The following is a 115,343-nucleotide window of genomic DNA, read 5'->3' as shown; positions in this document are numbered from 1 at the left end:
TAATGAACTTTGCTTCCATATATATATGTAGCATCAATTAAACGATCATCTCCTAAAGAAATAACTGAGAATAAGTAGTCTTGAAGATTATATGCAGATTCAAGTCTATATTTAAGTAGAGAGTTATTGTCAGTATTGATAACTATAAAATCAGCTTCTTTACCTTTTTCTAAGCTGCCAATTTTATCGCCTAAACCTAGCGCTTTTGCACTACCTAGAGTAGAAGAGAACAGGCGTATCAAAGTTTCAAGTTTATAGGAATTTAATAATGCAGCCTTATAAGCATCATCCATTACACGAAGCATACTTAGAGTATTACCTGCTGCCCAGTCAGTAGCTAAAGTTAGCTTGATATCTTTTTCAATAGCCGTTTTGTAGTCAAAATGACCGCTGCCAAGGAAGTTATTACTAGTTGGGCAACTTGCTATAACAACACCTTGATCTTTCATTCTATTCCATTCACTATCTGACAAGTGGATACAATGTCCTAAAATAGTTTTATCCGTAATTAATGAATAGTTCTCATAAACATTTAGATAATCAGTAGCATTTGGATACATCGCTAAAGTATCTTTGATTTCATTTAAATTTTCGCTTAAATGTGTTTGTACATAAACATCTTTATGCGATTGCATGAACTCTTTGCATAAGTTAAGAGTTTCATCATCACAGCTAAGAGCAAATCTTGGGGTAAGAGCGTAACTAGCACGTCCTCTATTATGCCACTTATTACAAAGCTTCTCGGAGATTTTCATACTGGTTTGAGCATCTGTAATTATTTCTTTATTACCTTGAGTCATAATAGTATTTCCAAGAATTACTCTCATATTATATTTTTGAGCTATTTCAAAAACTATATCTGTGCCGTCATAAGCACTTGGAGCGTATCCACATATAGTTGTAGTTCCACTCTTAAATAATTCTTTGAAAAGTATATCAAACTCCTTATGAGCCAAAGAGCTACTGTTAAAACTAGCTTCACTTGGAAAAATATATCCATCTAACCACTCTAAAAGCTTTTCCCCATAGGCACCTACAGCTTTTGTTTGAGTTGTATGCATATGTGTATCGATAAGCCCTGGCATAATTAATTTACCAGAGTAGTCTATCAACTTATCATTATCACCTATGTTAATCTTATGAAAATCGTTAACCTCAGTTATCAAACCATCTTCTACAACAACTGCACCATCTCTTAGAAATGTATAGTCTTTTGAATCAGAAAATAAGTTGTCAACCTTATGACCTAATAGTGACTGAAGCGTTGCGTTTTTGTTGAATGTAAAGATACTTGCACGATATATTGTTTTCATAATTATTATCCTCTTGTTGATTTATCGTTATTTAAACTAAATAAATCCATTCGGGTCAATTGAGGATTATATAACCAGCAGATAAGCACCGGGCCTAATTGAATTATCTAACCAAATAGACAAACACTGTGATTATATTTATATGAAATTGAGAAGTCAATTATTTTAATAAAAATTTTTAGATTTCTTATTAGCAATAAGTACTAATCTCACCTTTATCAACTACCTTTGAAATATTGTAACTATTATCAAATATAACCAAGTTCGCTATATATCCGGACTTTATCTTCCCTAATAAATTCCCTAAATTAATCGATTCTGCTGCATAAGTAGACGCCATTCTTAGTGCCTCATCAAGAGGTATAAAAGTATTCTCAACTGTATTTTTAACCGCACCCATCATTGTCAAAGCAGATCCACCCAAAGTCCCATCAGCTGTAGTTAGCTTACCATTTTTGTGATAGACAACCGCGCCCTCAAAGACAAATTCTTCCATATCTGTACCTGCCGGAGCTGCTGCATCTGTTACAAGAATTAATTTCTCTTTGAGTAACTTCTTAGCAACTTCTAATGATGAATAATCTAAGTGAAACCCATCAGCGATGATTCCAGCATATACATTTGATGAGTTTAGGACCGCACCTATAGCACCAGGATTTCTACCTTGATATCCACTCATAGCATTATATAAATGTGTTGCCATGGTTATACCTGATTCAATGCCATTAAATGCTTCTTCATAAGTTGCATTTGTATGACCTAAAGAAACAGTTATTCCAGCATTAGCTAGTTTCTTGATAGTAGATGAATCACAAACTTCTGGAGCCAAGGTCAGAATTTTCACACAATCAGCGTATTCTATTATTGTATCTATAATTTTAGAATCAGGTCCTCTAACATGATCAATATTATGAACCCCTTTTTTAGTTCTGCTAATATAGGGACCCTCAAGATGAAGACACGGAATATTATATTGATATTTATCTTTATAATCCCTCACCAATTTCAATGCTTTTAAGATATTTTCATCAGAAGTTGTAATCAATGTTGGCAGCACTGTTGTTGCCCCATATTTCTTTGAAGACTCAAATATGCCTTTTAGACAATCCTCACTGACATCATCATTTAGAAGAAACCCTCCAAAACCATTTACTTGCAGGTCAATGAATCCTGGTGCAATATTCTCACCTTTTAAGTCTATAATTTCATAATCTGAATAATCCTTTATATTAGAATTATGGATTATATCTTGAATAGTTTGGCCATTCATAACAATAGAATGATTATCCAATATTTCTAGTCCACTATATATTTTACAATTTGTGAGGATTTTCATCTACTTCTCCCTATATCTAATAAAAAACATTTGCTCAATAGCAATAAAATAACTGAACCATTTTCTTATACAATCTCTAAAAGACTTTCCTAAACTCTTCGGCATAATAAACCTTCTGATCTTTTAACTGATCCAATTTATTCGATAAATCTAACACCATAAAAACATCTTCGGGCACATCATATTCACACTTTATTTTATATGTTATAGTAGGCTTAAAACCAAATTTTGGATAATAACTAGGGTGCCCTAAAACAAATATTGCATCAATACTATTTACTCTAGCCTCTTTTATCATCATTTCTATAAGCTTAGTACCTATCCCCTTATGTTGATATTCAGGTGCGACAGACATTGGAGCCAATCCATATATTTTTAGATTAGTAGATTTTTCCGTTGTCATTTTTGAAAGAATTGCTTGACCTATTATATTGCCGTTATCAGTCTCAGCAACTAAAGATATTAAACTTTGATGGTCAGTATGTAAAAGTCTAACTAATCTCTCTTCATCTTTGGTATCAAATGCTTCAGATATTAGGTTATATATCTGTTCTTGATCCTTTAAAGTTTCATATCTTATTTTTACGTGCATACCCTAATCTCCAATAACTAGATCACGCGTTGAACGAATTTCTAAATTTAGAAATTTACCAGATTTTTTAAACTTACCAAATACTGCAAACTTTGCTCTCTTACCTTTATCAAAATCAAGATACTTAATCTGACTAGGTACCACAAATATTGAAAACCTAGAGCCTTGATCTGCCTTAAAAAACAATTTTTTACTTTCTCCAATATCAGATAATGTAATCCCCGCGATACCATAGATCAAGCAGTGTTTGTTGTTAAGTACATTAGTATCGATAGAATCTAAATCAAGGATATTAATAGTTAAAATATCTTGTCTTGAATACTCTCTAATACGATTTTCCGTAAGTTGCTGCTTCTTTTGTGGCATCAGATTAAGCTCTTCTTCTTTGTTAAGCTTGCCATCATTCTCTAGTTTAGTAACAAGATTTATACATTTTTCTAAATTCTTATTTACTAAAAAATTCAACTTACTCATGTCTTTTTTTGAATCACTTAAAACTAATTCTTTAATTTTTTCATCTTGAATTGGCTTAGCAACCCTCGGACAGAGCTCATCATGTTTTTGGTCTGCCACAAAAGCAAAGTATGGTTCTTGATCAGCTTTACGTACTATTTTTAGTTTAGCTTTGCCACAATCTGGACAAAAAATATTATCAAAATGGAGTTTGCTGTTATACTCACTAGCTTTTATGAACCCTCTTTTATATCTAGCTGTTTTCACTTTTTATCCCTAAATCTTTTCAAAAAGAATATCTGATATTGGATGATCGAGGTTCTGACCTCGCTTTTCAAATTTTGTCAAAGGTCGCCATTCTGGTCGCGGTGCGAATCCATCATATAGATTTTTGTATTTATCATCATTTTCAAGAAGTTCTAAAACTTCCTCTGCGTATGGTAACCAATCACTAGCATAGTGAAACACACCACCTGTTTTGAGTTTTTTAGCAAATAAATCAACATTTGATTGATTCACTAATCTTCGTTTATTATGCTTTTTCTTATGCCATGGATCTGGAAAATATATCTGCATTCCTGACAAAGAATCATCAGATATCATATTTTCTAATATTTCTACAGCATCATGACTCATAACTAAAAGATTAGATATATTTTGATGCTCAATTTCATAGAGAATATTACCAACTCCTGCTTTGTGAACTTCAATCCCTAAATAATTTTTTTTAGGATTTTCTAGAGCCATTTGCACCAATGATCCACCCATTCCAAAACCTATCTCTAATACTACATCATTAGAATTTTTAAAGATTTCAGAGAAGTCTAAACTTTTATTTTGATCATATTCAACCATATATTTAGATGTATAATCATCAAGTGCTTGTTGCTGCTTTTTTGTCACTCTGCCAGCTCTTTGGACATAACTTTTTATCTGGCGTAAATTTTCTTTAGAATTATCACTCATTTTTCTAGATTTATTGCAATTTTATTACTACTATTCTATCGCAAGTAAAACAAAAATAAGAGTATAACTGTGCTAATCTTTTTTACAATTCTAGCTTTACAAGTAAGTTGTCTTGTATTACCTGGTCCTGACTTCTTTGTAACTATAAGCAACTCTATCAAATTTGGACATAGATCAGGAATATATACCGCATTTGGCGTTGCTAGTGGAATTCTTCTAAATACTTTTATAGTCTACTGGTTTGGTTCATTCCTCCTTTATAAACAGCCATTACTGTTCAAAGCATTAATACTTCTAGGTGTCATTTATCTTGCGTACATAGCATATAACTTATACAAGAATATTTTTACAAAACAACAATTAAACCCTAATGCAAATGAGCATATAAAAAACCTTGATAATTTTGATAAGCCCACTAACATTAAACTTTTCTTAAACGGTGCTTTTACAAATCTTGCTAATGCTAAGGTACTGGTTTTCTTTAGCTCGATGCTTAGTTTAGTTGCTCAACTTCCAAGCTTTGGCAAAATTGCTGTCTGGATTGCTATAGCTCTAAGTACATTTATTTGGTTCGCAATTGTTGCTACTTTCTTTGGTAATAATAAACTTAGGCAAGTGTTCTTTAGAAACATCAAAAAAATTGAATTTGTGTCTGCTATTTTTATAACTATTTTTGTAGTAATTATATTAATTGAGCTTTTTTAGAATAGAACTTTACTCCAACCTAACTTTTCTCTTAGAGTATCATAGTAATTATAATCTTTAGTATGCAAGACAGTGACTTTCTTCTGCGCTTTTTGAATAGTTACTTTCTGATGTGATCTTAAAATAGTATCATGTCTACCATCAATGCTTAAAACAGGTTCTGGATCATTGTAATCTGTTATGTAAATATCTATAACACTTGTATCTGATATAACCAAAGGTCTACTATTTAATGAATGAGAACATACTGGCACCAAAACCACACTACTTTGATTAGGATTCAAAATAGGTCCACCGGCTGACATTGCATGTGCTGTTGAGCCTGTTGGTGTAGCAACAATAAGTCCATCACCTCTTTGATCAAAAGCATATCGACCATCTATATATACCTTCAAACCAAACATCAACCCCCTACTAGAGGTTATAGCAATTTCATTTAATGCGATAGACGCCTCTAGAGGTGCACGTAAATTATCATCAACACGACATTTCAGCATACTCATTTTGGTAACTGAACTGTCCCCTTTTAATATAGCATCAAGGTCTCTTCTTAAGGCATTATTATCTGCAGCAAGAGTTGTTAAAAAGCCAAGCTTACCCTTATTTACACCAATAACAGGAATATTGCTATATAATGCTAAAACCCTAGATGCTTTAAGAAAATTACCATCTCCACCAACAACGATAGCAACATCACATACCAAAGCTATCTCTTTTAAGCTTGCGGTTGTAATATTTTCCAAAGTCGTATCAGATGCAGTTTCATCCTCTACCACCACATCTAGATTTTGTTGCTGTAAATAAGCATATAGGATCTCTACTGTTTGACTTACTTCTTCTTTATAATGCTTACCGATAATAGCAACTCTACTATATTTATAGATCATACTCATATATTTAAACTGACATTAACTGTGATTATACCAAAATACCTACTAGCACCGAAAATCTTTAACCCAATATTTATAATACTAATAGGTTAACGTACAATAGCCATCAAATATAAGTTGCTCAAATCTGTTAATATATTTAAAATAAAGTATAAGATTAGTAAACTTCGATTGAACAGATGGACAAAGTGAATAAACTTACGAGTATAATTATACCTGTAAAAGATGAATCAGAAGGTATTGATCACCTTTTTAATAGATTAATGCCAATTTTAAATCAACTGCCGACTAATTATGAACTAGTATTTATAAATGATGGAAGTAATGATAACACCTTAGAGCTTCTTCTAGAAAAACAAAAAAGTATTCCAGAAATTGCTATCGTTGATTTATCCCGTAACTTTGGTAAAGAAGCTGCATTATTCGCCGGTTTTGCCAACTGTAAAGGTGATGCTGCTATTTCTATTGATGCAGATCTACAAGATCCACCTGAGCTTATCCTAGAGATGGTTGAGCATTGGCTAAATGGCTATGAGGTTGTAACTGCAGTTAGAGAAAATCGTGATACAGATACTTCAACGAAGAAGCATACAGCAGGACTTTTCTATACAGTCATGAACAAGATTAGTGAAACTAAACTTACTCCTAATGCTGGAGACTACAGGTTATTGAATAGAGCAGCAATTAATGCTTTTCTTGAGCTAAAGGAGAAGGTACGTTTTAACAAAGGTCTTCTTACATGGATAGGCTTCAAGGAAAAAATTGTCTACCATGCTAGAGAAGAAAGAGTTGCTGGACAGACTAAATGGAACTACTGGAAACTATTTAAATTCTCTATAGATGGTATTACAAGCTTCAGCCGTGCACCATTAGAAATATGGTCTTATATTGGTGTTTTTGTTGCTTTTATGAGCTTTTTGTACGGCTCATTCTTTATATTAAAATCTCTTATTTTTGGTATAGATGTTCCCGGCTACCCATCTCTAATAACTTTTATACTATTCTTTAGTGGATTACAGATGATTGGTATAGGAATGTTAGGAAGTTATATTGGTAGAATATTTATAGAAACAAAACATCGACCTTTATATATAGTGCGTGAAGTGCACAGATCTGAAAAATAATTTCTTTTAAGCTTTTAATCTAATACCCTTATCTAACAAATACCAACAAGCGTAATATAGTATAAATGTAAAAGCCACTATCGCTCCAAATGCGTAATATGGATTAACTGTAGAAACTCCCAAAAACCCAAATCTCACAAAATCAACTATATAAAATAATGGATTACATGATGAAATGAAATGCCAAAATCCGGTAAGATTGTTTATATTGTAAAATACTCCACCTAAGTATATTAGTGGCGTTAGAATAAATGTAGGGAATATCGTAGTATCATCAAACTTTTGTGAAAATATTGCATTTATCAGTCCACCAAGTGAAAATAATGCTCCACAAAAAACAAACCCAGCCAAGACAAGAGGTAAATTATGTATAGCACTGAAACCACCTAACAAGAATGCTGCAATACTAACAAATATACCAACCAAAAAGCCTCTAAAAATTCCACCAGAGATATATCCAAGCACAATCACATGATTACTAACAGGTGATACTAATAGTTCTTCTATAGCTTTACTAAAGCGAATTCCAAAAAAAGAACTTACTACATTACCGTAAGAGTTCTGAATCACTGCCATTATTATCAAGCCAGGTGTAATATACTGCATATAAGTAATACCGTCATCCATCATACCTATACGTGAGCCTACAACCTTACCAAATATCAAAAAATACAAAATTATCGTTATAACTGACGGTAGTAATGTTTGTGGCCAAATTCTAAAAACTCTTTTACACTCACGATCCAAAATTGTGATATATGTTATCCAAAAATCTCTTAAACTCATAAATTCACCTACTTATTTCTTGCTACTTCTATAAATAGCTTCTCTAATTTTGCCTCTTTTGATCGCACATCTAAAACATCTAAATCATATTTACTTGTTAATTCTGCAAATATATTATTAAGTACAACCCCCTTAGTAACTTCAACTTCAATTGTATAATCATCTATTCGCTTGACTTCACCAAGATCTAGTTTCAAATCATGCTGACACTTTTCTTTAAGATCAAAAATATAAGTATGCTTATCGGCTGACTTTAAAAAAGTCTTCATATCAGTATTAACACATAATTTACCTTTATGAATTAGTGCGATATGTTTACACATTGACTCAGCTTCTTCTAAATAATGTGTTGTAAGGATAATTGTCAAACCTTCTTTGTGAAACTCTGAAATCATTTCCCACAGTGAGTTTCTAAGCTCAACATCAACACCTGCTGTTGGCTCATCAAGGATAAGAAGTTTAGGTTTATGTATAAGAGCTCTAACAACCATTAATCGTCTTTTCATACCACCAGATAAAAATCTGACTTGAGTATTTCTTTTCTCATAAAGATCTACTTTCTTTAAGAGCTCTTCAGCATAAGGTATAGCTTCTTTTTTAGAGATGCCAAAAAAGCCTGCTTGGGTAACAAGGATATCCATTGGCTTCTCAAAGATATTTAGATTAATCTCTTGAGCCATTACACCTAGATGCTTTCTCGCTTGGATATAATCTTTATCGATATCATATCCAAAAATTTTTATTTGTCCTGAAGTTTTGTTTACAAGTGATGATATCATTCCTAGAGTTGTTGATTTACCGGCTCCATTAGGTCCTAAAAGAGCAAAAAAATCGCCTTTTTTAACTTCAAAGCTAATATCATCAACCGCTTTCAAACCACCTTTATAAACCTTAGTAAGATTTTTTATTTCTAACGCGTTTTGATTGTCCATAATAATTAATTATTTAGAAAAATATCTGCATATTATAGCACTTCAGAATTTTTTTTTGGAAACTTATAAGACAAACTCTAGAAATAAAAAATTATAATTTTCTCAGCTTAATAATAGCGTTTTCATCCGCATAATCAGGTCTACTGCCATCTAAACCTTGAGCTAAAAGGTAATAATCGTTAACTGGCGTACTGGTACAGTTACCATCCATATCGCACTTAGAACTCTCATTTGTCTCATCAATTATTAAAGATGTAGATGCCGAAGCATACCAAGGATTATTCATCTTAATCACCGCCACTTCTCTATCTTCATTTGCTGAAATCACAGGGAAAGTAGCTTGACCCGAACCATCACATGACACTACTACTTTTTGCTTACTAGAGATACTTAGAACCTTACAGTTCGGATCTATTGACGAAGCATTACCAAAGTATAATTCATCAGCAAGACCATCACTGACTTGCACTTCGAAATTTGCAGCTGCACATCCTAGAAATGGTACAAATAATATACTAGCTACAGCCACTTTCTTTAGAATATTTTTTCTCATTAATAACTCCTTTATATTTTATATTAAATTTAAACACTTAAACAATTAAGCATCTCGATCATATATTATAATTTAATATTAATTATTTAATAGGTGTTTTTTGAAGTTCCTGAAATAAATAATAGAGATATTACAAACCTTTAATGTGAAAAATTCTAAAATAGCATCATCAATATACTAAAACCAACAACTACTATAAATATTGGTCGCACTAATTTTGAACCTTTAAGTATAACCATTCTCGAACCAACAATCCCACCAAAGAAACTACCAACAGCCATTAACAATCCAAATGCTATATTTACCTGACCAGATAAAGCAAATACAGCTAAAGAAAATAGATTACTTTTTAGATTAAGAACTTTCGCGTATCCTGATGCCTGTAAAAATGTATAACCAAGAAAATAAACTATAGCGATAATCCAAAAATTACCTGTTCCGGGACCAAAAAAGCCATCATAAGCACCCAGTATAAAACCAAATATTGTAAAAAAAGTCACCTCTGACATTCTTTTTTTACCTTGATTAACACCTAAGTTTTTATTCAAAATACTAAAGATAAAAACAACTATCAAAAGAATCGGAACCAAAGTATTCATAAAATCATTATGAATAACCAAGGTTAATATAGTGCCCAAACAAGCACCAATAAATCCTGCAATAAGTCCTCTTAGAACTGTTTTGATGTTAATCAAACCACTTTTATAATATTTCAACACCGCCATGGCTGTACCGATACTAGCTTGAAACTTATTTGTACCTAGTACTGTTACAATTGGCAAACCTGTCATACTTAGAGCTGGTATACTTATCAACCCCCCACCTCCAGCTATAGCATCAATGAAACTTGCCAAAAAACCCATAGATACAACAAATAGACATAAAATATAAAAATGCTCGGAAAAAAATTCAACCATTTACAAACTATAATCATATAAGATAGACTGACTCAATATTACAATATATTTGGTTGCAATACTGCTAAATAAATACAAATTAGACCAACTTACTCTCACAATACTTCTAAGGGGTTAATATCTATGTTTGATACAGATAACAGAAGCAAAAGAATACTCTTCATGTCACACTGCTTATTAAATCAAAATGTAAAATTAGATCATCTCGCATCTAGACCTGGCGCACTTCCTTTAGTAATGGGAGAAATAATAAATTCTGGAGTTGGGATTGTACAGATGCCTTGTCCAGAGTTATTAGGACTAGGGATTGATAGACAGTGTGTTAAAGATACTACTACTGATGATATTAAGAGTGAAAAGACAAGAGTTTCAAAACTTATGGCAAATCAAAAACAACTTTGTATAGATTTAGCTAAACACGTCATACTCCAGTTAAAACAGTATAAAGCGTACAATTTTGAAATTGTTGGGATTCTTGGTGTAAATATGTCTCCAACATGTGGTGTTGAAACTACTTGGGCTGACGACCAAGAAGTAGCCGGTAATGGTATTTTTATCAAAACATTAAAAGAAGAATTAGCTAAGGAAAATATACAAATTAATTTCACTGGCATAATACCTCCTCAAATAGAGGATTCAGTAAAGCGAGTAAAATCTTTTCTCAATAAATAAATTCATCCTACTATATTAATAAGTGTAACGCGAGCCAAACGGTCGGATTTTCTGTATATATAACCCAGTGCCTAGTATTTTTAGGGATAAATAAATGCTCTCCTTCATCCAAAATATAATCATTATTATCTAACCTAAGCTTTGCCATACCCTTAAGAACAACAACCCACTCATCATGACTCTGGATATACGGTTCATCTATAGGCGTAACCTGTCCATAAGATACAATCTTTTCTATATGAATACTATTATCTTTAAAGAGATCTATAAAAACCTCTTTTTCAGAGATTATGGGGTCAATATTATACAAATTAAGTTTATCACTATCTTTTTTCATCAAATTTTATATTTATGATCCTAAGTTTTTATATTTTTTATCGACTAAATAACCTTATTTATCAGCATCTTTTATGTATATATCAAGCTTAGGATACTCAATCCTTATATTATTATCTTTTAAAGCATCTAGTATCTTAAGTCTCAAATCACTCAATAAATATATCTTCACAGTTCTAAGACAATATGCTCTAACTGCTATCTCCATACTATACTCATCATAGCTGGTTAGTAAAAATTCAGGAGCTGGGGTTTTAAATATTCTTTTTTCTGATTCCACAACTTGTTTACAAACTTCTATAACTCTTTGAGGGTTTTGAGCATAAGAAATTCTTAAAGGTAAGACTAATCTAGATGTAGGATCTAATGTCTCATTAGAAACCACATTAGTTATCATGACATTATTAGGAACTATCAATGAATTATTATCAAAAGTCAAAACCTCTGTCGCTCTAATACTAATTTTTTTAACAACTCCGATCTCATTATTAACATTAACCCAGTCACCTATTTTTACAGGTCTTTCGATAAGCATAACTAAACCTGCAAAGAAATTTTTAACTAAATCTTGCATGGCAAAACCGAGACCCACTGACAAACCAGAAATAATAAATGTAATAGCTGTATTACTTATTCCTAAAGACTTAATAAACAAGAAAATTGCAATAACTACAAAAATGTATTTAATAATCGATAAAATTGCTTCACGAGTCCCCAGGTCCATGTTTGTATATGGAAATACTCTTTTATTAGCGACTAGAATAATAAACCTATAGATAAAAAATGCAACTATAATGACTAATATTGACTTCATTAGTGTAATAAGTGGAATTAATTGTAATCCTAAAATATCACCACCTTCATAAAAAAAAGTATTCCATATATCTTCTAATCTCTCAGACTGGATATTTAAACATAAAGGCAAAATAATCAAAAACATTACTATAGAGAGAATAAATATTAAATTTTTTATCCAATACCTTACTCCAGCTCGCTTAACCCCGCCGATAGCTGTCTCAGCAAGACTACGAATAACTACTACTCTAGTTTTATTACACATCAACATATCAACAATAATTACAGATACTTTATAAAAAACATAAATATATAATGATCCATATAAAATCTGATACATATCAAACCCTGCAGACATCCCAAAATTTGGATAACCTCCAAGAGTCATCATTAAAATACTAAACAACAATGTTCCCAACATGAAGTATTTAACTAAATGTACCACTCTTATATCTGACTTATTAGAAGTTGTAACCTTACCTAGTTTTATAAAAATACATACTATTGGTATCAACATTACCAACATAAAAAAGAAGACCAAAATTAATGCCTCCTCTCTAGAGAGTATTGACGTCAAGCTACCTCTTGTAAAGCTGACTAAGTTTGATCTGAATATGTACATAATCATACCAAAAGTAGAATAAGCAATTATAAACAAAGTCTTTAATAACTTAGATATGTAGATCTGTGCAAAATTTTCTAAAATAAATATCAAAAAAGCATAAATACCAACAACTTGGGATACTATGGTCATAACATAATAAGTATCCGATGAAATTATTTCTAAATACCTAAATAAATGCCCTATACCAAGAACAACCAACGGATACAACACTGCACTAAAAAGTAAGAAATAAATACCATTAAGCTTACGAGTTGCCTTAAATAGTTTCTTTTTTGTCTTCAATTTAGGGTTCTGAAACAAACACTTATCGAGAGAGAAAACTGTCTTTGAAAAAAAATACATTCCCAATAGAATAAGGAAAAACACAATATCTTTAATTACTTGAGTAATATTATCCCAGAATGTATGAAATGCAAAATACCATGCTTGTGGCTTCCAAAGAACATTATTCTTTTCAAACCTAAATTGATTGCGCAAATATGTTCTTATACTTGATATATGTTTTAGGGCATTTTCTATGTTCAGATGTACCTCTTTCAAAAGTACTAGCTCGTTTAATATCAGCGCTCTCTTTCGAGTATACTCTTTTAGCTTAACATTTAGGTATTTGTTATTTTCAACTCTCTCATTTATAAACTCCGAAAACTGCTCATTTTGATATTTGCCATCAATAAATCTCAGAATACTATCAACTCTTTCAAGTCGAGTATTTAGTTCAGCAATATGCTTACTTATAAAAGATCTGTCTTTAAGAAGCTTACTTCTTTGATACGATAGTGTTTGCTCATTGTTAGATTCTTTGGAGTTATAAATAGACTCTGCAAATAAATTAATCTGTGATATTTTTTGATTTAGCTGCCCATCTTTATTAAGTGTATTTGCCTGAAGATACCCTAAACTCAACAGTAAAATCAGAAAGCAACAAAAAAATCTATTCATAAAAAATAAAAAACTATAAGGTATTAATTCATAGTAACACAAAAGTGCGCCTTAAAAGAATTTACAAAACTAAAATTTAAAAATCTCACAGGTATTTTTGTAGGTTTGCTTAGCAACCACATCATAAGATATTTCTTTAAGATCCGCCAAAAACTGAGCCACATATTTAACATACTCTGGATAGTTTGGTTTACCGCGCAAAGGTACTGGGGTTAGATAAGGTGCATCCGTTTCAATCAATATTCTATCTAATGGCAACCTTTTGGCAGTTTCTTGAATATCCTTTGCATTTTTGAAGGTTAAGATACCAGAAAATGATATATACATACCCATATCAATAGCTTTTTTAGCCATATCATAATCTTCCGTAAAACAATGCAGTATACCTCCACATTTCTCTACGTTTTCGCTTTTTAGTATATCCAAGGTATCTTGTTTTGCAGATCTAGTATGTATTATGACTGGTTTATTTACTTCATTTGCTGCTTGCATGTGATTTACAAACTTTTCTACTTGAGCTTCTCTAGTGTCACTACCATTATAGTAGTAGTCTAAACCAGTCTCACCGATAGCAACACATTTATCATGTAGCGAGCGCGCTATTATATCATCCACAGTTGGCTGATATGTATCAAGCTCACTAGGATGAACTCCTACAGAATGGTAAATATTATTAAAATTTTCTGTAATTCTCTCTATATCAGCAATTTCATCCCATGCAACAGCTATTGAAACAATTTTTTCAACACCAGCACTTTTTGCATTATTAATAACCTGCTTGAGGCTTATGTTTTCTAGTTTCAAATAATTTAGATGACAATGCGAATCTACTATCATAAAACAGTTTTATAATTTATCAAATGATGTGAGGTATTATAACAATTTAAAGATAAAAGAGACATCTTACTTCTTATTTTCCAAGTTCTATCTTATTCCCATACCTAATCAAACACATCTGACAAGCTATATTTGTTTTATGATCAAGACCAATCACAAGAGACTTTTAAATTGTAAGTTTATAGATATAAGACTACAATTAAATAGTAATTTAACAGTTAATTAAAAGAGATTTTTAAATTTGGATTACACATTTTAACTTTTAAAACTATTATCATATCACTAAAAACAAAATTAGCTGATTTTTAATCAATATTAGGAGAGTTATGTCTACAGATAAACAAATTGAGTTACAAAAAGAAATGGGGCCCAACTGGTTTGCCTCAGTAATGGGTACTGGCATTATCGCAAATGCTGCTGTCGGACTACCTCTTATTGGGAAGAGTTTAACAGGTTTTGCAACTATTATTTGGCTTATTGCATTTGCTATGCTTATCTTTATGACTATTTTTAAAAGTTACCAAACAATAACTAAACCACAAATTATCAAACGTCAATTCAATGATCCAGTAATGTCGCAATTTTTTGGTGCTCCCCCTATGGCTTTTTTGACCATAGCTGGTGGTACATTGCTACTAGGACCTAACCTTTTTGGTCAACAGTTAGCTCTAGATATTGCATGGCCACTTTTTTGGATTGGTACTATTAGTGGTATTATTACTGCTGTTGTTATCCCATATCGTTTATTTACATACAATGAGGTACATGCAGATGCTGCATTTGGTGGCTGGCTAATGCCTGTTGTCCCACCAATGGTATCGGCAACTATTGGCTCAATGTTCCTTAAATATATGCAACATGGCGAAGCACAGCAAACATTGCTCTATGGTATGTATGCTTGCTTTGGCCTTAGTCTGATAGCTTCACTTATTATTATAACTCTAATTTGGAATCGCTTAGCTCACTCTGGCACTTCAGGTAGTGCAAGAGTCCCGACATTATGGATTATACTAGGTCCATTAGGTCAATCAATTACAGCTGCAGGATGTTTGGGTACTGCAGCTGTGTTTACAGTTAGTGAGCCTATTGCGACAGGTATGAATGTCATGGCTATTCTTTATGGTGTACCAGTTTGGGGGTTTGCTATGCTGTGGTTCTTCATAGCTACTTTGCTTACTTTAAGAGCATTACAAAGAAAAATGCCATTTGCATTAACATGGTGGGCATTTACATTCCCGGTTGGTACATGTGTTACAGGTACTACACAACTATCTCTACATACAGGTTTAACCTTCTTTCAGTTTGCAGCAATAAGTTCTTTTGTTGTTCTATTATTTGCATGGACTACAGCGGCTGTAGGCACAATTAGAGGCGTAAAAAACGGTAAATTACTCCACAATCCGACTTCTGTTGTTCATATCAAAGCGAAGAAGAAATAAGAGAATCAAAGTGTATTCTCCTTTATATTATCCATTCTCAAAATTATCCATACTACTAAAATAATCTGAGCTAATGCTGCTGTAACAACCACATGATAATATGTTTGCGTAAAGACATTTAGGAATCTACTTAACCAATGATGACTAATATCATATCTATAATATAAGTCATAAGTTATAGTAAATATAGTTAGGGCAAATGCCGATGAAATCATATTTCCTGAACTTTTGAGTGTATTGACACTATCTAACTTATTTTTATCCGCTACAGTATACATTACTGCATTTGATGATGTCTGATATAAACCTAACACAAATCCATACCCCATAGCGACTGCACAGAATGTAATATAATTATAGTGAATATCAAACAAAATTGAGATTAACATCACTGAAGATACACCTAGCAAACCTAACACCATACATATTCTATAACCATAGAAATAAACTATATGTTTAGCAATTTTTTTAGAAAAAATAGTACCAATCATCAAACATACGGACATAATAGATATGTATATAGTATTCAAATGGCTAAGATGATATAAGACAACAGGCCAAGCAAAAAACACCCAGTAAGTTGTTAGTCTACACAAAAAATTTGAAACAAAGGCTATCGTAAAATTTTTATTACTAAAGATACTTAAATCAATTATTGGATTTCTAATTTTTTTGTATGTAATCGCATATAAAGATATCGATACAACTACACATATCGCAATATATATCTTAATTGACAAGTCAATCTCTTTTAAGAGAATCTCACTTAGCACAAAAAGTGCTGATATTGAAAAACCTAACAGACAAAGACCAACAAAGTCGATTCTCTGCTTTTGATTATTTGATATTTGTTTGGGGAAATATTTATATATAGCTAGAACTGCAAAGCAAGCAAATGGCACTTGCATCACAAATGCCAAACGCCATGACTCTGTTGATATAGATGCAAAAATACCTCCTATAATCTGTCCTGATATAGCCATTATCAAAGTATAGTTAGATAATGAAGCCGTTCCCTCAAGCATATTCTCCGAAAGTTTTAAGTAAGCAAGCATTGCTACAGGCGCTGAAAATGCTGCAAATAAGCCCTGAATTGCTCTGAATGCAAAAAGCTGAGTATCAGTCATCGCTAATCCAGATAGCAATGAAAATAATCCAAAACCAGATGCTGCAAACATTAATGTATATCTAAAGCCAATCTTCTCAGCCATCCATGAACTAAGAGGCAGAAACATCCCCATAACAATCATATAAATACTGATACCCGTCTTTAGAAATTCAGGTGTAGTATGAAGGCTTTCTGCTATCTTAGGTAAGATATTATTCATAACAGTTGTATCAATAAGATCCATACCCATAATAGTTATGATCGCAATTACTACAATATTAAAGTTAGGTTTTTTCATACACTAATTCTCTTTTGTATATAAAATTTATGAGATAGGAACATTATGAGAGTACAAGTTGATTACTTATAATAAGATGGTGCCGGAGGCCGGACTCGAACCGGCACTCTGTTGCCAGAACCGGATTTTGAATCCGGCGCGTCTACCAATTTCACCACTCCGGCAAGAGTAGCTGGTTATATATTACAGATCTTCAGGCCAATTATCAATCATTGTACCTAAAGATAAACCAAGTTCAGACAATTTGTCTTTGATCTCTGTCAATGACTTCTTACCAAAGTTTGGTGCTTTAAGAAGCTCATTTTCTGTTTTTTGTACAAGTTCACCGATTAATCTAATATTAACTGCTTTTAGGCAGTTTGAAGATCTAGCTGTAAGGTTTAACTCCTCAACATGCTTCAGTAAAACAGGGTTTATATCTTTAGTAGGATCTTCTACAAAAATCCCTTTGTTTATTTCTTCAACATCAACTATATTTCTCAATTGATTTTGAATTTTTGTTGCTGCTAGTCTTAGAGCTTCTTCACAGTTAATATTACCATTTGTCTTAATATTAAGCTCAAGCTTATCCAAATCTGTACGTCTACCTACACGAGCATCTTTAATCTCATACTCACAGAAAGATACCGGAGAAAAAGTAGCATCCAAAAGAAATTCTCCATCCTTGAAGTTTTCTTCAGCTTGTCTATAGCCAACACCTTTCTCTACTTTAGCTTCAATCTTGAGTTTCTTGCCACCATTATAGCTACATATAAATACTTCTTCTGTAATTGTTAAACCTTCAGATAGTTTAGCCTCTTCTGAAAAAACTTCTTCTTCTGAACCTGATAATTCAAAAGTAATAGTTCCAGACTCAATATCATCTACTAAAGTCACAGGTAAAGCTTTCACATTCAAAATGATATCTGCAACAGTCTCATCACAAGGAATTACATCCTCAAGAGAAGTAATCTTACCATCATTAATTTTAACACTAGTAACACATGCACCATAGATAGAATACAGCATAGTCTGTTTAAGCGCATAACCAAGTGTATAACCAACGCCTCTTTCTAGAGCCTCAAAAGAAAACTTAGTAGCATTTTTTGCATATTCATCAATTTTAATATTAGTAGGATGTAGTAAATTTTCCAATGCCATAGCAGTATAAAACCTAGTTATAATTTTATTAGATATAATTTAATTCCAAAGATTATAGCATACAAATACAAAATTTTAATAGCTTAATTATAACTTCTTGATTTTGTTTATGCTCTCTAGCTTCATTTTTATCTTAGATTCAAAACCAGCATTCGTAGGATTATAAAAAGCTTGACTAATATTTTTTGGCAAGTATTGCTGCACCACATAGGCATTCGGATAATTATGTGGATATAAGTAGTTACTATCTTTGTAGTTTTTTAGATGCTGAGGAACTTCAATATTGCCCAAACTTTTAACAATCTGTTGGGCATCTGCTAGCGCCTTGTAGCAAGCATTACTTTTGGGTGCCACTGTTAAATATATAGCTGCCTGCGACAAAACCAACCTTCCCTCTGGTATACCTAATTTTTCATAAGCATTCCAAGCATCTATGGCGACTCTCAAAGCTTGAGGATCAGCATTACCGATATCTTCAGATGCTATACAGAGCATTCTTCTTGCGATAACTAGAGGATCAGCACCATTATCTAACATTACACTCAGCCAAAATATAGCTGCATCAGGATCTGTACCTCTGACTGACTTGTGAAAGGCTGATAGTTGCTCATAGAACTCTTTACCCTCACGGTGAAAATCTCTTGATGCCTCACCAACAGCTTGATCAAAAAGATCGCTATCAAGATGAATATTGCTAGTTCTATCACTAATCAAAAACATCCTCTCAAGCAAGTTTAAAATTTTACGACAATCACCTTCACTATAGTTGTGTATAGCATTGTATAAATCATCATCAATTTCAAAAGAATGTTTTGCTAATAATTCATCCTTGGTTATAGCTCTTTGAATAAGCTTACGGGTATCTGAGATACTAAGCCTTTTCAATCGTAAAATAAATACTCGCGAAACTAGAGCATTATTTAAGTAATATGTTGGATTTTCAGTAGTTGCTCCAATTAAAATAATTTTGCCAGACTCAACATAAGGTAAAAGTAAATCCTGCTGTGATTTATTAAATCGATGAATTTCATCCAGAAATAATACAAAACTATCTAAATGTTGATTATCTGCGATTAATTTTTTAACATCTTTAACACCAGAATCAACTGCAGATAGCTCAAAAAATTCCAACTGTTTAGAACTAGCTATAATTTTAGCTAAGGTAGTTTTACCAACACCTGGTTTTCCACATAGTATCAGCGAGCAAACCCCATCTCCAGCCAAAATTTTTCTTAATGATCCATTTTTTGATAATATATGCTCCTGACCTATCACCTCCTCAATACTCTGAGGTCTTAATCGAGCTGCCAATGGAACATACTTCATATAAATAAATCCTTTTTTGATTTTAACTAAATCTTTTTATTGTCTAATCTATAACAATCTTGTACTTACGCTTAACAAGCTCATAAAGCATACCTTCACGCACTGCGCCATTAGACAACTTCATTTCAGAAACTCCAAGACAGTCAAAAATAGCATACAAAATCGCCACACCACCAGCCAAAACGCTCTCTCTATCTTCTCTCAAGCCCTCAAAACGAATATGCTCAACCTCTCGTTTATCCATCATCATTGTAATCAAATCATTAAGAAAATCCTTAGTAATAGTAGAGCCTCCTGTAATTTCTTGGCAAACACCAACAACTGATGTAATTGTCCCAGAAGAGCCTAATACACTACTCCAACCAACTTTTTTGTACTTGCGCAAAACAGGTAAGAGAATTTCTCTAGCCCTATCAGTAGCTGCGTAAAAGTTAGCAAAATCAAGCTTCTCATTACTAAAGTGATCTTTTTGCATACCTACACAGCCCATATCTAAACTACGAGCAATTAATATCTTATCACCTCTTCCAATTACAAGCTCGGTGGAACCTCCTCCGATATCTATAACTAATGTTTTTTGCTTTGCATCATGATTATCTCTAGCCCCAACATACACCAGACGCGCCTCTTCCGGACCAGAAATAATCTTAATTTTAGCCCCTAAGGCTTTATCTAATTTCTTTTTAAAACCTTTTATATTATTTTTAGCCTTTCTAAGAGTATATGTACCTACTGCTTTTACATGCTCAACTTTATATTTTTGAATTTCTTGAGCAAAAAAACCCAAGCATTCAATAGCTCTTTCTTGAGCATCTTTACTAATTGTTAGGTTATTATTAAGACCTGCTCTTAGCTGAACTTTTTGCTTTTGTTTTGATAATGTAACAACCTCACCGTCAGGCTTGATTTCACTTATCAACATATGAAAACTATTTGAACCTAAATCTACCGTTGCGACTATCTTTGACATATAAAACAAAAGCTTATTTTTGTAACTATCCCCATTATAAAAAAATATCTGTAAAATAGCTAAAAAATTTGTCTAAGAAGTTTTTTTGTTTATAATAACTAGCAATTAGTTTAACTTCTTATAAAATTATCAAAAATACAGCAGAAGCTTCTGCTTAATCAGTTTTAGAATCAAAAACTTAAAGGAAAATCAAAGCATGTCAAAATGTATCGATATATTAGATAGCCAGTTCGAAAGTGAAGTATTAAATAGTGATACTCCAGTATTATTAGATTTTTGGGCTCCTTGGTGTGGTCCTTGTAAGATGCTTTCTCCAATACTAGAACAAGTTGCCGAGCATTATGGCGACAAAGTTAAAGTATGCAAAATAAATATCGATGACAACGAAGAAACAGCAATGAAATTCGGTGTGCGTGGTGTACCAACTCTTATGGTTTTCAAAGATGGCGAAAATAAAGAAACTAAAGTTGGTGTAGTACAAAAAACTCAATTAATCTCAATCGTAGACAAATATCTATAATTAGTTAGATCAGTATTATTTTTTTATAAATAGAGAATCAAATGAACTTAAATGAATTAAAGTATAAATCTGTTAATGAGCTAATGGATATAGCTCAAAGTCTAGATCTTGAATCACTTCGTGCAAGAAAACAAGAACTTATCTTCTCAATTCTTAAATACCATGCCGATAAGGGTGAAGATATATATGGCGAAGGTATCTTAGAGGTCCTACAAGATGGCTATGGCTTCTTGAGATCTTCTGATAGCTCATATTTTGCATCTCCAGATGATATCTATGTTTCACCTGCTTTTATCAGAAAGCTAAATCTAAGAACTGGTGATAGTATTGTTGGCAAGATTCGTCCACCTCGTGATAATGAAAAATACTTTGCAGTAAAGCATATTGACAGTGTTAACTTTGATTCACCAGAATTAGCTAGGAAAAAAATCTTATTTGAAAACTTAACTCCTGAGTATGCTAAAGAAAGGCTAACTATGGAAATAGGGAATGGTTCAAATGAAGATATTACAGCAAGAGTCATCGACTTAGCTGCTCCATTTGGTAAAGGTCAGCGTGGTCTAATTGTTGCCCCTCCAAAAACTGGTAAAACAATTATGATGCAAAATATCGCAACATCAATTGCTAAGAACCATCCTGAATGTAATCTAATCATGCTACTGATCGATGAGCGTCCTGAGGAAGTTACAGAAATGCAACGCTCAGTGCGTGGTGAAGTAGTAGCATCTACTTTCGATGAGCCAGCAGCTCGTCATGTCCAGTTAGCTGAAATCGTAATTGAAAAAGCAAAAAGACTGGTTGAACACAAACAAGATGTAGTAATTCTACTTGACTCAATCACAAGACTTGCACGTGCTTATAACACTGTATCACCAGCTTCTGGTCGTGTACTATCTGGTGGTGTAGAGGCGAATGCTCTGCAAAAGCCTAAGAGATTCTTTGGTGCTGCGCGTAATACTGCTGAAGGAGGTAGCTTGACAATCATTGCAACAGCTCTTGTAGAGACTGGCTCTAAGATGGATGAGGTTATCTTTGAGGAATTCAAAGGTACTGGTAACATGGAACTTCATCTTGATCGTAAGATTGCAGAGCGTCGCGTATTCCCTGCTATTAGTTTTGATAGATCTGGTACGCGTAGAGAAGAGCTTCTTACAACTCCAGAAGAACTACAGAAACTTTGGGTACTACGTAAGATTCTTGGTGGTATGGAAGATGTTCAAGCTATGGAATTCTTGACAGAAAAAATGAAAGGTTCATTAACTAATGAAGAGTTCTTCGAAACTATGAAAAGAGGTGCTATTTAAATATAGGTCATTTTTTTATCTATCAACCTATTTTATCTTTTTATCATTCTTAGAAATCAAATTCGACAGGATTAAATTCAAATAGAAATTTAGTATTATTAGCTAATATTAGTGAATATTATTAATCAAATCAACACAACACTGATTTAGTTTCTTAGCTGATTCTTCAGTAGTGGCCTCTGTATAGCACCTTAACTCTGGGGCATTACCTGACGGCCTAAGATGGACAATATCTTGATTTGTCATAGTTACTCTAACACCATCTGTAGTATCGATATTTTCAATGCTGTTTTTACCATCGAAATGAGTAGATATAACCTTATCTAAAAGATCTGACTCGCCAGCTAATATTGATTTCAGGATTTCTTGGCTTTTTTCGGTGGCAAAATCATCAATCTTACTACTTGCTGTATATCGAGATGGTAAATCAAATAAAAGCTCTGAGACTGTTTTATTAGCATTAATAGATAGCATCATCACAGCAAGCATAGGTATCACCGCATCTCTTGTAGCTAATGCTTTTAGAACTTTGCCATCTCTTGATATATCACTAGCTAATAGAAATCCACCATTTGCTTCATATCCAACTACAGCATTTTGATTATTAGTAAGTAGCTCATTCATTGCAGCAATTACATATGGTGAGCCTATCTTAGTTCTAATCACATTATTAAAATAACCTATCTTTTCTGCTACAGTATTACTACTTACTGGTGTCGCGATAACATCAGCTTGAAGATATTTAGCTGTCAATACACCTAGAATATCGCCTTTTAACCAGTTACCATACTCATCACTAACCAGAGGCCTATCAGCATCGCCATCTGTTGATACAATACTATCAATTTCATACTCATTAGCCCACTGTTTTGCAAGCTTCACATCTTCTTGACGAATTGCTTCGGTATCTACTGATACAAATCTCTCTGAGAATCCTAGTAAGATAATCTTAGCACCTAGCTTTTCAAGAATTTCTTTAACTATCTTACGCCCTACAGATGAATGCTCATACAATCCAATAGTCTTACCCGACAAGCAATTTCGCGGGAAGAAATCTAAATATCTATCCACATACTGTACATGTGCTTGATTACAGATTTTTGGTAGTTCTACTTTTTGCAAAAACATCGCATTTTCATCAAAAGTATTATCATTAACCGTAATCGCTTGGCTTACAATCATTTCTTCATCCTCTTTGAGAACTTCGCCATAAGGAGTATTAAACTTGATACCATTTCTATCTTCTGGGATATGACTACCTGTAACCATAACTGATGGTATTTGATTAGTTATACCATATAGCATCACAGCTGGAGATGGGATCTCTCCACAGTACACTGGTTCATAGCCACTATCTTTGACTGCCTTAATCACAGCCTTAGTTATCCTAGGGCTACTATCACGCAGATCATGAGCTATAGCAACCTTTGAACCTTTGGTTATTGAGTACTTCTGCTCCAAAAACTGAATAAAAGCCTTAGTATATAGCCAACAAATTTTATCAGTCATTGCTACAACCAAGCCTCTAACCCCACTAGTACCGAACTTCACACCACTAGAGTTAATAACATCTTTTATAACTACTTTTTCCACACAAATCTCCCGAAATAATCTTATATACTTATAAATTTAGTTTTTCTTATAATAGTTTAACAGTCGACCTTTCAGTATTTCTAGTATTTTGGTGACATACTTAGTCGAAATACACAAATAATTTGCCTTGATACCATTTAGCTCTAGAGCTTTAATCGTTTCTTGGTTAATAATCTTTTTACTCTGCAAATTACTAGTACTAACCCCACCTACCAACATATTAATTATACATTTATTTAAATATGTATACGAAAGTCTATTTACAAGCAAGAATCTCACAAAAATCTCATAATCGGCAGCAATCTTAAAATCTAAACGGTAGACTCCATATTTCTGATAAATAGCTTTTTTGACAAAAAGTGTCGGATGCGGTGGCATAATTCCAAACTTCAATCTATTTGGAGTAAAACGCTTAGCTGAGTAATAGCGCAGGATCTTGCCATCATCATTAACAAATTTCAAATCTGCAAAAAGCATATCTTTATCATTCTGCCTAAACGTGCTCACAATATTGTCTATAACATCACTATTACTATAGCAATCATCACTATTTAAAATACCAATGATATCCCCAGTTGCTAAAGCGATACCTTTATTCATAGCATCATAGATACCATCATCTGATTCGCTCACCACTTTTGATAGTTTAGACTGATACTTTGCTAATATATCCAAAGTGCCATCATAACTACCACCATCAACTATTATATATTCAATATCCTGATAGCTTTGTGAAATTACTGACTGAATTGTCTTTTCAATAGTCTCTGCAGAATTGTAACAAACTGTAATTATCGATACTTTCAAACTATCAACCTTCTAAAATATTTTTATAAATCTCTAACTGCTTAGCTATTATATAGTCATTTTGATATTGCTTTGCAGTATTTTTTGCATTTTGACTCATTAGCTCATAGTTACTATAGTCGTAAGAGTTTTGTATAGTTCTTTGTAAGTCATTTTTTGTAGTTATGAAGCCATTTTCTCTATTTTTGATAAAATCTCTACGCGTACCAATATCAAAACCAATAACAGGAACGCCAAAACTCATAGCCTCTATTATCGTCAAGCCAAATGTTTCATACAGTAGCGCTGGTTGGATTAGATACTTCGATTGTGAAATCAAAGATAGCGTCTCTTCCCTAGTACATTTCCCCTTAAAAATAATATTTTTAGATGAGTATTTATTAATTATCTCATCACTATCGGGACTATCGCCAACCACTGTCAACACAAACTTATCATCTAGAGATCTCCATGTATCTAAAAGCTCAAATATGCCTTTGGATTCTTCAAGCCTACCTACATAAATATAGTTTTGTTTAGTCTTTTGAGTATGCTGATCTACAGCCAAAGAGATACTATTTGGTTTGAGGATAATTTTATGGTTTGAAATACCAAGTTCTTTGACCTTTTGCCTTTGAAAATCAGTCAACACGAAATAATAATCAATATTCTTAAACATTTTGAAGAGCTTATAAAAACTAAATGCGACCTGAGCAACTAAGCTTTGTAATCGCGATTTCCTGTAGCACTTATTTTTTATACCAAAAATAGGCAATTTACTTTTGGTACATAATTCACATGCACCAAAGCCATCTCTATACAAAATACCAGATATACACCATAGTCTGTAATTGTGAAGTGTATGAACCACTTTAGCACCAGACTTTTTTGCAGCCTTAAAGACACTTGGTGTCAACAATGGAAAAAAATTATGCACATGAACTATATCAATATTGTTATCTCTAACTATCTTTTTAATATTTCGATAATGCTTGCGTGAAAACCATATTCCAAATAATAAGCTAAATTTGCTAATATCATCATTAGAAACCTGATATGCCAAAACATTATCTTCGCCATGTAATTCTCGCAAAGACTTCAACTCATTATCATAAACTATATCTTCGCCACCAATATTATTTGACTGATAGCGGTTATGGACAATCAAAATTTTCATAAATAAGCCTCAACTTGCTCAATATCCTTTGCATTTAGAGAGAATTTCTCCACACCAGTGATAAGCTCATGATATTTATCTGAGTTAATTGCTCGGATTAATGAAATTAGTCCATCAATATTTTGTGGGTCTATCCAATAACCATTTATATTATCTTTGACAATATCTCTAGCTCCACAGTTTTGGCTAATAATCACAGGCAAACCGAAATAAAACGCCTCCTCAACTACTAATCCCCATGGTTCAACCAAGCTAGGTAGCACAAAAACATCATGACTAAGAAATTCATTTTTAAGTTTCTTATTCTCAATAGCTGATTTAAACACAATGTTATCATTAGCATTTTTTTGTAAATACTCTCTCTCCCCGCCCTCTCCGATTATAGTTAGACTATAATCTTTTAGGCTATTAAATACCTGAACTAATATTTTTAAATTTTTAATCGCGGATAATCTTCCAACATAAAGAAATTTTTTGTGATATTCTCTTACTTCTTTATTGAAGCTTGGTTTATTGATAATACCAACACCTTTTGTAATTCTTATATCGCCACGATATCCAAGTTTTAGTAATAATTCTCGATGAAGAGTACCAGATGCAAAAACTGTAGCTATTCGCGATAGAAATATTTTTTTTATTAATGCTTGTATTCCTGTAGCCTTACTTTCATTAATAGTTGACTCAAGAGCTAGACAATTTTTGTTTTTACGATTAGCAAATATAACATACCAAAACTCACGCAAATCCCAACCACTTACTAACATTCTTTTATATTGAATACTTTTTAAGATACTTCTTAATCTTTTGATATTTGCTGAAGCGTTTCGCTGTTGTAAGTTGCCTGAGAATAAAACCTGATACTCAAAAGATACATTATCTAAACCAACAAAATCATCTGCTCTTTTTTCATTTGTATTCGAGGCTAAGAAAACAACAAAGATATTTAGCTTCTTAGCTAACTGATTATACAAGTTAACCTTATAAAAAGCTGGGATGTGAGTGACTATGACATAATCATACATGATATTTATCTTGCCTTTAATTAAATCTATATCTAACTATATGATATAACAATACTAGCTTTTAGTAACCCCTAAAGTAACTGCGTAGCTTAACTAACAGCGAAATAATATAACTCTTGATTACAGGCAGATACGAAAGATTATAAGATTTATTTATTTGAAACTTTTCTTTGAGAATCTTATTCAAGTTTTGTGACGATATACCATCAAGATCATACTTAGAAATAGTCATATCTAGATATTTAGACTTTTTACCAAGTTTAAAGTACTGCATTGTAAAATCTTGATCTGCACATATCTTGTATTTAAGGTTGTATTTTATTGCTTTATCTAGCCTATAAAAAGTAGACTGATGGCACAACGTCATTCCTAGCGCCATATCTCTCAAATTTAGTTCAGGTTTGTATTTTAGAATTTTATGACCAATATCAGTATTTCCATAAATGACAGCAGTATCTTGAGAAAATTTGCGCTCAAATACTTTCTGTAAAACATCATTAGAATAAAAGCTATCTCCTGCATTCATAAAATTTAGCCATTGTCCTTTAGCTAGTGCAATACCTTTATTCATAGCATCATAAATACCTTGATCTGGCTCACTGATATACTTAGTAATTTTATCTTGATATTTTTTGATAACATTAAGTGTACCATCAGTAGAACCGCCATCAACTATAACATACTCAATATTTGAATATGTCTGGTTTAATACACTTAAAATAGTCTCTTCTAGAAGCTCTTTGGCATTATATACAACTGTTATAACTGTAACCAAAGGATAATTAGCTTTTTGAATTTGAGAATTTGACAAGGATAGCTCCTAAGATATATTAGTGACTTTTCTTACCTAGCTTTTCACTAAGCTTGTAGCCTATATGTCTGAATATTCTAACATACTCATTGTGTCTTCTAATCATATTATCTGAAGTATATTTGACATAAAATTTATATATAAAAATATGCCACAGATCAAAAATATTCTTTCTTGGCTTGCCTCCAACAATATCATAAAACTCATTCATATAACCGCTTAGATCATGGCTTTTATTAGTTTCATGATGTCTAAAACCCGAAACATTACTGTTACATATATGTAAGTTTGCATGTCTTGCAAACTCATGCCACATAAAAAAGTCACCTGCGAGTTTATACTCAGCAAACTTCTTCATATCCATTTTATCTTGTAATGCTTTTGTCCAGAAAGTTGACTCTTGTTGTATCGATGGCAAACTCGTACCATGGATACCTTTTAGTATTCTCTTTCTCGATGGCACAAGTGGTAACATTGAGTTTTCAATGATACCATCCTTGTTGTACCAAGTGTTTTTAGCATTTATCCACTGTGCTTTTTCGCCATGCTTTTTCATCTCAGCAGCTATCGCTTTAAAAGCATTTGGTAGATAAAAATCATCCGAATTTATATAAGCAACTATATCACCAGTTACTATCGACAATCCCTTTGATAAAGCATCATACATGCCTTCATCTTTCTCACATATGAACTTGATATCAAGACTATTACAAAATATGTCTAATTCGCCTTTGTTATGCTTATCTACATACTTTTGGATAATATCACAAGTACTATCTTTTGACTTACCATCTACTAGAATATATTCAATATCAAAGTCTCCTCTTTGAGTAATCACACTCAAGATAGTTTCTTCAATATATTTCTCAGAATTGTATGATACTGTTACTATAGAAAATTTCATTTTTTCCCTTTTATCATAAATATTAAACTAAATTTTCTTTATATAAAGTTTATTTTCTTTACTTATAGAGCCAGCTTCAAACTTTATCTCTGCCTTGAAACTATCAACAGATTCAGCAAGCCTATCATCAGTAATTTCAATAACATCTACTTCTATAGAATATTGACCTTTGTAGACATCGCATTTAAAAGTATTTTCAACATGATATGTTTCATTTTTTTCAATAGATTCTATTATATTCTTACTTGAATAAGAATTAAACAAGGTTAAAAATTTACCTGTTATATCTCGAGCAACAAACTCTATTTTAACTTTTTCACAATTTCTATTAAATGTAACATCGAATGATATAGTATATTCAAAACCCATCTCTAAAAAACTTGTTTCTACTCCTCTAGCATCATTTATTTTCAAGTTAGTAATATAAGCTATATCATTTACAGTACCAGATGATTCTTTAACTTTAACTCTTCCTTCATAATCAGATTTTTTACCACTCAATATATATAATTCTTCTATAACCTTATTCTTATCTGAACTAAAAAGTGCTTTTTGATAATAATGTGCTACTTTTCGCGGCTCATCATCCATTAAAATTTGCCTGTCATGCAAAAAGATTGCTCTGGTACAAAACTCTACCATAAGTGGTACATTATGAGAAACAAAAACAACTGTTGTTCCTTCTTTTAAGAGCTCTCTAATCTTAATAAAACATTTATTTTGAAAAATTGCATCTCCAACTGCTAACACTTCATCGACTATCAAAACCTCTGGTTTCGTAGCAGTAGCAATACCAAAGCCAAGTCTTGCTTTCATGCCATTGCTATAGTTTTTAACAGGCTGATTTATATGCCTGCCAATCTCAGCAAACTCAACAATCTCTTGTGTTATCTGTGCTCTTTTCTCATTAGCGATATTGTTAAAATTTAAATTAAATTTTATATTTTGTTCGCCAGTCAACTCTGGATTAAGACTACCAGTCAGTTCAAGCATTGCATTAACATGACCCTGAACTTTGACACTACCAGCTGTAGGAGTAACAACACCAGCTATTATTTTAAGAAGTGTAGATTTACCTGCTCCATTAAGTCCAAATATACCTAAGACCTCTCCTCTTTTTATCTCTAAATCAATATCTTTTATAGCACAAAATTCTTTATAATATTTTTTACGAAATGGACTAAATGCTTCTTTTACTCTATCTCTAGCTCTTTCATAAATTTTGTAGTATTTTGATATTTTTTCTAACTTTATTATTATATTTTTATCCATTAAATAACATCTCCAAAATGAGGAGTTAATTTCTTAAAAACAACAGCTCCTAAAAATAAAATACTAGTCATCATTATCAAGAATATGAATGTCTGAACAGGTTGTTGCCAAAACCATAAATTATCTATAAACGCATTTCTAAAGCCTTGAATTATATATGCCATTGGATTGAGATCTAGAATAAATCTTAATTTCTCAGGCACTTTATCAGGAGACCAAAATACTGGAGTAAACCAAAAACCAAATTGCGTTATCAATGCAACTATCTCAGTTGTATCTTTAACAAACACTCTAATCGCAGAAGTTAGCCAACCTAAACCTAGAAGCAGCAATATTACACACAAAATATAATACGGTAACTGTAGCCAATATATACTTGGGTAGTGGCCATTCAAAATAAATACTAGCACTAGAATAAAAATAAGAACAATATGAATTATAAGGCACGATAGAATGCTTATCAATGGAAGTATATTAACACTAAAAGCCACCTTTTTAACAAGAAACTCATTAGCGATTATTGTTTCACAACTTTTTGTCAATGCTTCTGAAAAGAAGAACCAAGGTATCATACCCGTTAATAAGAAAAGAACCATATTTGAGCTACTATTCAGGGTTCCTCCTGGTCTTATACCATATGTAAATACTAGCCATATCACAAAAATAAACATTACAGGTCTTATAACAGCCCATACTATACCTAAATATGAACCTAAATACTGCTCTTTAAAATCATTGTAGGCCAAAACAAATATAAGCCTATGATTATTTAAAAGATGCTCGATAAATCTATAAAACTCTTTTAAGTACCTCATATATAACCCTATTTATAAATTTTACGGATAAATTATACCAAAGCATTTATCTAAAAACTAACAAAAGCTAACGTATTAATGGATTACCATATCTTTTCATATATGTATTCCCAATCATATAAGAGCCATAGTCATTTAGATGCGCATTATTAAGTCCATAATAATCCATTTGCATACCATCAAGATAAAGTATTACACCATCAATCTGATTAGAGCAATAACTATTTTTACATATAACTTTTTTAGGGTCTATCACTATCAAATTTTTATATTTCTCTTGTAATGAATTTATATACTTAAGCTCAATACTTTGTGATGCTAAAATATCAGACAAAGGCCTGCCACATCCATCTATTCCCAACCATTTATCAACCCGTGTCATTCCACAAGCAGGCCTTATACCCTTAAGTGAAGGCCAATCCAACAAAATAACAGGCTGAATATTTCTCTTTTCAAGCATACTTACTATTCTGTCCATAAAAAACAAAGCTTTGTTATCTTTTGGAAGCTTGGCATGAACAGTATATGAATTCCACCAACCGGCTAGTACAAAATACTTAGGACGTGTCTTATTCAACAATACTTCGATATACTTTTCGACTTTCTTATCTTGGATCATATTATAAACAGCTAGCTGAGTCCCACCGGCTACAAGCGTAGTCATATTCAAATCAGCTGTCCATTTACTTATCATTGGTGCTGCAACTTTTGCATGCGAGTCACCAAATATTACAACATCATAGTGATGTTTAATCAAAGAGCTAAGCTCAGCTGTATTCTTATATCCTTGATCTTGCCAAATACTGTCATACTTAAGCTTATGCTTTGATTGCCACTCTGGATATTCATAAACAAAAGATCCATCTTCATGCTGAGAAACAATTTTAAAGTCTCCTATTGCTTTATTAAATCCAAAATTTGGAATATATTTAGTGCTTAATGCAAAAGCAATAGCGACAATCATGGGCAATAACCATAATAAGCCAAGAGTTTTTAGTATAGAAAATTTATATTTAAATCTTAATGGTTTCTCAACAAGATAATATGAACAAATAGATAAAGCAAAACTTAATAACAATATGACAATTTTTACAACTGTAGTTTTCTCTATACTCAAATAGTTGACATACGCAATAATTGGCCAATGCCATAGATATAAAGAATAAGATATAAGCCCTATAGCTACAACAATATTAAGTGAGAAAAATTTATTTACCAATGGTAATTCTATAGCAGAAAAGCCAGCATAAATATATAAAGCAGCGCCAATACAAACTACCAACATCCAATAACTTGGATATTGAACATCTATAAACAATATTGGCACTAGCATAAGTATTAGAGCTATCACGCTCAACATATTTGCAAAAACACTAGTTTGTATAGGCTTTCTGTTTAAGCTATAAACAGAAACTAAACAACCTACTAAAAGCTCAAATGCTCTTGTGGTAGGGAAGTAATAATATGATTGAGCACTTTTATAGAAGAAAAAATACAAAGAAAATGAAAAAAGTAACAGAGTAACTACTAACATTTTAGATTTTACACCGAAGCTTTCGTTTTGTTTCCATGAGATGCCAAGGTTAAATACAAATATCAACATTACTGGCCAAAAGAAATAAAACTGCTCCTCAATGCCTAGTGACCATGTATGTAATAAAGGAATTATAGATGCATCTGAAGCAAAATAGCCAAATGATAAAGAGTTATAAAAGTATATATTAGAAACCGATGCTAATGCACTTACCATTATTTTAGCATACTGTCTTAGCTCTGCTGGTAACAGCACCAACCACGCGAAGAAGCTCGTAAATACTAGAACTGTAATCAATGCTGGCAGAATCCTTCTAGCTCTCCTTAAGTAAAAATTTTTAAGAGAAAAATGTTCTTCTTGAAGATCTCTAATAATTATTGAAGTTATAAGATATCCTGATATTACAAAAAAAATGTCTACACCTAAAAAGCCAGACTTAAAAAAACTTATATCTAAATGAAAAAATATTACTGATAATACTGCTAATGCTCTTAAACCATCTATATCTTTTCTGTACTTTATGTAACTCAATATATTAATCTCAAAGTTGCACTTATAAATAATAATACTACATAAAATAATTTTTCATTTCATTTTTAAAATAATTATCTATCTTATCTCTTTAGTTTCTCAAAAATATTATAAAGTCGACTTACTTTAGCAAACTTTATAATCAGTGATTTGACGCTATTATCATTAACTTGCTTTTCAAGAAAGTTAATATACTCACTACATTCTCTAATAGTTCCATTATCACGATTTTTAAATCTTGAAAAACTCTCTACAATAACTTTAAAATCTCTTATTGAGAATTCTTTTAATACTTCTGACATAAAATTTGGTGTAGTGGCACCTATACTTTCACTTAATGTATTAGCGAATGAGTAGAGAAATTTATCTTTGTAATCCTCACCAAATATGTAACTAAAATCTACACAACCATGCAAAAACATAATTAGCTGTGCTTGTTCATCCGCGCCACTCCATATACCACCATCATTCATTCTATAGACAGACATGACTTTATCTATATATTTTATTGAACCAAATTTTGAAAATACCAACAACATATACACATCATTACGTTTAACAGATGAGTATTTAGCAAGGTATTCATTAATTTGACTTTTATGTGCATCATATCTAAAAACTAAAGATGTCGTATGCAAATAGGCTGAATCTATAAAATCATCGAATTTATAGATATCTTTTTTATTACTAGAATCTACAAATAATCTATCAGTTAACTCTCCATTGATTAGAAATCTTGTATTATGACCACAGCCCATAAATTCTGGATTCTGCTCCAAAAAATCAACTTGCTGCTGTAATTTGGTAGAATCTGTCCAATAATCATCTCCTTCACACAATGCTATATATTTACCTCTAACGACAGGTAAAATAAAGTCTCTTATAGGTAGAGCACCTTTTGAGTATCGATTTTCTTCTTGATAAACTAATCTAATAATATTTGGATATCGTTTGAGATAACGATTAAGTATCTCTGTAGTCCCATCAGTCGAGCAATCATCACTTATAATTATTTCAAATGGAAAATCTGTTTGTTGAGATAAAAAACCTTCTAAAGCCTTTTCAATATATTTCTCTTGATTATATGCAGTGCAACAAACACTCAATATTGGTTTATTATCTTGCCAAGATGATAATATTTGACTCTCACTTCTTAATTTAGGCATTACTTATAAAACTTGGATAACTACATGCTAGACATTATAATCATAAATACAATAAGATTAAATAACTCGCTGGTTTTACTCTATACGCCATTTATATTTTTTATTTTTTCATGAAGTTTATTTTTTAGATAATCTTCTCCAAATTCTATATTTACATCATTTGCTTCGATATAACTATTAAGCTCACTTAAATCTAAAATATATTTATCTTGTTTATGTATGATAGTAATGTTAGCTCTTCTGTTAAGAAGATTTTCAAAAATCTCTACAATATCCAAAACCTTATATCTATATGGATTAGCAAGATCAATAGTAGAACATAATGTACCATTTGCCAAATATGAATTAACAAACCTCCTAACATCTTCTATCTCAATAACATATCTATATGCTTCTGAATACACATTGATTATATTATTACTCTTAATAGCATGATAAATATAATTTATTAAAGTATTATGTAATTTTAGATTTCCAAAAAGTTGCGGAAGCCTAATGATAAAATATTTATCAGAAAGCTCCTTTATAATACTTTCCATCTGTATTTTATGTGCATAATAAGAGTTTTTAGGATACTCATCAGCAGATAATGCACAACTACTAAAATATATAAACTTTTTATCAGAATTATCTTTAAGTATAGTTTCAAGAAGCTTTCTTTCTCTATCAAATTCTTTTTGCTCAGTACAGCTAGAGTTAGAGACTCCACTAGCAAAAACAACGATGCTGTCATTATCTTTATACTTATAGAATGCTTGTGCTAACTGACCATTCCCAACTACCATGATGTTCCACTTTTATACACTGTAACATAATTATACCCATTTTTCTCAACAAGGGCAGGAGTTAATCTTTCAATAGCATGCATATAACTACCATCTCTTGGTAGAGGTTCTTGCTCAAGAATATCTGTCTTATCAAAGTAAAATAGGTCTTTAATAGCATTAGTTCTTGCCCAAAACATATTTCCTAATGGAAATATAGGTGTCTCATTGACTTGATTCATACCAATTTTTTGACACAGATCATTAATAAAACTTTTATTTTCACCAATATCAACATATGTTTTATCTTCAGGAAATACAAGTCCGACTTTTTCATCATTAAATATTCCTAGCACTGAGTTAGCAATTTCTTGACTGTCTCCAATCAAATTATCTAATATATATGCTCTCCATTTAGCTCCAAGATCATCAGAAGCTGAAATAGTCTTTTTACTATGAAAGTGCCCTATTATTTCATAATAATTATCTTCTATCAGATGACTCTTTAGATCAAAAATTAATGGAGCAACATCTCTACCAATATTGTCTACGATAATAACTTCAACTAACCCAGGTCCTGAATTAGCAAATTTTTCTTTCACAAGCTTTAACTGTGAAGAATCAACTATTGTTACATATAAATGATATCCTTTAGGCAACATTTTAAAATAATTACTAAACTCATCAACTAGGTCTATATAAAATAAGTGCAGATGGACAGCAATCTTGTAAGGAATAATCTTTGGATTAACATAAGGCACCTCAACACATTTATGTGTTGCATTTATATTTTTAATGATTGCCTCATACAATGGAACAGATGTCTTTCCATCTCTATTATCAACAAGCCACTTAAGATTTGAGAATCCTGGTTTTGGATTAGAAGTTAATCTATGCAATCCTTTTTTGTGTGCCAGTGTATAAAAATATGCTGAAGAAGACTTCTGATCTGATAATCCTATATATTTTGGATCATAATCCTCAGAACTCTCTAATAGCTCTAATATTTTCAAACTTTGTTTATTATCAGTAACGCACTGATCTATAACATTCAGAAGGAAATCAATATACCTATCAAAGCTCAAATAATCTTTCACTAAACTAGAATTAACATTAGTACTGACAGCTTTTTCACTCAAGTATTTAGCAATTTTCAGCCCTAAATGATGTGTATCTAAATAGTCAGCCACAATATAGTTAGCCTTATACTTCTCCAAAAACTCTACTGTTCCTGTTGCATCACCAAAACAAGCTATTGGTAAGTCAGCTTCTAATGCATCAATACCTATATTTGGAAAAGGATCCATCCTAGAAGTTAAACAATACATATCAGCTACAGAAAATACTACATCCAGGCTCTGCTGATGTTTTAAAAAAACAAAATCTTCTTCAAGCTCATATAAGGCAATTTCTCTCTCTAGCCAAAATGAATATGCATAATCATTATTTTTAAGACCATCTCCAACCCAAACAAATTTACATTTACCTTTGTAATATTTTTTAATATACCTTGCCAAAGATATAAATAAATCGACTCCTTTTCTTATATCAATAGAGCCAGCTCCAACAATTATCTTACAATTTTGACTATCATGCACGCCAATTTTATCTAACACTTGATATTTGTTATCATTCTCTCCATATGTTTGAGGAATATATGGAAGCTTTCCCTGTGGTTGAATTAAAATATTATTTGGTTTTGTAGATATTACTTCTTGAGTTCTAAGATAATCCAATATAGATTTTTCTATTATTTTTGCGGGGATCACAACCCTATCTGCAGCAACCAAAGTATCTCTCATAACACTTGCAGGGACAACATAGCCTGTAAACTCATGAATGAGAGAAAGTGTTGGTATCTTTAAATCTCTAGCTATACTTAATATTGGATATGTAACAATAGAATTGCACAATACCGTTTTTATCTTATAACTTAAATCAAGTTCATTAATCATTTGTATGGACAAGTCAGGCCTGTTATAGACTTCTTCGACAACCAAAAAGCTATCATCAAAAAATGATGTATGTATATCTGATTTAAGCATTATATAATGTATTACATTAAAATACTGACTCATTGATTTACCAATATTTAAACCAAGTAGTGGAGCTCCTGTAGCAGAACTAACATGAGAAACAATAATTATTGTTTCTTTTGAAGGGTCATATTTTTTTTTGCCGCTTTGAAATTGAGCCGTTATATCATCAACCCTGTTACTTTTTATGAATTTACGATAAGTATTACCAACAAACTGTCTCCTACGTGTATCTACTGGAAGAACTTTTTCTAAAATCTTTTTTAACACTATACTATTCCCAAAGTTTCTAATTTTTTTTCTTAAAGAAACACTAACTACCATAGTGTTCCATTCTGGTATACAGTTTTATATAAGTAGCCATTATTTTCTACTAAACAGGGAGTTATTCTCTCGATTGCATGCATATAACTACCATCATACGGTAAAGGCTCCTTTTGCAATATATCCTCTTTTTTCAAAAAGAATAACTGTTTGATAGCATCAACTCTAGCCCAGTACATATTACCAAGAGGAAATAGAGGTGTGTTCTCTACTATTTCCATTCCAATAATATTACAAAGCGAGTTAAGAAAGCTTCTGTTTTTACCTATATCTATGTAATGTCTATCTTCAGCAAAAACTAAACCAACATCTTTGTTATTAAATATACTTAAAATTTCTGTAGCATTCTTAGTACTTGTGCCAATCAAATTGTCTAATAAATACCTTCTCCAATGATCTCCCATATCATTATTTGTATCTAAAGATTTTTTACTATGAAAATGCCCTATTACATCATAATTATTATCAGCAATATATGGCTTTAAGTCAAAGATCATAGGAGCTACATCTCTACCAATATTCTCAACTATAATTACCTTAATATTTGCAGCACCACAGCCTTTAAAAGATTTTTCAACTTGAGCAACATTCTCACTCTTTACTATTGTAATATACAAGTCATATTGAACTGGAAGATGTTTAAAATATTCAACAAATTCATCAGATAAATCAATATAATATAAGTGTAAATGCACAGCAATCCTTAACTTTATATCTTCGTTAACCTTCCCTGAAAGTATATGGCAATTATGTGTCGAATCTATGCCTTTTGCAATCGCCTGTTCCATAGGAACAGTACAGTCCCCGCAACAGTTTTCCAAGATCCACTTAAGATTGGAGAACCCAGGCTTAGGGTTTGTTGTAAAATTGACTAGCCCCTTTCTAGAAAGCAATATCGAGTGATACAGTGAAGGCGCATCTGTCGTACCTACTCCAGCAAAACTCTCATCAAAAAAAGAAGCTTTTTTAAGATTTGAATAAACTTGTAGATTTTGCTTATTAAAAGCATAAGCCTCTTCAATTTTTCTATCCAAAAAATCAACATACTTATCAAATGATAAGGCTCTCGAAACCAGAGTAGAATTAACAAACTCTTTTTTATAAGAACTATCTTCTAACCTATATACTATTTTTTCAGCTAATTCGTAGGTATCTAAGTAACTAGCTAGAACACAGTCTGCATTATTATCCTCTAAAAATTTTACACACCCTGAAGCACCCTTAAAACATGCTATAGGCAAGTCTGCTTCTAATGCATCTATAACAACATTTGGAAATGGATCTAAACGAGATGACATACAGAATAAATCTGCGATCGAAAAAATATTATCTAAACTCTGTTGATGATTCAGAAATATGAACTCATTCTGCAAGTTAAATTGCTTTAACTGTCTTTCAAAAAATACTTGATCAAATGCAGCATTACCACCAACTCGCTCACCAACCCAGACAAACTTATAATTTAATGATGATATTTTTTTAATATATCGAGCCACTGATATAAATAGGTCAACGCCTTTTCTAATATCTATAGTTCCCGCGGCAACAATCACCTTGTACTGTGATCCACTATTTATTCCTAACCGCTTATATATGTTTTCTATAGAATAAGTTTTTCCATTTGCATCTGGAAAATACGGAAGCTTTCCTTGAGGCTGTATAGAGATGTTTTGAGGAATAATACTAGAACCTTTTGTAACTTTTAACTCATCAATAATGGAATCTAAAATAATTTCTGCTGGCAATATTACTTTATCAGAGACTATTATATTATCTAATATATTAGATCTAGGATATATATAATCAGCGAATTCATGTATCAAAGATATTGTAGCTAAGCCTAGAGAATTAGCACCATAGATTACTGAGTGCGTAATTATAGAATTCCCTATAACTACTTTTATATCATAATATTTTATTATTTTTCTTAATATCTCAAGCGAGCTTCTTCCCCTCTCTTCAATCAATAAAAAACAATCATCCACAAAAGAGTCATTAAGTTCTTTCGCTAGCATAATATAGTTTATTAAGTTATATTTTTCACTAAGCTTTTTTCCAATGTTTAAACCTAACAAAGGTGCTCCCGTAGAAGAAGTCTGATGAGTAACTAATACAATAGTTTCCTTATTTCTATCAAATTTCTTACGGCCTCCAAAAAATCCTTGCCTATCTGACTCAATTGTATTTATGAATTTAACTTTTCTATAAATCTTAGCTAAATACTCTCTTCTTTTACTCCCCATAGGGAAAACTTTTAACGCTAATTGATTTCCACTCATCACTTTCAACCGTGTTCAGATTTATTCCACAGCATTTTAACAAAAAAATGCTCCTTTTATATATCTAATCCTTATATTTTTTTAATATCATTTTTCCCATCTTATTCATTGGATTTTCTACAGCCTTGTTCATAATAATACAAAACACAAACAGTATAGGAACAACAAAAATCTTAATATCAATATTTAGGTGTAACATCACGCTATATATATAATCCCACAAATAGTCATGAAAAAGATATATAGAATATGTCAGCACAGAAACTTTTAAAATGACGTTATTAAGTAGTGACGCTGTTAGTTTTTCTCTTACTAGCCACATGAACATAAAAACCATATACCCTACTATTGCAAAATTAGTATTTAAATAGAAGCTTTTATAAAGGTAAATCATTGAAAAATAGCTATGAAATACAAATATAGTAAAAAATAACATAACAAGTAAGTTTATTTTATTTTTTTCATATAGATAAATAGAAGATCCTAAAAGTAGAAAAGGAAAGTAAATACTAAAATACCCTGATGACCATCCACCACTTGGAAATACAGGCAAAATATACCTTAACAAAACACATATGGATATAAATAAAAGCATTAAAGTATAACCTGAATTATTGATTTTCAAGATACGCACTACAGCTATTAAAAGATAAAACATAACTTCTAGTCTTAATGTCCATTCAACTCCGCCCAATGCTGGAGGAATATTAAAAAAGTCACCCATGAGGCTCATTTGAATAATAACAGTCTTGATAGATATTGTTTCATTATCTACATAGTACTTTAAAATAACTTGTAACAGTATTGCAACGATAAGTAATGGATATATTCTAAAAATTCTTTTTATTATAAATTCTACCGGTCTTTCAAAATTTACCACAAGCAGAATGATATATCCAGAAATCATAAAAAATACTATCACTCCAGCTCCACCAGCATAAAAAAGTGAGTTTATAATGTTTATTATATACTGCTCAGTTATATGATAAGCTGGGTATTTACTCGTCATATAAAAGATTTCTGTATAAAACTTATGTCCTATCAATACACTTATAAAAGCGAAAACTCTAAGATAATCAAGGAAATATAATCTATTTTGAATGCCTTGCATTGGATAACCTCATTAATTCAAACACACAACTTTTTATAAAAAAACATCTTAGTAAAACCTAAATATGCTTATAAGCTTGAATGCAACTTTATACTTTTTTAAAAAATTTAGCTGGATTTCCAAGCCAAAGCTCATTGTCTGGAATATCTTTAGTAACAACAGAACCCGCTCCTATCATTACGTTTTCACCAACAACAACCCTAGGCAAAATTGTGCTATTTGCACCAATTGAAGCCCCCTGCTTCACAATCGTCTTTGGATAATCTGAAATATACTGTTTTGATCTTGGCATTTTGTCATTAGTGAATGTTACATTTGGGCCTATGAACACATCATTTTCTATGGTTATACCATCCCATACTTGCACTCCTGACTTTACAGTAACGTTATTACCTATCACAACTTCATTTTCAATCAAGCAGTGTGAACATATATTACAATTATCTCCAATAGTAGCGCCCTTTAGAACAACCACAAACTGCCATATTTTTGTGTCAGCACCTATCTTCTTAGACTGAACATCTGAAAGTGGGTGAATAAAATTATTCATTATTAACCTCTTTTAAAAAGTCATCATAACTCCTAATATAATCCTCTTCATTATAAAAGTCATTGGCAAAAACAAGAAGAACACAGTCGTCACTAAAATCATGCATAGTACCCCAAATTAAAGCATCTTGAAATAAACCAATATTAGGAGAATCCAGCAAAAAAGTTTGCTTGGTTTTACCATCATCTAATGTCACTTTACAGCTTCCATTTACAGCAACTAGCAACTGTTTTGTTTTGTGGTGAGAGTGCTGACCTCTAGGAACGCCTTTTTGTGTACCATAAATGTAAAATACTCTTTTGATATCAAATGGTATTTGCCTATTTTCTTCTAAAGCGATTAGAGCTCCTCTGTGATCGCCCATTGTTTTAAAGTGTATAATTTGACTAATTTTATCCATTACTTACCCTTTGCTTGATATTATTAAGCCTGTAATAATTAACACAACCCCAACAATTTTTTGCCATGTTAATGGCTCATGGAACAAAATATTTGAGAAAAACAATATCAGTACAAAGCCTAGAGTTGTAAAAGGATATGCATAGCTGATTTCAAACTTTGTCATAGCAATCATCCAACTCAAACCTGACAGTAAAGTCAATATAAGGGACAAAATTATATAAGGCTTAAAAAGCATACTAAATGCAAAGATAAACTTATCTAAGACAGTAATATGACTATCAAGATTCACTGATGACATTTGCCATTTTATTATAAGCTGACTTGATACAGCAAATGCTACTGTCATAAAAATATATAGATTATTGATTATAAACCTTAACATTTAAAGCTCCTCATAAAGTTAGTAGCATTTACTCCTTCATTAAATATCAAGTCCAAAACAGTTACTCCATGCTCAAAATCACCATATAGCTGACTATATTCTGGATAGCCGCTATAGTCCATCCACTCAACTTGTATATTTTCTTTTTTTGCTAGGCTTTCATCAAAATAATCTTTTGCGGCTGGTCCACTAATATAGATATCTGCTTTACAATCTTTACAAATTCCCAAAAGTCGCTCTGTTTGTCCATCTACCAGATCAAACTCACTAGACCATCTTATTTTTGTATTTATACCAAGTATTTTATTTATAGCAACTATGAACCTATAATTTATTTCACTTAAATATTCTTTATTACAATTTAGATACAATTCCTCAAAAACATCTTTGTAATCTTTAAAATATTTTGCTTTTGAATAATTCTGTTTTATTTGTAGCCAATGATTTTTTGCCCAGTTTCTATCCGATGCTTTCGTTTCATTAATTTTCTGAAAAAATTTACCTTTAACATCAACAGGTATAGTCAACCATTTTAAGCCTTGTAAAGTTTTTATCTTATTTCTATTACGCCAATCTCTGCGAGTATATTGCATATCATCATACAATATAAATTCATCAACTTGGTTTATAAGATCAAAATAACCCTTCCATGGGATATAGTTTGATTGAAGTATTGCTAATTTTTTCACTTAATCATTCTCCAAAACAGCTAAGCCAAAACCTGTCTTACCATAATCATTACCATTATATAGCATATACCTTTTATTGTTATGATCAAATATAAAGGGGTAGCATAGCATATCACTGTCCCATTCTCTTTCACTCACATCAAAACAAACATCTTCATCTTTTCTTATCCAATTAATACCATCTTTCGACTCTGCATATTTTATTCTATATGTTGGTATATCTTTTGTTCCTCGAGAAGAAAACCACATCTTATATATACCATCTTCTTTAATGACTCTTGGAACAGATATTGCATATTCATATTCATCTTTGTAATCAATTGCTATAGTGCCTTCTCTATCCCAATTAATACCATCTTTCGACTCTGCATATTTTATATGATATTTATGCACTATTTTTTCATCGATCTTAATCCATTCAGTACAGGATAAATACCAGATTTTAAATATCCCCTCATCTTTTAAAACACAGTTACTTGCTACAAAGTGAGGTTCATCTCTTGATCTATCTATTATCGGACCATTAAACATCCTTTTAAACGTATCTCCAGCATCCGAGCTCACTGCTAAACCTATAGAGTTACGAAAAGGTACAGTCACTCCCAAGTTCCATCCAATATAGTATAGATATTTATTGTCTTGATTGTTTAATATACAACACCCCATGACACCACTATCATCAAATGCTCCTAGCTCACCTCTTTCTAATACAGGTTCTTTTGAAACTTCTATTATCTCATTAGGTTTATTGATATTTATAACTACATAACCAATAGATGATTCATTTTGTTTGTTTCTACAGCTAAAATATATTTTAAATAAGTCATTCTGTATGTTTTCAGCAAATGGTACCGAAGCATGTGAAATCATCCAGTCATAGTTATTATAAGGTTCAAATATTTTCCCTATTTTTTTCCAATTTTGCATTCTATTATATATTCCTTAACCTGTTACTAGGTACTCGAGATACTTCAGTAGCCTTTTCCATATACACTTTATTATCTTCAGTATTCTTTAAAATTAAAGAGCTTGCGCCTATAATATTAGACTTCCCAATTATTACATGATCTCTTATTGTTGCATTCACTCCTATAAATGTGTCACAACCCACCTTGCAACCTCCTGATATAACAACATGAGATGTAATGAAACAGTTATCTTCTAGTGTTGAGTGATGTCCTATATGGTTACCACTCCATATTGTTACATTATTACCTATTTCTACATATGGCTGAATAGTATTATCTTCGAGAATAAAAACATTCTCACCAATTTTTTTTGTAAATATATTTGCTTTAGTACTAATATAAGATGCTATTTTGTACCCTTTGTTTTTACATAAATGGTATTTCTGAGTCCTTATTTTATTTAGATTATTGTATCCTATAGCTATAAATATATAATAGCCTTTATCTATAGGGTAATTACTTTCAAGTTCATCAAAATTGATAACTGGTAGATTAAATATTTTCTTTTGAGTTATATATTCTTTATCAGCAGTAAACGCTATAACATTGTAATCACTATCATTAGAGAAGTAATAGTATGCCATCTCAGCTTGCTCTCCAACTCCAAAAATAATTAAGTTTTTCATAATAAAGTTGCTCCAACCATTATTGTTTATATGTTTTCCTGATAATAGTATAAGGTCTTTGCTTTACCTCAGAAAATAGTTTTGATATGTAAATACCAACTAAACCTATTGAGAATATTATTATTCCTCCTAAAAACCATAAAGAAACAATTAGTGAACTCCATCCCTCAAGCTGAACACCCAAAAACAATTTTTTAAAAATAATTGTGGCAGCAAAAATAAAAGAAAATATACTTATAAATGATCCTAAATAAAAAATAAATTTTAATGGAAAGCTTGAAAATGATGTTAATGAATTAAAAAGCATAGAAAACTTATGTCTTAAGCTATATGTGGTTTCACTGTGAGAATGTTTCTTTACGACTAAGGGCTTTTGGTTAAACCCACTTATAATCCATAGCCCAGCTAAGAACACCTCTCTTTCCTTGTGTGAAGTAAGAGCTTTGTTGTAGTCTTGTGTAGTAAGTCTGCAAGTAAGAACATTTCGAGGAACTTTAACATCACTAATTTTATTAAAAAAGCTATAAAATAAGTCTCCACTCCACTTCTCAAAAGAATTACCTTTTCGAGACTCTTGAACACCATATACAACATCTATGTTTTTATTACTTTGCATTTCTTTCCAGAATTTACCTAATAGTTCAGGCTCTTCTTCAAGGTCACTATCAATAAGAAATACAAACTGACCTCTAGCATGTGCTAGCCCTGTTAGTATAGCTTTATGATGACCAAAATTTCTTGACAGTTCTAAAACCTTAACCTTGGCATCTTCTTTCTGAATACGAATGGTTTTTTGCAGACTATTATCAGGGCTACCATCATCTACAAATATTATTTCGTAATCTTCTGTGATGTTTTTAGCCTCAAGAGATACTCTACGATAAAACTCTTCTATATAAGCTGCAGACTTGTAAAGTGTTGTAACTATTGATAACTTCATTAGCATTCCTCTACTTTATCACGATTAAACCGGACTAAGTTTTTAATTGATATCAATATTAATTTTACTATTAATTATATAATATCTCTAGTCATGGTTTGTTTATAATATTATGAACAGTAGATGTTTTTTTAGAAATTTAAAATATATTGAGTTCTAGGTTAGAAAAGTCGAACATAGATATTTTTTAAGTTTTATTTTTTTTCTTATGTCTGTATTATAGTTATTTATATGGTTTTGAAGTTATCTATTAGGTGGTTTTTTTAAAGCTTAGATATGATGTTTTTAAGGTGGTTTAGTTAGTGATTAATTTTTTAGATTTAAAAAAGATAAATAATTTGTATCAAGAAGAACTCAAAGATGCTTGTAACAGGGTTATAGATAGTGGCTGGTATATTCGTGGTACAGAATGTGAAAACTTTGAAAAAGAATTTGCAGAGTACTGTGGTACAGAATACTGTGTAGGGGTTGCTAATGGCTTAGATGCCTTAATACTTATTATCAGAGCGTATAAGGAGCTAGGTATTTTTAAGTCTGGTGATGAGATTATAGTACCTGCAAATACTTATATCGCAAGTATCTTAGCTGTATCGGCTAATGATTTAGTACCAGTACTAGTAGAACCAAACTTAGGTGATTATCTATTAGATACCGACAAGGTGGGATCTGCTATTACAGATAAAACAGTAGCAATCATGCCTGTGCATCTATATGGTCAAACTTGTCAGATGGATAGGATAAATTCTATAGCTAAAAAGCATAATTTAAAAGTTATCGAAGATTCTGCTCAGTCACATGGTGCTTATTTTGGCGAAAAAAGATCTGGTAATCTAGGCAACGCTAGTGGTTTTAGTTTTTATCCTGGTAAAAACTTAGGTGCACTAGGCGATGGTGGAGCTGTCACAACAAATGACAAAGATTTGGCAGACACTATCAGAGCATTAGCAAACTATGGTAGCCATGAGAAATATAAAAACCTATATAAAGGTACAAATAGTAGATTAGATGAAATCCAAGCAGCTATGCTAAGAGTTAAGCTAAGACATCTCGACAAAGATGCAGACTTCCGAAGACAGATTGCAGATTTTTATATTAAAAATATTTCCAGTCCCTGTATTACTCTTCCAATTCAAAACTCACAATTAAACATTCAAAGTTACCAAAACCATGTATGGCATGTGTTTGTTATTAGAACTGAAAATAGGGATGAGTTACAGAAATATCTATTAGATAATGGTATTCAAACAGTTATTCACTACCCTATTGCACCTCATCATCAAGATGCTTATAGCGAGTTAGCAAATAATAGTTACCCTATTAGTGAGCAAGTTCATAATCAAGTGCTTAGTTTGCCTATAGGGCAACACTTGTCGTTAGAACAATTAAAACATATTGTCAGTGTACTGAATAATTGGGTATAGTAATATGCATAATAGTGAGACTAGCTTAGAAAAAAATATAACTAAATCAATTATTATTCCTGTTTATAAAAATGAAAGTAATATACCTGCATTACTAAAAGCCTTAGAAACTATGGTTAATAAAATAAGTGGGCGAGTAGAAATTGTGTTTGTAGTTGATGGTAGTCCAGATAACTCATATTATCTTTTAACCAAAATGCTTCCTCAAACATCTTTATTTGCTAGGCTAATTCTATTATCTCGTAACTTTGGTTCTTTTGCAGCGATTAGAGCAGGCTTAGAAAATGCAACAGGTGTTTTATTTAGTGTTATGGCAGCAGACTTACAAGAGCCCCCTGAATTAGTTATAAACTCTTTTGAATCCTTAGAAAAAGATAATGTAGATGTGGTTGTTGCTGCTAGAAATTCTAGAGAAGACCCTATTTTTAGTAGACTACCATCCGTAATGTTTTGGTATCTGTACCGTAAAATGGTTGTTAAAGATATGCCAGAAGGTGGGGTAGATATGTTTAGCTGTAATGATATTTTTAGACAGCAGCTATTAAATCTAAAAGAGTCACACTCATCTTTGATCGCACAAATATTTTGGCTTGGTTGTCGAAGAAAGGTTATTAAATACAATAGGCTAGAACGTGAAAGTGGGGTTTCCGCTTGGAGTTTTAAGAAAAAAGTTAACTATATGATGGATAGCGTATTTAGTTTTACTGATTTGCCTTTGAAGTTATTAACCAGAGTTGGTTTCTTAGGTATGTTTATTTTTGCTACATGTGGAGCATTTACTTTTTTATCGAAGTTATTTGGTGTGATTAATGTAGAAGGGTATACTACAACGTTTTTGACCGTAGGATTTTTTGGTGCTATGAATCTATTTGGCTTAGGTATAATTGGCTCATATACTTGGAGAATATACGAAAACACAAAGCAAAGGCCTTTAGCGATATGTATAGAGAAGAAAGTCTTTAATAATGACAACTAAAAAAATATCACCTCAGTTTTTGAAGTATTTATTTTTTGGTGCATTAAACACACTGATAACTTTTTTGATATATGTTGTGCTTATAAAACTTAGTGTTAACTATCTTATTGCATCTTCTATTTGTTATGCTCTAGGGATAGTAGAAGGATTTATATTTAATGGTCTTTTTGTATTTAATACAAAACTTAAGTTATCCGGATTATCTAAATACTCTATTGTATATGTTGTATCATACATAATAAACATTTTTATGCTTTACTGCTTTGTAAACTACTTTGGTTTTGATATTATACTATCTCAAATTTTCGTAATAATATTTGTAACATTGTTAAACTTTAAGTTAGTTAAATGGTTGGTCTTTTAATAGGAGAAATCAATATTGTTTTTTGAATTAAAAAAATTCTGTGAAGAGAATAAGGTTATTGTTTTATGGCTAATCTTTTTTAATATATTAGCTTATGGTTATTTTATAACTCATTGGACATTATCAATAGATAGTGAGACGCAAACATTTGCATCTTCAACATTTTTAACTAAGAGTTGGTTTAAAGAAGGACGTCTATTAATCCCTTTTATAAATCTATTAGATAACCAAGAAATATTACCGTTCTGGAATGATTTAATATCTATAATCCTAATTTTTTTATCAAACCTAACATGGCTTACTATCTTAAGTAAAAACCAAAAGCATTCTGATACATCGTCATTTGTTTTCTCGCTTACTTTTTCTATATCCCCCTTGTATTGCCTTTACTTAAGATTTACAACATTTAATATTTCAATTTCTCTGTCTATTTTATTTATTGCATTATCAGCATACTACTTATCTAACTTCTTCAATCTTAAAGCAAAGAGAAATTTAGCCTTTTGCTTTATCTATACTTTTTTAGCAATATCTATATATCAAGCTTTAGTAGCATACTATATAACCGCTATTGTATTCATTATACTAACTCGTGAAGTAGATAATCATAAATGCAGAAATATTTTCTGCTGTGTGAAAGAAGCTATTGCTAGTGCTACAATCTTAATCTTAGCTTTAACGTTATATGAAATTTTGATGAAAATCATCTATTTATATATACCTAAATCTAATTATCTTGAAAGCTTCTATGCATGGAATAGAGATGACTATATGTCAATATTTAAAACCATCATGTATTTTTTCCATACATATATAAATATTAGCTTCAATTTTATGTTCACATTAAGCATTATTCCTTTATTACTGCTTATTGTATTTTTTATATACAAAAAAAGGTTTCACTTATTTACTCTTATAATATTAACTCCTTTTCTACCTTTTACATTAATATTCATTCTAGGAACACCTGTACCATTACGTTCTTTAATAGCAGTCCCTTTAATGCTAGCAGGATTATGGACGCTTTTAACATATATACTTAAGCAAGCTCAAATTAAATTAATCATTCTTTTAGTAGTTATAATTTCTAGTTTCTTTAATGCCCAATTTATAAATAGAATATTTTATAGTGATGTAATGCGTCAAGAATACGATATTAACTTAGCTAACCACATCTATAACCATACTGTCGATAAAGTAGGAAGCAATATAGAAACAAAACCATTAATTATTATCGGTCCCCATGATAATATTAAACAACCTTTTAGTTTCGAAGAAGAAACTCTTAGCAGATCAATCTTTACTTATGGTGACGAGAATAGAGCAACTGATTTTATGACTTGGCTAGGTAAAGAGTTTGTACACCCAACAAAAGAACAGATTTCAGCAGCAAGAGAAATATCAATCAAGATGCCTAGCTATCCAAGCAAAGGATATATCAAAGAAACTAAAAACTTAATAATTATAAAACTTTCTAATAATCAAATATCACACCCTGTTCAGCTTAATTTAAATGATTACGAGAAACTTCCAAAAAATGATATCCTATCTAACATAGATATTTATAAAAAGTATGAAAAAGAAACTTTTATTGCTGGTTGGGCCTTTATCAAATCAGAAAATCCTAAAAAGACTAAATACTATATAAGGATATATAATCCACACACCAAACTGACAAGTTTTTACTCAACTCGAACTTCAAAAAGACCAGATGTTGCAGAAGCATTTAAAAATTTAAATAACATCGAATACTCAGGATTCGAGGCTAATCTAAAAGCTATAATCGAAAAAAGCTATAAGATCAGTCTTATTCTTGTTAATAGTAATAAATCGTATGCTGTAGTAAATATTAAGCAACTATAACAGCTCTAAAACGATTTTATACAATACAAGCATCATTTACTACAAAACACTAGTCTCTTTGGTGTATTACCAACACCATCTTCATCATAAAACTTTTCTTTACAAATAGACTCTTTAGATAAAAAAGCTGTAAGTTCTTGGGTATAATTCTGACTAAATATCGAATCCCAATACTCAGGAGCGACAATCACACACCAATGTTTTTGTTTTTTAATATATTCTGTTACTTTTTCTATAGTAACTTCATTACCAACAATTGGAGATACCCAAGCTTGGTCGCCAAATGCCCTCCTATCAAAGATATCATAGACTAGAGGCAAAGCAGGTATAGCGACAAAAGTTTTACCTTTACATGCTGCTTGACCATAAAATTCTAAAATATCATTATAACTGTTAGCTTTATTTACAGATGAAAATACTCCAGTAAGGTACCCTTTATCGATATAGTAACTATTTTCACTCATTTGATTTGAATTATAGTTAGAATTGATTTGTATCACAAAAGATAAACATGCCAAAGAAAAGAATAATAAACAAACAAATGTTTTAGCAATACTTCTATACTTATCTTCTAGAGTATCCACATATGATAACGATATAAGAACAGCAATGGAAATGTATCCCGCTGCTACAAAGCTAAGATGAAAAACTGGTTCAGTTGTAGATGTCACGCATAGTCCAACTATAAACACCGTAACTAAAAAGCCTATAAATACCTTTAAGTATGATTCAAAATTATTCTTAAATAATAAAATTAAAGACAAAATAAAGATCTGGTATTCAATAAGCCTGAAATATGATACAGGTATATAATTATCATATGACCATTTCATCTGAGTTGTATTACTCCACTGCAAATATACTACCACTGAACTTAATAAAATGAATATATATAGAGAAATATAAGACTTTATTTTACGTTTATGAGCAAATACTCTATAAACAACTGAAACTAACAAAAGATATATAAAGCCATTTTCACTTACTATCAAATTAAATAATGAGTAGCATTGCGATAATATAAAGCTTTTATCTTCAACAGTATGTCCTCCATGGAAAAATATATTGAGGCTTGAATTAAAATATAAATATGCCAGCATTATAGAAAAAAGAATATACAAAGCAATAAATATATTCTTATGTTTTTTTATAAAAAATAAAGCAAAAAAATTTGAAGCTAATGCGGGTAATAGTGCTATGTTTGAAAAGCTTGATAAGCTCAATGTTACAACAGCTATAAACGTAACAATGTAACCACCCTTTTCATTACCTACTAATAATAAAGCTATCGCTATTATTAATAAAAACTGAGGAGCTTGCTGATAACTTAATATGTATATAGGGATACAAGTTATAACTAAGACTATAGTTACTGGTAACATAACACTTTTATGCTTATCAAAAGCATAAAAAATCAAGAGTATAGATATAATGGCAATTATACAATAATAGATCTCATACGCAAGATAATAATTTAACCCAATCAAATATAAAGGAATATTCAAGATACCAGCATACCCAGGCCCTGGAATGACACCATTTATCAAATTAATATTATCATATAGAACATATCCCGTATCAGTATAATCAAATCCTCTATGCGGTATCATATAAAAAACAATAAACAATACCATCGCAACAGATATCATCCATATAGATTTCATCAAACAACTATTAATATTTGAGCTATTAGATATAATAATTTTGTTGCACTTCACACCTAATCTAAATATCTTTGCAATTAAAAAATGTAAAAATACTATATTCTTATTTAAAAAAAAGCAAACAACATAACAAAATAATACTGTAGTGATTTGAGCATATCTAAGTTGAAAACCGAATATATGCAAAAATATTTTTTGAATTGGTATAGATAAAGTAGATACAATCAGAATTACTAATAACTTTTTATCTAAAAAAACACTTTTTTTGAGTGTGAGAAATCCTATAGCCAATCCAACAAAAATAGAACCGAAAGATGTAGTTTCATAGCTATAATTTAGCTTGATTAACACTGTGAAAATCAATACTGACAAAATTATAGATATAGAATATCTAGATAATTTATATAGCACTAAAATACTCCTTGATAGTATTACAAACCTGATTAACATCTTTTATAGTTAATCCAAAATACATTGGCAACCTAATCAACCTTTCACTTTCTTTAGTAGTAAAGATATCTTCTCCATAAAATACTGTATTTTTTCTCCCAAATTCCGATGAATGTAAAGGTACATAATGGAAGACTGCACTAACACCATTTTCTTTCAAGTAATTAATTAATTCAGTCCTTTGCTTTAAATTTTTAACTTTTATGTAAAACATATGTCCATTATGTACGCATTCATCAGGAACAGAAGGTAAGTCAAAGGAGTCTTTATTAGCTAGAGGTCGTAAACTATCATAATATGTTTTCCATGCCAATAGCCTATTGCTATTAATATGGTCTACATTTTGAATATTACCCCAGAGATATGCTGCACTAACATCATTCATAAGATAGCTACTACCAATATCAACCCAAGAATACTTATCAACCATCCCTCGAAAAAATTGATTTCTATTTGTTCCTTTTTCTCTAATTATTTCCGCTCTTTCAGAAAAATTTTTATTATTAACTATTAAAAGACCGCCCTCGCCAGCACTTGTATAATTTTTAGTTTCATGAAAACTGTATGCACCAATATGACCAATAGTTCCTAGTGGCCTACCTTTATAAGTACTCATCATCCCTTGAGCAGCATCTTCTACAACATATAGGCCATACTTATTAGCAATACCCATAATTATGTCCATCTCACATGCTACTCCAGCATAATGAACAGGAACTATAGCTTTTGTTTTAGAAGTAATTGCTTTTTCAATTTTTGTTTCATCAATATTCATAGTGTCTGGTCGAATATCTACAAAAATTATTTTCGCCCCTCTTAGCGCAAAAGCGTTAGCAGTTGATACAAATGTGTAGCTAGGAACTATAACCTCATCCCCTAATTGTATATCTAATAATATAGCAGCCATTTCCAAAGCATGCGTACATGATGTAGTTAATAACGCTCTTGGTACGTTGAGTTTTTTTTCGAACCAAGTGGAACATTTTTTAGTAAATGGGCCATCGCCTGAAATCTTATCAGTATTCATTGACTGAATTACAAATTTATCTTCTACTCCTGTATAAGGTGGTTTATTAAATGAAATCATTTTTTCTTCCCAAAGGTAAAATTATACATTTTATTTACATACTAAAACATATGTAGTAAAAGTGCTATATGTCTTAGTTTTTAGTACATCTAGACTTTTGCTATAATGTTCACTACAATATTTACTTAACAAATCAACATACATCTGATTTGCAATTATTTTCACAGGAATAGAACTTTTAAACATATCATGTAAACTCTCTCCTGACTTAGAGTAGCTATAACTATTTGTTCCGGGCATATAATATAGACCACCAAAAGAGTTTAGTTTTATATGAGTTATATCTAAATCATTATCAAGAGGAGTATATATATACTGAAATGGATATGAGTCACCAAATATATAATATATTCCTTTAGGCAGTTGCTTATAATCGTTTTGAGCATTGTTGGCTTGGACCACTAAGCTACGATTTAATTCATAATTATAAGACACTGCTATAACTAATGAAAATAAGGCTACTATAATTATATTTATGACTACTTTAGTCCCTCTAAATATATCAATCACCATAAAAACTATAGCTAAAACTATAGCTGAATATGCTAGATAGGAGTTTATACCATATATAAAAATTGAAGATATTACCAAAATAATCCAGCAATATATATTTCTTATATTCTTATTATCCAAGGAAATTAGTGGCAATAATGCTAAAAGGCAGATTACAGCATAATAGACCCGAAGAATAGATGGTCTACCCTCTATACCCAAAAATGCAATTAAACATGAAAAAATCACCCATGAAAAAATCAATTTATACTTATGCTTACTGAACGGTACTATACTTAATCCAAAAATCACCAAATAACTCATACTATCAGAGAAAATTGATCTAATTGCCTCTACTCCCAACCAGATATTAGCATGAACTCTTGCAGTTGGAGTATAATAGACTAGTAAATCATGTAGTCGACTTTGATTAACCACATAAGGATCTATAAAAACAAAAGCTCTTATTAAACTCATATCATTTACAGAATACCCATGGCTCTTTAATAATTCTGGATGTTGAATTAAATATGATGCCCCACCATAATCAATTAAAATAGATAGATACTTCTTTAACCCATTAAACTTATCAAACGAAACCATTGAATAATGCAAACTATCAAAATACTTAGCAAACAGGCAAAGAATTAATAAAACCATAAATAGCTTTAAAGAGCTTTTACTAAGAAGCTCTTTAGATAAAATAAAAGGAATAGCAACCAAATAGACAAAATACAACTCCTCATATCGAATAAGATAAGAATAAAAAGCCAATATTATAAATAAGAATGCATATTTGAGTTTTGGCTCCTTATTGTATGACAACAAGGATAGTACTGAAGCAAGAGCCAGCAATCCACTATTAACAGTGAACTGAGGCATTGATATTGCTCTAACGAATATAACTAAAACTATAATACACGATATCGAGCGACTAACATTAAATTTACTCAAACAGTCCAACAGTGTATATGAAGCGACAAACAAAGCAAAAAAAGTCATATATGAATATGGAAGTATTCCCGCAATGACTGGCAAATGATTCAGTATTTCTCCATATAGTGCATTAGAAAATGTTAGATTTGGAGTTGCGTTTGCCGCTATTCCATAGCCAGCTGAAATCATCGATAAACCAACATCATCATTTGTCTCAAAAATTGGAGTATATATAGATAATGTTATTGCAAATATAAAAAAAGTTATCAAAACACTAAAAACTACCGAGCTTTTACCACTACTACCCATATCTATTACTCCGTATGTGATACACGTATCAAATTCCTTCCTAAAAATAAATAATATAAATCCCCAAAATTATATCACAAAGATATTTATTAAAACCATTAGGGATATAAGTCAAAAACGCTTTCAAGTATGATAATTAAACATAGAAAAATCGATATATTATTTAAAAAATATTCTTCGAATTAATCTAATTCCCACTCTTAGTGGCTTCGTAATTTTCCAGCCTAAAGAATCATATATACGATTTACTTGCTCTTTATAGTCACATAAATCTTTTTCAAGATATTTAATAGCATTACTCTTCTCTCTAATTAAGATTTCATTATTCTTGATAATCTCATCCTTTTTATTTGATGACGAAATTTTTTCTAGTGTAACTCCATTTAAGCAAGTATCTATTTTACCCAAAAAATAATTTTTTAGATCATCTGAGCATCCCTTACGATAATGATACTTTAATAGAGAGCTAAAAAGAGTTAAATTCATTAAAGACCTATGCTTTTCTCCCACTAGCGAATGTACTCCGCCCCCATGCCTTCTATGAATAGAAGGACTCACTCCCTCTAAATACTTACCCTGACCATATTCAGAAAGTAATGACCAAATAAACATATCAGCGATCATCGTAAAGTTGAATTCCGGAGGAAATCCTTTAATAACATTACGAAACACCGTAGTAAGCGTATTGATTGGAGCACCTCTTAGCATCTCTATACTAGCTAAGTCACATTCCGCACCACCAACATAATCATCTATAGAGCCGCCATTTTCATCGATAGCTTTAACATCAGTATAACAAATGACATATTCGAAATTATTTTCTAAAAAATCAACTTGCTTTTGTAGTTTATGAGGATCCGTCCAGTAGTCATCTCCCTCACAATATGCAATATAATCACCTCCACACTTAGCAAGCGTTCTTTTTAAATTCTCACTTACTCCAACGTTATACTCACCAGTAACAAGCTTAATAATATCAGGATATTTTTGTCTATAGGAATTAATTATTTTCAAAGTATTATCACTACTACAATCCTCACCGATAACTATCTCATATGCAAAATTAGTTTCTTGAATTAGAAAACTATCGAGAGCTTCCGCAATAAACTTTTCATGATTATAAGTTATACAACATATACTTAGCAAAACATTATTTGACTTCCACTTACTGACAATCTCACTCTGCCTAGATAATTTTTTTATAGACATAATACTGATAAACCCTTTTAAATAGCCTTAACCTTTACTAAAAACTGTTTTTCCTTATCAAGAAGATCTTTACTTCTGGACTTAATTTTTTTGGCTGGAACACCACAATAGACAGCAAACTCTTCACAACTATCTTTAATAAGACTATAAGCACCTACGCATGCTCCATCATTCAAAACAACTGCTGGCAAAATAGTAGCGTTTGTTCCTATTATAACATGCTTGCCTATTATAACATCTCCAACCATAACATTAGTATATTGAGAAGGTATCAAAGGATTAGTCATATATCTACCAGAATAGTCGTCATTACTCGAATATACCGAGACTTTAGATGATATATTACAGTAATCTTTAAGAGTTATCTTACCTTCACCTATCAGAGAACTATATACTCCTATGTGAATAAAGCTATGGATATATATCCCTCCTTTACCTGCAGACAATACACAAAAATCATCCACTCTCACATTATCCCCAATATGTATCCTCGAAGCTCCATATATAGAAGATTTACGACTAATTAAAACATTGGTTCCATACGAGCCCAACCCTAAGAGTTCAAGTTCTTCTTGATTATAAAAACCATTTTTCACCTTATTGCCCTCTTAACTATGTAGATTATCTTTTTTTGAACCTTATCAGATAATCCAGCAAATATAGGCAAACACATAATTCTTTTTGATATATCTCTAGATACTGGCATATACTGTTTTGGCTCTATATAGCTAAGAGTATCTAACGATGGATAAAAATATCTTCTAGGAAAAATATCCTGATTATTCAATGCCTGCTGTACTCTTTTAAGCTCTTCTTCTGACTTAAATAACACTGGAAAGTAACTATAATTTTCCGTAGCACTAGAATTGAACTCTTGAAACTCAACTAATCCCTGCAAATCTGACTTGTATTTTTCTGCAATAGCTTTCCTAGCATTATGAATAATCTCTATATCATCTAACACACACAGACCCATTGCAGCCTCAAACTCATTTATCTTTGCATTAGTACCAAGATGCGGTATCTCTTCAGCATTTTTGATACCAAAGTTTATTAAAAATCTTGCTTTCTCGGCGAACTCATCATCATTTGTAATAAGTGCTCCTCCTTCAATAGTATGGAAAAGCTTAGTGGCGTGGAAACTCAATGTAGATATATCGCCATAGTTTAGAACACTTTGACCGTTAAACTTTACATCAAAAGCATGTGCAGCATCATACACTATTTTTAGATTATACTCTTCAGCAATTTTACCAATCATCTCAACATCACAAGGATTGCCAAATACTTGCGTAGCAACAATAGCCGTAGTATTTGGGGTTATTTGATCAACTATTTTATTTGAATCAATATTAAATGTTTTCTCATTAATATCAACAAATATTGGCTTAATACCATTAGCAACTAACGAACTTGTCGTTGCCACAAATGAAAATGGTGTAGTTATAGCAAAATCTCTAATACCTAAAGCTCTATATGCTATTTCTAAGGCTACCGTACCATTAGAGACCAAAACTATATTTTTAACTCCTAAATAGTTAGCAAGTCTATGTTCAAGTTCTCTCACTAAAGGACCATTATTCGTAATCTGTCCACTAGCATATATCTGATCTACATATTGCTTATATTTATCAATATTAGGTAAATATGTTTTGGTTACATTTATCATAAGTAGAACTCTATAGTCTCTCTAAACATTTTCTCAAAATCTTGAGATGGTTTCCAACCTAACTCACTTTGGATCTTGCTATTGTCTATAGCATATCTCCAGTCATGTCCTTTTCTATCTTCTACAAATGATATTAACCTATTATGTGGAGCATGCTCAGGCTTATACTCATCCATCAGCTTACATATAGTATTTATAAGTGTCAGATTATCAACCTCATTAATACCACCTATATTATAAACTTCTCCTATCACACCCTTTTCAACTACCGTTTGTATAGCATCACAATGATCTACCACATACAGCCAGTCACGGATATTTGAACCATCTCCATATACCGGAATAGGCTTTTGGTTAATACAGCTATTAATTACAACTGGTATTAGCTTCTCAGGATGTTGATATGGTCCATAGTTATTTGAGCAGTTTGAAATCGTAACTGGTAATTTATAAGTATGATGATATGCCCTAGCAATATGATCAGATCCTGCTTTAGATGCCGAATATGGTGAGTTAGGCTCATATGCCTTTGTCTCTGTGAATGCCGGATCATCTTTTGATAATGTACCATACACTTCATCTGTAGATACATGATGGAACTTACAATTAGTTTCATCTAATCCTAACTCATCCAACCAGTATCTTTTAGCACAATTTAAAAGTGTAAATGTACCTATTACATTAGTCTCCAAAAATACCTTAGGATTAGCAATTGAGTTATCTACATGGGATTCTGCTGCAAAATGCACTATAGTTTCAATATTATGATTCTTAAGAGTTTCATACACTAAAGTCTCATCACATATATCACCTTTGATAAAAGTATGATTATGCTCATTTTCTAGATCATTCAGATTATCTAAGCTACCAGCATAAGTAAGCTTATCATAAGATACTATTTTCACATTATTACATCGAGATAACATCATACGCACATAGTTACTACCTATAAAACCAGCAGCTCCCGTAACCAATATGTTTTTTGCTTTATACATTTTATAATTCCTTCTGTAATCTATTTATACAATCTTTTAGTGAATCTTTCCAATACGGTATTTCTATATTGAAATTGGACTTTATTCTACTCTTATTGAGTACACTATAATGTGGACGCTTGGCAGGTGTTGGATAATCTTTAGTTTCAATTGGATTAACCTGACAATCAATATTTGCAATATCCATAATTCCTTTAGCAAAATCATACCAGCTAGTCACACCCTCGTTACTATAATTATAAATTTCTACTTTTGAATTTTGAATTATTGGAATTATATCTAAAATAGCATGAGCCAAGTCTCTAGCATAGGTAGGAGTACCAACCTGATCATATATCACACCTAAAGAGTCTCGCTCCCTACCCAAACGAAGCATTGTTTTGACAAAATTATTACCATAGTACGAATAAACCCACGATGTTCTAATAATTATTGAATCTTTAGGATTTATATCCAAAACTGCTTGTTCACCAGCAAGCTTGGTAACACCATAAACACCTTGTGGGTTTGTAACATCCGATTCAATATACGGCCTATAGTTATGACCATCAAAAACATAATCTGTAGATACATGCACTAGTTTAATAGCATACTTTTTTGCAATTTTAGCAATATTTGCAACAGCAAGATGATTTATTTTATCTGCCATTTCAATATCAGTTTCAGCTTTATCCACAGCCGTATATGCAGCACAATTAATTATAAAACGTACGTCATTATCAATAGTAAATTGCTTAACAGCTTTATGATCTGTGATATCTAACGACTTACTATCTGCAAATATAAATGTGTAATTTTGAGTTTCTAATTCTGAATTAGATACCAATTCTTTTAATTCAGAACCTAACTGGCCATTACCACCTGTTATTAATACATTCATAATTACTTAATTCTTAATAGGTATTTTCGGTTAAATTTGATATTCCGCAATTACTAATCTAAAGCTCAAAATTTAGCATTAATAATAATTTTTACCATACTCAAATAAATCAACTGTATTATTCAACTTAGGCTGAGCTATATCTTTTGCTGAAAGCTTGAGCTTATCTGTAGGTACTTGCCAGTCTATAGCAATACTCTCATCATCAAAAGCAATACCTCTATCACACTCGGGAGCATAATAATTGTCAACTTTATATGCAAATACAGTATCATCCTCTAAAACGATAAAGCCATGAGCAAAACCTCTTGGTATAAGTATTTGTTTTTTGTTCTCATCACTTAATTCAACCGCGACATATTGACCAAAAGTAGGACTACCCTTACGGATATCCACAGCCACATCAAGCACTCTACCTTGGATCACTCTAACAAGCTTGGTCTGCGCATGTGGAGCTAGCTGATAATGTAAGCCTCTAAGTACACCATAGGAGCTCTTAGACTCATTATCTTGACAGAAATCAATCTGATAACCCAAGAAATCAAAGAGCTTATCTTGACGAAAAGTCTCTACAAAATAACCTCTATCATCACCGTAAACCGTTGGCTCACATATAATTATATCTTCAATATGCGTACGTGTAAATCTCATCGTGGTACTGCTCGTTCTTTTGCTCTTTTTATCAAATACTGACCATATTGATTTTTCTTGAGTGGTTGTGCTAATTTAAGAAGTTGCTCTTTCGAGATATACCTCATCTCATAAGCGATCTCTTCAAGACATGCGACCTTTAGCCCTTGTCTATCTTCTATAGTTTGGATAAAGTTACTCGCAGCCAACATACTCTCATGTGTACCAGTATCAAGCCATGCATATCCCCTGCCCATAGTCTTAACTTTAAGACGCGCTTCATCAAGATATATTTGATTAAGAGTAGAAATCTCCAACTCTCCCCTCTCTGATGGTTGCACTTGCTTAGCCTTAGCTACGACATCACTAGGATAAAAATACAAGCCTACTACTGCATAATTTGATTTAGGTACTTTTGGTTTCTCTTCAATACTAACCACATTACCATCAGCATCAAAATCTGCAACACCGTATCTCTCTGGATCATCAACATAGTAGCCAAAAATACTAGCACAATTTTCTTTTTCTACATTTTGGATACTTTCAGCAAACATTTCTGGTAGACCATGACCGTAAAAAATATTATCCCCAAGCACAAGACAAGCTGAATCACCTGCCAAAAATTCCTCAGCTAATATAAAAGCTTGAGCAAGCCCATCTGGACTAGGCTGTGTGATATACTCAAGATTGATACCAAGATCAGACCCATCTCCTAAAAGATTCTTAAAACTAGACTGATCTTGTTCTGTTGTAATTATAAGTATATCTTTCAGACCAGCTAACATAAGCACAGAAAGTGGATAATATATAAGCGGCTTGTCATATATCGGCGTAAGTTGCTTACTCACGCCCTTTGTAATCGGGTACAATCTTGTACCACTTCCGCCAGCTAGAATTATACCTTTCATAAAAACACCTAATAAAACAATCTTTATACTTATATGATAGTATACGAATAGCCAGCCATAATTTCAATCGAAGAACTAAGTATGTTGAAAATATTCTGAGAAATAAAAGACTTTTAATATTAAATTAGAATTTAAGACTTTGATAGATACCAGTCATAAATTCTTCTAATACCATCTTCAAGCTCTACTTTATGTTTCCAACCAAGAGAATGCAGTTTAGAAGGATTTGTGAGCTTGACCATAGTACCATCTGGCTTATCAGCATTAAACTTAAGCTCACCTTTGAAGCCAATTACACCCTTAATAAGCTCAGCTAACTCTCTGATAGAGATATCAACTCCAGTACCGATATTGATATGAGTATTTCTTATCTCTTTAGCATCCTTAGAATAGGTATCCTTGAAGTCTCTATTTTCTAGTAAAAACACACATGCATCCGCCATATCTTCAGAATATAAAAATTCTCTCCTAGGCTTGCCTGTTCCCCATATTTCTACAGAACTCTCATCCACACCGAATTTAGATAAGTACTGTCTAACTTCTTCAATAGAGTTTACTTTCAGATCTAACAACACCTGCTCTGCCCTGCCTTCATTTAGAAGTTTTGCAAGATGTATCTTTCTAATCAACGCTGGTAAAACATGAGATTTCTCAAGATCAAAGTTATCGTTTGGACCATATAAGTTAGTTGGCATCACAGATATAAAGTTTGTTCCATACTGCAGATTATAGCTCTCACACATCTTGATACCAGCTATCTTTGCAATAGCATACGGCTCATTAGTATACTCTAATGGACTAGTTAATAAACAATCTTCTGGCATAGGCTGTGGAGCTTCTTTAGGGTATATACATGTACTACCTAAAAATAGGAGCTTCTTCACACCATTCACATAACTTTGATGGATAACATTATTTTGAATCTGAATATTATCGTAGATAAATTCTGCTCGATAAGTATTATTCGCAACAATTCCACCAACTTTAGCAGCTGCTAAAATTACATACTCAGGCTTTTCAGTCCTAAAAAAATCCTCAACATCATTTTGATTAGTTAAATCAAGTTCAGCATGAGTTCTCAATACTAAATTAGTATAGCCTCTAGATTGAAGATTCTTAATAATAGCTGAGCCAACCAATCCTCTATGTCCAGCCACATATATTTTGCTATCTTTATGCATTTCAAATAATCCCTTACTCAAAATAGCTCATAATTTTATAGCCACCTTCTTTTAGGTAAACATCTTTCGTCATCAGTTTCAAATCACTTTCCATCATATCATTTACAAGATGCTCAAGATCATATTCTCTACTCCAACCTAATTTTTGTTCAGCTTTTGTAGGATCACCTAATAATAGATCTACTTCTGTAGGCCTGAAATATCTAGGATCTACACAAACAACTACCTGACCTTCTGATATATGAGATAAGTCAACACCTGCTTTTTCAGCTCTAGCTAAATCTACTGAATCAACTACTCCAATCTCATCAACACCCTCATTTTCAAATCTAAGGTTAATGCCTGCATAAGCAAATGATAATTTAACAAAATCTCTAACTGTAGTAGTTTGACCTGTCGCAATTACCCAGTCTTCTGGCTGATCAGCTTGTAGAATCATCCACATCATTCTTACGTAGTCTTTCGCATGACCCCAGTCTCTTTTAGCATCTAGATTACCTAGATACAGCTTGTCTTGAAGATTAAGTGCTATCTTAGATGCCGCTCTTGTAATCTTCCTAGTCACGAAAGTCTCTCCACGCACTGGAGACTCATGGTTAAACAAAATACCATTACAAGCAAACATGTCATACGCTTCTCTATAGTTAACTGTAATCCAGAATGCATACATTTTAGCCACTGCGTAAGGTGATCTTGGATAGAATGGTGTAGTCTCACTTTGCGGAATTGCTTGAACCTTACCATAAAGCTCAGAAGTACTTGCTTGGTAGATTTTAGTCTTTTTCTCTAATCCAAGAAGTCTAACAGCCTCAAGAATTCTCAAAGTACCAGTACCATCAGCATTAGCAACATATTCTGGAGTTTCAAAAGATACATGCACATGACTCATCGCAGCTAGGTTATAGATTTCATCTGGTTGAGTATCAGCAATAATTCTCGTTAGATTCATAGAATCAGTCATATCACCATAGTGTAGAATCAAATTTCTATTCTCAACATGAGGATCTTGGTATAAGTGATCAATTCTATCTGTATTAAAAAGCGAACTTCTTCTTTTGATACCATGAACAATATAGCCTTTTTTTAATAAAAACTCAGCCAAATATGAACCATCCTGACCAGTAATACCTGTAATTAATGCTACTTTTTTCATCTGCAATCCTTATATTTACTTTATCAAATTAAATTCTATTAAAATCATCTTCTAATCTAACGATATCATCTTCACCAGTGTACTCACCGACTTGTGCCTCTATCAGTACCACTGGAATCTTACCATTATTTGCTAACCTATGCACTTCACCCATACGAATATACACAGATTCATTAGGTCTAACAATAAACTCCTGATCTCCCTTAGTCACTGTAGCAGTACCTGAAACCACTATCCAATGTTCGCTACGGTGATAATGCTTCTGTAGAGATAATCTTTTGCCAGGCTTAACTTCTATCTTCTTGATTTTATAGCCGGGAGTATCCTCTAGCACAGTATACGTACCCCAAGGCCTATGTGCTGTCAAGTGGATGTTTTTAAGATCGTCACTTAGAAGCTCAACAACCTCTTTAACTCGTTGAGAACTACCTTTTTTAGCAATCAAAAGAGCATCACCACTGTCGACAACTATCAGATCCTCAACACCAATAGTAGCAACCTTTTTAGGACCTTTTTCACTATGGATCAGGTTATTTTTACTATCAATACTAATATGATTACTATTTATCGTATTATTGTTGTCATCTTTAGGTAATTGATCAAATAGCGAGTCAAAGCTACCCACATCATTCCACACAATATCAGCAACAACCATCTTTATTTTGTTGGATTTCTCCATCACAGCATAATCTATAGATTTAGCTGGAATACTCATCATATCATCATACTTAATAGCATCAGAATTATCTAGGTCGCTATTATTATATGCTTCAACACACGCATCATATATTTCTGGAGAATATTTCTTTAGCTCTTCTAAGAAAACTCCTGCCTGAAACATAAACATCCCCGAGTTCCAGTAATATGAGCCATCTGCCAAAAACTTCTCTGCTGTAGCAGCATTTGGCTTTTCATGAAAACTCTCCACATCAAAATTACCAGCTGACTTGATATATCCAAAGCCAGTATTAGCAAAAGTTGGTGTAATGCCAAATGTCACTAGAGAACCATCTTTAGCTAATTTCTTAGCTTGAACTAATATACTTCTATATTCATCATCAACATTAATAACATGATCTGATGGAGTTACAAATACTATTTCTTGTGGATCTAATTTCATACATGCCGGGGCAATTGCAGGGGCAGTATCTCTACCGACAGGTTCTTCTAGAAAGATACTTTTATCTAGAATACCTAGCTCACCCAACTGATCTTTTGCTAAAAACAATTGCCCCTCATTTGAGACAACCATTGTTGAATCACACAAACTAGAATTTCTCTCAACAGTTAACTGAAACAGTGATTTATCACTAAACATCTTCACAAACTGTTTTGGTAGTAATTTCCTACTAATAGGCCAAAGCCTAGTACCACTACCACCACAAAGTATTAGGTTTATCACTACCACTCCTCTAACATCGCTTTAGACAACGAAACCATACATCCTGAAATTATATTACTTTTAAAAGCATTTTTCTACAAACCCAAACAGTCTAAATATGCTATTTCTTGTACACCATACTACCAAAAACTTTATTCAAAAACCCTATTTTAGTCGCCATTAACTTGATTAATGGATTAAAAATGACTGTTAAATATGTTTTTTTACCTAATTTCTGTCGATACTCTTTGATAAATTCAGATGTACAAAAATACTTATCATCTTGAGGTAAAAATATCCCCACATAATTATTACTTATAATATCTTTCAATTGACTAGTAAGGTTATCAACATGTATCACACTTCTCTGATTTGCTATCTTAGGGAAAATAAAAGCATACTTAGCAAGCTTAACAAGCTTAAGATAGTTACCTTTCGAGCCGTCTCCATATACCATTGGAGGTCTAACTATTGCAACACCAAAATCTTCTGATACTAAAGTTTTTAGCTTAAGCTCTGCTTGAAGCTTACTATCTCCATAAAAATCATCCGGTCGAGGCTGAGTATCTTTTGTGATGATTTTTTGCTGCCCAATTGGCGCACTATCTCCGTATACAATTATACTACTCATAAATACAAACTGTTTGACACCTGAGCTTTTAGCTATCTTGGCTAACTCATAAGTTAATTCAGTATTTACAGCATAGTATTTATCTTTTAAAGAAGGATCTTTTGAAGTATGTGCAATGCCAGCAACATGCAATATAGCATCATATTTACTAAAGTCTAATGTTTGCCATGACTCATCTTTTAGTGATATTTTTTCGATTATAAAATCATCTCCGCAATTCTTCTCAAAAGAATTACCAATATAGCTATTTAACCCAGTAATTAAGACTTTTCTCATTATTACTTATTATCTTTTTTGTTATCTAGTGAACCAGTACCACCTTCAACAACGCCCTTACTAGCAAATACTGAAAAGACTGTCAAAAATATGCATTTAATATCAAACCAAGTACTTTTGTATTTAACATAATCACCATCAAGCTTAGCTTTTTGAGCAATCGGCAATTCATCACGACCATTAATTTGCGCCCATCCAGTCAATCCAACAGGCACATCGTTAGCTCCATACTTATCTCGCTCAGCAATCAAATCGTCTTGATTCCATAATGCAGGTCTTGGCCCAACAATACTCATCTCACCTTTTAGGATATTTATAACCTGAGGTAACTCATCTAGAGAGGTCTTTCTCAAAAAAGCTCCAACTTTTGTAATGCACTTAGACGGATCTTGTAACATATGTGTTGGCATATCCTTAGGAGTATCAACATACATCGTTCTAAACTTATATATATAAAAGAACTTCTCACCCTTACCATAGCGCTTCTGTTTAAAGAGTATAGGACCTTTTGAATCTTTTTTTATCATCAATATAACAATCAAAAATACCGGACTTAAAAGAACCAAACCCACAAAAGACAAAACAATATCTAAAAATCTTTTTAGAAACTCATACAACATAGCCATCTACCCATTTAACTTATGATCAAACTCTGGAACAATATTCTTCAACAATTCTAACTGCTTATCTGGTTGTACTACAAACAATTCCTGAAGATTATTCTCTAACTCTTCAAAATCATAAAAAGTTCTTTTACCAATAAAGATATCTTTGTAATCGGTACTAATATCATTTTCATCAATAAGTAGTTCTTCATACAGTTTCTCACCTGGACGCAGTCCTATTATCTCGATACCAATATCATCTCTACCTGATAGTTTAATAAACTGCTTGGCAAGATCCAGTATCTTGACAGGCTGACCCATATCTAACACAAAAACCTCTGAGTTTTTGGCAATTGCACCAGCTTGCAATACCAACTCACAAGCCTCAGGAATAAGCATAAAATATCTTGTAATCTCTGGGTGAGTGACAGTAACAGGACCACCGTTTCGAATTTGTTCTTCAAATTTTGGTATAACACTACCACTACTTCCTAGCACATTACCAAACCTAACAGCAGCAAGCTTAGTGCTTTTTGAATCAACATTTTGTAAGTATAACTCGCAAACCCTTTTAGTAGCTCCCATAACATTAGTTGGACGCACAGCTTTATCTGTAGATATCAAGATAAATGAGTCAACACCTGAATTAGTAGCTAAGTCTATAGCATTTTTTGTGCCTAGAATATTATTTCTGATAGCCCGAGAGATATTCTCCTCTACCAAAGGGACATGTTTATATGCCGCTGCATGAAAAACTATATCTAGCGAATATTTACTAAAAACTTTAGCAAATGACTCTCGATCACATACTGAACATAGGATACTTTTGGTATTATATCCGTGACATTCTTCTGTAATCTTATATAAATTAAACTCGCTATGATCAAGTAAAACTATCTGTTTTGCCTCATACTTAATACATTGTCTAACAATCTCAGAGCCTATACTGCCACCAGCGCCTGTAACTAGGATAACTTTATCTTTGATAAATTTTGAGATAGATTTTTGATCAAGGCTCTTAGAGTCCCTTGATAGAAGATCATATACTGAAACAGGTTTTAACTGTGACATAAAACTTTCGTCTTGAAGCACATCTTCAAGAGGAGGCATGATCCTAATCTGATTAAAGTTTGATTCTAGTTTTTTATAAATCTTTTTAACTATATGATTAGCACTCTTAGGCAGTGCAACAACTAACAAGTCAAACCTTGAAGAACGTAGCTCTTTACGCAACTTCGAGCTTGATAAAACCCTCTTGCCATCAATACTTCTCTTTTGTAGCGCCTTATCATCATCAACAAAAAATTTAATACGGTAACCTGTCGCCGATAACTCTTGGGCTATTTTTGTTCCGGCCGCACCTGCTCCATAAATAACAGCAGTTTTTGTTTTCTCTATTTGACTTCTATTAGTAAGATACCAATAAAAATATACACTCAAATTAATTAAAAATACATAAGATAGAAACTCAGAGAAAATAAGCGCAAATCTAACCTGACCATAAAAGGCAAAAGCTACAATCAAAAATACAGGAATATTGATAAACACCTTACGCAAAAAAGTCTTCTGTGTCGACTTACGCCAACTAGCCATGTAGTCACGCAGAAGTAAAAATGATGCTAAGCATCTCAAAAAAATAAGCGTAAGTAAAAAATACAGATTAACATCTTGCTTAAAAATATAAGAAGTCCAGTTAACAGTCACAATAGTCAAAACTATAATCACTGCAAAATTAAGAACCCTCTTATCGTACAAATATCTCATAAAGCAAAAACAATACCTACAGTTGTTTAATTATATCAAAGTATCTTGACTATATCTCATTTATGTAAGCTAAAATCTTCTTATATGATACTGATTCGATGGTCTTAACATTCTGCAAATACCAAGACACCCATAATTCCTGAATTAAGTTACTAACTCTTATACCAATCAACTCGCTTTTACCAATATGATTAACTGTTATTTTCTTAACCAATTTGGATCTTAGCTCACTAACTTCTATTTGATATCCTCGATCTCTTTGGAGATTTAATTTAGCTTTTTCTAGCCTATTTTCTAATGCTTGAAGATAGTATTTATACCTCTGTAAAAACTCTACGGGTTGAGAGATATAATCACCTGTAAAAAGCTCAGTAAACTCATTCCTAACATCTGTAAAAAGTTCGATAAATTTAAGTGGTATTTTTTTAACATTAAGTTTTTTTTCAAGCTGCGACTTAGACTTTGTTATTTCTAAAAGCAACGCTTCAACTTTGGTTTTATTTAAAGCAAAGTTCTGCATCCCCAAAGCATAGAATTTTTCAAAATCTGCTTTGGTATGTGGCAATTCAATATTATCAAAAAAACTCAAATCTATAGCTTTATCAACCACATTATCTTTTGAATCACTTAGTTTTAACGACATTGATAAGCTTGTTAGATCATTACTTTTGATATTTTTTGATAGCTGATTCTGTAAGCGTAGTTTAATTAATCTTTTCAAAGACTTTTGCATACATAGCTTAGCCTCATCAAGTGTTGCCTTATAAGATAGCTTCACGCCATCTTTATACTCCTCCAAACAATTATAGACTTTGACCGTTATGCCGTACTCTTTGATTTGACTAGTCATTGCGATATCTGCAAAATCCCAATCATAATAAACCATCTCATCAATTTCTTGGCTTGGTTTAGCTACAAGGTTTTTAAGCTTTTGCTTTAATATATAAATATCCTTACCAACAGCTAGTGTTTTACCTTGCTCATCAACAACTTTTACATTCAGCACAAGATGTTTCTCCAACTCCTCATCCTGCCACACTGTCTCATCTACCACAAAACCTACTATTCGCGTAATATGTTTAGCAATAACAGACTTCAAAGGAGAGTACCTATCCTTATCAAAATCTATTGATTCAAATATAGCTTGAGCATAAGTTGGCACTGGCACACAATTTTTGCGAATATTTTTTGGTAAAGCACGTAACAAAGCGACAATCTTGTCATACAAAAAACCATAGACTCCCCACTCTAAAACAGCAGGGTTTATATCATTGATAAAAACTATTGGTACAGTAACTGTTACACCATCCCTCTCATCCAATGGGTCAAAGTGATATTCTAATGGCAAATGCATATCTCCAACAGTCAAAACATCTGGAAACTTCTGTTGCGTAATTTCTTTAGCATCATGCTGCATTAGACTTTCCATATCAAAGATAAAGCCTTTTTGCTGCTCTTTTGTGACCGACTTTAACCATTTGTCAAATGTTGCACCACTACAAACATCATCTGGGATAAAGCTATCATAATGTGCAAACATTACCTCTTCATCAACCAAAATATCTTTTCGGCGTGATTTGTTTTCGAGCTCTTCAACTTGATTTATAAGCTTTAGATTTTGCTGATAGAAATACGCTTTAGAATCAAAGTTGCCATTAACAAGAGCTTCTCGAATGAATATCTCCCTAGCCTCTTGAGGATTTATCTTAGCGTATTGCACAGATCTTTTTGAAACTATCTCTAAGCCATAAAGAGTTACTCTTTCATTGACTACAACAGCTCTACGCTTTTTGCTCCAAATAGGCTCATCATAATGTTTTTTGACAAGATGCTCAGCAACACCTTCTAACCACTCAGGCTCTATTTTTGCAACATTCCGAGCGTATGTCTTAGTAGTTTCTACAATTTCCGATGAAAGTAACCATTTTGGTTTAGCCTTAAACTGAGAAGATCCCGGAAATATAAAAAACTTAAGCCCTCTTGCTCCTAAGTACTCTGCAGCTTCATAATTAAATCCAACATTACTCAAAAAACCACTAGCTATGGCTTTGTGTAGATTCTCATAATTAAGCTTTTCATTTGATGATAATTTCCATTTAAACTGGTGAACAACTTCAACAATTTGTCGATAAATATCATTCCACTCATTAAATCTAACCGGCGAAATAAAATTCTTTTTAAAATATTCTTTTTTTTCTCTATTTGATAAGCCTTTTAAGTCAGAGTTTAGTCTATTTGCCAAGTTTAAAATCGCTATGAAATCAGAAGATTTATCTTTATCAATAGCATGTTTTTCATCAGCTTTTTGCTGAAAATTCAAAGGTCTCTCACGCGGATCCTGTACACTTAAAAAGCTAACAATCGAGACAATCTCTCTAAGAGTATTTTGTCTATGACCTTCTATAACTATTTTTGCTAACTTAGGATCTAATGGCATAATTGCCATCTTCATCCCATCATCAGTAATTTTAGGCTTTGAATAATTAAGCTCGGAAATAGCTCGTAATTCAAACAAGAGCTTAAAGCCATCTTTAACAAATCTTGAATCAGGCAAATCTATAAATGGAAAATTTTGAATACTTCCTAATCTTAAAAACAACATCTGCAAAATAATAGACGCTAAATTAGTACGTAAAATCTCAGGATCGGTATATTCTTTACGATTATTAAAATCTTCTTCACTATACAGGCGCACACATATACCAGCTGATAACCTACCACATCGACCTGCTCTTTGATTAGCACTTGCTTGAGAAATTTTCTCTATTGGTAAGCGCTGCACCTTTGTACGATAGCTATATCTACTTATTCGCGCCAAACCCGAATCAATGACATATTTTATACGCGGTACTGTCAGAGATGTTTCAGCAACATTAGTTGCTAAGATAACCCTACGTACAGAACCTTCTGGGTTGAATATTTTGTTTTGATCTTTATTTGATAATCTCGAAAACAAAGGCAAAACTTCTGTAAATCTAAGATCTTGTTTATTTAAATATGCCAATGTTTCATGAATATCTCTTTCTGTAGGCAAAAAGACTAAAACATCTCCTCTGCCAAGTTCATCAAGAGCATACAATATTCTCTCTTGTAATGAAAACTCTTCAAAATCCTCATCATTTTGATAACGGATTTCAACAGGGTATGTTCTACCACTAATTGTGATATCTTTAGCATTCTGAAAATAATCTATAAACTTCTGATGATCTATAGTTGCTGAGGTAATGATTACTTTTAAATCAGGTCTATATGGTAGTATCTTTTTTATACAACCAATTAAAAAGTCAATATTTAAACTTCTTTCATGAGCCTCATCAATAATAATAACTTCGTATTGTGATAAAAACTTATCATTTTTAATCTCAGATAATAGCACACCATCTGTCATCACCTTGATTAAGGTATTTTCAGAAGTTTGATCTGAAAAGCGTATTTTAAAAGATACTTTTGATTGATCACCAATCTCAGTAGCAACTCTACTAGCAATAGATCTAGCCGCAAGTCTTCTTGGTTGAGTATGTCCTATTAGGCCGCGCTTTCCTAAGCCCAAATCAAGACAAATTTTGGGTAACTGAGTTGATTTACCAGAGCCAGTTTCTCCTGCTACAACTATAACTTGATTATCTTGTATAAGCTTTTTTATATCATCAACTTTTTCAGCAACAGGAAGATCCGAATAAGTTATTTTAGGCAAAACCTTTTGGCTAGTCTGTTCAGCCAAAAGCTGTAAATCAGTCAGTAGCTGCTGTCTTGGTAACTTATTGTTATTAATGGCTGAAATAAACTTGCCTCGAAGTTTGGTAGGTATCTGATTAAGATAATCATTAAATGAAGCTTTATTTGTATTCATGCTACTGCATTAGACGCTTTTTGACACCAGTAACTTTAAGAATCTTATTAATTAATCTCAGAAAAATCATCACGACTCTACTTACAAATACAAAAATAGCCAAAAATAGTAAAACTAATATATCTTTAAAAATATTCCAAAAAAGCTCTGATAACGATAATAGCGTTTTAAATTTCATAATTTTATAGTAGAGATTGTATATTCTTAGTAAAGAATTATAGCATGAATAAAGAATAATTGATTATGAAAGAAAGATTTATAGCTTAGCTAGAATTGTATTTAATGTATGGCTTGGTCTCATTACTTTGTCTAGTTTTTGTCTATCCATAGCATAATATCCACCAACATCTACTTTTTTGCCTTGAGCATCATTAAGCTCTTTTACAATCTTATTTTCATTAGCCACTAACTCAGCATAGATCGGCTCAAACTTAGCTTTGATCTCAGCATTGCCAGTTTGCTCTGCTAAGGCTTTAACCCAATAGAACGCCAAGTAGAAATGACTTCCTCTTGTATCTAACTCACCTACTTTACGCTTTGGTGATTTATCATTATCCAAGAAATCTTGGTTTGCTTGAGATAATGCCTCTGCTAAGACTTTGATTTTAGGATCTCTAGTTTTGATTGCTAGGTCTTCTAATGAAGCTCCTAACGCTAAAAATTCTCCTAAAGAATCCCATCTTAAATGATTTTCTTCAATAAGTTGCTCAACGTGCTTAGGCGCAGAACCACCAGCACCAGTTTCAAATAATCCACCACCTGCTAGAAGAGGCACGATAGAAAGCATCTTAGCAGAAGTACCAAGCTCCAATATAGGGAATAAATCTGTCAAGTAATCTCTTAAAACATTACCTGTAACAGAAATTGTATTTTTACCCTCTTTCATTCTTTTCAAAGAATATTTTGTAGCTTCTATAGGAGCTAAAATTTGGATATCCAAACCAGTAGTATCATGCAAAGTCATATACTCATTAACTTTAGCAATCAAGTTTCTATCATGAGCTCTTTTTGAATCTAACCAGAAAATTGCTGGATTTTGAGTAATTCTAGCTCTATTAACCGCTAATTTAACCCAATCTTTAACTGCGATATCCTTAGTCTGACAAGCTCTCCAAATATCACCTTTCTCAACCTGATGCTCGAGTATTACATTACCTTCAATATCAATAACCTCTACTTTACCATCTGCTTGAATTTCAAATGTCTTATCATGAGAGCCATATTCTTCTGCTTTTTTTGCCATCAGACCAACGTTGGAAACATCGCCCATAGTAGCAACATCAAAAGCACCGTTTTCTTTACAGAAATCGATAGTTGCGGCATATACACCTGCATAGCATCTATCAGGAATCATAGCTTTCATATCCTGAAGCTTACCGTCTTTGTTCCACATTTGACCAGATGAGCGAATAGCTGCAGGCATAGAAGCATCGATAATCACATCACTTGGGACATTCAAGTTTGTAATACCTTTGTCAGAGTTAACCATCGCAATATCAGGTTGCTTAGCAAATACCTTTTCAATATCAGCATTGATTTTATCTTGAAGATCTTGAGGTAGTTGCGTAATCTTTTCTACTGCATCACCCCAACCATTGCGAGGATTCACACCAAGCTCTTTAAATTCTTTAGCATACTTTTTGAAAACATCTTCAAAGAAAATCTCTACTGCATGACCGAATAATATTGGATCAGAAACTTTCATCATTGTAGCTTTTAGGTGAAGTGATAGTAATGTACCTTCTTTTTTAGCTTTAGCGATTTCAGTTTTGTAGAACTCTCTTAGTGCTTTTATTGAAATCTTAGTAGCATCAATAATTTCTTTTTCTTCTAAAGCAAGATTATCTTTAAGTACTATTTGAGTACCTTTAGTATCTGTATGAACTATCTTAACCTTAGTTGCTTTTGGTACAATATAAGATTTCTCATTAGCATAAAAATCATTATCTGCCATACTAGCGACATGAGATTTAGAATCTTTTGTCCATGCACCCATAGAGTGTGGATGTTTTTCAGCGTACTTTTTAACTGCATCTGCAACTCTACGATCCGAGTTACCTTCTCTTAAGACAGGGTTTACCGCACTACCTAAGACTTTTGCATAACGAGCTTTAATTTCTTGCTCTTTGTCATCTTTTGGCTCAAATGGATAGTCTGGAATTTTGTAGCCCTTTGACTGAAGTTCTTTGATAGCTGCAGTAAGTTGAGGGATTGATGCACTAATATTAGGAAGCTTGATAATGTTAGCATCTGGAGTTTTCGCTAGCTCCCCAAGTATTGCTAGATTATCAGAGCACTTTTGCTCGTCTGTAAGACAATCATTGAAGTTAGCTAATATACGCGCTGCTAAAGATATATCTTTTGTTTCTAACTCGATATCAGCAACTTTAGTAAAGCTCTCAACTATTGGTAAAAATGAACCTGTCGCTAAAGCTGGCGCCTCATCTGTGAATGTATAAAATATTTTATGCATAAAAAAATCTCCTATTGATAGAATTTCATCTTTCAAATACTAACACAAAACTAGTACGTATTTAATATTTCTTGTATTTTCTCGTCAGACCTTGCCACTACAGCAAAGCCATTGTGTTCAATAATCGGTCGCTCTAATAACTTAGGATTGCTAGCTACTATTTGTATAAGCTCATCGTTGGTGAATTCACCATCTTTAAAGTTCTCTTTCCAAATAGCTTCTTTAGTACGAATAATATCTGTTATAGAAAGTTTCAATTTTGCTAATAATTCTTCGATCTCTTTTACTGTCAAAGGATTATCTAAATATAAATGAGTATCATAATTGATACTGCTTTGATCCAAAACTTGCTTTGCTTGACGTGATTTTGAACATTTTGGATTATGATAAATTTTCATAAAAATAGTGATTCAATTAACGTTATCATTATTATAAATTACATTGGTGTATAAATCATAAAAATAATCGATTAAGAATGATTATTATATAAATACGCTTAAATAACATATAATATTTAACTATAAATTATATTATTTTATAAGAAACAACTGGAGTGCAAGAATAGTATAAAGATAATAAGAACAACCAAATTATAAGATATCAGGAGGTCTTTATGATTACTAAGCCATGGACAAAAAACTATCCCGACAAGGTTCCTCTGAATATAGATATCCCTAATATTACTCTAAAAGATATGCTTGAAAAAGCTACTAAAAGCTTCAACGATAAAAATGCCCTTAGCTGTCACGGTGAAAAACTAACTTTTGACGAGATTAACAGCTATTCTGATAAATTCGCAGGATTCTTACAAAACAAATGGAAATTACAAAAAGGTGACCATATTGCCATTATGCTGCCTAATTTATTACAGTTCCCAATTGTTATTTTCGGTTTGGTAAAACTTGGTTGTGCTTTTGTAAATATAAACCCACTATATACAAGTAGAGAAGTCAAAGGAATCCTACAAGATTCAAAAGCTAAAGGCGTAATTGTATTATCCGGACTTGCGCATAATGTCGAAGCTATAGCTGATGAGTGTGAAGATCTAAAATATAAAATGGTTACAGATATTTCTGATCTTTATCCTACTCCAAAAAAACAAATAATCTCCTTTGTAGTAAAATATATCAAAGGTATGAAAGATAAATACTCAAAAGATAAGTTTGATACATTCACAGATGCTCTAAAATCAGACTACACTCCAGACTATACAAGTATTAAATTAAAGCCAGATGATATAGCCGCACTTCAATACTCTAGTGGTACAACAGGTACACCTAAAGGCACAATACTTCTACATAGGAACATTGTAGCAAATATCTATCAGATAAAGGCATGGACAGAGGGCTTTGATATCGATCTTAGTGAACAAATTGTCTTAACTGCCCTACCGATTTATCATATATTTAGCTTAACTGCTAATCTATTTCTTTTTTACTGTTCTGGAGCCTTTCAAATACTTATACCTAACCCTAAAGATATCAAAAGCTTAGTTGCTGAAATGAGAAAAAGTAATTTCTCAACTATATTTGCTGTAAATACTCTTTATATTGCTCTATTAAACGATAAAGAATTTAGACAAAGTAAGTTCCCTAATTTTAAGCTCTCAATAAGTGGCGGCATGCCAACTTCTGAAGCTGTAGCTAAAGAATGGAAAAAAATCACAGGTGTAAATATTAAAGAGGGTTATGGTCTATCAGAAATGTCGCCTGTCGTAACTGTAAACTCTTTACTTGAGGAAGATTTCAGTGGTAGTGTTGGATTTCCACTGCCGAATACTGATATCAAAATTTACGATGATAAAGGTAATGAGTTACCACAAGGTGAAACAGGAGAGATATGGGTGGCAGGCCCACAAAAGTCACCGGGATTCTGGAGTCTTCCAGAGATTAATAGAGAGCACTTCACTGAGGATGGTTGGCTTAAAACTGGCGATATGGGCTATCTTGATGAGCAAGGTCGCCTAGTAATATCAGGACGCATTAAACACATGATTATCGTCTCAGGCTTTAATGTTTTTCCTAAAGAAGTTGAATTAGTATTAACTGAAAAAGAAGAGATTGAGGATGCAGCAGTTATCAAAGGGCACTCTAACGAAACAGGTGAAATGCCAGTTGCTTTTGTTGTACTAAAAAATGACAAAAAACTTACTGAAAGAGAAATTTTTAAATACTGTGAAACTAAATTAGCTCATTATAAATTACCTAGAAAAATAATCTTCATAGATGAGTTACCTAAAAATACTGTTGGAAAAATAGATGTAAATGCATTACAAAAAGAATATGCTGAAAAATATGAAAATAAATAACTAAACAGCTTTTTGCTTAAGGAGCTAAAGATGTTCAACAAAATTTATAATATTGCAAAAAAGGCTACTCCTAGTATTTCTCAAACTGAACAAACTGCCCTAAATGCTGGTGATAACTGGTTTGAACAAGATATATTTCAAGGGAAACCTGATTTTAATAAGTTACATAGTTTAAAGAAATTTGAACTAACAGCTGAAGAGAAATCATTTTTAGATAATGAAACAACCGAGTTATGCAGGCTAATTGATGATTGGAAGATTAATTATCAAGACAAAGATCTAAGCGTTGAAGCTTGGAAATACATGCGTGAAAAAGGCTTTTTAGGTTTAGTTATTAGCAAAGAATACGGTGGTAAAGGCTTCTCAGCAGCGGCTCACTCAGAGGTGGTTATGAAACTAGCAACCAAAAGTGTCACTGCAGCAATCACTGTAATGGTACCTAATTCACTTGGACCTGGTGAACTTCTAGTTCATTATGGTACAGATGAGCAAAAAGATCACTATCTACCTAGATTAGCCTCTGGTCAAGAGATACCATGTTTTGCTTTAACAGGACCAACAGCAGGATCTGATGCGACTTCATTGCCTGATTATGGTATTGTCTGCCATGAAGAGTTCAATGGCAAAAAAACTTTAGGTATCAAACTAAAGAATATCAACAAACGTTATATTACATTAGCTCCTATTGCCACTCTAGTTGGTTTAGCTTTTCAACTACAAGATCCTGATGGCTTACTTGATGAAACAGGTAATGAAGGTATAACATGTGCCCTACTACCGTATAATCACAAAGGTTTAGAAATTGGTAGGCGTGGTTTTCCTCTAGGGCAAGCTTTTATGAATGGCTATATCAAAGCTAAAGATGTCTTTATCCCAATCGATTGGATAATCGGCGGACAAAAAATGGCTGGTGAAGGTTGGCGGATGCTAGTTGAGTGCTTATCTATAGGTAGAGCTATTTCATTACCAGCATGTGGCACAGCCAATACATTAATGTCCGCTGTAATGACAGCAGCTTATGCAAGTGTGCGTGAACAGTTCAAAGTTCCTATTGCTCAATTTGAAGGAGTTCAAGAAAAACTAGCTGAAACTGCAGGGCTTGCCTATATTGCCAATGCTACTCGTCAATTCACAGTTTCTGCTGTTGATAGTGGTTTGCGACCATCTGTATCATCTGCAATTGCAAAATATCACCTAACCGAGATGGGACGTACAACCATCAACAATGCTATGGATATCCACGGTGGTCGAGCAATCATTATGGGTCCAAATAACTATCTAGCTATTCCATATATGGCAACACCTATTGGCATAACAGTTGAAGGTGCCAACATTATGACTCGAAATCTAATGATTTTTGGTCAAGGTGCGATGAAATGTCATCCATATATTCGTAACGAGATAGAAAGCCTAATGAATGAGGATGAAAAACAATTTACAGACAATTTCAAAGGTCATTTTAAATACATGGCTCTAAATGGCTCACGTACACTTTGGTATGGTTTAAGTGGTGGTTTCACTGCTCCTAGCTATCCTTCTAAATTTAAGCGTTACTATCGCTATATCTCACATATGAGTACTGCTTATTCTTATGTCAATGATATTTCAATAACAGTATTAGGTGCAGGCCTAAAACGTAAAGAAAGATTATCTGCTCGCTTGGGAGATATCATGAGTTATCTATACATGGCTGTAGCTGTATTGAAATACTATAAGGACACAGGCGAACCTCAAAGTGATGATATCTATGTTGACTGGAGTATTCAGCACTGTCTATATCAAGCTCAACAAGCAATGTTAGACTTATTTAGAAATTTCCCAAATAGAATATTTGCTACTAAGATGAAGCTTTTTGTTTTTCCTTATGGTAAAAAATTCAGAAGACCATCTGACAAGCTTGAAGCACAAATTTGTAAATCATTAGTGAGCAATAGCGATACAAGACAATGGATGAAAGATAAGTGCTATATACCAAATGATGATAATGATCCAATTGGTAGAGTTGAGAATGCTTATCTTGCATCACTAACTACACAACCTATTAAGAAAAAAATTATTGATGCTATCAAAACTTCTAAGCTACCAAAAGCAAGCTGGCAAGACTCTATTGAAATAGCTTTAGAGAATAAAATAATCTCTCAACAAGAGGCAGATATTGCTAATGAGATGCTCATAAAGGTTAATAATATAATTCAAACAGATGAGTTTGACGATTATGCTTTAGGACCTAAAAATGCTCACCCAGAATGGCAAAAAAATAGCGAAAAATAATATGTACCAATGTCATTTCGTTTAAATAACGGAATCTAAAAACGATGTATAAACCAACATCGGGAGGAAAATATGACAGAGTTAGAGAAAAAGTTTGAAGAAATGTTGATAGCTGTTCGTGATGCAACTATTGATTTCAAGCCCGATAATAGCCAAAAGTTAAAGCTCTATGCTTTTTATAAACAAGTAAAAGAAGGTGATAATAATACTAAAAAACCTTCTGCACTGAAAATGGTTGAACGAGCTAAGTGGATGGCTTGGGATGCAATTAAAGGTATGTCAAAAGAAGATGCTATGCGAGGTTATCTTAAAGTTTTTGGCGAAGAATATCTCCCAGCTGGAGAAAGTAGCAATACCTCAAGTAGCACTATAGCAAATAAGTTAGAACCTGTAGAAAATAAATCACAGCGTAAAGCTATTGATAAAATTGCAGTTCTTGGTGCTGGAACTATGGGAGCTCAAATTGCCGCGCATTTTGCAAATGCTAGATTTCCTGTTGTTTTATTTGATTTAAAATCTCAACAAGGTAGCGCTAATGCTATTGTTGAAGATTCTCTAGCAAAACTTACTAAACTTAACCCAGCGCCTTTTGGTTCAAAAGATTCTATCAAATACATTACTCCTGCAAATTATGAGGATAATCTTGAACTTTTAGCAGATTGTGACTTAATCATAGAAGCAGTAGCCGAACGTATAGATATCAAAGAGAGTCTTTACTCTAAAATCTCTGCTCACATCAAAGAAAATGCAATTTTAGCATCAAACACTTCTGGCTTGAGTATCACAAAATTAGCTGAAGTATTAACAGAGAATCTCAAAGTTAATTTCTGTGGTGTACACTTTTTTAACCCACCGCGCTATATGCCTTTAGTTGAGCTAATCCCTCATGCAGATACTAATTCTGAAATCTTGGATAAACTAGAAACATTCTTAGTTGAAAAACTTGGTAAAAGTATAATTCGCGCAAAAGATACACCAAATTTTATTGCTAATAGATTAGGTGTCTTTTCAATGCTAATCACTTGCTACTATACAGAGCAGATGAATATCCCTTTAGAAATTGTCGATGAACTAACTGGTAAAAAACTAGGGCGAGCAAAAAGTGCAACTTATAGAACTGCTGATTTAGTTGGTTTAGATGTGTTATCTCATGTTGTTGAAACTATGAAAGATAATCTCGAAGATGGTTGGCAGAAGCTATACAACACACCTAACTGGATTCAAAGTCTAATCAACTCAGGTTCACTTGGTCAAAAGACCAAAAAAGGCTTATATATCAAAGATTCTGACGGTATCAAAGTACTTGATTTAGATACTAAAGAATATCGCCCTTCTGATAAAAAAGCTGATAAAGAAGTCTTAGATGTACTAGCTGAGAGAGATTGGAGCAAAAAATTAGAAGGTCTGCGTAATAGCGATAATCATCAAGCTCAATTCTTATGGGCAACTTTTAGAGAAATGTTTCTGTATGCTGCTCATCTAGTTGGAGATATATCAAACTTCCCTAAAGATATGGATTTAGCAATTCGTTGGGGATTTGGTTGGAAACAAGGTATTTTCGAGATATGGCAACTTGCTGGTTGGCACAAAGTAGCTAATTGGTTAAAGGATGACGTTTCAACTGGTAAAGCATTATCAACAAATACTCTACCCAACTGGGTTGATACTCTTGATATCGGTGTTTATCAAAATAATAAAGAGTTTAGCTTTAGGGATAAAACTCTAATATCTCGTGATAACCTAGATGTTTATAAGCGTCAACTATTCGCTGATAATATAGTTGAACATACTAGTACTTTAGCAACACAAACACTGTATGAAAATGATGGTGTCAAACTATGGCAAATTAATGACTATAACAATATCGGAATACTCTCATTTAAGAGTAAGATGTGTGCTATTGGCGATGATGTTTTAGATGGTATATCCGAGTCTATCAACTATGTTGAAGAAAATCTTGATGGTCTTGTTATTTGGCAAGAGCAAGATGTATTTTCGGTAGGTGCCAACTTAGAAGAATTTGGTATCAAATTTGCAATGAATGGCGAAGCTGCTATCGAAGAGGTAATCCGTAAAGGTCATAGAATTATCAGCAAAAAATTACGCTATAGCAAAATACCTGTTGTCGCAGCTGTCAAAGGCTTTGCTTTTGGTGGTGGTTGTGAAACTATCTTGCATAGTGATGCTGCTGTTGCTGCGTATGAAAGCTATATTGGTCTTGTTGAAGCCGCTGTAGGAATTATACCTGGTTGGGGCGGCTCAAAAGAAATGGCTATTAGAGCATCTCAAGCTCAAGATCACTGGAAAGACTTCGAGCATCGTTATAAGAACCTTGCTCTTGCTCAAGTTGCAAAAAGTGCTTATGAAGCCAAAGAAATGGGCTTTTTGCGTGATGATGACATAATCGTAATGAATACTAAGGAGATCCTACTTGTAGCAATTAAAAAAGCTCAACTTATGGCTCTAGCTGGTTATCAACCACCTCTGAAACAAAAAGTCCCTGTATTTGGTGAAACTGGTATCGCTACAATCAAAGCTTTATTAGTAAATATGCGTGATGGTAATCAAATATCTGAACATGATTATAAGATTGCAGTAAATTTAGCAGATACTATGTGTGGTGGTCTGATAGAAAAAGATACTGAAGTTTCTGAAGATTGGCTACTTGAAAGAGAGCTAATAAACTTCAAAGAACTTGCGATATCTGAGAAAACAGAAGCTAGAATGAAATATATGCTAGAAACTGGCAAACCACTAAGAAATTAAGGAGTAATTGACATGAGTGAAAACGTATATATAGTCGCTGCAAAACGCTCTGCTGTTACAAAAGGTAAAAAAGGTGGTTTTGCAAAAAAACGTCCTGATGAATTATTAGCAGATGTACTTAGAAAAACTGTCGTTGAAGCTAATATTAATCCTAACGATATAGAAGATATAGTTGTCGGTTGCGCGATGCCTGAAGCTGAACAAGGCTTAAATGTCGCAAGAATATCATCTCTTTTGGCAGGACTACCTAATAGTGTTCCTGCTTTTACGATCAATCGCTATTGTAGCTCTGGATTACAATCAATTGCTATTGCAGCAAATGAGATTGCTCAAGGTAATATCGATGTTGCTATCGGTGCTGGTGTTGAAAGTATGAGTATGATTCCTTTTGGTGGTAACAAGATGTCTTTTAGTAAAGAAATCTTTGCTAAAGATGAAAATGTTGCAATAGCTTATGGAATGGGTATCACTGCTGAGATGGTTGCTAAAGATTGGAATGTATCACGACAAGATCAAGATGCTTTTGCTCTTGAGAGTCATCAAAAGGCGATCCATGCTATCGAGAGTGGTTATTTCAAAGATGAAATACTGCCTATAGATGTTGATCACAATAAGCCAGATGAAGCTACTGGTGAGATCATTAATCATAAACAAACTATAACTGAAGATGAAGGTGCTCGAAAAGATACCTCACTAGAGGCATTAGCTAAACTAAAACCTGCTTTTGCAAATGGTGGATCTGTGACTGCTGGTAATAGCTCACAGGTATCAGATGGTGCTGCAGCTATAATTTTAGTTAGTGAAAAATACCTAAAAGAGCACAACCTAAAACCTTTAGGTAAGTTTCTAGGGTTTGCTGTAGCTGGTGTTGATCCACGCATTATGGGTATTGGCCCAATCAAAGCTATACCAAAAGTGCTTAAACAAACTGGTTTAGATATCAATAATATTGACTGGATTGAGCTAAATGAAGCTTTTGCAGCTCAGTCACTAGCTGTGATTAATGATTTAAAACTTGATAAGAATAAAGTTAATCCTTGTGGTGGAGCTATTGCCTTAGGGCATCCTCTTGGTGCAACTGGTACGATACTAACTGTCAAAGCGTTACATGGACTACATCGTACTGGTAAAAAATATGCTATGATTACGATGTGTATTGGTACTGGTATGGGTGCAGCTGGTATTATTGAAGCTTGTTAGCAGCTAATAATACTAAACATTAATATAAGAATAACTAAATATCCAATAGGTTAAACTAAAATGATAAATTTAGATGATTATAAACCAATTGATTTTCCATGGAATTTCACTTGCTTTAGTGACATAGCCAAGAATCCTCTCGGTGTAAAGTTACCTTTGTATCATATTGGCGAACATATGTATACAAAGTTCAAATGTCTACCAAATCATGTTGGCTGGGACAATGTTATTCATGGAGGTATTATCGCACTTATATGCGATGATATTCTTGGCAAACATGTTTTAAGTATTAGTAAGTCATTTTGTATGACCCGCAACTTAAATATCAAATACTTAAAACCAACCTATAGTAAAGTAGCACATATTTTCAAAACCACCGTAATTCGTAAAGGTCGTACTACCGTGTGGATAAAAGTTGATATCTTCAATGAAAAAGGTGATCTATGTGCTTATGCTGATGCAGACTTTGCACTCTTAGAAGAGCATCATGCAAAACAAAAAGATATCGCAAGCTATAAGCTTGATGATTTAGTAGCACATCTTAAATAAGCTCTTTATTTGTCATTTCTGGCAAAAATTTATACACAATAAATATAAATGCAACAATACACGCTCCCATAAAATATAATACAGGAGCATAACCATAATTATGAGTAAGATCTAAGAATCTCGAGATAAACATACTTTCTATTAATGCTTTTGAAACAAGAGCTACAGATATCCCTATACCACGTATATGTACAGGTAAAACTTCCGATAATACCAACCATATACACACTCCAGGACCTACAGCTCCTCCGAATACAACAATAATCAACATCAGAAGACCTAAATTATTATACCCAGCTGTTATACAAAAGATCATTGTAAATATAGATACAAATGAAATTAATAACCCACTAATAATAAGTTTTCTTCGACCAATAACATCGACAAGGAACAAGCCAAATACAGTAGCTATAAGATTGACTAATGTCATTGCTGTACCATAATAAGTAGCATCACAATTACTACAACTACTGAGTTGATCAAACATAGTAGGACCATAACTTATAAAGACATTAATACCAACAAAGCCATTTAAAACTGCCATTAAACTAATCAGTATTACAGATAAATAGTATTTTTGTTTGATAACAATTTTAATAAACTCAACAAAACCTGTTTTATTTTTTTCGGTTAATGAATGCTGAACTTTGAGAGCTAATTGCTCACTAATAGTTAGTGCCTGTTCATTTCTACCCTTTAAAATTAACCAAGATGGTGAAAATGGTGCTATTAAGCTAGTGATGAAAAGTAAAATTGAAAAAGGGATAGCGCAAGCAAATATCAGTCTCCAACCAAAACTTGCGACAAATAAGCTTGCAAAAAAGTTAGCCAAAAAAATTCCAGAAACTAGTGATAATTGAAATATAGCCATCGCCCTACCTCTAAACTTAGCTACGCTAGTTTCAGAAATATAAACAGGAATTACTGTCAACAAGAACCCAATCGACACCCCCTGTAGAAGCCTTGATAACATCAAAGTTGTATAAGTATTAGATATCATCATCAATATCATTGATACTGTAAATAGAAATGCCCCAAAAGCCAAAATATTTTTTCTACTAAAGATATCCATTAACGGTCCTGATATTAGTTTGGATAGCAAAGCTCCAAAAAAGACAATACCAGCTATCTCAGATAGTTGCGTAAGATTAAGAGATAGCTCATCTTTTATAACAGGTAATGTCCCTGATATCACTCCAATATCAAAGCCTGAACATACGCCAGTTAAAACTATCAAAGCTATAACGATTTTTTGGTATTTAGTTACTAACATTAGACCCTCTTTATAAAATATATAATAAATACTTAACAACTAAGTAATAAACATATAACTATAAAGATATACTAAATAGAACTAAAGTTTTATAAGAAACTATAGGAAAAGGTGATTTATTTAAGAATCAAATCTCATATAGAAATTATTCAATGATTAGCTTTTTAGGGCTTTGTAGATAGTATCTTTGATTTCTAGTCTTTGTTTTTTTAGCTCTTCTAATTGCATATCTTCAAACATGCCTGAACTTTCAAGGTTATATATTTTCTTATCTAGATCTTCATACTTTTTCATTTGATTACTAATATGATGATCTTCTTTAATATTATGAAGTTGATCTCTTAACTCAGGGAATTCTTTAACTAATGGATGATGTTCTAACATTGTAGATACTCCTTATCTTTATTGATTAATTAAATTAACTGCATACAGATACAGCAATAGATACAAATAAATTACATTTATACCTAACTTAAGTATATTTTCTCACATCTGACAAGGATTGTTCAAATTTAATTTGTCCATTCTCATAATAAGTCTCAAGAATTGAGTCGCTATGATACTCTCCTATTGCATACTGATCATCTAGAACTATTGTCTGATAACTACCTTTAGCATTTTTAATCAAATCTAGACGTCCTTGTTTAGATTTCTTTGTAGGATCTGTGATAGGCTCTTTTTTAACTCCAATTAAAGAATCTCCTCGTTTGATTGCTGAGCATTTAATAGCAAACTTGAAACTATCTCTATTTATAGATGATTCATGATTTCCTTGTAGCAATGCTCCACCCATACCAAAAGCTATATTCTCAGCAGAAAACCCGTTTTTTTTCATCGCTGATAGTATGCTCTTTGCTAAACTAAGACTCACTCCATCACCTTGTATCAAAGCTACCCTTTGTAGAACCTTATATCCCTTAGCATTTACATTACTACCATAAGCCTTTTCTAATTCATTAAGCGCATATAAAATATTATCTATAGCATCTCCCGAATCTGGTCTAATTACCAAGTTTGCTTTTTTTGCTTTGACTTTATCTTTTAAATCAATCCAAGTTTGTATTGCCTGTTTAAAATCCCAACTATCAGAAACACAAGCATAGAAAACACTGTTATCTCCAAATTGCTCAACCATATTTTCAAAGGCTTGGCGCTCACACTCAGAACCAATACCCCAGCTAGTCATTGTTGAGTGCTCACTTGCAGGAATCGAATAACCTGCCATATCTTCATGATAATACTCTTTACAAATTTGTAATGCTGCCAAAGTGTCTGTTCCTAGAAAATTAGTCAGATGTGCCGCTCCACCAATCCCTGCTGACTCTTCTGATGAAACACCTCTATAGCCAAAATCATGAAGCATAAATTCTAGCTTATCGAGATTATCTGCGGTTTCTAGAAGATACTCTTTGATTAGTTTTTTGATATTAAAACTGATTGTTGCAACTGTTGTTGGATACCACACTTTTAAAAGTAGTGTCTCTAGCAATCCAGGCAACCAAAATAACTCTGGATCAGTACTTTCTATAGTCATCAATACATTATGTAAAGGTACTAAACTTCCTTCTCTAACAGCACGAATCCTAACTGGTAAATAACCATTATATTTTTTTAGGACTTTCTCAAAGCCTTCTCGATAAAATACCAAACCATGAGCTTTTAGAATTTCTTCAGCTTCATATATCATTTCTGGTGTAATTGGCTGAGATAAGTATTTCTTGATGTAATACTGTAAGCCAAAAAATCTAGTATGCGCCCCTAAATCACTATTTACAGTACCACGACTTTCTAAATAAAAATGAAGATAGTTAGCATCATTAGGATATTGATAAGGATGCGAATGTTTATAACTATCAGTCATTAATAAAAGGTTGTTTCTATGCATCAGACATATATAAAGAGAAACTTGTAAGATAATGTTATCAAATGTTGTAAAGATAAACTATTTTTGAGTTAGATTTTTTATACTGCCTTCAACTAATCTTATTAGTTTTGACATATATTTAAGAGAGATTTCTGTTTTATCAATCAGAGGATTATATTCTGCCACTTCAAAACATACTAAACTATTAAAATTAATTTTTTCAATAGTCTTGTAAAAAACCTGAGGGTCAATACCATTTTCAACAGGAGTTCCTACAGCATCAAGATTAGTAGGATCTAAACCATCTAAATCAAAACTAATCCCGACATTACCTTCTGTAATCTTCTCAAGACGTTCAAATTCTTGTGAAAATAACTCTTCAAAGTTTCTATCGGTTAAATCACTTTGATAATAAACCTTAACTCCTAATTTTTCCAAAAAGTCTCTTTCTGGCTTTTCATAAGAACGAATTCCAAAGAAAACAATATTCTCAGGCTTTAACTTTGGATTATCACTTAGTACTTTTGTTAATTCCTCATGCCCATATCCTAAAAGATGTGCTACAGGCATACCATGTATATTACCAGTCTCAGAAGTTTCTGGTCTATGGCTATCCATATGCGCATCAATCCAAATCAAACCAAGTTCTTTTTTCTGATCTTTAAGGTAGTCATAAACCCCACTCCATGTACCTATTGCACATGAGTGGTCTCCTCCAAGAGCCAAAGGAAACTTACCATCTTTAAGAATCTCAGATACCGCCTGAGCAACCTTAGTAAAATACTTACCCATAGTTGGTACTTCAGCCCTACCACCAATATAGTTGATAATTTGGGCATCTATACGTCTATCTCTTAGTTCATTCAACAAAGCGTATGGTGCTCTTCCACAACCGATTTCTCTGCCAGCATTACCAATAGCTATTCCTACAGCTTCTACTTTTTTCATCTTATTACTCCAATACTATAATACTGAAAATAAATTTTTAGGATCTTTAATTGGCGGTACCATATCCATTTGGCTACCAATATCATATTTCTCAGCTAAATCTAAAGTAAGACGAAGTGCTGAGAAATCCTCAACAGCAAAACCTACTGAATCATAGATGGTAATTTCTTTATCATTTTCACGACCTTTTTTCTTACCAGTTAAAATTTCCCATACTTCAGCATGTAAAACCTGTTCAACTTCTTGTGGTGATAAATTCTGGATTTCTCCCTCAATCATTGATTGTTCTTTGTATTCAACAACCACTTTACCTCTAAAAAGAATATCCATATCAAGCTCAGTCTTACCAGGACAATCCCCACCTAAACCACTTATATGTACACCTTCTTTAACCCAATCATTTTCAATAACAATTGCATGAAGTTTACAAGCCGTACATACGACGATGATGTCTGCACCCTCACAAGCTTCTTTAGCACTATCACAAGCGATAAATTCAAGATCAACACCTTTCATATTGTTAGCATATTTTTTCATCGCTTCTGGATCTGTGTCAAAATATCTTACTGTTTTAATAGGTCTGATTAATTTATGAGCTAAAGTTTGAAATTCACTTTGAGCACCTGTACCTATTAGCGTCATAGTCTTACTATCTTTACGTGCTAAATAATCTGTTGCTAAGACAGTCGCAGCAGCAGTTCTTAGAGCAGTAAGAACAGTCATTTCAGATATAAGTAATGGATAACCATGTTTAATCTCATTTAATTGACCTGTAGCTACTACTGTCTGCTTACCTTCAAACGGATTTGCAGGATGCCCATTTACACATTTATATGTAAATAATTTATTATCAGCAGTTGGCATAAGTTCCAGAACACCTCCCGGAACATGAGCTGCATATCTTGGTGATTTATCAAACTCTTGCCATCTTATAAAGTCTTGTTTTGTATATTCAACTAGGTCTTTAATAAAATTATCAAAGCCGTGCTTCTGCACTATTTTTGCCATATCTTGAACTGATAAGATTCTCATATCTTCTCCAATTTACTATTAAATAGCTTTATTTTAAAAAAATTTAACCTTTTAAATATATTCTCAAGAATAGGATTAATCAATAGAAACTTATGCAATTATTTATTTCTCGACAGAATGTATTATTACAACTAAAAAATACTTTTGAGCATTTTTAAAAGATTAATTTTCAAAACTTATTTACAATCAATGTTATAAAATTTCGTTTAATAATATCCTTTGATAGCAACCTTCACTAGTTAACCATACCAAAGTTATTTTTTGAGGCATAATAGTTACAGTTGTATCTTTATTATTAATTTTGAGCGTATATTCACCTTGGCTTAAATTCTTAGAGAATAAATCAACATTTTTGGGCAAAAGATTCCAACTTCTGAGATCTGCTTGGGTTGTCGCCATATTATACACCGAAGTTCCAATTGCTGCCAATGCTGCATAGTCACCTGATGATCTAATAGCCGCCACAGAAATAGCTGTTTTTGTAACCAGACGCAAAACCTCTCTAGTTACAATCGCAGGATATTGATCTGATAATGACTTAGCTGCCATTGCAGTTGTATCAACCAATAATGCAGTTTTGCCTTTATCAATAATCTTATTATCTTTTAAGATTTGTACATCGGCATTAGATGTCAACCTATAAGAGCCATAGTATGGTAACGAAATTTTTTGAACTCCAGCTTGTTGGAAAAATATCACGATTGGTATATCAAATTTTTTAATAGGCTCTACCCAACCACTCTCATATATTACAACAAGTTTACCTTGCCCTTGTGGATAGATATTATGACCAGTGTCAAAAGCGTTCTTAATTTCGTCATAGTCTTCTCTAACATATGGATTATTTGGAACAACCCTTAGAGCATTACTCATTGATAAGTTAGCATTATTTAGATCGGTATCGTATGACTGATATATCAAAGCCTCTAGATAATATCCAAAAGCATTTTCATAAGAGTTTTTTACCCTATCAGCTATACTCACTAGCTGTCTATATTGTTTTGAACTAGATATATTTGATGAAACCTGTCTAGAATTAACATGATTAAATTCTTCATACCTGGTTTTATTTGTCTGAGCAGCTAAATCTTTTGCTTCATAAGTGGCATATTGCGCATATGATAAGTTACGAATACTGACAGCAGCATTTTCTAAGTCATGCTGTTTTAAGTAATTTAGTGCTTGATAAGCATATAAAAAAGTAATTTCATAATCAGATATATAGTAATATCTCTCTTTATCGCTTAAAAGAGTAGCTTGAGTATTTTTAAGTATATTCCTAACTCTTATTTTTGCTTCTGCTTCTGACTTTGCAACATAATCCGTTGCCTTGGTATATTTAGCTTGTGATAGTTCAGTTTTACCAAGTAACTGATCAAAACGTCCTGTTTCTAAGAAACCGATAGAAGCATTAACACCATCATCACTAAAAGCATTGTCAAATTTAGTTTCAATAGGCTTATATCTGCATGTTTCAATAGCATCTTTGGCAGTTTCTACCTTATCAGGATGGCTACCACTGAATGTCGCACAGCTAGAAATTATTAAGCATACAATAGATAACAAACAGACTTTAACTTTCATACTACTTGGATAGGTAAGCACGTAAACCTGGATGTACTTTAGATAAGCTACCATCAATTACAATACCTACAGAATACTTAGGCATCACATCTGTAATTCGTACTTTTGCTAAAACTTTACTATCTAAGACAATATGCTGTCCTGTTGCCGGATCAACACTAGTACCCCCTTCTTGGCGAATCTCATAAGTACTAGCCTTAACGACTCCATTACCACCACGGTTGAAGTAAATTTCACCATCATCTACTTTTAACACTTGAAGAGGGTATATAGCCCCAACAATTTGTTCAGATATTGTTTGACCGATTTGCTCAGCTACATAGCTTAATATCTGTGAGTGATCACCATTATCATAGTTAGCATACTCGTTAGCGATATTTGCTGGTACTTGCAATCTAACTACATTCGACCATTTAACCTCCATCGTAGCCAGCTCAATCATCCGATAAGCTACACTAGCTGAGACATTCAATGTTGTAAAGTCTTCTCCATAATACGAACTCTTTTTCTTACTAATGTTTAATCCCAGGATATCGCCAGTTAATATAAAATCAGCGCCTATTCTTTGATTTAGCTTAGCTTTCTCACTGGTATCATTGGAATTTATTATACGTCTAATTTCCTCTTCATAAGCTTTCTCATCTTTAGCATCTCTATTTGATACTCTAAACTTACGTGATTGAGTTATTTGAGCTATGATATTCTGATTAAGTCCTTTTTGAAGCTCTTTCTCACTATAGATACTTTCATTAGTTGCTCCTTTCGTATCAAAAGGTAATATAGCGACTGTGAACATTTTAAGATTATTTCGCTCATCTACGCCTTTATATTTAAGCGTACTTCCAGAATTAGTATCTAATGAGTTATTTGACAAATTAGCTGAGCTATCAGACACAATATTTGTAGCAGAATCTGCAGCAAAAGCATTATTAGTAACTATAGAAATCAGTAAGAAAGAAAAAAAAATCAATATTTTTCGCATCACATTACCCTAGAACTGGTTTAAATATTTATTATCATCACTTTGTCTAATAATTACTTTACCATTTAACGAAGTTTCTCCACTTTCTGTACTTTTAGCATTTTGTTTACGATATTCATCATAATTAAAGTTTTTGATCTTATTTGCTGTAGCTACTTGCTTAGGATCCCACTTTAATACAACACCATATACAGTATTCTCTGTACTTGGTAACTTATAACGCCATCTCTTAACAGTTTTAAGACCAATAATATCTAGGTTTGCTTTTGTTTTGTAATATGTAGATAGTGTCTTTTCAATATCAGTCGCATCTATTCTGCGTGTTTGCTGCGTCTTAGTATTTTTAGCAAGAGTGCTAGATATATCCTCAGACATAGTCAAAGCTTCTTTAGTTGACATTTGTCCAGCTATTAGTGTAACTAAATTTGCTCTTGCCATAATCTCAGCTTGCTTATAACCATAATCTCCAGCTGAAACTCCTTGAAGCTTTGGACCTGTGTAAGAGCCTTGACCATATGATAAGATATATGGTTTATTATCTTCTCCAAAACCAACACGAATACCATAATCACCCATCATATCTTCACCTGACTTATCCTTATATAAGTCAGAAGGAGATTGTCCGCCTTTACCAACGATTACAGGTTCATTACCATGTTTGATATCCTCAAACATTCCTTTAATTTTATCTGAATAAATAACCACTACACCAATAGCAGCATTACCATTTTTTTCTACAACAAAAGTCTTAATTGGTAGTAGACCTGATAAGTTACCAAATCCTGTAGTTAAGCTTTTGACTGTCATTTGCTGGCTTAAAAGAGCTTTTCTCTTCTCATCTGGTGTTGCAAAATCATCTGGGTTTAAACCTTGATCTTTTAATTGTTTATCTAGCTTTGCTTCTTCTAATGCTTGTTGCTTAGCATCAATCGCAGCTTGAGTACCCTCTTTGGGCTTATCAGAATCTGTATTAATGTCATTTACATTAGAACCTTGTGTAGTATCTATGCTTAGACTCTTATCAACTTTTGTATTTGCTGATATAAATGATATGTATTCTGCCTGTGCTTTTATTAGAGCTTTCTCAAATGCCAACTGAGCACTGTCGACATAATTTGAATTTGTTTGATTAACAGAGGCTGTACCTATAGCAGAACCAACATAATCATATTTATCTCTAAGATTATTCTGATCGATATAACTCTCCATTACATCACTTAATATTTCTTCTGCTGATCTCTTATCTTCTGCAGTTGTTGCAACTGCTTTTGAATCTGATGAGATAGCACTATTAAGATTAGACACATCTGAACCCATATCAACAGATTGCGACTGCTCAGCTGTAGATTTAGTATCTACAGTTGTTTCTGCAGCAACTAAAGGACTTACTAATAATGATGAAACAATTAATGAACTTAATATTTTCTTTTTCATAGTATTTTATCTCCTATGTTTTAAGAAATTTCAGATCCACTCTGAAATAACCATTTTGAAATCTAACTACCAGCCAAATGTTGATTTAGTCTGTGATTTACGAATTTGCTTATCATCTTGCCATACAACAAGACCTGTTTTTAGATCCATCATCTTCAATGTTGCCAAGAAGAATTTAGATCTCTTATCTCCATCAACATTAGTATTATCAATATCTTGAATAGAACCATAAACCATATATCTAGCACCAATATGCTGACCAATCTTAGTAGCTGTAGTTTGATCAACCATACCACTATTAGCTTGATATCCAAGCTGCTCACGTACATTTTTGATTTGAGACATATCAGTAACTTGGAATAATCCAGATTTGATAATCTGTGTCTGTACTGTATTTGATAACATTGTCGTATTGATATGCTCTCTTGTTTCATTACGAATATTACTAAAGAATAATGTTGGTGTATCCATAGCAGTAATTCTCTTAACCGCTCGTGAATTCAGCATATCTTCAGTCATCTTGTTTGTAATAGCTTGCAAATCAGTAGAACTAAAATTAATAGATGTTGTATCTACACCATTTGGATCCTCATAAGCAACAGTTGTTTTACTACATGAGCCCAACAAAATTAAGCTTGCCGATAAAGTTACAAATAAAAGCTTTTTCTTCATTATTTTTGTGAACAGAATAATTTGTCTATATAGCGATTATAACAAAAATAATTAAGAATGTTATTGATTATAAATAGTAAAGATCATCTAAGAGGTTTAGACATAATATATACACAAACTGAGCCTATTTGCTTTATAGTATATTCAGCAAAATTACTCTTTATATATTTTTCTATCGATTCATAAGTATCATTTTTATTATCAAATATTCCTTTGGCATTAAATTTATTAGCCACCTTAATCGCAAGATTTGAGCTATAGTCATTGATAATAGTCGATCCAAAAGCCACTCCATCTTTACTCAACATTTTAGCAATATTTTCAAATACTTTTTCTTTATTACCGTTATCAGGTAAACAGTGAATCAAATAGTTACAAGATATAGATTCATATTTTGAATAAAATTCTTCTGCAACATCTTTTAGTATATCAACTTGATAAGTTGATACTTCTTTATCTTTGAGTACATTCTTCACATACTCTAAACAATTTGGATTTAGATCCATTAATGCTACTTTAGATAATCTATCTTTAACATTTTTTAGATAATATCCTGAGCCTACTCCTATATCTAAATGATTATGCGATACATTATCTTTGTATAACTGCAATAGCTGAGATGTTTTACATTTCCACAAAAAAGTATTATTAAAAAATAAAACAACGAAGTTATAAAGTTTAAGGACTAATTTGGAGTAAACCTTTTGGCCATCGTGTGTACTTTTATTCAATTTTATAACCTCACCCTACCAAAACATATTTGAACGCATTGGTTTGATTGCAAAAACAGCTATTAATATAACATAAACATACCATGGCACATCCAATACAACTGGTATCAATACAGCTAACATACAAGCAAAGAAAAACATACTAAAGAATAACAACACTTGATACGATGGTTTATTTGTCTTTAGATATTTATGAGCTTTTTCAATATATGATCCTTCAAATGACAAAAGATGAATCACTATTGGAAAAACCGCAGTCAAAAACATTAGTAAATAAAAAATCCAGCTAACCAAAGCTAATGTTGAATAGCTCGAAATTATTAGTAAGCCAACGAGAAAGTACACTATTTTGACCAACGCAATATCAACTAATGTGAAACGCTGTAATTTTTCTGATAAGAACTCTTCTTCATACATAATGCACTCCTTAGTTTTTCGTGGCAATTACATAGTAATTTTAACTTATTGTACTGACTTAATAAATCAGTTTCATTTGGATTGCTATCAAAGGTAATATTATCTTATACTAAAAACTAAGATTAAATTACTGAAAAATAATATGAATCTAGAGTTTGTATGTAAATATAAATCAATTGACAGTATTGAGGTGCCTCAATTACCAAATTTTACTATCTTAACAGGCTTAAACGGTTCTGGAAAGACCCACTTACTAGAAGCAATAAAAAATGGAAGCATTAAAGTCAGTGATTTCCAAAAAGATGAGATCGTTTTATATAATTATGCTACCTTTAACATAAAAGACCAAAACCTGATATATGATCAAACTATCACTCAGAACATTAAAAATACTAGAGTAAAAATATCCCAACTTAAACAAAACGATGACCAATATAAAACTCTCTACAATAAACTTAGCAACCCAACACCAGCCACCCTTAAAGAGCTAAACATAAATGATGAAAGTCTTGCTAACAGTATAGCAAAAGAACTCAAAGCTAATAACATCAATTTCTTAGATCTAAAAGAGGATGAGCAAAATAATTTAATAAAAACGTATGAGGACTTAAATAATTTATTAATAGACAATCTAAGTTATACTTTCTTAAGCTACTCAGAATCCCTAAAAAAAGTCTCTCAATCTTCAATATTTGGAGGTAAAAAATACAATGATACCGAACTTCTTAAAAAGTGGGACAATGACTCCCCTTGGGCATTTTTAAATAAGCTATTCAAAGAGTATGGTTTAAAACACACAATAAACTCTCCTAATAAAGATTCTGACAACTACACTTTCACTGCTCGAATAAATATAGGGGATGAGATTATTAGCTTTAGTGACTTATCTAGTGGTGAAAAAATCTTATGCCATTTGGCACTTTTAATGTTCAAAAGTAAATATATTAAACCTAAATTGCTATTACTTGATGAAGTTGACACTAACTTGCACCCTAGCATGATTAAAAACCTAATAAATGTCATTAACAAGGTATTTGTAGAGAAAGGAACTAAAGTAGTTCTTGTCACTCATTCTCCAACTACCGTTGCATTAGCAGATAAAGACTCAATATACGAATTTAAGAATAACGAGATTAAAAACATAACTCAGCATAAAGCCATAGATATATTATCAGAAGGGCTTATGTTATTTGATAAAGAAATTAGATATATTCAAAATGCTTTAAATACCAATAAAAAATTAGTTCTAATTACTGAAGGAGATAACAACAAGTTTATTGAAAAAGCAATAAAAACTATAGATGAATCTTTATTAGAAAATACACATATCGTTAAACGTGCAGAGTCAATTACTGGTGACAAGCAACTTAAACTATTTTACGATTTTTTTGTTGCAATAAATCCATCAATAAAAATTCTAATAGTTTGGGACTGTGATTGCGTAGTTTATAAAAGTCTTGAAAGTAAAAACAATGTAACTCCTTTTGTTTTTGAGCAAAACAAAAATAATAATAAAGTTAAAAAAGGAGTAGAAAACCTTTTCCGCAAAGATATTTTCTCACAAACGTTTTATGATACAAATACAACACTTGACGATTATGGCTGTGAAAAAATAAATCAAATTTTTAATAAAAAACGATTTTTAGACCATATTCTTACAATGAATAATAAGGAAGATTTCAGCAACTTCAAACCATTAATAAACTTAATAGCTGAACTAATTCAGTGTCCTAAGTAAACTATTCTTCTTTGTAAATTAAATCTTAACAGTACCTAAGTGATCAGCTGGCACCTCCTTCTCCACTGTTTCGACTTTTCCATTACTATCTTCTGTCTTTTTGACAATCTTAGCAGTTTTACCATCTGAGTTAATCGTTATAGAACTAAATTCTTTATACACATCTGGTTTTTTAGTGACTTTTGATGTTTTAGATTGTGTTTGCATTTGAGCTATATTTTGATCAATGTTAGCTATCATCTTATTAAAATGCTCATCTAACATTTGCTGTTGTTTTTGAAAATCTACCATCATTTTTTCTATAGGATCATCACTAGATACTTGTGTATCATTTTTTGGTGATTTTTGCTTAACCCAACCAACTGTCCCATCTTTTTGATCAACTATTTCAATCCACTCACCTTTTGAGAAAATTGCTTTATATTGATGATTTTGATCATCAATCGTCATAATTTTTTTGGATTGCTCATCTGGTTTTGCATACATCTGATAACTCTCAGCATATACTCCCGACACAATTATTAAACCAAATACTGTTGCTAGAATTTTCTTCATTTCAACCTCCAATTTTTTGATGTAGCTATTTTATACACAAACGATCTAAAATTATAAATAAGTTTTATAGCTGTTTTTTCAAGTTACAAAACTATTAATCGGCTATAATTATATTATATAAATTAAATATATATAGACTCCATGACTGATAAACCAAAAGTTTTAGTTGCTGACGATGATAAAAAAATTGCTCAGTTTATAAAAACCAAATTTGAAGAAAATGGTATTGAGACAACATTAGCTCACGATGGCAAAGAAGCACTATTTCTAATCAATACCAATAATTATGATGTGGTTGTTATAGATTGGATGATGCCGTATTTAGACGGAATATCTTTGCTAAAAATTTTACGTAAACAAAATGTAACAATTCCTGTGATCATTCTAAGTGCACTTGACAGCACTGAGAATAAAATTCAAGGTCTTACATCAGGGAGCGACGATTATTTAACTAAGCCGTTTTCGATAGATGAGTTAATAGTTCGTGTTAATATTCTCTACAAAAGAACCAAGCAAATCGCTGAAGCTCAATCTCACAAATTAATATGTGGAGATATCATCCTTGACGAACTTGCTCATGAGGTTCGTCGTAATGATGAATTAATATTATTACAACAAAGAGAATACAAAGTTTTACATCTGCTTCTTAAGCACAAAAATGAAGTAGTCAGTAAAACAATGATACTTAAAGAAGTATGGGACTATGACTTTGATCCTCAGACAAATGTAGTTGAAGTACATATCTCTCGCTTACGCAATAAGCTCACTGAGAATGGCCTACCTGATCCTATAAAAACCATACGAGGCTTTGGATATGTCATCCAAGAATAACTTCAACGACACTATTCAACGTAGGTATATAATCAGCTCAAGCTTCAAAATGGCAATGCTTTTTACAATACTTTTAGGTTTAAGTATAGCATCTTGGATTTATATAATTTTCTCAGCGCTTGGTAATAGAGTTACTGAGCATATAATCCCTCTAAGCATTGGTATTTTCTGTACAGCAAGCGTTGTTATCATTAGTTATTTGATCAGTGTTTTTGTTGTTAAGAAAATCAATTTTATAGCTAGCTCAGCTGCTTCGATTGTTAACACTCGTGACTTTAGTCAAAGAATCAAATCCGATACAAGCTGGGATGATCTTAGTAATTTGGCAAATATACTCAACATCCTGCTAGCTAATATCGACGAGCTTTTAATAGATATCAAAAGTGTTTCAAATAATATTGCTCACGATCTAAAGACTCCTCTAACTCGTTTAAAAAACAAGCTTGAAAGCCTTGAGCAAACTTGCCCAAATGATGACACAGCTGAGGCATTGGCAGAGTGTAATCAATTGCTTAATATCTTTAATAGTATCCTAAGACTTAATCGTCTTGAACATGGTCGTGAAAACTTACTCAAAAAAAATTCTGATGTAAAAAAAATTATCGATGATGCTATTGAACTTTATGAACCAATGTTTGAACAAAAGAATATCAAATTAGATATCTCTGTTATTTCAAAAAATTTAAATATCGATAAAAATCTTATTTTCCAAAGTATTACAAACATCTTAGATAATAGCTATAAATATTCAGAAGATAATACTGAAATAACGATTTCGACAAAAATTCAAAACTCAAAATATAACATCACATTTACCGATCAAGGGATTGGTGTAAATGAAGAAAATATTGATAAGATTTTTGAAAGATTCTTTCGTGAAGAAAAAAGCCGTAGCCAAATAGGCAATGGTCTGGGACTTTCTCTTGTAAGAAAAATTATACACCTTCATAATGGCGATATCTCAGCCACCAATAACGAACCTCACGGTTTAATTGTAGAGGTCTCACTACCATTACATTAACAATTTTTAACTATGTTTTTAAAAGTTTAAAAATTACCCTTATAATTAACTAAAATTCTTACAATCAATTTAAATATATGGAAAAAGTAGCAGTAATAGGAAGTGGCATATCCGGACTTGCCATCAGTTATCTTCTCAAAGAAAAATATGACATTACTCTGTACGAAAAAAATAATTATTACGGTGGTCATGCTCGTACATTAGAAGTTAATAGCACTCCTGTAGATACTGGTTTTATTGTCTTTAACTACCATACGTATTATCACTTATCGAGATTGTTCAAACATTTAAATGTGCCCGTAGCTGAGAGCAATATGTCTTTTGGTGTATCTATCAAAAATGGTAAGTTTGAGTATGGATCTAGTAGTATCAAAAGTTTATTCGCTCAATGGTCAAATATTTTCAGACCAAGTTACTATAAAATGATAAAAGATATTCTAAAATTTAATAAGATCTCAAGACAGCATCTTGAAAACAATACTCTTGATGAAAATATAAGCCTTGCTGAATATCTAGAATCTATAAATGTTGGTAACTGCTTCAAAGATTATTATCTACTAGCGATGGGAGCCTGTATCTGGAGCACTCCACTAGAGAAGATGTATGACTTCCCTGCCCTTAGTTTTATTCGATTTTTTGATAATCATGGGCTACTTACAACTACCAAACCAGTCCAATGGTACACAGTCAAAGGCGGTAGCAAAGTATATGTTGACAAAATCATAACTCAACTAAAATCTGCTAATGTTAAATTTGTACCCCAAGCTACCAATGTAACTAGAACCCATAAAACTTTGATAACTGATATCAACAATAACACCATAGAATATGATAAGGTTATTTTTGCATGCCATTCCAATCAAGTTCTCGAACTATTAGTTGATGCCGACAGTGATGAAAAAAAACTTATATCCGCCATAAAATATCAACCGAACTCCGTAATATTACATACAGATGCTAGTATTATGCCAAAACGCAAAGCTGCGTGGTCAAGTTGGAATTATCTAAGTGCTGAAACTAAAGACAAACGTGATGTAGTTTCACTTAGCTACTGGATGAATAATCTTCAACCCTTAGATACTAATATAGATTATTTTGTTACAGTTAACCCAGATCAAAAACCTGATCCACAAAAAATCATCAACGAACATACTTTTGATCATCCTGTTTTTGATAAAAAAGCCATTCAAGCTCAAAAAGACTTTGATAAAATCCAAGGACTTAACAACACATACTATTGTGGAGCTTATCTACGCTATGGTTTCCATGAAGATGGTATACTTAGTGCAGTAAATGTTGCGAATAAATTAGGAATCAAAACTCCATGGTAAAAAACTTTATCTTAAGCTCAAAAGTTTTTCATAAGAGGCATCATCCAAAGCAAAATTCTTTTAGATATAAATCATATTATATTATTTTGGATATGCTTAATCTTAAGCAAAGTAAGTCTAGTTTTTTTAGTATCAATAAACCTAATTTATATTCTTTCTATGATAAAGATCACGGCCTAAAAGATAGTTCAAGTAGTCTAAAATGGGCAACTAATTTATTAGACCAGCACGGCCTTAGATATGATGAAATCAAATTGATGACTATGCCTAGAGTTCTAGGATACCTATTTAACCCCGTTAGCTTTTGGCTTTGCTATAGTGAAAAAAAACTTATAACTGTGATAGCAGAAGTCAACAACACATTCAAAGAAACTCATAGCTATATTTGCCACAACAATGGCAACGAAATTACAGATGAAACATGGTTCAAAGCAGAAAAAATATTTCATGTATCACCTTTTTATCCAAGACAAGGCTTTTATAAATTCAACTTCGCACTTGATTTTGATAATAATGCAAAAAATCAAGTTATTATCAATTACTATGATAATAATCAGCTCCAACTTGGCACAGCAATTAATGGTCAAATCAAACCTTTATCAAGTACAAACTTAGTCAAAGAATTTTTTAGATCTCCACTTTTAACCTTTAAAGTTATTTATCTGATTCACTGGCAAGCTCTAAAAATCGTATTTAAACGTATAAAATATATCCCAAAACCTGAGCAGAAAGATATTCGAGTTAGTGTAGCTAATATTATAAGTCCAAATAACTAAACTCCCGACAATATTTTATCTGTGTCAAAAACATATCGCTTACTGATGAATTTATTAACAAAATTTAATATTCCAGCAATATTACCTCAATATTTATTTGCTAATATTTACGTATAGAGTAATTAACCTTTGCCTTTTGAAATGTTTGAAAAAACCGTTAGAAAAAATTTATTAGAATCACTTAACAAATTAGAATGTGGTGAGCTATATTTAACAACTCCAGAAAACGAAACTATTTATACAAAAGGCGAAAAACAAGGTCCAACAGCCGATCTAAAACTAAAAGATTGGCGCACAGTAGTAAACTTACAATTAAAATCAGATATTGGATTTGCTGCTGACTATAGAGACGGCTATTGGGAAACCTCCGATCTTAAGTCTCTGATTCTACTAGGCTTAGTTAATGAAGAAGCATTTGGTCAATACATGAAGCCAAATTTTCTTTTTAAATTATTACAAAAACTTGGCTACCTTACCAAACGCAATAGCATCAAACAGAGTAAGAAAAACATTTACGATCATTACGACTTGGGTAATGACTTTTATAGTTTGTGGTTAGACAAAACTATGACCTATTCATCTGCGATGTACAAAAATCAAACTGAAACATTAGAACAGGCACAAATCAATAAATACAAAAACATAATTGATAAATTTGATAAAAAAAATGGCTCAATCATTGAAGTTGGCTGTGGATGGGGAGGGTTTGCTGAAACAGCCCTAAATAGTGGTGACTACACACTCAAAGGCATCACACTATCGACAGAACAACATGACTATGCTACGAAGCGCCTAGCTGGGAAAAAAGCTGATATAGTTATTGAAGATTACCGTATCCAAACTGGCAAATATGACTATATTGTTTCAATCGAGATGATCGAAGCAGTGGGTAGAGAATATTGGAACACATATTTTTCTAAGCTTAAATCACTGCTTAAAGAAGATGGTAAGATTGTTATTCAAGCCATTGTCATTGATGATGCGCTTTTTGCAGATTATGCTAAAGGTACTGATATGATTAGAACCTTTATTTTTCCCGGTGGCTTCTTACCATCTATGGGACAAATTAATCTGGAACTGGATAAGGTTGGGCTTAAATGTGTAGGTACTGAATCTTTTGCAAAAGATTATGCTAAAACTCTTGATGAATGGGACAGAAATTTCGTAAATGTAGAACCTGAGTTAATAAAACTAGGTTTTGACAAGCGTTTTCAGAGAATGTGGCGTTTCTACTTAAATTCTTGTAGTGCTGCATTTACTCACGGACGTATTGATGTTGTACAGTTGGAGATTGTCCATGCTTAAAAGACTACTAATAGCTATCATTATTAGTTTTCCTTTGTTCACTTACGCTGAAGAGTTAACTTTACAACAAATAAAATCACATCAAGTCCAACAAGTTGGTAAAATTCATTTCACTAAATGGTTTTTTGATGTTTATGATGCAGAGCTTTACACTCAAAATGGACATTTCAGTTGGGATAAACCTTTTCTACTAAAAATTCATTACCTTAGAAGTATGGATGGGAAAACTATCTCTAAGCATACTGTTAAAGAAATATCATACCAACATCCACAACAAGTCAAGGCAAATTATAAAGAGTATAGAGATACCTTTGATCAGTTAATTCCCAACGTCCAAAATGGTACAAACCTGTACGGTTATATGGATGAAGATGGTAAAGGATATATATATTCAGACAATGGTCTCATTGGTCAAATACCAGACAAAGATCTTTCAAAATATTTTTTTGAAATATGGCTTAGCGATAACTCATCATATCAAAAATTATCAAGACAATTGAGGGGCTTATGAAAAAATTAATATCTAGAATAGGAGTAATTATTATGGCATTAGGATTATTTGGATGCTCAGCTGATATATCAAGTTACAAAGGAGATGGTCCAAAGCTTGACCTACAACAGTATTTACAAGGTAAAATTGTTGGCACAGGGATTATTCAAGACTATAAAGGAAAAGTCACTAAGCAGTTTGACTTCTCTGGAACTGCTAGCTGGAATGGTGATGTCGGCACATTTGATGAGCACATGGTCTACTATGACGGCCAAAAAGATCACCGTATTTGGACGATTAAGAAAATTTCTGATAACTACTACGAAGGTACAACAGGCGACGTAATTGGTACTGCTAAAATCTATGTTGAAGGCAACGCTATGAACTGGCAGTATCAAATGAACATCCCAGTTGGCGACAAAAAATACAAAATTAGTTTCGATGACTGGATGTACTTAATGAACGATGGTGTACTTATAAACAAAAATACATTCAAAAAATTTGGACTAACAGTTGGTTCATTAACGCTATTTATGCATAAAGAAAAACCCGGAGAATAACTATGCAAAAATTTGCAGGTAAAACTATATGGTTAATTGGCGCAACAGATGGTATTGGTAATGCATTACTTAAGAAACTTGATAATTCAATAAAAGCTAATTTTATAATATCAGCTCGTTCACTAGACAAACTACAAAGTATATCTGCAAGTCTAAAAAATACTGCTCATACTGTTGATCTTGATGTGGCAGATTTTGAGAGCTTCAAAAAAGGAAGTGATATAGCTCTTAGCTATAATCCTGATTATATTATATATTTGCCAGCATTCTATGAGCCTTCATTAATTGCTGACATTGCCATTTCAAATCTTAATAAAACGATCCAAACTAACCTAACTGCTGTTTTTTACCTAATAAGATTTACTCTACCATATCTCAAAAAAAACCATAAATGTCAGCTAGCTATTACAGCTAGTGTTGCTGGCTATATCGGTTTACCTAGATCACAACCTTATGCTGCTACTAAGGCTGGTGTTATAAATTTAGTAGAGAGCCTAAAAGCAGAAAATCCTGAGCTTGATATACGTCTGATAAATCCAAGCTTTGTTAAAACTAAGCTTACTGACAAGAATAATTTTAAAATGCCAGCTCTACTTCAGCCAGAAGAAGCTGCCCTTAGCATTATCAAAGGTTTAGAGTCAAATAAATTTGAGGTTCACTTTACAAAAAAATTCACTATAATTCTAAAACTTATTGCAGCTTTACCTTACAAGCTTTACTTTAAAATTGCTAAAAAGATGATTTAGAACCGGAGAAACCATGGAAACTCAATCAAATAAAGTCACTATAATAGCCTTTGCTATTATGCATATTGCTTGCTTAGCAATATTTTTTGTAAATTATAATATTACTGCATTAGTTGTATTTCTTGTTACATTCTCAGCTCGGACATTCGCTTTAACAGCAGGATACCATCGTTACTTTGCTCACAAAGCTTTTCAGACTTCTAGAGTATTTCAATTTATTTTAGCATTAGTTGGAACTTGGGCATCTCAAAAAGGGCCGCTTTGGTGGTCAGGTCATCATAGATATCATCATATCCATTCTGATAAAGACACAGATTTACACTCTCCTAAGAATGGTATATTCCAATCACATGTTGGCTGGGTTTTTGAATCTAGAAGTGATCATGTTGATCCTAAGTTTACCAAAGACTGGGTAGAATATCCTGAACTAGTATGGTTAGATAAATATGCTCATGTTTCATTTGCATTATATCTGATAGGTCTCTTTGCTATCGGTAGCATAATTAATCACTTATACCCTAACCTACAAACATCAGGTTTAGCATTTGTATTTTGGGGTGGTATTTTAAGTACAGTATTGTTATATCACACTACATTTAGTGTTAATTCAATCTGTCATATTTTTGGCAAAAAAGATTATGAAACTTCAGATAATAGTCGCAATAACTGGTTCATAGCATTAGTTACGTTTGGTGAGGGTTGGCATAATAATCACCATAAATTTGCTTACTCTGTTAGAAATAATCTCAAAGCATGGCAAATTGATATTACATACATGATTCTTTGTGTATTGAGAAAATTTAGAATAGTATGGGGATTTAAAGAACCCAAGAAAACCGTTTAGATTAAATATTTATAGAATAAATTTATTGAGCTGCTTTTGTTTTTGCTTTTTTTCTACGTCTAGCTCTTTTTTTCTTAGCCTTATTCGGTTTTTTTGACTTCTTGGGATACGGCTTATCATTATTTTTATCTAAATTTGGCTTACGTGGATCATATAATTCAAAATCTATGTGAATTCTTTCTAAATCTGCTCTGACAACTCTTACAGTAATATCTTGACCTATCTTATAAACTTTATGAGTTCTCTTACCAATCAATATATCTTTAGCTTCATCATAAATATAATAATCCCCTGGAATAGCAGAAACGTGTATCAAGCCTTCTATATACATATCTTTTAGCTCAGCAAATAGACCTAAGCCATTAACATGCTTAACTTGAGCCTCCAAAACATTACCAATATAGTCTTGCATGAAATAGCATTTCAACCAGTTCTCAACTTGCTTTGATGCACCATCTGCATTTCGTTCTTGATTAGAAGCATTCTCACAAATATTTGCTAATTCAGAAGACTTATAATCAGCACCACCATGCTCATACTCGCCAATAATTGATTTAATTATTCTGTGTACTACTAAGTCAGGATATCTTCGAATTGGCGATGTAAAATGAGTATATTCACTATATGCCAATCCAAAGTGTCCATCATTATTTATACTATACACCGCTTGATTCATGCTACGCAAAGTCATCATCTGAATATCATCATAATCAGGACGATCCTTTATGCTATCTAACATTTCTGCCAAAGCCTTTGGTGTAACTTTGCCATTTTTACCATATGCAAGATGTATACCATGCTTAGCAAGATACTTCTTAAGAGTCTCCATCCTATCTTCTTTAGGCTCACTATGAACTCTAAATGGCGATGTTTTTTTATGCTTAATGGTGAATTTAGCTGCTGCAACGTTTGCCACAAGCATACACTCTTCTATTAATCTATGCGCATCATTACGATGTCTTGGTACTATTGACTCAATATGATTATGCTCATTTAATATTATTTGTGTTTCAACGGTATCAAAGTCTATAGCACCTCGCTCTTGCCTAGCTCCATGTAGCACTTTATACAACTCATATAAATCAAATAGATTTGGTATCAACTCAGGAGTTTTATCAACTATAGAATTTTGTTTCTTCTCTAAAAGTTTTGCAACCTCTGTATAAGTTAAGCGCGCCTTTGAATTTATTACTGCAGAATAGAACTTGTATCTAGAAAGCTTACCAATTTTAGATATGTTCATCTCACAAACTAGAGAGTATCTATCCTCATTAGGTTTTAACGAACATAATCCATTTGATAACTTCTCTGGTAACATCGGAATAACATATCCAGGAAAATAAACAGAAGTTGAGCGACGCTTTGCATCCAAATCTAGGCCTGAATCTTTCTCAACATAGTTTGACACATCTGCAATCGCAACATATAGTTTCCAGCCACCACTTTTAGTCTTGTGTGCATAAACAGCATCATCAAAATCTTTGGCATCTTCACCATCGATAGTTACAAAATTTTCATTACGCAAATCAACTCTATTACCAACAATCACATCATCAGAAATATTATCTAAATAGCGCAAAGCCTTTTTGCTCCACTGTTCTATTAAGTCATACTTCTGTGTTGCCATCATCATTGCTTCTTTAACTGGAGATACTGCTTCGACCTCTTGCTTAAACTTAGCTACAGCTGCACTATTTATACTAGGATAAACAACAATCTCGGCCTCAATTAGAGAATTGTGTTCTATTTTCTGCCTCGGTGGTAATAGCACTATATCACTTGTCATACTCTTACTTATCGGCTTAATAAAATCACAATCAAAACTCTTATAGTAGTATCCAGTGATGGTTTTTTGTGATCTTGAAACTATTGTTTTAATTTCTGCATCTATTCGACCACGTTTATTAAGTCCAAGAACTTTAGCTGTTACTTCATCACCAGCCATTACCATTTTTGTCTGATGAGATACAATTCCAACCTTAGTATTTAAAGTATGGCTAAATAACTCTAAACGGGAGTCTCTATCAGCTGTTACTTTAGATGTTATATATATTGGCGTCATTTCTGGTAGATTATAGTATGATTTGTCTTTTTCTAACTGTCCATCTCTAACCATTGCACCTAAACGATTTACAAGACCATCAAAAAGATTTTTTTTAAAAATTTCTAAAGCATTAGCGATGTTTTCTATACTAACAGGAATATTAGTATCTTTTATATATTTTAGAATCACTTCTCTACTTGGAATTGGATTCTCGTACTTTTGTGCTTCGACATCCCTATTAGGATCATTATGTATATTATATTTACTCACTTATGAATATATCCTGGTCAAAAAATTTTTTACTTATTAACTTACCTTTATCAAACTCTGCTATAGCAACAAACTTCTCATCATCATATACCCTGACCGTTCCATCAAGATGAGGTTTGTCAGCGAAGAGTCCTCTTTTGTATAAATCATCTTTTTCTTCTTCTACTAAAGAGTATATTGGCTTGTCAATAAATACACTCTCTACACTAGTTATACTAGCAAGTTTTTGTTCAAAACTTAAATCTTTTAAGTTATCTAAGTCATGAGCAGCCTCAATTCCAAAAGGTCCGCTTTGGGTTCTTTGCAGAGCAGACAAATGTCCACCACAGCCTAAAACTTTTCCAATATCTATAGCTAGACTACGAATATATGTGCCCTTTGAACATTTAACTCTTATTTTTAATGAATCTGTATTAAACTCCAGTAACTCTAACTCATATATACAGATATTACGCGGCTTAACCTCAATGGTTTTACCCTCTCTAGCTAGCTTATAGAGAGGTTGTCCATTATACTTCAAAGCTGAATACATTGGAGGGATTTGAACTATGTTCCCCCGAAAATCTCTCAAAACTGTTTCTAGGTACTCTGCCGACAATTCTGGAATATTAGCATTTTTTGCCACTATTTCACCCTCAGCATCTCCACTATCTGTTTCAACACCTAGCTTAATAGTTGCAATATATTCCTTATCAGAGTCTAAAAGGTATTGTGCTATTTTAGTGGCTCTACCAAAGCATATAGGCAGAACTCCTGTTGCCATAGGATCTAAGGTTCCTGTATGACCTGCTTTTTGAGCATTAAATATATACTTTAATTGCTGTAAAACTTTATTTGAACTAAGACCTTGAGTCTTATTTATGACAATCACACCATTGAGATTTAATCTATTTTTTTTCATGTAAGCCTTGTTGTGATAGTATTTGTATCATCTTCTCAGCAGCTTTCTGCTCAGCTTTTTTTCGCGATGTGCCTTTTGCACTAACTTCAATATTTAAATCATTAGACAATGCTTTCACTGTAAACTCTTGTTCATGGTCTTTACCGTCGATAGTTTCAATACTATACTCAGGAAGACTTAAACCATTTTGCAATAGGATTTCTTGTAACTTAGATTTACCATCTTTGACTTTTACATCATCCAAGTTAAGAGTTGATATAACTGGCTTGTACCAGTTTAGTATAACCTTTTTAACAGTAGCAAAATCACTATCTAAATAAATTGCCCCAATAATAGCTTCAAATACATCTTCTAATATTTTTTCTCGCTTATGTCCACCTTGTTCACTAGCACCTAAGATAACATATTCATCCAACTTAAAATTTAGAGCTAAATTTGCTAAAGTTACTCCTTTAACTAGCTTAGACCTAATTTGTGAGAGCTTGCCCTCTGCTAAATCTGGAAACTCTAAATACAACGCTTCGGCAATTACAAATCCCAAAATAGAATCTCCCAAAAACTCTAATCTTTCATAGTTTTTCTTTGTTTTACTACGATGAGTTAATGCTCTGACCAAGAGAGTATAATTTTTGAAGTTATAACCAAGAATTTTATATAATCGAGAATATTCAGGAATCATTTATTTAAAAGACCTTACCAATTTCACTCCAACGAACTTTTTTATCAACCTTATCCCAGCTCATCCATACAATCTTTGCTTTACCTACAAGATCCTTCTCAGAAACAAAACCCCAATAACGACTATCTTCACTATTATCTCTGTTATCTCCCATTACGAAATAATGTCCAGCAGGTACTTTAAGATTTTCAAAATCAGTACCTTTTACGGATTCAATTCAATCAACTTGATGCTTAACACCATCAAGATTTTCAGTACAAATTGTATCACCACTGCCATTAGCTAATGATTGATTGTAATAATTAATAGCATCTTTATCACAATTTGTGTACTCAAGTTTTTTGCCATTAATCGTCAACATCTTATTCTTGTAAGAAATCACATCTCCAGGTACACCAACGACTCTTTTGACAAAATCTACACTTGGATTAACTGGAAAGTGAAACACTAAAATGTCGCCTCTTTTAGGCTCACCTGTTTTTATCAGAGTTTCATTAGTAAAAGGTGCTCGAATACCATAAGCAGCTTTATTAACAAATATAAAATCTCCAACAGGTAGTGTTGGTGTCATAGATGCTGTAGGGATAAGAAAGTTCCCTATTAGAAATGTTCTAAGCAAAAAAACCACCAGGAATACACTAAACAAGGATCTTGCTTGATCTGCTATCAAAGGAGCCTTAAGGCCACTGTCCTTATAGAACTGACGCTTCTGTTTCTTAGATAGACCCTTTAATTCCTTGGCATAAGGCTTTAATCTTGGCCTTTGAAAAAAAAGCAGGTCCATCAAATAAATCAGACCACTTGCTATAGTTAAAAACAGTAGCCAAAAAGTAAAACCTAGACTTAGGATATAGTTCAATAGTTCCATGAAATCACTTAACTACTTTATCCTTTTGAACAAAATAACCAACGCCTCTAATAGTTTGAATAAAGTTTGGAATATTTATTTTCTTTCTTAGATTGTGCATGTGTACTTCTAGAGTATTAGTGTCCATTTCTTTATCAGTAGAATACACTTCTTCCAGAAGCTGAGTTTTTGGTACAACACGGCCAGCATTTTGCACCAAAATAGCCAAAAGCGCTAATTCTTTTTTTGAAACTGGAATAATAACACCATCTTTAGTTACTGTCTCAGAGCTAGGGTTAAAGCTATAGTCGCCAAACTTGATTTCTTCTTTAGTACTTTTGCCAGATCTTGTGTCTATTCTACGAGAAATAGCTTTAATTCTTGCTACCAATTCTTTAAGCTCAAAAGGTTTAGTAAGATAATCATCAGCGCCTAAATCTAAGCCTTTGATTCTATCCTCCAAACCATCTCTAGCTGTTAAAAGAATAATTGGCACTTTAATACCTTTATTCCTAACATTCCTAAGAACTTCCAAACCTGTTTTAATTGGCATACCTATATCAAGAACCACAATATCATACAATCCTGATTCAATGAAAGTCTGTGCAGCTTCGCCATCAGAAACCAAATTAACAATAAGACCTTCTTTTTGCAGCGCTTCGAGTAAGCCCTCACCTAAGTTAAGATCATCTTCAGCCAATAATAGCCTCATATATTCACCTTTATTCGTTATAAGATTCTAAAAAAACATTTATCAGCTAAAGTATATAGCATAAGGTACATAAAATAAATATTTATTTAAACTTATGAATTATGAGAAATATTACCCTAAAACTAATATGAGTGTTTAAGAAATTTGTGAACTAAACTCTTGGGAAAGTTCTTCTGCTCTATTGATATTTGCTTGTATTGCCTTATCAACAGTTCCACCAAGATCAAGTCTTTCAAAAGTAGATAAAGCTTCAAAAGTTATACCTTTTTTAGATGTTACATTTTTTCTTAAAGTAGCCATATCCTCGTCACTTTTCAAGACCATCTGTGCAGCACCAAGACACGTTTGAGCAACAAGCTTCTCAGCTTGTTGTTTATCCAGCCCTCTTTTAGCAGCAGCATTGACCATATGCTCCATAAATTGAAAATAATATGCTGGACCAGAACTTGCTATAGCTGCAATAACATCAATCTCATCCTCTTTTTTAACTACAGCGACCTCTCCCATTGTCTTCATAATATTAATAACTTCTGACTTATTATCATCACTAATATTTTTATTAAAAAATATTCCAGTAGCACCGTAGCCTAAGCTACTAGGCGTATTGGGAATAGTCCTTGCGAAAGAAATATTCTTAGCAAACATTCTCTCATAATCATTAGCTTTGATGCCTGCTGCTACCGTAACTATTGTCTGATCATCTCTAGTATGATCTCTAATATCCCTGATTAGACTAATCATACCTTGTGGCTTTACAGCTAAAATAATAATATCAGCTATAGCAATTGACTCTAGTAAAGAGTCCGAAGACAGTATCCCATATCGACTAACTAAATTTTCTCTTTTATCTTCATTTCTATCAAAAACGATAATATTCTGACCATCATAGCCATGATTAACCATTCCCGCGATCATTGCAGCAGCCATATTACCACCACCAACAAAACAAACTTTCATAAATATACTCTATATACATTCTTTAATTTATATAACTATAACATTTCGGATAATTATTGCTAATATATACACAGACTTAAACCTTAAAAAACAATCAAAAATGAGAGAAATAGTTCTAGCATCAAGCAATAAAGGAAAGATTAGAGAATTTACAGATATTTTTAAAAAAATAAACATTCAAATAATCCCTCAAACAGAATTCAATATTAGTGATGCTGAAGAGACAGGGCTTAGCTTTATAGAAAATGCAATCATTAAAGCAAGACACTGTTCAAGACACACTGGATTGCCTGCAATAGCAGATGATTCTGGGCTTGAAGTATTTTCATTAGCAGGCGACCCCGGTATTTACTCTGCAAGATACGCTGGCGAGCATGGCAATGATGATGCTAATATACAAAAGTTACTGACCAATCTAAAAGATAAAGATAATCGTACAGCTCGGTTTGTATGCGCCTTGGCTTATGTCAGAAGTGAAAAAGATCCTACCCCAGTACTAGAATATGGCTTCTTAGATGGCGAGATCGCACACACTTGCTTAGGTGAACATGGTTTTGGATATGATCCGGTATTCTCTTTACCTGAATTACAAAAAACTTTAGCACAACTATCAAAAAGTGAGAAAAACAAAATAAGTCATAGAGCTATAGCGCTTGATAAAATTATTAGCAAAATATGAGGTCTTAATGTTTTTTCATCCTTGATGATATAATTTCTTATCATATATGCTAAAATAGCTTAATTAGTTTGATAATTTTTACTAAACAAGTAAGCTTTTGGGTCGAAGTGTGGAACATTTAAAAAGAATATTATACGTTTCTCTTGCTCATATATACTCTAGCCTATTCATTATATATGTACCTTTCATATATCTCAAAAAACTCAAAAGAAGCCTCAAAAATAGTAGCTATAGGCAAAGATGGGGAGAAAGATTTGCTCAAACAAAACTTCGACTAAAGAGTTCAATTTGGATTCATTCAGTATCAGTGGGCGAAACTGTTTCAGCAGAACCTCTAGTGAAAGAACTCTTAAAAAACTTTCCAAACGAAAATTTTGTTATTACTACTACAACACCTACAGGTAGTGATGTTGTTAAAAATTTGTACAGCAAATACGATAATGTATACCATATGTACATCCCATATGACACAATACCATTCATAAACAGCTTCTTTGTGAAAGTTAATCCTAAGGCTTTCTTGATAATTGAAACTGAAATTTGGCCAAATATTTTAAATAAATGTTTTGCAGAAAATGTTCCCGTAGTTATAACAAACGCAAGACTATCAAGAAGATCGATTAGAAACTACACCAAAATACCATTTGGAAAAGATTTCCTATTTAAAAACATAAGTCAAATAAACGCTCAGACTGAAAAAGATGCAAAAAGATTTTGCTCATTAGGTGTTGATAAAGAAAAAATCACAGTAACTGGCAATTTAAAATATAATCTTATCACCCCTGAAAATTTAGAAGATAAGATGCTTAGCATCAAACAAAGCATAAATAGTAGACCAGTATGGATTGCAGGTAGTACTCACCAAGGAGAAGAAGAGATAATACTTGCCGCTCATAAGGAAGTGTTAATCACTTACCCAAACTGCCTATTAATAATAGTACCAAGACACAAAGAACGTTTTCAGAAAGTAGAGAAACTCATTGCAAATGAAGGATTCTCTTACCAAAAAAGATCGTCATCTACCAATGAGATCTTTAACCACACTCAGATATATTTAGGTGATACTATGGGAGAGTTACTTCATCTATACTACATTTCTAACATCACTTTTGTAGGCGGTTCTTTGATAGACAACGGTGGACACAATCTATTAGAACCTGCAGCCCTCGCAAAACCAATTATAAGTGGCACAAGTCTCTACAACTTTAGTCAGATATCAAAAGAATTAATTCGCAATAGAGCACTAATACGAGTAAAAAACCATACAGAACTTGCTGAGAGCATAGTTAAGTTACTAGATAATAAAGAATATTCGCAACAAATGTCTCAGGGCTCTCTAAAAACATTTGAAGCTCATAGTGATGTTCTAGAAAAGCAATATAACAATATAGTGAAGTTCTTATGAGTACCACCCCTACACTAGAAAGCTTCAATCTTTTTTCAGAAAAGATATTTTCCGGAATTAACTCGCCTTCCGAAAGACTCAAAGAAGCGATGAAATATAGTTTTTTCAGCGGTGGTAAAAGAATACGCGCACAATTTGTATATGCTCTAGGTGAAGCATTGGATATAAGTCTTCAGAACTGTCATAAAGTTGCATTTGCTATAGAGTGCATACATACTTACTCACTTATACATGATGATCTTCCAGCAATGGATAACGATACTTTACGAAGAGGCAAGCCCACATGTCATATACAATTTAATGAAGCAACAGCGATATTAGCTGGAGATGCATTACAGTCATTAGGTTTTGAAATTCTAAACAATATTGAAGTATCGAACATTGACAAGCTAAAGAAAATAAATATATTTTTTGCAAAATGCTGTGGTCTAGAAGGTATGGTTGGTGGCCAACAATTAGATATAGACGGCGAAAACCAAAGTCTAGAATTAAAAGATTTACAAAAACTGCATATAAACAAAACTGCAAAAATGTTTAGAGCTAGCATAATAATACCCTACATCATTTCCGAACATAATAGCAAAGAGATAGAAATCATCTTGACAAGACTTTCTGACTTAATTGGCTTATGTTTTCAAATCAAAGATGATATTTTAGATGTTACAAAATCGACAAAAGAACTTGGTAAGACTAGTGCGAAAGATATTAACGCAAATAAATCCACCTACGTATCTCTAATGGGTCTTGATAAAGCAAGTGATCACTTAAGTCGTAATAAGAGTGAAATCAAAAAACTACTTACTCAATTAAATGAAAGACTACTTTCTACACAAAAGTTAGAAAAACTTATTGAACTAGTTATTCATAGAAACTATTAACTATTTTTGTTACAATTCCGTAATTATTTATTTCATAGTAAATTAAAAAAATAACAACAATGCAAATAATACAAAAAATTTATGCTTGGCTAGTACACCTATTCACTTCATTAGGTGCAGTATTTGGCATACTCGCTATCATTTTCTCCATAGAAGCTGCTAAAGCCAGTGTGATTAACCAAGTAGATCTTCACCACTATTACATTAAGCTATCAATGTTTAGCATAATCATGGCTATTTTTATTGATTCTATTGATGGTAGCTTGGCCAGATTGGTAGATATAAAAAAATTAGCCCCTCTAGACGGTGCTTTACTTGATAATATTATAGATTTCACAACATACTCCATAGTCCCATGCATTTGGATATATGTCTCAGGGATAGTCTCTCAGGAATGGTTAATTCCAGTAGTAGTAATGATAACGATTTCATCTTCATATCAGTTCTGTCAAACTAATGCCAAAACTGATGACCACTTTTTTGTTGGTTTTCCTAGCTACTGGAATGTAATAGTCATGTACATGCTATGTTTTCAATCTCCATACTGGGTTAACGAGATTGTAATAGTCATTCTTTCGATATTTTCATTTGTACCAATAAAATATATTTACCTATCAAGAACTGAGCATATAAGTACAAATAAGCTTATCAAATCATTTACTTTTATATTTACAATGCTTGCATCAATTTCCACATTCCTAGCAGTGCTAATATATCCTATAAAAACTCCAACTCCTTTTATATCAATAATACTAACTTTCTCTATTTTTTATATATTATTTAGCCTCAAACTTAATATTAAACCAGTAAAAAACTAATCTCTTTAGCGAATAGCTATCCCTTATGGTAATATATTATCTATGGTAAATATTAGTTAGTCTACACATGAAAGTATTAAGCCAAGAGGAGCGTCAAAAGCTCTTTGTCGAGAACATATTTCCATACAAACATAAAATCCCTCGTAAAGTATATGAAAAGCAAAAACATCATTTACAAATAGAATTATTAAAGTTTCAAA

The 115,343-nt window shown here is 32.4% G+C and carries 105 protein-coding genes, 1 tRNA gene and 1 pseudogene (2 of these 107 only partly in view); 30 read left to right on the top strand and 77 right to left on the bottom strand.

Annotation, left to right across the window (positions count from 1 at the left end):
• The 5 genes from guaD to trmB form a co-directional block, all read right to left on the bottom strand.
• A protein-coding gene (gene guaD, locus F0R75_RS01450) for a guanine deaminase (RefSeq protein ID WP_149368601.1) crosses the window boundary here: on the bottom strand, window positions 1-1,313 show its 5' portion. The gene continues 1 nt to the left of window position 1, outside the view; only the first 1,313 of its 1,314 coding nucleotides appear in the window; it begins with the start codon at window positions 1,311-1,313; its stop codon straddles the left edge of the window (only 2 of its three bases are visible, at window positions 1-2).
• Between the two features lie 190 nt (window positions 1,314-1,503).
• Window positions 1,504-2,649 (bottom strand): N-acetylglucosamine-6-phosphate deacetylase, encoded by a 1,146-nt coding sequence (gene nagA / locus F0R75_RS01445; RefSeq protein ID WP_149377178.1) that lies wholly within the window; start codon window positions 2,647-2,649, stop codon window positions 1,504-1,506.
• Window positions 2,650-2,725: 76 nt separating this feature from the next.
• Window positions 2,726-3,241 carry a GNAT family N-acetyltransferase gene (locus tag F0R75_RS01440; RefSeq protein WP_149368603.1) on the bottom strand — a complete coding sequence of 172 codons (516 nt, stop codon included), beginning with the start codon at window positions 3,239-3,241 and terminating at the stop codon, window positions 2,726-2,728.
• A gap of 3 nt (window positions 3,242-3,244) precedes the next feature.
• Complete coding sequence (locus tag F0R75_RS01435) at window positions 3,245-3,961, bottom strand: hypothetical protein (RefSeq protein ID WP_149368604.1); 717 nt, start codon at window positions 3,959-3,961, stop codon at window positions 3,245-3,247.
• Window positions 3,962-3,970: 9 nt separating this feature from the next.
• Window positions 3,971-4,660 carry a tRNA (guanosine(46)-N7)-methyltransferase TrmB gene (gene trmB / locus F0R75_RS01430; RefSeq protein ID WP_146420676.1) on the bottom strand — a complete coding sequence of 230 codons (690 nt, stop codon included), beginning with the start codon at window positions 4,658-4,660 and terminating at the stop codon, window positions 3,971-3,973.
• A 69-nt stretch (window positions 4,661-4,729) separates the two neighbouring features.
• Between trmB and F0R75_RS01425 the strand changes: the two genes are divergently transcribed.
• Window positions 4,730-5,365 (top strand): LysE family translocator, encoded by a 636-nt coding sequence (locus F0R75_RS01425; protein WP_149368605.1) that lies wholly within the window; start codon window positions 4,730-4,732, stop codon window positions 5,363-5,365.
• Here F0R75_RS01425 and F0R75_RS01420 read toward each other — a convergent pair.
• Window positions 5,362-6,252, bottom strand: a complete 891-nt coding sequence (locus F0R75_RS01420; protein WP_041263912.1) for an NAD(+)/NADH kinase — start codon at window positions 6,250-6,252, stop codon at window positions 5,362-5,364. The two genes, F0R75_RS01425 and F0R75_RS01420, sit on opposite strands and share 4 nt — an antisense overlap.
• Window positions 6,253-6,434: 182 nt before the next feature.
• On the opposite strand from F0R75_RS01420, the gene F0R75_RS01415 reads away from it, so the two are divergent.
• A complete protein-coding gene (locus F0R75_RS01415) occupies window positions 6,435-7,379 on the top strand; it encodes a glycosyltransferase family 2 protein (RefSeq protein ID WP_013922683.1) in 945 nt (314 codons plus the stop codon).
• 6 nt (window positions 7,380-7,385) lie between these two features.
• Here F0R75_RS01415 and F0R75_RS01410 read toward each other — a convergent pair whose 3' ends face one another.
• From F0R75_RS01410 to F0R75_RS01395, 4 genes are all read right to left on the bottom strand, one after another.
• A complete protein-coding gene (locus tag F0R75_RS01410) occupies window positions 7,386-8,165 on the bottom strand; it encodes an ABC transporter permease (RefSeq protein ID WP_149368606.1) in 780 nt (259 codons plus the stop codon).
• An 8-nt stretch (window positions 8,166-8,173) separates the two neighbouring features.
• The gene (locus F0R75_RS01405; RefSeq protein WP_149368607.1) at window positions 8,174-9,097 is read right to left on the bottom strand and encodes an ABC transporter ATP-binding protein; all 924 of its coding nucleotides are present in this window, start codon (window positions 9,095-9,097) and stop codon (window positions 8,174-8,176) included.
• A gap of 91 nt (window positions 9,098-9,188) precedes the next feature.
• Window positions 9,189-9,650 (bottom strand): hypothetical protein, encoded by a 462-nt coding sequence (locus F0R75_RS01400; protein WP_149368608.1) that lies wholly within the window; start codon window positions 9,648-9,650, stop codon window positions 9,189-9,191.
• A 155-nt stretch (window positions 9,651-9,805) separates the two neighbouring features.
• On the bottom strand, window positions 9,806-10,567 hold the full coding sequence (locus F0R75_RS01395; protein ID WP_041263683.1) for a TSUP family transporter: 762 nt from the start codon (window positions 10,565-10,567) through the stop codon (window positions 9,806-9,808).
• 123 nt (window positions 10,568-10,690) lie between these two features.
• Between F0R75_RS01395 and F0R75_RS01390 the strand changes: the two genes are divergently transcribed.
• Window positions 10,691-11,239, top strand: coding sequence for a CD3072 family TudS-related putative desulfidase (locus F0R75_RS01390; protein ID WP_149368609.1), 549 nt, complete (start codon window positions 10,691-10,693; stop codon window positions 11,237-11,239).
• Between the two features lie 10 nt (window positions 11,240-11,249).
• Here the strand turns inward: F0R75_RS01390 and F0R75_RS01385 are convergent, their stop codons facing one another.
• The 3 genes from F0R75_RS01385 to F0R75_RS01375 form a co-directional block, all read right to left on the bottom strand.
• Window positions 11,250-11,576, bottom strand: a complete 327-nt coding sequence (locus tag F0R75_RS01385) for a cupin domain-containing protein (RefSeq protein ID WP_149368610.1) — start codon at window positions 11,574-11,576, stop codon at window positions 11,250-11,252.
• Between the two features lie 54 nt (window positions 11,577-11,630).
• Entirely contained in the window at window positions 11,631-13,934 is a 2,304-nt protein-coding gene (locus tag F0R75_RS01380; protein WP_149368611.1) for a mechanosensitive ion channel family protein, read from the bottom strand.
• Window positions 13,935-14,003: 69 nt separating this feature from the next.
• Window positions 14,004-14,771 (bottom strand): TatD family hydrolase, encoded by a 768-nt coding sequence (locus F0R75_RS01375; RefSeq protein WP_149368612.1) that lies wholly within the window; start codon window positions 14,769-14,771, stop codon window positions 14,004-14,006.
• Between the two features lie 326 nt (window positions 14,772-15,097).
• Between F0R75_RS01375 and F0R75_RS01370 the strand changes: the two genes are divergently transcribed.
• A complete protein-coding gene (locus F0R75_RS01370; RefSeq protein ID WP_146420685.1) occupies window positions 15,098-16,210 on the top strand; it encodes a TDT family transporter in 1,113 nt (370 codons plus the stop codon).
• Between the two features lie 5 nt (window positions 16,211-16,215).
• Here the strand turns inward: F0R75_RS01370 and F0R75_RS01365 are convergent, their stop codons facing one another.
• The 5 genes from F0R75_RS01365 to F0R75_RS01345 all read right to left on the bottom strand — a co-directional run bounded on the left by F0R75_RS01365 (window position 16,216) and on the right by F0R75_RS01345 (window position 21,052).
• Window positions 16,216-17,616, bottom strand: coding sequence for an MFS transporter (locus tag F0R75_RS01365; RefSeq protein WP_149368613.1), 1,401 nt, complete (start codon window positions 17,614-17,616; stop codon window positions 16,216-16,218).
• A gap of 77 nt (window positions 17,617-17,693) precedes the next feature.
• Window positions 17,694-17,780: transfer RNA gene (locus F0R75_RS01360), tRNA-Leu, on the bottom strand.
• 19 nt (window positions 17,781-17,799) lie between these two features.
• The gene (locus F0R75_RS01355) at window positions 17,800-18,756 is read right to left on the bottom strand and encodes a DNA-directed RNA polymerase subunit alpha (RefSeq protein WP_149368614.1); all 957 of its coding nucleotides are present in this window, start codon (window positions 18,754-18,756) and stop codon (window positions 17,800-17,802) included.
• A gap of 87 nt (window positions 18,757-18,843) precedes the next feature.
• Window positions 18,844-20,082 (bottom strand): AAA family ATPase, encoded by a 1,239-nt coding sequence (locus F0R75_RS01350; RefSeq protein ID WP_149368615.1) that lies wholly within the window; start codon window positions 20,080-20,082, stop codon window positions 18,844-18,846.
• A 43-nt stretch (window positions 20,083-20,125) separates the two neighbouring features.
• The gene (locus tag F0R75_RS01345; RefSeq protein WP_149368616.1) at window positions 20,126-21,052 is read right to left on the bottom strand and encodes a Ppx/GppA phosphatase family protein; all 927 of its coding nucleotides are present in this window, start codon (window positions 21,050-21,052) and stop codon (window positions 20,126-20,128) included.
• A 196-nt stretch (window positions 21,053-21,248) separates the two neighbouring features.
• On the opposite strand from F0R75_RS01345, the gene trxA reads away from it, so the two are divergent.
• Together trxA and rho are read left to right on the top strand one after the other, a co-directional pair.
• The gene (gene trxA / locus F0R75_RS01340; protein WP_004287297.1) at window positions 21,249-21,572 is read left to right on the top strand and encodes a thioredoxin; all 324 of its coding nucleotides are present in this window, start codon (window positions 21,249-21,251) and stop codon (window positions 21,570-21,572) included.
• A 41-nt stretch (window positions 21,573-21,613) separates the two neighbouring features.
• Window positions 21,614-22,876, top strand: a complete 1,263-nt coding sequence (gene rho / locus F0R75_RS01335; protein ID WP_004287296.1) for a transcription termination factor Rho — start codon at window positions 21,614-21,616, stop codon at window positions 22,874-22,876.
• A 108-nt stretch (window positions 22,877-22,984) separates the two neighbouring features.
• On the opposite strand, the gene F0R75_RS01330 is transcribed toward rho, so the two are convergent.
• The 21 genes from F0R75_RS01330 to F0R75_RS01230 all read right to left on the bottom strand — a co-directional run bounded on the left by F0R75_RS01330 (window position 22,985) and on the right by F0R75_RS01230 (window position 45,558).
• Window positions 22,985-24,469 (bottom strand): phosphomannomutase, encoded by a 1,485-nt coding sequence (locus F0R75_RS01330; RefSeq protein WP_149368617.1) that lies wholly within the window; start codon window positions 24,467-24,469, stop codon window positions 22,985-22,987.
• A 36-nt stretch (window positions 24,470-24,505) separates the two neighbouring features.
• Window positions 24,506-25,276: a glycosyltransferase family 2 protein gene (locus F0R75_RS01325; RefSeq protein ID WP_149368618.1), complete on the bottom strand. Its 771-nt coding sequence runs from the start codon at window positions 25,274-25,276 to the stop codon at window positions 24,506-24,508.
• A gap of 4 nt (window positions 25,277-25,280) precedes the next feature.
• Entirely contained in the window at window positions 25,281-26,432 is a 1,152-nt protein-coding gene (locus tag F0R75_RS01320; RefSeq protein ID WP_149368619.1) for a glycosyltransferase family 4 protein, read from the bottom strand.
• Window positions 26,429-27,454, bottom strand: a complete 1,026-nt coding sequence (locus F0R75_RS01315; protein ID WP_149368620.1) for a glycosyltransferase — start codon at window positions 27,452-27,454, stop codon at window positions 26,429-26,431. The genes F0R75_RS01320 and F0R75_RS01315 overlap by 4 nt, the downstream gene beginning before the upstream one ends.
• A 61-nt stretch (window positions 27,455-27,515) precedes the next feature.
• Entirely contained in the window at window positions 27,516-28,265 is a 750-nt protein-coding gene (locus F0R75_RS01310) for a glycosyltransferase family 2 protein (RefSeq protein ID WP_149368621.1), read from the bottom strand.
• A 19-nt stretch (window positions 28,266-28,284) separates the two neighbouring features.
• Window positions 28,285-29,169, bottom strand: a complete 885-nt coding sequence (locus tag F0R75_RS01305; protein WP_149368622.1) for a glycosyltransferase — start codon at window positions 29,167-29,169, stop codon at window positions 28,285-28,287.
• Between the two features lie 27 nt (window positions 29,170-29,196).
• Window positions 29,197-30,441 (bottom strand): ABC transporter ATP-binding protein, encoded by a 1,245-nt coding sequence (locus F0R75_RS01300; protein ID WP_013922641.1) that lies wholly within the window; start codon window positions 30,439-30,441, stop codon window positions 29,197-29,199.
• Window positions 30,441-31,256, bottom strand: coding sequence for an ABC transporter permease (locus F0R75_RS01295; protein ID WP_013922640.1), 816 nt, complete (start codon window positions 31,254-31,256; stop codon window positions 30,441-30,443). Before F0R75_RS01295 ends, F0R75_RS01300 begins: the two co-directional genes overlap by 1 nt.
• 67 nt (window positions 31,257-31,323) lie before the next feature.
• Window positions 31,324-33,321, bottom strand: coding sequence for an acyltransferase family protein (locus tag F0R75_RS01290; protein WP_187985968.1), 1,998 nt, complete (start codon window positions 33,319-33,321; stop codon window positions 31,324-31,326).
• Between the two features lie 83 nt (window positions 33,322-33,404).
• Window positions 33,405-34,487: a glycosyltransferase family 2 protein gene (locus F0R75_RS01285; protein ID WP_149368624.1), complete on the bottom strand. Its 1,083-nt coding sequence runs from the start codon at window positions 34,485-34,487 to the stop codon at window positions 33,405-33,407.
• 80 nt (window positions 34,488-34,567) lie between these two features.
• Window positions 34,568-35,272, bottom strand: a complete 705-nt coding sequence (locus F0R75_RS01280; RefSeq protein ID WP_149368625.1) for a Rossmann-fold NAD(P)-binding domain-containing protein — start codon at window positions 35,270-35,272, stop codon at window positions 34,568-34,570.
• On the bottom strand, window positions 35,266-37,557 hold the full coding sequence (locus F0R75_RS01275) for a rhamnan synthesis F family protein (protein ID WP_149377177.1): 2,292 nt from the start codon (window positions 37,555-37,557) through the stop codon (window positions 35,266-35,268). The genes F0R75_RS01280 and F0R75_RS01275 overlap by 7 nt, the downstream gene beginning before the upstream one ends.
• A gap of 47 nt (window positions 37,558-37,604) precedes the next feature.
• Window positions 37,605-39,890, bottom strand: a complete 2,286-nt coding sequence (locus F0R75_RS01270; protein ID WP_246145963.1) for a rhamnan synthesis F family protein — start codon at window positions 39,888-39,890, stop codon at window positions 37,605-37,607.
• 64 nt (window positions 39,891-39,954) lie between these two features.
• Window positions 39,955-41,001, bottom strand: coding sequence for an acyltransferase family protein (locus tag F0R75_RS01265; protein ID WP_149368627.1), 1,047 nt, complete (start codon window positions 40,999-41,001; stop codon window positions 39,955-39,957).
• Between the two features lie 88 nt (window positions 41,002-41,089).
• Complete coding sequence (locus F0R75_RS01260) at window positions 41,090-41,551, bottom strand: acyltransferase (RefSeq protein ID WP_149377176.1); 462 nt, start codon at window positions 41,549-41,551, stop codon at window positions 41,090-41,092.
• A complete protein-coding gene (locus F0R75_RS01255) occupies window positions 41,544-41,951 on the bottom strand; it encodes a sugar 3,4-ketoisomerase (protein WP_013922631.1) in 408 nt (135 codons plus the stop codon). Before F0R75_RS01255 ends, F0R75_RS01260 begins: the two co-directional genes overlap by 8 nt.
• Window positions 41,952-41,954: 3 nt before the next feature.
• The gene (locus F0R75_RS01250) at window positions 41,955-42,335 is read right to left on the bottom strand and encodes an SMR family transporter (RefSeq protein ID WP_013922630.1); all 381 of its coding nucleotides are present in this window, start codon (window positions 42,333-42,335) and stop codon (window positions 41,955-41,957) included.
• The gene (locus tag F0R75_RS01245) at window positions 42,329-43,024 is read right to left on the bottom strand and encodes a WbqC family protein (RefSeq protein ID WP_013922629.1); all 696 of its coding nucleotides are present in this window, start codon (window positions 43,022-43,024) and stop codon (window positions 42,329-42,331) included. The genes F0R75_RS01250 and F0R75_RS01245 overlap by 7 nt, the downstream gene beginning before the upstream one ends.
• A complete protein-coding gene (locus F0R75_RS01240; RefSeq protein WP_149368628.1) occupies window positions 43,025-43,951 on the bottom strand; it encodes a glycoside hydrolase family protein in 927 nt (308 codons plus the stop codon).
• Window positions 43,952-43,955: 4 nt separating this feature from the next.
• Window positions 43,956-44,618, bottom strand: coding sequence for an acetyltransferase (locus F0R75_RS01235; RefSeq protein WP_149368629.1), 663 nt, complete (start codon window positions 44,616-44,618; stop codon window positions 43,956-43,958).
• Between the two features lie 19 nt (window positions 44,619-44,637).
• A complete protein-coding gene (locus F0R75_RS01230) occupies window positions 44,638-45,558 on the bottom strand; it encodes a glycosyltransferase family 2 protein (RefSeq protein ID WP_013922626.1) in 921 nt (306 codons plus the stop codon).
• 302 nt (window positions 45,559-45,860) lie between these two features.
• Here F0R75_RS01230 and F0R75_RS01225 point away from each other — a divergent pair, with 302 nt between their 5' ends.
• The 4 genes from F0R75_RS01225 to F0R75_RS01210 are packed head-to-tail and all read left to right on the top strand — an operon-like array spanning window position 45,861 to window position 50,182.
• The gene (locus F0R75_RS01225; protein WP_149368630.1) at window positions 45,861-46,979 is read left to right on the top strand and encodes a DegT/DnrJ/EryC1/StrS family aminotransferase; all 1,119 of its coding nucleotides are present in this window, start codon (window positions 45,861-45,863) and stop codon (window positions 46,977-46,979) included.
• Between the two features lie 4 nt (window positions 46,980-46,983).
• The gene (locus F0R75_RS01220) at window positions 46,984-47,955 is read left to right on the top strand and encodes a glycosyltransferase family 2 protein (protein WP_149368631.1); all 972 of its coding nucleotides are present in this window, start codon (window positions 46,984-46,986) and stop codon (window positions 47,953-47,955) included.
• Window positions 47,945-48,319: a GtrA family protein gene (locus F0R75_RS01215; RefSeq protein ID WP_041263673.1), complete on the top strand. Its 375-nt coding sequence runs from the start codon at window positions 47,945-47,947 to the stop codon at window positions 48,317-48,319. Before F0R75_RS01220 ends, F0R75_RS01215 begins: the two co-directional genes overlap by 11 nt.
• A gap of 15 nt (window positions 48,320-48,334) precedes the next feature.
• Window positions 48,335-50,182, top strand: a complete 1,848-nt coding sequence (locus tag F0R75_RS01210; RefSeq protein ID WP_187985969.1) for a glucosyltransferase domain-containing protein — start codon at window positions 48,335-48,337, stop codon at window positions 50,180-50,182.
• Between the two features lie 32 nt (window positions 50,183-50,214).
• Here F0R75_RS01210 and F0R75_RS01205 read toward each other — a convergent pair whose 3' ends face one another.
• From F0R75_RS01205 to F0R75_RS01115, 20 genes are all read right to left on the bottom strand, one after another.
• Window positions 50,215-51,846, bottom strand: a complete 1,632-nt coding sequence (locus F0R75_RS01205; RefSeq protein WP_149377175.1) for a YfhO family protein — start codon at window positions 51,844-51,846, stop codon at window positions 50,215-50,217.
• A gap of 400 nt (window positions 51,847-52,246) precedes the next feature.
• Complete coding sequence (rffA, locus tag F0R75_RS01200; RefSeq protein WP_149368634.1) at window positions 52,247-53,383, bottom strand: dTDP-4-amino-4,6-dideoxygalactose transaminase; 1,137 nt, start codon at window positions 53,381-53,383, stop codon at window positions 52,247-52,249.
• Between the two features lie 30 nt (window positions 53,384-53,413).
• The gene (locus F0R75_RS01195; RefSeq protein WP_149368635.1) at window positions 53,414-55,120 is read right to left on the bottom strand and encodes a hypothetical protein; all 1,707 of its coding nucleotides are present in this window, start codon (window positions 55,118-55,120) and stop codon (window positions 53,414-53,416) included.
• Window positions 55,121-55,279: 159 nt separating this feature from the next.
• Window positions 55,280-56,329 (bottom strand): glycosyltransferase, encoded by a 1,050-nt coding sequence (locus tag F0R75_RS01190; protein ID WP_013922618.1) that lies wholly within the window; start codon window positions 56,327-56,329, stop codon window positions 55,280-55,282.
• Window positions 56,330-56,346: 17 nt separating this feature from the next.
• The gene (locus tag F0R75_RS01185) at window positions 56,347-56,925 is read right to left on the bottom strand and encodes an acyltransferase (RefSeq protein WP_149368636.1); all 579 of its coding nucleotides are present in this window, start codon (window positions 56,923-56,925) and stop codon (window positions 56,347-56,349) included.
• Complete coding sequence (locus tag F0R75_RS01180) at window positions 56,922-57,998, bottom strand: DegT/DnrJ/EryC1/StrS family aminotransferase (RefSeq protein ID WP_149368637.1); 1,077 nt, start codon at window positions 57,996-57,998, stop codon at window positions 56,922-56,924. The genes F0R75_RS01185 and F0R75_RS01180 overlap by 4 nt, the downstream gene beginning before the upstream one ends.
• Entirely contained in the window at window positions 57,995-58,993 is a 999-nt protein-coding gene (gene rfbB / locus F0R75_RS01175) for a dTDP-glucose 4,6-dehydratase (protein ID WP_149368638.1), read from the bottom strand. Before rfbB ends, F0R75_RS01180 begins: the two co-directional genes overlap by 4 nt.
• 1 nt (window position 58,994) lies before the next feature.
• On the bottom strand, window positions 58,995-59,873 hold the full coding sequence (rfbD, locus tag F0R75_RS01170; RefSeq protein WP_149368639.1) for a dTDP-4-dehydrorhamnose reductase: 879 nt from the start codon (window positions 59,871-59,873) through the stop codon (window positions 58,995-58,997).
• Window positions 59,874-59,951: 78 nt separating this feature from the next.
• A complete protein-coding gene (rfbC, locus tag F0R75_RS01165; RefSeq protein ID WP_149368640.1) occupies window positions 59,952-60,524 on the bottom strand; it encodes a dTDP-4-dehydrorhamnose 3,5-epimerase in 573 nt (190 codons plus the stop codon).
• On the bottom strand, window positions 60,521-61,411 hold the full coding sequence (rfbA, locus tag F0R75_RS01160) for a glucose-1-phosphate thymidylyltransferase RfbA (RefSeq protein ID WP_149368641.1): 891 nt from the start codon (window positions 61,409-61,411) through the stop codon (window positions 60,521-60,523). The genes rfbC and rfbA overlap by 4 nt, the downstream gene beginning before the upstream one ends.
• Before the next feature lie 131 nt (window positions 61,412-61,542).
• Window positions 61,543-62,592 carry a GDP-L-fucose synthase family protein gene (locus F0R75_RS01155; protein ID WP_149368642.1) on the bottom strand — a complete coding sequence of 350 codons (1,050 nt, stop codon included), beginning with the start codon at window positions 62,590-62,592 and terminating at the stop codon, window positions 61,543-61,545.
• Between the two features lie 13 nt (window positions 62,593-62,605).
• The gene (gmd, locus tag F0R75_RS01150; protein WP_149368643.1) at window positions 62,606-63,745 is read right to left on the bottom strand and encodes a GDP-mannose 4,6-dehydratase; all 1,140 of its coding nucleotides are present in this window, start codon (window positions 63,743-63,745) and stop codon (window positions 62,606-62,608) included.
• A gap of 28 nt (window positions 63,746-63,773) precedes the next feature.
• Window positions 63,774-65,147 carry a mannose-1-phosphate guanylyltransferase/mannose-6-phosphate isomerase gene (locus tag F0R75_RS01145; RefSeq protein ID WP_149377174.1) on the bottom strand — a complete coding sequence of 458 codons (1,374 nt, stop codon included), beginning with the start codon at window positions 65,145-65,147 and terminating at the stop codon, window positions 63,774-63,776.
• 100 nt (window positions 65,148-65,247) lie between these two features.
• Window positions 65,248-66,033, bottom strand: coding sequence for an NAD-dependent epimerase/dehydratase family protein (locus F0R75_RS01140; RefSeq protein ID WP_149368645.1), 786 nt, complete (start codon window positions 66,031-66,033; stop codon window positions 65,248-65,250).
• 2 nt (window positions 66,034-66,035) lie between these two features.
• On the bottom strand, window positions 66,036-66,653 hold the full coding sequence (locus F0R75_RS01135) for a sugar transferase (RefSeq protein ID WP_149368646.1): 618 nt from the start codon (window positions 66,651-66,653) through the stop codon (window positions 66,036-66,038).
• Between the two features lie 6 nt (window positions 66,654-66,659).
• A complete protein-coding gene (locus F0R75_RS01130) occupies window positions 66,660-68,402 on the bottom strand; it encodes a polysaccharide biosynthesis protein (protein WP_149368647.1) in 1,743 nt (580 codons plus the stop codon).
• Between the two features lie 49 nt (window positions 68,403-68,451).
• Entirely contained in the window at window positions 68,452-72,252 is a 3,801-nt protein-coding gene (hrpA, locus tag F0R75_RS01125; protein ID WP_149368648.1) for an ATP-dependent RNA helicase HrpA, read from the bottom strand.
• A 1-nt stretch (window position 72,253) separates the two neighbouring features.
• Window positions 72,254-72,430 (bottom strand): hypothetical protein, encoded by a 177-nt coding sequence (locus F0R75_RS10120; RefSeq protein ID WP_187985970.1) that lies wholly within the window; start codon window positions 72,428-72,430, stop codon window positions 72,254-72,256.
• A gap of 78 nt (window positions 72,431-72,508) precedes the next feature.
• Window positions 72,509-74,725 (bottom strand): NADP-dependent isocitrate dehydrogenase, encoded by a 2,217-nt coding sequence (locus F0R75_RS01120; protein WP_149368649.1) that lies wholly within the window; start codon window positions 74,723-74,725, stop codon window positions 72,509-72,511.
• Window positions 74,726-74,775: 50 nt separating this feature from the next.
• Window positions 74,776-75,123, bottom strand: a complete 348-nt coding sequence (locus tag F0R75_RS01115) for an arsenate reductase family protein (RefSeq protein ID WP_149368650.1) — start codon at window positions 75,121-75,123, stop codon at window positions 74,776-74,778.
• 215 nt (window positions 75,124-75,338) lie between these two features.
• Between F0R75_RS01115 and F0R75_RS01110 the strand changes: the two genes are divergently transcribed.
• The 5 genes from F0R75_RS01110 (at window position 75,339) to F0R75_RS01090 (ending at window position 83,819) form a co-directional block, all read left to right on the top strand.
• Entirely contained in the window at window positions 75,339-77,033 is a 1,695-nt protein-coding gene (locus F0R75_RS01110) for a long-chain-fatty-acid--CoA ligase (RefSeq protein ID WP_149368651.1), read from the top strand.
• Between the two features lie 30 nt (window positions 77,034-77,063).
• Window positions 77,064-79,304, top strand: coding sequence for an acyl-CoA dehydrogenase (locus F0R75_RS01105; protein ID WP_149368652.1), 2,241 nt, complete (start codon window positions 77,064-77,066; stop codon window positions 79,302-79,304).
• A gap of 72 nt (window positions 79,305-79,376) precedes the next feature.
• Window positions 79,377-82,070, top strand: coding sequence for an acyl-CoA-binding protein (locus tag F0R75_RS01100; protein WP_149368653.1), 2,694 nt, complete (start codon window positions 79,377-79,379; stop codon window positions 82,068-82,070).
• Between the two features lie 12 nt (window positions 82,071-82,082).
• Complete coding sequence (locus F0R75_RS01095; protein WP_149368654.1) at window positions 82,083-83,270, top strand: acetyl-CoA C-acyltransferase; 1,188 nt, start codon at window positions 82,083-82,085, stop codon at window positions 83,268-83,270.
• Window positions 83,271-83,330: 60 nt separating this feature from the next.
• Window positions 83,331-83,819: a PaaI family thioesterase gene (locus F0R75_RS01090; RefSeq protein ID WP_035736706.1), complete on the top strand. Its 489-nt coding sequence runs from the start codon at window positions 83,331-83,333 to the stop codon at window positions 83,817-83,819.
• On the opposite strand, the gene F0R75_RS01085 is transcribed toward F0R75_RS01090, so the two are convergent.
• The 11 genes from F0R75_RS01085 to F0R75_RS01035 form a co-directional block, all read right to left on the bottom strand.
• Complete coding sequence (locus F0R75_RS01085) at window positions 83,812-85,092, bottom strand: MFS transporter (protein ID WP_149368655.1); 1,281 nt, start codon at window positions 85,090-85,092, stop codon at window positions 83,812-83,814. The two genes, F0R75_RS01090 and F0R75_RS01085, sit on opposite strands and share 8 nt — an antisense overlap.
• 156 nt (window positions 85,093-85,248) lie before the next feature.
• Complete coding sequence (locus F0R75_RS01080; RefSeq protein WP_013922595.1) at window positions 85,249-85,476, bottom strand: HP1242/YdcH family protein; 228 nt, start codon at window positions 85,474-85,476, stop codon at window positions 85,249-85,251.
• An 88-nt stretch (window positions 85,477-85,564) separates the two neighbouring features.
• Window positions 85,565-86,977: a nicotinate phosphoribosyltransferase gene (locus F0R75_RS01075; RefSeq protein WP_149368656.1), complete on the bottom strand. Its 1,413-nt coding sequence runs from the start codon at window positions 86,975-86,977 to the stop codon at window positions 85,565-85,567.
• Between the two features lie 57 nt (window positions 86,978-87,034).
• A complete protein-coding gene (locus tag F0R75_RS01070) occupies window positions 87,035-87,904 on the bottom strand; it encodes an arginase (protein WP_149368657.1) in 870 nt (289 codons plus the stop codon).
• A gap of 15 nt (window positions 87,905-87,919) precedes the next feature.
• The gene (locus F0R75_RS01065) at window positions 87,920-88,936 is read right to left on the bottom strand and encodes an ornithine cyclodeaminase (protein WP_013922592.1); all 1,017 of its coding nucleotides are present in this window, start codon (window positions 88,934-88,936) and stop codon (window positions 87,920-87,922) included.
• A gap of 192 nt (window positions 88,937-89,128) precedes the next feature.
• Window positions 89,129-90,520 (bottom strand): COG3014 family protein, encoded by a 1,392-nt coding sequence (locus F0R75_RS01060; RefSeq protein ID WP_149368658.1) that lies wholly within the window; start codon window positions 90,518-90,520, stop codon window positions 89,129-89,131.
• 1 nt (window position 90,521) lies between these two features.
• Entirely contained in the window at window positions 90,522-91,502 is a 981-nt protein-coding gene (locus F0R75_RS01055; protein ID WP_187985971.1) for a CsgG/HfaB family protein, read from the bottom strand.
• A 9-nt stretch (window positions 91,503-91,511) separates the two neighbouring features.
• Window positions 91,512-92,936 (bottom strand): DUF6844 domain-containing protein, encoded by a 1,425-nt coding sequence (locus F0R75_RS01050; RefSeq protein WP_149368660.1) that lies wholly within the window; start codon window positions 92,934-92,936, stop codon window positions 91,512-91,514.
• Between the two features lie 66 nt (window positions 92,937-93,002).
• Window positions 93,003-93,608, bottom strand: a complete 606-nt coding sequence (gene lpoB / locus F0R75_RS01045; protein ID WP_013922588.1) for a penicillin-binding protein activator LpoB — start codon at window positions 93,606-93,608, stop codon at window positions 93,003-93,005.
• Window positions 93,609-93,691: 83 nt separating this feature from the next.
• Entirely contained in the window at window positions 93,692-94,339 is a 648-nt protein-coding gene (locus F0R75_RS01040) for a class I SAM-dependent methyltransferase (RefSeq protein WP_149368661.1), read from the bottom strand.
• 15 nt (window positions 94,340-94,354) lie between these two features.
• On the bottom strand, window positions 94,355-94,756 hold the full coding sequence (locus tag F0R75_RS01035; RefSeq protein WP_149368662.1) for a hypothetical protein: 402 nt from the start codon (window positions 94,754-94,756) through the stop codon (window positions 94,355-94,357).
• A gap of 142 nt (window positions 94,757-94,898) precedes the next feature.
• Between F0R75_RS01035 and F0R75_RS01030 the strand changes: the two genes are divergently transcribed.
• Window positions 94,899-96,494 carry an ATP-dependent nuclease gene (locus F0R75_RS01030; RefSeq protein ID WP_149368663.1) on the top strand — a complete coding sequence of 532 codons (1,596 nt, stop codon included), beginning with the start codon at window positions 94,899-94,901 and terminating at the stop codon, window positions 96,492-96,494.
• An 18-nt stretch (window positions 96,495-96,512) separates the two neighbouring features.
• Here F0R75_RS01030 and F0R75_RS01025 read toward each other — a convergent pair whose 3' ends face one another.
• Complete coding sequence (locus F0R75_RS01025; protein ID WP_149368664.1) at window positions 96,513-97,049, bottom strand: hypothetical protein; 537 nt, start codon at window positions 97,047-97,049, stop codon at window positions 96,513-96,515.
• Between the two features lie 141 nt (window positions 97,050-97,190).
• Between F0R75_RS01025 and bfpR the strand changes: the two genes are divergently transcribed.
• The 9 genes from bfpR (at window position 97,191) to F0R75_RS00980 (ending at window position 104,953) form a co-directional block, all read left to right on the top strand.
• The gene (gene bfpR, locus F0R75_RS01020; protein ID WP_012280596.1) at window positions 97,191-97,880 is read left to right on the top strand and encodes a two-component system response regulator BfpR; all 690 of its coding nucleotides are present in this window, start codon (window positions 97,191-97,193) and stop codon (window positions 97,878-97,880) included.
• The gene (locus F0R75_RS01015; RefSeq protein ID WP_149368665.1) at window positions 97,864-98,901 is read left to right on the top strand and encodes a sensor histidine kinase; all 1,038 of its coding nucleotides are present in this window, start codon (window positions 97,864-97,866) and stop codon (window positions 98,899-98,901) included. Before bfpR ends, F0R75_RS01015 begins: the two co-directional genes overlap by 17 nt.
• A 77-nt stretch (window positions 98,902-98,978) precedes the next feature.
• Window positions 98,979-100,232, top strand: coding sequence for an NAD(P)/FAD-dependent oxidoreductase (locus F0R75_RS01010; RefSeq protein ID WP_149368666.1), 1,254 nt, complete (start codon window positions 98,979-98,981; stop codon window positions 100,230-100,232).
• Window positions 100,226-101,008, top strand: a complete 783-nt coding sequence (locus F0R75_RS01005) for a DUF1365 domain-containing protein (protein ID WP_149368667.1) — start codon at window positions 100,226-100,228, stop codon at window positions 101,006-101,008. The genes F0R75_RS01010 and F0R75_RS01005 overlap by 7 nt, the downstream gene beginning before the upstream one ends.
• 141 nt (window positions 101,009-101,149) lie before the next feature.
• The gene (locus F0R75_RS01000; RefSeq protein WP_004287241.1) at window positions 101,150-102,313 is read left to right on the top strand and encodes an SAM-dependent methyltransferase; all 1,164 of its coding nucleotides are present in this window, start codon (window positions 101,150-101,152) and stop codon (window positions 102,311-102,313) included.
• Window positions 102,306-102,824 carry a chalcone isomerase family protein gene (locus tag F0R75_RS00995; RefSeq protein ID WP_149368668.1) on the top strand — a complete coding sequence of 173 codons (519 nt, stop codon included), beginning with the start codon at window positions 102,306-102,308 and terminating at the stop codon, window positions 102,822-102,824. The genes F0R75_RS01000 and F0R75_RS00995 overlap by 8 nt, the downstream gene beginning before the upstream one ends.
• Window positions 102,821-103,363, top strand: coding sequence for a DUF3833 domain-containing protein (locus tag F0R75_RS00990; protein WP_149377173.1), 543 nt, complete (start codon window positions 102,821-102,823; stop codon window positions 103,361-103,363). The genes F0R75_RS00995 and F0R75_RS00990 overlap by 4 nt, the downstream gene beginning before the upstream one ends.
• Before the next feature lie 2 nt (window positions 103,364-103,365).
• Entirely contained in the window at window positions 103,366-104,109 is a 744-nt protein-coding gene (locus tag F0R75_RS00985) for an SDR family NAD(P)-dependent oxidoreductase (protein WP_149368670.1), read from the top strand.
• 13 nt (window positions 104,110-104,122) lie between these two features.
• Window positions 104,123-104,953: an acyl-CoA desaturase gene (locus F0R75_RS00980; protein ID WP_149368671.1), complete on the top strand. Its 831-nt coding sequence runs from the start codon at window positions 104,123-104,125 to the stop codon at window positions 104,951-104,953.
• A 22-nt stretch (window positions 104,954-104,975) separates the two neighbouring features.
• Here F0R75_RS00980 and rnr read toward each other — a convergent pair whose 3' ends face one another.
• From rnr to proC, 6 genes and pseudogenes are all read right to left on the bottom strand, one after another.
• Window positions 104,976-107,267 carry a ribonuclease R gene (gene rnr, locus F0R75_RS00975; RefSeq protein ID WP_149368672.1) on the bottom strand — a complete coding sequence of 764 codons (2,292 nt, stop codon included), beginning with the start codon at window positions 107,265-107,267 and terminating at the stop codon, window positions 104,976-104,978.
• Complete coding sequence (gene truB, locus F0R75_RS00970; RefSeq protein WP_149368673.1) at window positions 107,260-108,168, bottom strand: tRNA pseudouridine(55) synthase TruB; 909 nt, start codon at window positions 108,166-108,168, stop codon at window positions 107,260-107,262. Before truB ends, rnr begins: the two co-directional genes overlap by 8 nt.
• Window positions 108,155-108,847: a ribonuclease III gene (gene rnc, locus F0R75_RS00965; protein ID WP_149368674.1), complete on the bottom strand. Its 693-nt coding sequence runs from the start codon at window positions 108,845-108,847 to the stop codon at window positions 108,155-108,157. The genes truB and rnc overlap by 14 nt, the downstream gene beginning before the upstream one ends.
• Window positions 108,848-108,851: 4 nt before the next feature.
• Window positions 108,852-109,715 (bottom strand): annotated as a pseudogene (gene lepB / locus F0R75_RS00960) (signal peptidase I).
• A 4-nt stretch (window positions 109,716-109,719) separates the two neighbouring features.
• Window positions 109,720-110,406, bottom strand: coding sequence for a response regulator QseB (gene qseB, locus F0R75_RS00955; protein ID WP_004287232.1), 687 nt, complete (start codon window positions 110,404-110,406; stop codon window positions 109,720-109,722).
• Between the two features lie 135 nt (window positions 110,407-110,541).
• Complete coding sequence (gene proC, locus F0R75_RS00950; protein WP_149368675.1) at window positions 110,542-111,363, bottom strand: pyrroline-5-carboxylate reductase; 822 nt, start codon at window positions 111,361-111,363, stop codon at window positions 110,542-110,544.
• Window positions 111,364-111,463: 100 nt separating this feature from the next.
• Between proC and rdgB the strand changes: the two genes are divergently transcribed.
• From rdgB to ppk2, 5 genes are all read left to right on the top strand, one after another.
• Window positions 111,464-112,042, top strand: coding sequence for an RdgB/HAM1 family non-canonical purine NTP pyrophosphatase (rdgB, locus tag F0R75_RS00945; RefSeq protein WP_149368676.1), 579 nt, complete (start codon window positions 111,464-111,466; stop codon window positions 112,040-112,042).
• Window positions 112,043-112,151: 109 nt separating this feature from the next.
• Window positions 112,152-113,447 (top strand): lipid IV(A) 3-deoxy-D-manno-octulosonic acid transferase, encoded by a 1,296-nt coding sequence (waaA, locus tag F0R75_RS00940; protein ID WP_149368677.1) that lies wholly within the window; start codon window positions 112,152-112,154, stop codon window positions 113,445-113,447.
• Window positions 113,444-114,325: a polyprenyl synthetase family protein gene (locus F0R75_RS00935; RefSeq protein ID WP_149368678.1), complete on the top strand. Its 882-nt coding sequence runs from the start codon at window positions 113,444-113,446 to the stop codon at window positions 114,323-114,325. Before waaA ends, F0R75_RS00935 begins: the two co-directional genes overlap by 4 nt.
• Before the next feature lie 59 nt (window positions 114,326-114,384).
• Window positions 114,385-115,143 (top strand): CDP-alcohol phosphatidyltransferase family protein, encoded by a 759-nt coding sequence (locus F0R75_RS00930; RefSeq protein WP_149368679.1) that lies wholly within the window; start codon window positions 114,385-114,387, stop codon window positions 115,141-115,143.
• Between the two features lie 67 nt (window positions 115,144-115,210).
• Window positions 115,211-115,343, top strand: partial view of a polyphosphate kinase 2 gene (ppk2, locus tag F0R75_RS00925; RefSeq protein WP_004287226.1) — the 5' end (the start) only. 677 nt of this gene lie beyond the right edge of the window; 133 of the gene's 810 nt are visible here — the first part of the coding sequence; it begins with the start codon at window positions 115,211-115,213; its stop codon lies beyond the right edge, outside the window.

Source organism: Francisella marina, assembly GCF_008369785.1.
Lineage (GTDB): Bacteria > Pseudomonadota > Gammaproteobacteria > Francisellales > Francisellaceae > Francisella > Francisella salimarina.
Note: the sequence above shows the minus strand (reverse complement) of the source record. Positions and strands in the feature narration are given on the sequence as shown.

What these genes read in the sequence shown, in the direction of transcription:
- F0R75_RS01135 (WP_149368646.1), bottom strand. Translation starts at nt 66,653, where the DNA reads ATGTTGTATGAGTTTCTAAAAAGATTTTTAGATATTGTTTTGTCTTTT.
- F0R75_RS01030 (WP_149368663.1), top strand. Translation starts at nt 94,899, where the DNA reads ATGAATCTAGAGTTTGTATGTAAATATAAATCAATTGACAGTATTGAG.
- F0R75_RS01320 (WP_149368619.1), bottom strand. Translation starts at nt 26,432, where the DNA reads ATGAAAATTTTGATTGTCCATAACCGCTATCAGTCAAATAATATTGGT.
- F0R75_RS01255 (WP_013922631.1), bottom strand. Translation starts at nt 41,951, where the DNA reads ATGGATAAAATTAGTCAAATTATACACTTTAAAACAATGGGCGATCAC.
- rfbD (WP_149368639.1), bottom strand. Translation starts at nt 59,873, where the DNA reads ATGAATGTATTAATAACAGGTGGTAATGGCCAGTTAGGTTCTGAATTA.
- F0R75_RS01235 (WP_149368629.1), bottom strand. Translation starts at nt 44,618, where the DNA reads ATGAAAAACTTAATTATTTTTGGAGTTGGAGAGCAAGCTGAGATGGCA.
- F0R75_RS00930 (WP_149368679.1), top strand. Translation starts at nt 114,385, where the DNA reads ATGCAAATAATACAAAAAATTTATGCTTGGCTAGTACACCTATTCACT.
- F0R75_RS01005 (WP_149368667.1), top strand. Translation starts at nt 100,226, where the DNA reads ATGGTAAAAAACTTTATCTTAAGCTCAAAAGTTTTTCATAAGAGGCAT.
- F0R75_RS01120 (WP_149368649.1), bottom strand. Translation starts at nt 74,725, where the DNA reads ATGCATAAAATATTTTATACATTCACAGATGAGGCGCCAGCTTTAGCG.
- F0R75_RS01055 (WP_187985971.1), bottom strand. Translation starts at nt 91,502, where the DNA reads ATGCGAAAAATATTGATTTTTTTTTCTTTCTTACTGATTTCTATAGTT.
- F0R75_RS01050 (WP_149368660.1), bottom strand. Translation starts at nt 92,936, where the DNA reads ATGAAAAAGAAAATATTAAGTTCATTAATTGTTTCATCATTATTAGTA.
- F0R75_RS01220 (WP_149368631.1), top strand. Translation starts at nt 46,984, where the DNA reads ATGCATAATAGTGAGACTAGCTTAGAAAAAAATATAACTAAATCAATT.
- F0R75_RS01295 (WP_013922640.1), bottom strand. Translation starts at nt 31,256, where the DNA reads ATGAGGTACTTAAAAGAGTTTTATAGATTTATCGAGCATCTTTTAAAT.
- F0R75_RS01410 (WP_149368606.1), bottom strand. Translation starts at nt 8,165, where the DNA reads ATGAGTTTAAGAGATTTTTGGATAACATATATCACAATTTTGGATCGT.
- F0R75_RS01390 (WP_149368609.1), top strand. Translation starts at nt 10,691, where the DNA reads ATGTTTGATACAGATAACAGAAGCAAAAGAATACTCTTCATGTCACAC.
- trxA (WP_004287297.1), top strand. Translation starts at nt 21,249, where the DNA reads ATGTCAAAATGTATCGATATATTAGATAGCCAGTTCGAAAGTGAAGTA.
- rdgB (WP_149368676.1), top strand. Translation starts at nt 111,464, where the DNA reads ATGAGAGAAATAGTTCTAGCATCAAGCAATAAAGGAAAGATTAGAGAA.
- F0R75_RS01015 (WP_149368665.1), top strand. Translation starts at nt 97,864, where the DNA reads ATGTCATCCAAGAATAACTTCAACGACACTATTCAACGTAGGTATATA.
- F0R75_RS01000 (WP_004287241.1), top strand. Translation starts at nt 101,150, where the DNA reads ATGTTTGAAAAAACCGTTAGAAAAAATTTATTAGAATCACTTAACAAA.
- F0R75_RS01205 (WP_149377175.1), bottom strand. Translation starts at nt 51,846, where the DNA reads ATGAAATCTATATGGATGATATCTGTTGCGATGGTATTGTTTATTGTT.
- F0R75_RS00935 (WP_149368678.1), top strand. Translation starts at nt 113,444, where the DNA reads ATGAGTACCACCCCTACACTAGAAAGCTTCAATCTTTTTTCAGAAAAG.
- F0R75_RS01250 (WP_013922630.1), bottom strand. Translation starts at nt 42,335, where the DNA reads ATGTTAAGGTTTATAATCAATAATCTATATATTTTTATGACAGTAGCA.
- hrpA (WP_149368648.1), bottom strand. Translation starts at nt 72,252, where the DNA reads ATGAATACAAATAAAGCTTCATTTAATGATTATCTTAATCAGATACCT.
- qseB (WP_004287232.1), bottom strand. Translation starts at nt 110,406, where the DNA reads ATGAGGCTATTATTGGCTGAAGATGATCTTAACTTAGGTGAGGGCTTA.
- F0R75_RS01230 (WP_013922626.1), bottom strand. Translation starts at nt 45,558, where the DNA reads ATGAAGTTATCAATAGTTACAACACTTTACAAGTCTGCAGCTTATATA.
- F0R75_RS01130 (WP_149368647.1), bottom strand. Translation starts at nt 68,402, where the DNA reads ATGAGATATTTGTACGATAAGAGGGTTCTTAATTTTGCAGTGATTATA.
- F0R75_RS01010 (WP_149368666.1), top strand. Translation starts at nt 98,979, where the DNA reads ATGGAAAAAGTAGCAGTAATAGGAAGTGGCATATCCGGACTTGCCATC.
- F0R75_RS01385 (WP_149368610.1), bottom strand. Translation starts at nt 11,576, where the DNA reads ATGAAAAAAGATAGTGATAAACTTAATTTGTATAATATTGACCCCATA.
- F0R75_RS01285 (WP_149368624.1), bottom strand. Translation starts at nt 34,487, where the DNA reads ATGCCTAAATTAAGAAGTGAGAGTCAAATATTATCATCTTGGCAAGAT.
- F0R75_RS01215 (WP_041263673.1), top strand. Translation starts at nt 47,945, where the DNA reads ATGACAACTAAAAAAATATCACCTCAGTTTTTGAAGTATTTATTTTTT.
- F0R75_RS01155 (WP_149368642.1), bottom strand. Translation starts at nt 62,592, where the DNA reads ATGCATAAAGATAGCAAAATATATGTGGCTGGACATAGAGGATTGGTT.
- F0R75_RS01180 (WP_149368637.1), bottom strand. Translation starts at nt 57,998, where the DNA reads ATGATAAATGTAACCAAAACATATTTACCTAATATTGATAAATATAAG.
- F0R75_RS01070 (WP_149368657.1), bottom strand. Translation starts at nt 87,904, where the DNA reads ATGAAAAAAGTAGAAGCTGTAGGAATAGCTATTGGTAATGCTGGCAGA.
- F0R75_RS01420 (WP_041263912.1), bottom strand. Translation starts at nt 6,252, where the DNA reads ATGATCTATAAATATAGTAGAGTTGCTATTATCGGTAAGCATTATAAA.
- F0R75_RS01370 (WP_146420685.1), top strand. Translation starts at nt 15,098, where the DNA reads ATGTCTACAGATAAACAAATTGAGTTACAAAAAGAAATGGGGCCCAAC.
- lpoB (WP_013922588.1), bottom strand. Translation starts at nt 93,608, where the DNA reads ATGAAGAAAAAGCTTTTATTTGTAACTTTATCGGCAAGCTTAATTTTG.
- F0R75_RS01400 (WP_149368608.1), bottom strand. Translation starts at nt 9,650, where the DNA reads ATGAGAAAAAATATTCTAAAGAAAGTGGCTGTAGCTAGTATATTATTT.
- F0R75_RS01365 (WP_149368613.1), bottom strand. Translation starts at nt 17,616, where the DNA reads ATGAAAAAACCTAACTTTAATATTGTAGTAATTGCGATCATAACTATT.
- F0R75_RS01090 (WP_035736706.1), top strand. Translation starts at nt 83,331, where the DNA reads ATGATAAATTTAGATGATTATAAACCAATTGATTTTCCATGGAATTTC.
- F0R75_RS01140 (WP_149368645.1), bottom strand. Translation starts at nt 66,033, where the DNA reads ATGAGAAAAGTCTTAATTACTGGGTTAAATAGCTATATTGGTAATTCT.
- rho (WP_004287296.1), top strand. Translation starts at nt 21,614, where the DNA reads ATGAACTTAAATGAATTAAAGTATAAATCTGTTAATGAGCTAATGGAT.
- F0R75_RS10120 (WP_187985970.1), bottom strand. Translation starts at nt 72,430, where the DNA reads ATGAAATTTAAAACGCTATTATCGTTATCAGAGCTTTTTTGGAATATT.
- F0R75_RS01195 (WP_149368635.1), bottom strand. Translation starts at nt 55,120, where the DNA reads ATGGGTAGTAGTGGTAAAAGCTCGGTAGTTTTTAGTGTTTTGATAACT.
- F0R75_RS01305 (WP_149368622.1), bottom strand. Translation starts at nt 29,169, where the DNA reads ATGAAATTTTCTATAGTAACAGTATCATACAATTCTGAGAAATATATT.
- F0R75_RS01060 (WP_149368658.1), bottom strand. Translation starts at nt 90,520, where the DNA reads ATGAAAGTTAAAGTCTGTTTGTTATCTATTGTATGCTTAATAATTTCT.
- F0R75_RS01035 (WP_149368662.1), bottom strand. Translation starts at nt 94,756, where the DNA reads ATGTATGAAGAAGAGTTCTTATCAGAAAAATTACAGCGTTTCACATTA.
- F0R75_RS01025 (WP_149368664.1), bottom strand. Translation starts at nt 97,049, where the DNA reads ATGAAGAAAATTCTAGCAACAGTATTTGGTTTAATAATTGTGTCGGGA.
- F0R75_RS01080 (WP_013922595.1), bottom strand. Translation starts at nt 85,476, where the DNA reads ATGTTAGAACATCATCCATTAGTTAAAGAATTCCCTGAGTTAAGAGAT.
- F0R75_RS01380 (WP_149368611.1), bottom strand. Translation starts at nt 13,934, where the DNA reads ATGAATAGATTTTTTTGTTGCTTTCTGATTTTACTGTTGAGTTTAGGG.
- F0R75_RS01315 (WP_149368620.1), bottom strand. Translation starts at nt 27,454, where the DNA reads ATGTATGATTATGTCATAGTCACTCACATCCCAGCTTTTTATAAGGTT.
- F0R75_RS01375 (WP_149368612.1), bottom strand. Translation starts at nt 14,771, where the DNA reads ATGATAGTAGATTCGCATTGTCATCTAAATTATTTGAAACTAGAAAAC.
- rffA (WP_149368634.1), bottom strand. Translation starts at nt 53,383, where the DNA reads ATGATTTCATTTAATAAACCACCTTATACAGGAGTAGAAGATAAATTT.
- F0R75_RS01415 (WP_013922683.1), top strand. Translation starts at nt 6,435, where the DNA reads ATGGACAAAGTGAATAAACTTACGAGTATAATTATACCTGTAAAAGAT.
- F0R75_RS01260 (WP_149377176.1), bottom strand. Translation starts at nt 41,551, where the DNA reads ATGAATAATTTTATTCACCCACTTTCAGATGTTCAGTCTAAGAAGATA.
- F0R75_RS01085 (WP_149368655.1), bottom strand. Translation starts at nt 85,092, where the DNA reads ATGTTAGTAACTAAATACCAAAAAATCGTTATAGCTTTGATAGTTTTA.
- gmd (WP_149368643.1), bottom strand. Translation starts at nt 63,745, where the DNA reads ATGAAAAAAGTAGCATTAATTACAGGTATTACTGGTCAGGATGGTTCA.
- trmB (WP_146420676.1), bottom strand. Translation starts at nt 4,660, where the DNA reads ATGAGTGATAATTCTAAAGAAAATTTACGCCAGATAAAAAGTTATGTC.
- F0R75_RS01115 (WP_149368650.1), bottom strand. Translation starts at nt 75,123, where the DNA reads ATGAAAATTTATCATAATCCAAAATGTTCAAAATCACGTCAAGCAAAG.
- F0R75_RS01395 (WP_041263683.1), bottom strand. Translation starts at nt 10,567, where the DNA reads ATGGTTGAATTTTTTTCCGAGCATTTTTATATTTTATGTCTATTTGTT.
- F0R75_RS01350 (WP_149368615.1), bottom strand. Translation starts at nt 20,082, where the DNA reads ATGAAGTATGTTCCATTGGCAGCTCGATTAAGACCTCAGAGTATTGAG.
- F0R75_RS01095 (WP_149368654.1), top strand. Translation starts at nt 82,083, where the DNA reads ATGAGTGAAAACGTATATATAGTCGCTGCAAAACGCTCTGCTGTTACA.
- F0R75_RS01240 (WP_149368628.1), bottom strand. Translation starts at nt 43,951, where the DNA reads ATGCAAAATTGGAAAAAAATAGGGAAAATATTTGAACCTTATAATAAC.
- F0R75_RS01270 (WP_246145963.1), bottom strand. Translation starts at nt 39,890, where the DNA reads ATGAGTGGAAATCAATTAGCGTTAAAAGTTTTCCCTATGGGGAGTAAA.
- truB (WP_149368673.1), bottom strand. Translation starts at nt 108,168, where the DNA reads ATGAAAAAAAATAGATTAAATCTCAATGGTGTGATTGTCATAAATAAG.
- proC (WP_149368675.1), bottom strand. Translation starts at nt 111,363, where the DNA reads ATGAAAGTTTGTTTTGTTGGTGGTGGTAATATGGCTGCTGCAATGATC.
- F0R75_RS01280 (WP_149368625.1), bottom strand. Translation starts at nt 35,272, where the DNA reads ATGGTAGTTGGGAATGGTCAGTTAGCACAAGCATTCTATAAGTATAAA.
- F0R75_RS01110 (WP_149368651.1), top strand. Translation starts at nt 75,339, where the DNA reads ATGATTACTAAGCCATGGACAAAAAACTATCCCGACAAGGTTCCTCTG.
- F0R75_RS00990 (WP_149377173.1), top strand. Translation starts at nt 102,821, where the DNA reads ATGAAAAAATTAATATCTAGAATAGGAGTAATTATTATGGCATTAGGA.
- rfbC (WP_149368640.1), bottom strand. Translation starts at nt 60,524, where the DNA reads ATGAGATTTACACGTACGCATATTGAAGATATAATTATATGTGAGCCA.
- F0R75_RS00980 (WP_149368671.1), top strand. Translation starts at nt 104,123, where the DNA reads ATGGAAACTCAATCAAATAAAGTCACTATAATAGCCTTTGCTATTATG.
- F0R75_RS01100 (WP_149368653.1), top strand. Translation starts at nt 79,377, where the DNA reads ATGACAGAGTTAGAGAAAAAGTTTGAAGAAATGTTGATAGCTGTTCGT.
- F0R75_RS01075 (WP_149368656.1), bottom strand. Translation starts at nt 86,977, where the DNA reads ATGCATAGAAACAACCTTTTATTAATGACTGATAGTTATAAACATTCG.
- F0R75_RS01405 (WP_149368607.1), bottom strand. Translation starts at nt 9,097, where the DNA reads ATGGACAATCAAAACGCGTTAGAAATAAAAAATCTTACTAAGGTTTAT.
- F0R75_RS01300 (WP_013922641.1), bottom strand. Translation starts at nt 30,441, where the DNA reads ATGGATAAAAATATAATAATAAAGTTAGAAAAAATATCAAAATACTAC.
- bfpR (WP_012280596.1), top strand. Translation starts at nt 97,191, where the DNA reads ATGACTGATAAACCAAAAGTTTTAGTTGCTGACGATGATAAAAAAATT.
- F0R75_RS00995 (WP_149368668.1), top strand. Translation starts at nt 102,306, where the DNA reads ATGCTTAAAAGACTACTAATAGCTATCATTATTAGTTTTCCTTTGTTC.
- F0R75_RS01440 (WP_149368603.1), bottom strand. Translation starts at nt 3,241, where the DNA reads ATGCACGTAAAAATAAGATATGAAACTTTAAAGGATCAAGAACAGATA.
- F0R75_RS01345 (WP_149368616.1), bottom strand. Translation starts at nt 21,052, where the DNA reads ATGTCAAAGATAGTCGCAACGGTAGATTTAGGTTCAAATAGTTTTCAT.
- nagA (WP_149377178.1), bottom strand. Translation starts at nt 2,649, where the DNA reads ATGAAAATCCTCACAAATTGTAAAATATATAGTGGACTAGAAATATTG.
- F0R75_RS01265 (WP_149368627.1), bottom strand. Translation starts at nt 41,001, where the DNA reads ATGCAAGGCATTCAAAATAGATTATATTTCCTTGATTATCTTAGAGTT.
- rnc (WP_149368674.1), bottom strand. Translation starts at nt 108,847, where the DNA reads ATGATTCCTGAATATTCTCGATTATATAAAATTCTTGGTTATAACTTC.
- rfbA (WP_149368641.1), bottom strand. Translation starts at nt 61,411, where the DNA reads ATGAAAGGTATAATTCTAGCTGGCGGAAGTGGTACAAGATTGTACCCG.
- F0R75_RS00985 (WP_149368670.1), top strand. Translation starts at nt 103,366, where the DNA reads ATGCAAAAATTTGCAGGTAAAACTATATGGTTAATTGGCGCAACAGAT.
- F0R75_RS01105 (WP_149368652.1), top strand. Translation starts at nt 77,064, where the DNA reads ATGTTCAACAAAATTTATAATATTGCAAAAAAGGCTACTCCTAGTATT.
- F0R75_RS01190 (WP_013922618.1), bottom strand. Translation starts at nt 56,329, where the DNA reads ATGTCTATAAAAAAATTATCTAGGCAGAGTGAGATTGTCAGTAAGTGG.
- F0R75_RS01065 (WP_013922592.1), bottom strand. Translation starts at nt 88,936, where the DNA reads ATGAGAATCTTATCAGTTCAAGATATGGCAAAAATAGTGCAGAAGCAC.
- F0R75_RS01355 (WP_149368614.1), bottom strand. Translation starts at nt 18,756, where the DNA reads ATGGCATTGGAAAATTTACTACATCCTACTAATATTAAAATTGATGAA.
- rfbB (WP_149368638.1), bottom strand. Translation starts at nt 58,993, where the DNA reads ATGTATAAAGCAAAAAACATATTGGTTACGGGAGCTGCTGGTTTTATA.